This window comes from Ruegeria sp. BI11 (assembly GCF_056538005.1).
The window spans coordinates 56,771-172,113 of record NZ_JBQFSM010000001.1 but is presented as its reverse complement, the minus strand read 5'-3'; the positions used below and the strand labels follow the sequence as shown (position 1 = coordinate 172,113).

The 115,343-nt window shown below is 56.8% G+C and carries 98 protein-coding genes and 1 tRNA gene (2 of these 99 running past the window's edge); 54 read left to right on the top strand and 45 right to left on the bottom strand.

Going from position 1 to position 115,343, the window contains the following annotated elements:
* The 4 genes in view from ACR0DT_RS00775 to ACR0DT_RS00760 are tightly spaced (at most 13 nt apart) and all read left to right on the top strand, a layout consistent with a single transcriptional unit that may run on beyond the window.
* Window positions 1-606: the end of a sarcosine oxidase subunit beta family protein gene (locus ACR0DT_RS00775; RefSeq protein ID WP_480708915.1), read on the top strand. Its footprint begins 645 nt before the window's first position; the window shows 606 of its 1,251 coding nt (coding positions 646-1,251); its start codon lies beyond the left edge, outside the window; the stop codon is at window positions 604-606.
* A 13-nt stretch (window positions 607-619) separates the two neighbouring features.
* The gene (locus ACR0DT_RS00770; protein ID WP_170393802.1) at window positions 620-907 is read left to right on the top strand and encodes a sarcosine oxidase subunit delta; all 288 of its coding nucleotides are present in this window, start codon (window positions 620-622) and stop codon (window positions 905-907) included.
* Window positions 904-3,849, top strand: a complete 2,946-nt coding sequence (locus tag ACR0DT_RS00765; protein WP_480708914.1) for a sarcosine oxidase subunit alpha family protein — start codon at window positions 904-906, stop codon at window positions 3,847-3,849. Before ACR0DT_RS00770 ends, ACR0DT_RS00765 begins: the two co-directional genes overlap by 4 nt.
* Window positions 3,842-4,402, top strand: a complete 561-nt coding sequence (locus ACR0DT_RS00760; protein WP_480708913.1) for a sarcosine oxidase subunit gamma — start codon at window positions 3,842-3,844, stop codon at window positions 4,400-4,402. The genes ACR0DT_RS00765 and ACR0DT_RS00760 overlap by 8 nt, the downstream gene beginning before the upstream one ends.
* An 8-nt stretch (window positions 4,403-4,410) precedes the next feature.
* Here ACR0DT_RS00760 and ACR0DT_RS00755 read toward each other — a convergent pair whose 3' ends face one another.
* Window positions 4,411-5,415 (bottom strand): GlxA family transcriptional regulator, encoded by a 1,005-nt coding sequence (locus tag ACR0DT_RS00755; protein ID WP_480708912.1) that lies wholly within the window; start codon window positions 5,413-5,415, stop codon window positions 4,411-4,413.
* 44 nt (window positions 5,416-5,459) lie between these two features.
* Complete coding sequence (locus ACR0DT_RS00750) at window positions 5,460-5,735, bottom strand: hypothetical protein (RefSeq protein ID WP_480708911.1); 276 nt, start codon at window positions 5,733-5,735, stop codon at window positions 5,460-5,462.
* Between the two features lie 107 nt (window positions 5,736-5,842).
* Between ACR0DT_RS00750 and ACR0DT_RS00745 the strand changes: the two genes are divergently transcribed.
* A complete protein-coding gene (locus tag ACR0DT_RS00745; protein ID WP_480708910.1) occupies window positions 5,843-6,733 on the top strand; it encodes a LysR family transcriptional regulator in 891 nt (296 codons plus the stop codon).
* Here the strand turns inward: ACR0DT_RS00745 and ACR0DT_RS00740 are convergent.
* The 6 genes from ACR0DT_RS00740 to ACR0DT_RS00715 form a co-directional block, all read right to left on the bottom strand.
* Entirely contained in the window at window positions 6,714-7,325 is a 612-nt protein-coding gene (locus ACR0DT_RS00740) for a YrbL family protein (RefSeq protein ID WP_480708909.1), read from the bottom strand. The two genes, ACR0DT_RS00745 and ACR0DT_RS00740, sit on opposite strands and share 20 nt — an antisense overlap.
* 470 nt (window positions 7,326-7,795) lie before the next feature.
* Window positions 7,796-8,176 carry a hypothetical protein gene (locus tag ACR0DT_RS00735; RefSeq protein WP_480708908.1) on the bottom strand — a complete coding sequence of 127 codons (381 nt, stop codon included), beginning with the start codon at window positions 8,174-8,176 and terminating at the stop codon, window positions 7,796-7,798.
* A gap of 56 nt (window positions 8,177-8,232) precedes the next feature.
* Entirely contained in the window at window positions 8,233-10,296 is a 2,064-nt protein-coding gene (locus ACR0DT_RS00730) for a glycosyltransferase (RefSeq protein WP_480708907.1), read from the bottom strand.
* The gene (locus ACR0DT_RS00725) at window positions 10,293-11,369 is read right to left on the bottom strand and encodes a hypothetical protein (protein WP_480708906.1); all 1,077 of its coding nucleotides are present in this window, start codon (window positions 11,367-11,369) and stop codon (window positions 10,293-10,295) included. Before ACR0DT_RS00725 ends, ACR0DT_RS00730 begins: the two co-directional genes overlap by 4 nt.
* 11 nt (window positions 11,370-11,380) lie before the next feature.
* Entirely contained in the window at window positions 11,381-11,689 is a 309-nt protein-coding gene (locus tag ACR0DT_RS00720; RefSeq protein ID WP_480708905.1) for a hypothetical protein, read from the bottom strand.
* A gap of 79 nt (window positions 11,690-11,768) precedes the next feature.
* Window positions 11,769-12,965 (bottom strand): hypothetical protein, encoded by a 1,197-nt coding sequence (locus ACR0DT_RS00715; RefSeq protein ID WP_480708904.1) that lies wholly within the window; start codon window positions 12,963-12,965, stop codon window positions 11,769-11,771.
* A gap of 1,368 nt (window positions 12,966-14,333) precedes the next feature.
* On the opposite strand from ACR0DT_RS00715, the gene ACR0DT_RS00710 reads away from it, so the two are divergent.
* Complete coding sequence (locus ACR0DT_RS00710; protein ID WP_480708903.1) at window positions 14,334-15,293, top strand: radical SAM protein; 960 nt, start codon at window positions 14,334-14,336, stop codon at window positions 15,291-15,293.
* Between the two features lie 28 nt (window positions 15,294-15,321).
* Here ACR0DT_RS00710 and ACR0DT_RS00705 read toward each other — a convergent pair whose 3' ends face one another.
* The 6 genes from ACR0DT_RS00705 to ACR0DT_RS00680 all read right to left on the bottom strand — a co-directional run bounded on the left by ACR0DT_RS00705 (window position 15,322) and on the right by ACR0DT_RS00680 (window position 22,689).
* Window positions 15,322-16,734, bottom strand: a complete 1,413-nt coding sequence (locus ACR0DT_RS00705; RefSeq protein ID WP_480708902.1) for a radical SAM/SPASM domain-containing protein — start codon at window positions 16,732-16,734, stop codon at window positions 15,322-15,324.
* 730 nt (window positions 16,735-17,464) lie between these two features.
* Window positions 17,465-18,220, bottom strand: a complete 756-nt coding sequence (locus ACR0DT_RS00700; protein ID WP_480708901.1) for an ABC transporter ATP-binding protein — start codon at window positions 18,218-18,220, stop codon at window positions 17,465-17,467.
* A gap of 9 nt (window positions 18,221-18,229) precedes the next feature.
* Entirely contained in the window at window positions 18,230-18,985 is a 756-nt protein-coding gene (locus ACR0DT_RS00695; protein ID WP_480708900.1) for an ABC transporter ATP-binding protein, read from the bottom strand.
* A gap of 11 nt (window positions 18,986-18,996) precedes the next feature.
* Window positions 18,997-20,202 carry a branched-chain amino acid ABC transporter permease gene (locus tag ACR0DT_RS00690; protein WP_480708899.1) on the bottom strand — a complete coding sequence of 402 codons (1,206 nt, stop codon included), beginning with the start codon at window positions 20,200-20,202 and terminating at the stop codon, window positions 18,997-18,999.
* 3 nt (window positions 20,203-20,205) lie between these two features.
* A complete protein-coding gene (locus ACR0DT_RS00685) occupies window positions 20,206-21,237 on the bottom strand; it encodes a branched-chain amino acid ABC transporter permease (RefSeq protein ID WP_480708898.1) in 1,032 nt (343 codons plus the stop codon).
* A gap of 105 nt (window positions 21,238-21,342) precedes the next feature.
* The gene (locus ACR0DT_RS00680) at window positions 21,343-22,689 is read right to left on the bottom strand and encodes a substrate-binding protein (RefSeq protein ID WP_480708897.1); all 1,347 of its coding nucleotides are present in this window, start codon (window positions 22,687-22,689) and stop codon (window positions 21,343-21,345) included.
* Window positions 22,690-23,190: 501 nt separating this feature from the next.
* On the opposite strand from ACR0DT_RS00680, the gene ACR0DT_RS00675 reads away from it, so the two are divergent.
* Window positions 23,191-24,303: an aminotransferase class V-fold PLP-dependent enzyme gene (locus tag ACR0DT_RS00675; RefSeq protein WP_480708896.1), complete on the top strand. Its 1,113-nt coding sequence runs from the start codon at window positions 23,191-23,193 to the stop codon at window positions 24,301-24,303.
* A gap of 505 nt (window positions 24,304-24,808) precedes the next feature.
* Here the strand turns inward: ACR0DT_RS00675 and ACR0DT_RS00670 are convergent.
* The 10 genes from ACR0DT_RS00670 to pyrH all read right to left on the bottom strand — a co-directional run bounded on the left by ACR0DT_RS00670 (window position 24,809) and on the right by pyrH (window position 36,918).
* Window positions 24,809-24,898 (bottom strand) — tRNA-Ser (locus ACR0DT_RS00670).
* A 90-nt stretch (window positions 24,899-24,988) separates the two neighbouring features.
* Window positions 24,989-27,424 (bottom strand): DUF3772 domain-containing protein, encoded by a 2,436-nt coding sequence (locus ACR0DT_RS00665; protein ID WP_480708895.1) that lies wholly within the window; start codon window positions 27,422-27,424, stop codon window positions 24,989-24,991.
* The gene (locus ACR0DT_RS00660) at window positions 27,424-28,458 is read right to left on the bottom strand and encodes a cysteine synthase A (RefSeq protein ID WP_480708894.1); all 1,035 of its coding nucleotides are present in this window, start codon (window positions 28,456-28,458) and stop codon (window positions 27,424-27,426) included. The genes ACR0DT_RS00665 and ACR0DT_RS00660 overlap by 1 nt, the downstream gene beginning before the upstream one ends.
* A 69-nt stretch (window positions 28,459-28,527) precedes the next feature.
* On the bottom strand, window positions 28,528-29,643 hold the full coding sequence (locus tag ACR0DT_RS00655; protein ID WP_480708893.1) for an NUDIX domain-containing protein: 1,116 nt from the start codon (window positions 29,641-29,643) through the stop codon (window positions 28,528-28,530).
* 30 nt (window positions 29,644-29,673) lie between these two features.
* Window positions 29,674-30,114, bottom strand: a complete 441-nt coding sequence (locus ACR0DT_RS00650) for a TrgA family protein (protein ID WP_480708892.1) — start codon at window positions 30,112-30,114, stop codon at window positions 29,674-29,676.
* A gap of 15 nt (window positions 30,115-30,129) precedes the next feature.
* Window positions 30,130-31,338 (bottom strand): class I SAM-dependent methyltransferase, encoded by a 1,209-nt coding sequence (locus ACR0DT_RS00645; RefSeq protein WP_480708891.1) that lies wholly within the window; start codon window positions 31,336-31,338, stop codon window positions 30,130-30,132.
* A 69-nt stretch (window positions 31,339-31,407) separates the two neighbouring features.
* Entirely contained in the window at window positions 31,408-32,829 is a 1,422-nt protein-coding gene (locus ACR0DT_RS00640) for a cryptochrome/photolyase family protein (RefSeq protein WP_480708890.1), read from the bottom strand.
* A 48-nt stretch (window positions 32,830-32,877) separates the two neighbouring features.
* Window positions 32,878-34,104, bottom strand: a complete 1,227-nt coding sequence (locus tag ACR0DT_RS00635) for an aminotransferase class V-fold PLP-dependent enzyme (protein WP_480709646.1) — start codon at window positions 34,102-34,104, stop codon at window positions 32,878-32,880.
* Window positions 34,105-34,361: 257 nt separating this feature from the next.
* The gene (locus ACR0DT_RS00630) at window positions 34,362-35,948 is read right to left on the bottom strand and encodes a BCCT family transporter (RefSeq protein WP_480708889.1); all 1,587 of its coding nucleotides are present in this window, start codon (window positions 35,946-35,948) and stop codon (window positions 34,362-34,364) included.
* Window positions 35,949-36,165: 217 nt separating this feature from the next.
* Window positions 36,166-36,918, bottom strand: coding sequence for a UMP kinase (gene pyrH, locus ACR0DT_RS00625; protein ID WP_366550950.1), 753 nt, complete (start codon window positions 36,916-36,918; stop codon window positions 36,166-36,168).
* A 96-nt stretch (window positions 36,919-37,014) separates the two neighbouring features.
* Between pyrH and miaA the strand changes: the two genes are divergently transcribed.
* The 5 genes from miaA (at window position 37,015) to ACR0DT_RS00600 (ending at window position 44,742) form a co-directional block, all read left to right on the top strand.
* The gene (gene miaA / locus ACR0DT_RS00620; protein WP_480708888.1) at window positions 37,015-37,908 is read left to right on the top strand and encodes a tRNA (adenosine(37)-N6)-dimethylallyltransferase MiaA; all 894 of its coding nucleotides are present in this window, start codon (window positions 37,015-37,017) and stop codon (window positions 37,906-37,908) included.
* A 323-nt stretch (window positions 37,909-38,231) separates the two neighbouring features.
* Window positions 38,232-39,902, top strand: coding sequence for an ABC transporter substrate-binding protein (locus ACR0DT_RS00615; RefSeq protein ID WP_480708887.1), 1,671 nt, complete (start codon window positions 38,232-38,234; stop codon window positions 39,900-39,902).
* Window positions 39,903-40,038: 136 nt separating this feature from the next.
* The gene (locus ACR0DT_RS00610; protein WP_480708886.1) at window positions 40,039-41,085 is read left to right on the top strand and encodes an ABC transporter permease; all 1,047 of its coding nucleotides are present in this window, start codon (window positions 40,039-40,041) and stop codon (window positions 41,083-41,085) included.
* Between the two features lie 13 nt (window positions 41,086-41,098).
* Window positions 41,099-42,562 carry an ABC transporter permease gene (locus ACR0DT_RS00605; protein ID WP_480708885.1) on the top strand — a complete coding sequence of 488 codons (1,464 nt, stop codon included), beginning with the start codon at window positions 41,099-41,101 and terminating at the stop codon, window positions 42,560-42,562.
* 92 nt (window positions 42,563-42,654) lie between these two features.
* Window positions 42,655-44,742 carry a dipeptide ABC transporter ATP-binding protein gene (locus ACR0DT_RS00600; RefSeq protein ID WP_480708884.1) on the top strand — a complete coding sequence of 696 codons (2,088 nt, stop codon included), beginning with the start codon at window positions 42,655-42,657 and terminating at the stop codon, window positions 44,740-44,742.
* A gap of 128 nt (window positions 44,743-44,870) precedes the next feature.
* Here ACR0DT_RS00600 and ACR0DT_RS00595 read toward each other — a convergent pair whose 3' ends face one another.
* Entirely contained in the window at window positions 44,871-45,449 is a 579-nt protein-coding gene (locus ACR0DT_RS00595; RefSeq protein WP_480708883.1) for a lytic transglycosylase domain-containing protein, read from the bottom strand.
* A gap of 205 nt (window positions 45,450-45,654) precedes the next feature.
* On the opposite strand from ACR0DT_RS00595, the gene ssb reads away from it, so the two are divergent.
* Together ssb and ACR0DT_RS00585 are read left to right on the top strand one after the other, a co-directional pair.
* Entirely contained in the window at window positions 45,655-46,161 is a 507-nt protein-coding gene (gene ssb, locus ACR0DT_RS00590; RefSeq protein WP_480708882.1) for a single-stranded DNA-binding protein, read from the top strand.
* A gap of 18 nt (window positions 46,162-46,179) precedes the next feature.
* Window positions 46,180-47,250: a site-2 protease family protein gene (locus ACR0DT_RS00585; protein ID WP_480708881.1), complete on the top strand. Its 1,071-nt coding sequence runs from the start codon at window positions 46,180-46,182 to the stop codon at window positions 47,248-47,250.
* Here the strand turns inward: ACR0DT_RS00585 and aroB are convergent, their stop codons facing one another.
* Together aroB and ACR0DT_RS00575 are read right to left on the bottom strand one after the other, a co-directional pair.
* Complete coding sequence (gene aroB, locus ACR0DT_RS00580; RefSeq protein WP_480708880.1) at window positions 47,251-48,363, bottom strand: 3-dehydroquinate synthase; 1,113 nt, start codon at window positions 48,361-48,363, stop codon at window positions 47,251-47,253.
* Window positions 48,363-48,950: a shikimate kinase gene (locus ACR0DT_RS00575; protein ID WP_480708879.1), complete on the bottom strand. Its 588-nt coding sequence runs from the start codon at window positions 48,948-48,950 to the stop codon at window positions 48,363-48,365. The genes aroB and ACR0DT_RS00575 overlap by 1 nt, the downstream gene beginning before the upstream one ends.
* A gap of 79 nt (window positions 48,951-49,029) precedes the next feature.
* Between ACR0DT_RS00575 and ACR0DT_RS00570 the strand changes: the two genes are divergently transcribed.
* The 4 genes from ACR0DT_RS00570 to ACR0DT_RS00555 all read left to right on the top strand — a co-directional run bounded on the left by ACR0DT_RS00570 (window position 49,030) and on the right by ACR0DT_RS00555 (window position 53,019).
* Complete coding sequence (locus ACR0DT_RS00570) at window positions 49,030-49,179, top strand: hypothetical protein (RefSeq protein ID WP_480708878.1); 150 nt, start codon at window positions 49,030-49,032, stop codon at window positions 49,177-49,179.
* Window positions 49,169-50,692 carry a hypothetical protein gene (locus ACR0DT_RS00565; protein ID WP_480708877.1) on the top strand — a complete coding sequence of 508 codons (1,524 nt, stop codon included), beginning with the start codon at window positions 49,169-49,171 and terminating at the stop codon, window positions 50,690-50,692. Before ACR0DT_RS00570 ends, ACR0DT_RS00565 begins: the two co-directional genes overlap by 11 nt.
* A 2-nt stretch (window positions 50,693-50,694) precedes the next feature.
* Window positions 50,695-51,648, top strand: a complete 954-nt coding sequence (locus ACR0DT_RS00560; RefSeq protein WP_480708876.1) for a site-specific tyrosine recombinase XerD — start codon at window positions 50,695-50,697, stop codon at window positions 51,646-51,648.
* Window positions 51,649-51,711: 63 nt separating this feature from the next.
* Window positions 51,712-53,019 (top strand): HlyC/CorC family transporter, encoded by a 1,308-nt coding sequence (locus ACR0DT_RS00555; RefSeq protein WP_480708875.1) that lies wholly within the window; start codon window positions 51,712-51,714, stop codon window positions 53,017-53,019.
* Between the two features lie 46 nt (window positions 53,020-53,065).
* Here the strand turns inward: ACR0DT_RS00555 and ACR0DT_RS00550 are convergent, their stop codons facing one another.
* The gene (locus ACR0DT_RS00550) at window positions 53,066-54,634 is read right to left on the bottom strand and encodes an ABC transporter substrate-binding protein (protein ID WP_480708874.1); all 1,569 of its coding nucleotides are present in this window, start codon (window positions 54,632-54,634) and stop codon (window positions 53,066-53,068) included.
* 194 nt (window positions 54,635-54,828) lie between these two features.
* On the opposite strand from ACR0DT_RS00550, the gene ACR0DT_RS00545 reads away from it, so the two are divergent.
* The 5 genes from ACR0DT_RS00545 to ACR0DT_RS00525 all read left to right on the top strand — a co-directional run bounded on the left by ACR0DT_RS00545 (window position 54,829) and on the right by ACR0DT_RS00525 (window position 62,304).
* Window positions 54,829-57,246 carry a GcvT family protein gene (locus ACR0DT_RS00545; RefSeq protein ID WP_480708873.1) on the top strand — a complete coding sequence of 806 codons (2,418 nt, stop codon included), beginning with the start codon at window positions 54,829-54,831 and terminating at the stop codon, window positions 57,244-57,246.
* Window positions 57,247-57,277: 31 nt separating this feature from the next.
* On the top strand, window positions 57,278-57,877 hold the full coding sequence (locus tag ACR0DT_RS00540; RefSeq protein ID WP_480708872.1) for a nucleotidyltransferase family protein: 600 nt from the start codon (window positions 57,278-57,280) through the stop codon (window positions 57,875-57,877).
* Between the two features lie 767 nt (window positions 57,878-58,644).
* Window positions 58,645-60,081 carry a Do family serine endopeptidase gene (locus ACR0DT_RS00535; RefSeq protein WP_480708871.1) on the top strand — a complete coding sequence of 479 codons (1,437 nt, stop codon included), beginning with the start codon at window positions 58,645-58,647 and terminating at the stop codon, window positions 60,079-60,081.
* Window positions 60,082-60,260: 179 nt separating this feature from the next.
* Window positions 60,261-60,941 (top strand): response regulator transcription factor, encoded by a 681-nt coding sequence (locus tag ACR0DT_RS00530; protein ID WP_480708870.1) that lies wholly within the window; start codon window positions 60,261-60,263, stop codon window positions 60,939-60,941.
* On the top strand, window positions 60,934-62,304 hold the full coding sequence (locus ACR0DT_RS00525; RefSeq protein ID WP_480708869.1) for a sensor histidine kinase: 1,371 nt from the start codon (window positions 60,934-60,936) through the stop codon (window positions 62,302-62,304). Before ACR0DT_RS00530 ends, ACR0DT_RS00525 begins: the two co-directional genes overlap by 8 nt.
* On the opposite strand, the gene ACR0DT_RS00520 is transcribed toward ACR0DT_RS00525, so the two are convergent.
* From ACR0DT_RS00520 to ACR0DT_RS00510, 3 genes are read right to left on the bottom strand one after another with little or no spacing between them, the layout of a single operon-like run.
* Window positions 62,301-62,768: a CYTH domain-containing protein gene (locus tag ACR0DT_RS00520; protein WP_480708868.1), complete on the bottom strand. Its 468-nt coding sequence runs from the start codon at window positions 62,766-62,768 to the stop codon at window positions 62,301-62,303. The genes ACR0DT_RS00525 and ACR0DT_RS00520 overlap by 4 nt on opposite strands.
* Window positions 62,765-63,520 (bottom strand): ParA family protein, encoded by a 756-nt coding sequence (locus ACR0DT_RS00515; RefSeq protein ID WP_480708867.1) that lies wholly within the window; start codon window positions 63,518-63,520, stop codon window positions 62,765-62,767. Before ACR0DT_RS00515 ends, ACR0DT_RS00520 begins: the two co-directional genes overlap by 4 nt.
* Before the next feature lie 3 nt (window positions 63,521-63,523).
* A complete protein-coding gene (locus ACR0DT_RS00510; RefSeq protein WP_480708866.1) occupies window positions 63,524-65,041 on the bottom strand; it encodes a CHAD domain-containing protein in 1,518 nt (505 codons plus the stop codon).
* Window positions 65,042-65,267: 226 nt separating this feature from the next.
* On the opposite strand from ACR0DT_RS00510, the gene ACR0DT_RS00505 reads away from it, so the two are divergent.
* Window positions 65,268-65,615, top strand: a complete 348-nt coding sequence (locus ACR0DT_RS00505) for a TfoX/Sxy family protein (protein ID WP_480708865.1) — start codon at window positions 65,268-65,270, stop codon at window positions 65,613-65,615.
* Between the two features lie 53 nt (window positions 65,616-65,668).
* Here the strand turns inward: ACR0DT_RS00505 and ndk are convergent, their stop codons facing one another.
* Together ndk and ACR0DT_RS00495 are read right to left on the bottom strand one after the other, a co-directional pair.
* Window positions 65,669-66,091 (bottom strand): nucleoside-diphosphate kinase, encoded by a 423-nt coding sequence (gene ndk, locus ACR0DT_RS00500; RefSeq protein ID WP_008757405.1) that lies wholly within the window; start codon window positions 66,089-66,091, stop codon window positions 65,669-65,671.
* Window positions 66,092-66,193: 102 nt separating this feature from the next.
* The gene (locus ACR0DT_RS00495) at window positions 66,194-67,396 is read right to left on the bottom strand and encodes a multidrug effflux MFS transporter (RefSeq protein ID WP_480708864.1); all 1,203 of its coding nucleotides are present in this window, start codon (window positions 67,394-67,396) and stop codon (window positions 66,194-66,196) included.
* Between the two features lie 104 nt (window positions 67,397-67,500).
* On the opposite strand from ACR0DT_RS00495, the gene ACR0DT_RS00490 reads away from it, so the two are divergent.
* The 7 genes from ACR0DT_RS00490 to ACR0DT_RS00460 all read left to right on the top strand — a co-directional run bounded on the left by ACR0DT_RS00490 (window position 67,501) and on the right by ACR0DT_RS00460 (window position 74,445).
* Window positions 67,501-69,354, top strand: coding sequence for an ABC-F family ATP-binding cassette domain-containing protein (locus ACR0DT_RS00490; protein ID WP_480708863.1), 1,854 nt, complete (start codon window positions 67,501-67,503; stop codon window positions 69,352-69,354).
* A complete protein-coding gene (locus ACR0DT_RS00485; protein WP_480708862.1) occupies window positions 69,351-69,974 on the top strand; it encodes a MarC family protein in 624 nt (207 codons plus the stop codon). Before ACR0DT_RS00490 ends, ACR0DT_RS00485 begins: the two co-directional genes overlap by 4 nt.
* Window positions 69,975-70,015: 41 nt before the next feature.
* Window positions 70,016-70,597: a retropepsin-like aspartic protease family protein gene (locus ACR0DT_RS00480; protein ID WP_480708861.1), complete on the top strand. Its 582-nt coding sequence runs from the start codon at window positions 70,016-70,018 to the stop codon at window positions 70,595-70,597.
* Between the two features lie 58 nt (window positions 70,598-70,655).
* Entirely contained in the window at window positions 70,656-71,276 is a 621-nt protein-coding gene (locus ACR0DT_RS00475; RefSeq protein ID WP_480708860.1) for an ImuA family protein, read from the top strand.
* A gap of 64 nt (window positions 71,277-71,340) precedes the next feature.
* Window positions 71,341-72,555 carry an MFS transporter gene (locus tag ACR0DT_RS00470; protein WP_480708859.1) on the top strand — a complete coding sequence of 405 codons (1,215 nt, stop codon included), beginning with the start codon at window positions 71,341-71,343 and terminating at the stop codon, window positions 72,553-72,555.
* Window positions 72,552-73,151 (top strand): YceI family protein, encoded by a 600-nt coding sequence (locus ACR0DT_RS00465; protein ID WP_480708858.1) that lies wholly within the window; start codon window positions 72,552-72,554, stop codon window positions 73,149-73,151. The genes ACR0DT_RS00470 and ACR0DT_RS00465 overlap by 4 nt, the downstream gene beginning before the upstream one ends.
* A gap of 70 nt (window positions 73,152-73,221) precedes the next feature.
* On the top strand, window positions 73,222-74,445 hold the full coding sequence (locus ACR0DT_RS00460) for an MFS transporter (RefSeq protein WP_480708857.1): 1,224 nt from the start codon (window positions 73,222-73,224) through the stop codon (window positions 74,443-74,445).
* Between the two features lie 33 nt (window positions 74,446-74,478).
* Here ACR0DT_RS00460 and ACR0DT_RS00455 read toward each other — a convergent pair whose 3' ends face one another.
* Together ACR0DT_RS00455 and ACR0DT_RS00450 are read right to left on the bottom strand one after the other, a co-directional pair.
* Window positions 74,479-76,149: a flotillin family protein gene (locus ACR0DT_RS00455; protein ID WP_480708856.1), complete on the bottom strand. Its 1,671-nt coding sequence runs from the start codon at window positions 76,147-76,149 to the stop codon at window positions 74,479-74,481.
* A gap of 33 nt (window positions 76,150-76,182) precedes the next feature.
* On the bottom strand, window positions 76,183-76,899 hold the full coding sequence (locus ACR0DT_RS00450) for an OB-fold-containig protein (protein ID WP_480708855.1): 717 nt from the start codon (window positions 76,897-76,899) through the stop codon (window positions 76,183-76,185).
* Between the two features lie 256 nt (window positions 76,900-77,155).
* Between ACR0DT_RS00450 and metG the strand changes: the two genes are divergently transcribed.
* From metG to ACR0DT_RS00435, 3 genes are all read left to right on the top strand, one after another.
* Window positions 77,156-78,874 (top strand): methionine--tRNA ligase, encoded by a 1,719-nt coding sequence (gene metG, locus ACR0DT_RS00445; protein ID WP_480708854.1) that lies wholly within the window; start codon window positions 77,156-77,158, stop codon window positions 78,872-78,874.
* A 267-nt stretch (window positions 78,875-79,141) separates the two neighbouring features.
* Window positions 79,142-80,308 (top strand): efflux RND transporter periplasmic adaptor subunit, encoded by a 1,167-nt coding sequence (locus ACR0DT_RS00440; RefSeq protein WP_480708853.1) that lies wholly within the window; start codon window positions 79,142-79,144, stop codon window positions 80,306-80,308.
* Between the two features lie 3 nt (window positions 80,309-80,311).
* Window positions 80,312-83,449, top strand: a complete 3,138-nt coding sequence (locus tag ACR0DT_RS00435; protein WP_480708852.1) for an efflux RND transporter permease subunit — start codon at window positions 80,312-80,314, stop codon at window positions 83,447-83,449.
* Between the two features lie 33 nt (window positions 83,450-83,482).
* On the opposite strand, the gene glpD is transcribed toward ACR0DT_RS00435, so the two are convergent.
* Window positions 83,483-85,069: a glycerol-3-phosphate dehydrogenase gene (glpD, locus tag ACR0DT_RS00430; protein WP_480708851.1), complete on the bottom strand. Its 1,587-nt coding sequence runs from the start codon at window positions 85,067-85,069 to the stop codon at window positions 83,483-83,485.
* Between the two features lie 188 nt (window positions 85,070-85,257).
* On the opposite strand from glpD, the gene ACR0DT_RS00425 reads away from it, so the two are divergent.
* From ACR0DT_RS00425 to ACR0DT_RS00400, 6 genes are all read left to right on the top strand, one after another.
* The gene (locus ACR0DT_RS00425) at window positions 85,258-86,019 is read left to right on the top strand and encodes a DeoR/GlpR family DNA-binding transcription regulator (protein WP_480708850.1); all 762 of its coding nucleotides are present in this window, start codon (window positions 85,258-85,260) and stop codon (window positions 86,017-86,019) included.
* Window positions 86,020-86,133: 114 nt separating this feature from the next.
* Window positions 86,134-86,289 (top strand): DUF5993 family protein, encoded by a 156-nt coding sequence (locus tag ACR0DT_RS00420; RefSeq protein WP_480708849.1) that lies wholly within the window; start codon window positions 86,134-86,136, stop codon window positions 86,287-86,289.
* 9 nt (window positions 86,290-86,298) lie between these two features.
* Window positions 86,299-86,865 carry a disulfide bond formation protein B gene (locus tag ACR0DT_RS00415; RefSeq protein ID WP_480708848.1) on the top strand — a complete coding sequence of 189 codons (567 nt, stop codon included), beginning with the start codon at window positions 86,299-86,301 and terminating at the stop codon, window positions 86,863-86,865.
* A gap of 34 nt (window positions 86,866-86,899) precedes the next feature.
* A complete protein-coding gene (locus tag ACR0DT_RS00410) occupies window positions 86,900-87,262 on the top strand; it encodes a DUF3302 domain-containing protein (protein WP_480708847.1) in 363 nt (120 codons plus the stop codon).
* A 21-nt stretch (window positions 87,263-87,283) separates the two neighbouring features.
* Entirely contained in the window at window positions 87,284-88,429 is a 1,146-nt protein-coding gene (locus ACR0DT_RS00405; RefSeq protein ID WP_480708846.1) for an HlyD family secretion protein, read from the top strand.
* Window positions 88,430-88,440: 11 nt separating this feature from the next.
* Window positions 88,441-90,003 (top strand): efflux transporter outer membrane subunit, encoded by a 1,563-nt coding sequence (locus ACR0DT_RS00400; protein WP_480708845.1) that lies wholly within the window; start codon window positions 88,441-88,443, stop codon window positions 90,001-90,003.
* 3 nt (window positions 90,004-90,006) lie between these two features.
* Here ACR0DT_RS00400 and mprF read toward each other — a convergent pair whose 3' ends face one another.
* Both mprF and ACR0DT_RS00390 read right to left on the bottom strand, forming a co-directional pair.
* Window positions 90,007-92,616, bottom strand: coding sequence for a bifunctional lysylphosphatidylglycerol flippase/synthetase MprF (gene mprF / locus ACR0DT_RS00395; protein WP_480708844.1), 2,610 nt, complete (start codon window positions 92,614-92,616; stop codon window positions 90,007-90,009).
* Window positions 92,617-92,718: 102 nt separating this feature from the next.
* Complete coding sequence (locus ACR0DT_RS00390) at window positions 92,719-93,147, bottom strand: Lrp/AsnC family transcriptional regulator (protein ID WP_480708843.1); 429 nt, start codon at window positions 93,145-93,147, stop codon at window positions 92,719-92,721.
* An 86-nt stretch (window positions 93,148-93,233) separates the two neighbouring features.
* On the opposite strand from ACR0DT_RS00390, the gene rocF reads away from it, so the two are divergent.
* The 3 genes from rocF to ACR0DT_RS00375 are packed head-to-tail and all read left to right on the top strand — an operon-like array spanning window position 93,234 to window position 96,124.
* The gene (gene rocF / locus ACR0DT_RS00385) at window positions 93,234-94,154 is read left to right on the top strand and encodes an arginase (RefSeq protein WP_480708842.1); all 921 of its coding nucleotides are present in this window, start codon (window positions 93,234-93,236) and stop codon (window positions 94,152-94,154) included.
* Window positions 94,154-95,074, top strand: coding sequence for a citrulline utilization hydrolase CtlX (gene ctlX / locus ACR0DT_RS00380; protein ID WP_480708841.1), 921 nt, complete (start codon window positions 94,154-94,156; stop codon window positions 95,072-95,074). The genes rocF and ctlX overlap by 1 nt, the downstream gene beginning before the upstream one ends.
* Window positions 95,075-95,083: 9 nt before the next feature.
* Window positions 95,084-96,124 (top strand): ornithine cyclodeaminase, encoded by a 1,041-nt coding sequence (locus tag ACR0DT_RS00375; protein ID WP_480708840.1) that lies wholly within the window; start codon window positions 95,084-95,086, stop codon window positions 96,122-96,124.
* Window positions 96,125-96,174: 50 nt separating this feature from the next.
* On the opposite strand, the gene ACR0DT_RS00370 is transcribed toward ACR0DT_RS00375, so the two are convergent.
* The 3 genes from ACR0DT_RS00370 to dctP all read right to left on the bottom strand — a co-directional run bounded on the left by ACR0DT_RS00370 (window position 96,175) and on the right by dctP (window position 99,291).
* The gene (locus tag ACR0DT_RS00370) at window positions 96,175-97,578 is read right to left on the bottom strand and encodes a TRAP transporter large permease (protein WP_480708839.1); all 1,404 of its coding nucleotides are present in this window, start codon (window positions 97,576-97,578) and stop codon (window positions 96,175-96,177) included.
* Between the two features lie 3 nt (window positions 97,579-97,581).
* Complete coding sequence (locus tag ACR0DT_RS00365; protein ID WP_480708838.1) at window positions 97,582-98,211, bottom strand: TRAP transporter small permease subunit; 630 nt, start codon at window positions 98,209-98,211, stop codon at window positions 97,582-97,584.
* Window positions 98,212-98,274: 63 nt separating this feature from the next.
* The gene (gene dctP / locus ACR0DT_RS00360; protein WP_480708837.1) at window positions 98,275-99,291 is read right to left on the bottom strand and encodes a TRAP transporter substrate-binding protein DctP; all 1,017 of its coding nucleotides are present in this window, start codon (window positions 99,289-99,291) and stop codon (window positions 98,275-98,277) included.
* A 416-nt stretch (window positions 99,292-99,707) separates the two neighbouring features.
* Between dctP and acs the strand changes: the two genes are divergently transcribed.
* The 8 genes from acs to ACR0DT_RS00320 all read left to right on the top strand — a co-directional run bounded on the left by acs (window position 99,708) and on the right by ACR0DT_RS00320 (window position 109,128).
* Complete coding sequence (gene acs, locus ACR0DT_RS00355; RefSeq protein ID WP_480708836.1) at window positions 99,708-101,672, top strand: acetate--CoA ligase; 1,965 nt, start codon at window positions 99,708-99,710, stop codon at window positions 101,670-101,672.
* Between the two features lie 7 nt (window positions 101,673-101,679).
* Window positions 101,680-102,363: an adenylate kinase gene (locus ACR0DT_RS00350; RefSeq protein ID WP_480708835.1), complete on the top strand. Its 684-nt coding sequence runs from the start codon at window positions 101,680-101,682 to the stop codon at window positions 102,361-102,363.
* 189 nt (window positions 102,364-102,552) lie between these two features.
* On the top strand, window positions 102,553-102,837 hold the full coding sequence (locus ACR0DT_RS00345; protein ID WP_058274238.1) for a DUF4212 domain-containing protein: 285 nt from the start codon (window positions 102,553-102,555) through the stop codon (window positions 102,835-102,837).
* Between the two features lie 5 nt (window positions 102,838-102,842).
* Window positions 102,843-104,627 carry a sodium:solute symporter family protein gene (locus tag ACR0DT_RS00340; protein WP_480708834.1) on the top strand — a complete coding sequence of 595 codons (1,785 nt, stop codon included), beginning with the start codon at window positions 102,843-102,845 and terminating at the stop codon, window positions 104,625-104,627.
* 109 nt (window positions 104,628-104,736) lie between these two features.
* On the top strand, window positions 104,737-106,560 hold the full coding sequence (locus ACR0DT_RS00335) for a DUF294 nucleotidyltransferase-like domain-containing protein (protein ID WP_480708833.1): 1,824 nt from the start codon (window positions 104,737-104,739) through the stop codon (window positions 106,558-106,560).
* 45 nt (window positions 106,561-106,605) lie between these two features.
* Window positions 106,606-107,124, top strand: coding sequence for a hypothetical protein (locus tag ACR0DT_RS00330; protein ID WP_480708832.1), 519 nt, complete (start codon window positions 106,606-106,608; stop codon window positions 107,122-107,124).
* A 1-nt stretch (window position 107,125) separates the two neighbouring features.
* Window positions 107,126-108,538 carry a 3'-5' exonuclease gene (locus tag ACR0DT_RS00325; protein ID WP_480708831.1) on the top strand — a complete coding sequence of 471 codons (1,413 nt, stop codon included), beginning with the start codon at window positions 107,126-107,128 and terminating at the stop codon, window positions 108,536-108,538.
* An 89-nt stretch (window positions 108,539-108,627) separates the two neighbouring features.
* Entirely contained in the window at window positions 108,628-109,128 is a 501-nt protein-coding gene (locus ACR0DT_RS00320; protein WP_480708830.1) for a flavin reductase family protein, read from the top strand.
* Between the two features lie 3 nt (window positions 109,129-109,131).
* On the opposite strand, the gene ACR0DT_RS00315 is transcribed toward ACR0DT_RS00320, so the two are convergent.
* The 3 genes from ACR0DT_RS00315 to ACR0DT_RS00305 are packed head-to-tail and all read right to left on the bottom strand — an operon-like array spanning window position 109,132 to window position 111,364.
* Window positions 109,132-109,611, bottom strand: coding sequence for a DUF6505 family protein (locus ACR0DT_RS00315; protein ID WP_480709645.1), 480 nt, complete (start codon window positions 109,609-109,611; stop codon window positions 109,132-109,134).
* Entirely contained in the window at window positions 109,611-110,306 is a 696-nt protein-coding gene (locus ACR0DT_RS00310; protein ID WP_480708829.1) for a biotin/lipoate--protein ligase family protein, read from the bottom strand. Before ACR0DT_RS00310 ends, ACR0DT_RS00315 begins: the two co-directional genes overlap by 1 nt.
* Window positions 110,303-111,364 (bottom strand): Mrp/NBP35 family ATP-binding protein, encoded by a 1,062-nt coding sequence (locus tag ACR0DT_RS00305; RefSeq protein ID WP_480708828.1) that lies wholly within the window; start codon window positions 111,362-111,364, stop codon window positions 110,303-110,305. The genes ACR0DT_RS00310 and ACR0DT_RS00305 overlap by 4 nt, the downstream gene beginning before the upstream one ends.
* A 108-nt stretch (window positions 111,365-111,472) precedes the next feature.
* Between ACR0DT_RS00305 and ACR0DT_RS00300 the strand changes: the two genes are divergently transcribed.
* Window positions 111,473-112,201 carry a c-type cytochrome gene (locus ACR0DT_RS00300; RefSeq protein WP_480708827.1) on the top strand — a complete coding sequence of 243 codons (729 nt, stop codon included), beginning with the start codon at window positions 111,473-111,475 and terminating at the stop codon, window positions 112,199-112,201.
* Here the strand turns inward: ACR0DT_RS00300 and ACR0DT_RS00295 are convergent.
* Complete coding sequence (locus ACR0DT_RS00295) at window positions 112,195-114,147, bottom strand: 4Fe-4S binding protein (protein ID WP_480708826.1); 1,953 nt, start codon at window positions 114,145-114,147, stop codon at window positions 112,195-112,197. The two genes, ACR0DT_RS00300 and ACR0DT_RS00295, sit on opposite strands and share 7 nt — an antisense overlap.
* A gap of 221 nt (window positions 114,148-114,368) precedes the next feature.
* Between ACR0DT_RS00295 and ACR0DT_RS00290 the strand changes: the two genes are divergently transcribed.
* Both ACR0DT_RS00290 and ACR0DT_RS00285 read left to right on the top strand, forming a co-directional pair.
* Window positions 114,369-114,923: a DUF3305 domain-containing protein gene (locus ACR0DT_RS00290; protein WP_480708825.1), complete on the top strand. Its 555-nt coding sequence runs from the start codon at window positions 114,369-114,371 to the stop codon at window positions 114,921-114,923.
* Window positions 114,920-115,343: the 5' portion of a DUF3306 domain-containing protein gene (locus tag ACR0DT_RS00285; protein ID WP_480708824.1), read on the top strand. The gene runs 167 nt beyond the window's last position; only the first 424 of its 591 coding nucleotides appear in the window; its start codon is at window positions 114,920-114,922; its stop codon lies off the right edge, out of view. The genes ACR0DT_RS00290 and ACR0DT_RS00285 overlap by 4 nt, the downstream gene beginning before the upstream one ends.

Below are 115,343 nucleotides of genomic sequence, written 5' to 3'. Positions count from 1 at the left end.
TGCCTGGGCGTTGAAACAACCAAGGGCTTTATTGGCGCCAACAAAGTGGGCTGCGCGGTTGCCGGCAGTTCTGGGCGCGTGATGGGAATGGCCGGGATGCGGCTGCCCATCGAAAGCCACGTGTTGCAGGCCTTTGTGTCCGAGGGTTTGAAACCCGTTCTGCCCAGTGTCATCACATTTGGCGCCGGTCATTTCTATGTCAGCCAGTCCGACAAGGGCGGGCTGGTCTTTGGTGGCGATATCGACGGCTATAATACCTACGCCCAACGCGGCAACCTGCCCGTGGTCGAGGATGTGTGCGAAGGCGGCGTCGCCCTGATGCCGATGATCGGACGCGCCCGTCTATTGCGGATGTGGGGCGGCGTGATGGACATGTCGATGGACGGCTCGCCCATCATCGACCGCACTCCGGTCGAGGGGCTCTATTTCAACGGCGGCTGGTGTTACGGCGGGTTCAAAGCGACCCCGGCTTCCGGCCATTGCTTTGCGCATCTGTTGGCGAAGGACGAGCCGCACCCGGTCGCCACCGCCTATCGCCTGGACCGGTTCCAGACCGGCCGGATGATCGACGAAAAAGGCGTGGGCAACCAGCCCAACCTGCACTGAGGGGGACCATTCAATGATTATCAACCATCCCCTTCTGGGCCCGCGCGATGCCTCGGAATTCACCTATCTGGGTGATGCTTCACTGATAGACCGCCCGGATTGGCAGTCCGAAAACGCAGCCGAGGCGTTTTATGAATACGGCTATGTCCGCGACAACCCCGCCGGCGAGCATCAAGAACTATGGTATCACGAGGCCGGTGACCGTTCCTGGCTGGTCGTCACGCGCAACACGCTGACGCATGAGATTTCAAAGGTGGAACTGGCCCGTGACGTGGCCCGCGCACGGGGGCGATCCAAATGACGCAGACAAACCGGCTGAACGGCGGTCAGATCGACCGCAACACCTCTTTGTCCTTCAAATTTGACGGGCGCAGCTATACCGCGCATCCCGGCGATACGCTGGCCTCGGCCCTGCTGACCAATGACGTGCGTCTGATCGGGCGCTCGTTCAAGTACCACCGCCCGCGCGGTTTGCTGACCGCCGGGTCCGAAGAACCCAATGGCATGGTCGAACTGCGCACCGGCGCGCGGAAGGAACCCAACACCCGTGCCACAACGATTGAGGTGTTCGATGGGCTCGAGGCGAAGTCGCAAAACCGCTGGCCCAGCTTGAAGTTCGATGCGCTGGCCGTGAACGATCTGTTTTCAAACTTCCTGTCTGCGGGCTTCTACTACAAGACCTTCATGTGGCCCGCGGCGTTCTGGGAAAAGCTGTACGAGCCGATGATCCGCCGCGCCGCCGGTTTGGGATCGTTATCGCAAGAGGCCGACCCGGATGAATACGACAAAGGGTTCCGTCACTGTGATCTTCTGATCATCGGTGCCGGACCAGCCGGTCTGATGGCAGCACTGACCGCAGGACGTACCGGAGCCGATGTCATTCTGGCCGATGAGGATTTCGTCCTTGGTGGCCGTCTGAACAGCGAAACCTTTGCGCTGGATGATCATAGCGCCCAAGACTGGGCCGCACAGGCGGTTGCGGAGCTGTCGTCTTTGCCCAACGTCCGGTTGATGCCGCGTACCACTGTGATTGGCGCGTTTGATCATGGGATCTATGGCGCTGTGGAACGGACCGGGGACCATCTGGCTACCCTGCCTGCGGGCAAACCCCGTCAGATCCTATGGCGTATCTACACTCAAAGAGCACTGCTTTGCGCCGGAGCCACGGAGCGCCCCATCGCGTTCGAAAACAACGATCGACCCGGCATCATGATGGCCAGCGCCCTGCGGACCTACGCCAACCGCTTCGCAGCCACCGCGTCGCAGCGTGTGGCGATTTTCACCAATAATGATGACGCTCATCGCACCGCTGCCGATCTGCATGCGAAAGGCGTCACGATCACTGCCGTGGTAGATGTACGCGAAGACGCCCCCACCAGCTATGACTATGAGGTTCTGAAAGGCGCCCAAGTCATTGATACCAAAGGCCGCCACGGGTTGACCTTTGTCGAGCTGGCGTTACCCGGCGGCTCGACCCGGACACTCGAATGCGGTGCGCTGGGCGTTTCTGGCGGCTGGAACCCCAACGTGCACATGACGTGCCACCAACGCGGACGCCCGGTCTGGAACGACGCCTTAGCCGCCTTTGTTCCCGGAGAGAACCTGCCCGTCGGCCTGTCGGTTGCGGGCGCGGCAAACGGAGTGATGTCGACCTATGGTGCCCTGCAATCCGGCGCGGAAGGCGCAGTCAGCGCGCTGGAACTGACTAGTGCTCTGCCCGACTTGCCCGAAGCCGAGGATGCTCCGGTCTCGCAAACTCCTTTCTGGTATGTAGAAGGGTGCAAACGCGCCTGGGTGGATCAGCAGAACGACGTGACCGTCAAGGACGTGAAACTCAGCTATCAGGAAGGGTTCCGATCAGTCGAGCACCTGAAACGCTATACTACACTGGGCATGGCGACGGATCAGGGTAAGACCTCGAACATCACCGGGCTTGCGATCATGGCCGAGGTTGCTGGCAAGTCGATCCCCGAGGTTGGGACCACCATTTTCCGCCCGCCTTACACGCCCGTTCCGATAGGCACTTTCGCGGGCAGGATGAAAGGACAGGAATTCCATCCGACCCGCCTGACGCCCTCGCACTATTGGGCCAAGGAACGCGGCGCGGTGTTTGTCGAGGTCGGCAACTGGCTGCGGGCGCAGTGGTTCCCCTTGCCTGGTGAGACGCATTGGCGGCAATCCGTGGACCGTGAGGTGCGCCAGACCCGCGCCTCGGTCGGGGTGTGCGATTGTACGACGCTGGGCAAGATCGACGTACAGGGTACCGATGCGGCAGAGTTCCTGAACCGCATCTATGCCAACGGATTTGCCAAACTGGCCGTTGGAAAAACCCGGTACGGTCTGATGCTGCGCGAAGACGGAATGGTGATGGATGATGGCACCGCCGCGCGGATGGCCGAGGATCACTTCGTCGTCACCACAACCACGGCGAACGCCGTAAGTGTCTACCGCCACATGGAATTTGCGCGCCAGTGCCTGTACCCGGACATGGATGTGCAGTTGATTTCAACCACCGAAGCCTGGGCACAGTACGCCGTGGCCGGCCCCAATTCGCGCAAACTGCTGCAAAAGATCGTGGACCCAGAGTTCGATCTTTCAAACGACGCCTTCCCGTTCATGGCCTGTGGCAACGTCACCGTCTGCGGTGGGTTACGGGCGCGGCTGTTCCGAATCTCGTTCTCAGGCGAGCTGGCCTACGAAATCGCGGTGCCCTCACGTTATGGCGACGCGCTGATGCGGCGGCTGATGGCCGAGGGTGAGGAATTTGACGTGGTACCATACGGCACCGAAGCGCTGAGCGTGATGCGGGTCGAAAAAGGCCATGCCGCAGGGAATGAATTGAACGGCACCACCACTGCACTGAACTTGGGCCTAGGCAAGATGGTGTCGAAGAAGAAAGACAGCATCGGTTCGGTCCTGTCCGAACGTGAGGCTCTGGTCGAACCGGGCGTCCTGCGGCTTGTCGGGATCAAACCACTGCAACCCGAGGATAAGGTCACCGCAGGCGGGCATCTGATGAACACCGACGGCCCGGTCGATGCGGCCCATGATCAGGGTTATGTCACCTCGGCGGTCTACTCGCCGATCCTGAACAGCAATATTGGTCTGGGCCTCGTGAAAAACGGTGCCGAGCGGCTGGGCGAGAAAATGCGCTTGGTCTCGCCACTCACCGATCTGACCGTCGAGGTGGAACTCGTCTCGGCCCATTTCGTCGACCCGGAAGGAGAGCGTCTACGTGCATGAACTTGTTGCAATAACCGCCCTGGGCGGGACTGACCCACACGTGGACACTGTCGGAGGTGTCACATGTACCGAAGTGCCCGGCATTGCGCTGGCTTCGGTCGCGGCCCGGATAGGGCAAGAAGACAAAACTGCCGCCTCGTTGGCCAAGTTGATCGATGCCCCCGTCCCCGAAATTGGCCGCTGGGCCGGTACGACGATCAACGCGTTCTGGGCCGGTCCCGATCAATGGATGATCGAAGCCCCGTTTGATACCCACGAAGAACTTGCCGATCAGGTCAAGTCTGCCATGGGGGGCACCGCATCGGTCACCGAGCAAACGGATGGCTGGACACGGTTCGATCTGGACGGAGATGACATTCCTGCGGTTCTGGAATTGCTGTGCCAGCTTGATCTGCGCAAGATTGATCCAGGCAGCGCAGCGCGCTGTTCGATCCACCATATCGGTTGTTTTGTTCTGTGCCGCATGCCCGATAGCTTCAGTGTCTATGGTCCGCGATCCTCGGCCGGTTCACTGCATCATGCCCTTTTGACGGCAATGCGCTCGGCGCTTTGACGTTGTGCTCAGACCGATGGGAGCGGTGCATTATCTTCGACACGAAAGCGGTTAATTCTGCGCCGATCTTCACTGGGGCTTAGTCCGAAAGCCGCGCGATAATGCGTCACCAACGGCGCGACCGACCCATAACCTACGGCCGCAGCGATCTGAGGTATCGGATCCTTGGTATAGACCACCATCTGCCGCGCCGCCTTCATGCGCATGGCGCGGTAGTAATGGCTGGGGCTTTGTCTGGTTGCCTGTTTAAAGGCGCGTTCGATCTGGCGGGGCGTCACCCCCATCTGCTGCGCCACCTCCGCTACGGAAATCGGCTCGCTCATATTTGCGGCGAATAGTGCGACGCTACGGGCTACCAACGATGGCAGACTGTCACCCGTGTTGGGCGCCGTGGCGCTGGGCACCTGCTGTTGCACCCCCGCCCCGCGCATCATCGGGTGCTGGAACCAACAGGCGACCTCATGCGCGACATCCCCGCCAAGGCGGTCATGAATAAGATGCAACGCCAGATCAAACCCTGCCGCCGCGCCCGAGACGGTTGTGCGACTGGCATCCCTTACGATCACTTCGCTGCGGGCATCCATGTCTGGAAATTCAGCTTCGAACGCGGCCTCATAGCACCAATGCACCGACACCGGATGCCCCTGCATCACACCTGATCGAACCAACGGAAAAACACCTGCGCTGATGCCGCCTAAAACCGTTCCGTGGCGACCAAGACTGCGCAAGGCGCCGTTGCCAAAACTCGGGTTGTCGAAGACCGAAGTCGGACTGCTCAGCAGAAAAACAATGTCAACATTCTTGCACGCTGACAGCGACCGCTCGGCTTCGAACCGGACACCGGCGCTGGATTTAACCTTTTGACCATTCTCTGAAATCAAGGACCATAGGAACGCCTCTTGCCCCGCGATTTCGTTGGCCGCCCTTAGCGGCTCGATCACAGAGGTCAGGCAGGCCATGGGGAAGCCGTCAAACAGCAGAAAGCCGATCTCGATTCTGTTCTCAGTACGCATGGGCCTGTCCTAGCAGGAAATCCGCCTTCTCCCTACGCGAAGTTTCACGTCCAACGGATCAACCCGATGATGGCGGAAGTTGCGTAGAAACCCTGTAACAACAGAAAGGTCCAGCGCCGGTCGATCACAGCCCAGGCGGCAAACAAGCCCGATGACAAGAGCAGAAGCGTAAAGCCTAACAGTTCCGCTCCTATGTTCGAGGCGATTAACAAAGCATAAGCCATCGCCAACACGGACCCAGTGATTTCAAACACCGTTGTCAGGCCACGACGTGAGGTTTTAAAATTTGTCGGGACTGGTTCTGTGACTATACGTGGCATTTTGGACCTCTGGAGTTTTGTCTTTTCCTGTGACTAGACCAAGAGTAATGTGTGACTCAAATGAATGATTGTCATTCTTTGATCTTGTTTTGTCATGGATGAGGCAAATGAACGAACGCCTGGAAATCGACGCCCTGCGGGCATTGCTGGCTATTTCTGCACATGGCGGAGTGACCCGCGCGGCGGAACACCTGGCGCTGTCTCAATCCGCAGTCAGTCACAAAATCCGGCGGCTGGAACAAGCACTGGATTGTAGCTTGCTGGCGCGCCGCGCGGGTGGTCCTTTGTTTACCGAAGCCGGCCAACGGCTGTGCGACTATGCCCGCCGGATCACTGAATTGCATGACGAGGCGCTGTCATCCTTGGGGAAGAAGCCCCTAACGGGCACCATCCGATTGGGTATGACCGAGGACACCGCCACCAGCGATATCGCCCGCATACTGGGCCGATTCACCCGATTGTATCCGGATGTTCGTGTCCGCACCCGAACCAGTCAAAGTTTGAACGTACAAGTGTGGCTAAAAGCCGGAGAGTTGGATATTGCGGTCATGCAGATTTTTCATCAGGATGTACTACCTGATGATCTGATCCTGTTCGAAGACACGCTGCATTGGGTCAAATCGCCGGAATTTCACGTGAACTTGTCAGCGCCTGTGCCCTTTCTGTCCTTCGACAGTCAGTGTTTCTACAAGCAATGGGGCATGGCCAATGAAATACATCGGTTCGACAATGTTCTGGAATGCCCCAGTGCGGCAGGCATCCAATCTGCGGTACGCTCGGGTCTGGGTGTGGCGCTGCTGAACGGCATGCACATTTCCTCGGGAATGGAAGTCATTGACGAACTTTTCCCTAAACCACCTCGCATCGCCTTTGTCGCCCGCACGCATCTAAAACGCCGAAATCCAGCTGCAGCGGCTCTTATTCAGGAAATCCGCAAAGAGTTTGGAAACGCGAAACACTTGGATCGCGCAGGCCAAATCAACCCGTCCCGAGCATAAACCCCTTGGACATACGCGCGCGGCGGCGTTCGATCGACTTGTTGAATGCCCAATTGCTGAACAGAACCAGCGGGAACATCACCCGTTCGCCCAGCCCGTCGATAATAACCAATTTACCACCCCGCTCTTGCGCACGGACAATGTTTTCGAAGCCCATATCGCCAACGATAATCTGTCCTTGTTTGAGGTCATCCATCAGTTCCATGAACTCGTCATGCAATTTTTGACGCGCGGGTCGGTCCGACGCATACGCAAGCTTTTCGGATTGCAGGGTCGGCGCAAGCCCGCCATCCGGGCCGGTCAGTTTTTCCACCACCAGAGCCGGCCCTGACGAGGTCGGCGCATAGCCCATGAACCGTGCCAGGCGTTCTATCTCGGGGCACCCGCGATTCAACGCAGCAAGATATTCGTTCGCCTCACGGTTCCATTGCCGCAGATTGCCATAACGCCAGGTGGCATAGCGTGGAATCGCGTGGTTCCGAACGGGTTCATCCGCCCGGACCTTCAGCAACGCGCCCTCAATTTCAGGGTGTTGGAAAATTTTGTAGTTGCGGCTTTCGCGCAGCGGAGTTTGGCCGCTTAAGTCAATCATGTCTGTCAGGTCCCAATCATGAAAAACGTGCGCCGCAAGGGCACTGGGTGCTGAAATCAGTGTCCTTCATAAGGCGTTATTATTTATGTGACAATGAACCTTTGTTTAAGCCCGAACAATAGGCTGACAATCCCCATGTCCGTTCGCCTAGCTTGAGCCGTGCCAATCTGGAGAGGTCATGAGGGTCAAGTGCAAGTTGATTGAATTGCTTAGTAATTGCACCACACAGCACGAGGGCAAAGATGGCACAATGATTTAACTTACTTCGATCCAGGATCGTTGCGACCTCGGATGTGACTTTAAACTCGGCACTGATGCGCAGGATCTAACTCCCGGAACTAATGACTTTTCACAATTTCTGCCGGGTTTCTCTTTTCTACTTCACAAAGTTCTGATCGTGAGGGGGAGATTATGAAAAAGCCATAGAACCTATGATCTTATTCGATGACTTGCCCCGGCCGGACCCTGTTCTACTGACCAGTCCAAAGCCCAATTTCATCGCCATCGATGATAATTGCGAGATCCCAAAATTTTCGAATTTCCTCTTCTGCGGCTTTTGCTGCTGCCGGCTCATCCGGAACGCGTTCGACACGAAAACCGAATTGTTCAAATCCACTATAGTCTACGCGGCTAAGAATAACCGGGAACACTTCGCGTTCCATTGCCGCTGCGGCAAGAAACCTAGCGGCATTGTATACAGATTTCGGCGGTTTCAGAATTCGTACACCGATATGCGTTGGGCTGCTTTCATCTCGATCCCACAGGGCGACGGAAGGTGTCAGATTTCTTTCAGGGAACACAACTTTCCCGTGCAACTTGGACTTTTGATCACCAGTGATTAGCGCGTCCAATTGCACCGGCCGCTTTGGCGATGTTCTACTCAGGATTTCGTACCAGGAAATTTCCGTCATTTTGTTTGCTTGGCCCCTGCAATGATTTCGGCCGCTTTTGCCGCCCCCGGTTCCGGTAGTTCAATTTTCTTCAACGCAGACCGATATGTTTCCATGTCACCTTGATCTAGGAAGGCTGAAACAGTCCGCTCCAGTTTCATGAACTCTTTTTCGGTAATTATTGCGCACAGGTCGCGGTCAGCCAACGCCCTTGCGCGTCGTTCCTGATTGTCCAGATACGGTGCGGATTGTGGGATCAGGATCGCAGGAATCTTGTTGTACAGGATCTCAAGGACAGAATTGTATCCCGCCGCTGAAATGACTAAATCCGCCGCTAGGCACAGCGTTGTGGCCTCGAATGTTTGAACGACGCGGGTGTTTGTCCACCCGAATGTGGCGGGCTGAACCTTGCTTCCAGGCCAAGTTACGACAAGATGTAAACAATCCGTCCGATCCTCAAACATTCCGGAAATGGCTTGAAGTTGGGCCGACCGGTCAGACGCCACTCCACCGCCCAACATGCTGACAACCAAGTGATCGAATTCCCGCCCGAACCGCTCTGCCAGTCGGGCCCTGAGTCCGTCGCGTTCCACTTTGGACTGAACCGCCTTGCGGAAGATCGGACCAACATTGTGTATATGACTACCGAAGCTGTAGCTGTCGTTCAGCTCTTCAAAGGCTTCGGATGGGACTATCACCTGATCAAAGACTCCCTCTCGTCGAAGCATCCTTGGTCTGGATCGTCCATCAGGCCACAACCCCCGTCGCACCCACACTGCCGACAACCTACGTTCAAGGATCAGCCGGTAGACGGAATCAAAGACATAACCGCCGTCAAACACCAACCTGTCATTCTCCTGCAACGCGGCACCAAGACGGCGATAGGTCAATACGTCATTGCCATTGAAATTGTCGGAAATCTCCGTCCGCTGGACCAACGGGATGCAATCCATGCCTTCGCGACGCACAAGCGGTACGCAGCTGGGAAAGGCCGCAAAAATTGGCGTTATGTCATCTGGCAACGCTTTGGCTATAACAGCGCATCGCTGAGCGTGCCCTAATCCAACCCCGTTCGTTGGATAAAACAAGGTTCGCTGTTGCGTCCGAACGGTTTCGCGCTTTTGCGGCTTAAGACCAGCTGCCGTTTCAAAACGGGAAATATCCACCGAGTGCAGCCATTGGGATTTTGTTACCTGCTCCGCCACCTGGGCAATGTTGCCCAGTATTTTCCCGGTTAGGTACCCGTCCAGAGCAAGTGGCGACTTGGGCCCGATCAACGCGGGCGCACCGGACGACACAATAGCTTCATCATCTGTACAATCTATTGCGATCCCTCCGGCAGCGATCAGCTCGACCGCAAAGGCCGCCATACGAACGCCAGCAACACCATGACCAAACATCACCAGAACGTCGGTCGAATTCGCCAGAATAAGCGAGGAAAGGTCGGTATACAGGCTGGTCGGCAAATCACTGAAGGGTGACGCATTGATCACCTCGTTTTGCGCACCATTGACGATGAGTCTTAAGTTGTAACTGCTTTGGTTACTCATCCGGGACAAGCAGGATAACGTTTCGGAGTTATCCAATTCCATGGAGCCCAGGACAACAGCAACCTTTGGTTTCGTACCCACTGACCGGGAAGTTGGTCGAATGTCCGCCACCAATGGACAGGCCGCCGTAGGCAACATCGAACGCGGTTGAAAATCCGTAAGGTCCAGCACCGTGGCCTCGCGCCCAAGCGCATATGCCAGACGAGACTTTGCTGCGATGTAGCTTTGTTGGGTTTCAAAGCGGCCCGTCGCGATCACCGGAACGTCCGCCGCCAGTTGCTTTTGCCTCAAGGACGCAAGAAGAAGATCATCAATCTCCTCGGCACCAATCACAAACACTGTTTCGACCTCATGCTCGCCCGGGTCGACCAGAAATTTAGCCGCATCGTACACCCGACCACGGCCTGCGTCCTTCGGCAGGTATTCAGCATCTATACACACGCTGAAACCGCGCGCGGCCAGCTGCTCGGCAAAGATCAATTGCGCATCAAAGGACCGCAGCGAGCGTGTACCAGATTCCACGAAAATCATTTTAGAACCCCGCTGTCAGCGGTCATGATCTTTGACAACATTGTCTTGAAACTTTTGGCAGAAAAGCAATCCAGGACTGCTTGCGACTTAGACACCTGTTCACGATATCTCTGCGGGTCTGCCACCATCTCAGATATGATGTGATCCACTTCACCTGGATAACAGGTCAGGACTGCATCACCAAAAGTCGCCCCGGTTTCTGGGTTGGTAAGAACCACTTTGCCTGCGGCTAGCGCCTCGGCCACGACACGGCCAAAACTCTCTTGCCAGGTCGGCGCTGTGAAATAGACGTAAAAATCAATCATTCCAAAAAACTCGTCCACGCTAACGGCGTCAAATGGCAGAAGGGTCCAATGCGCCCGGAGAACACCGGTATTCAGCAACGCATCTGCCCCCAGAATAACATTGCTTTCAGAATGCGGGGAAAAACACATGTCGAGATCTGATATCGACGGAAACTTCTCAAACCCGGGCCGTGAATGCCGACCCCGACGGTCCTGTGGCAATTCGCACGGCGGGTCTATTTCCGTTTGGCAAATGTTGAACCAGTCCCAATCCGAAACCTCCCATTGTCGGCCTTCGCGTGAATTGGCCAGCCAATCGGTCACGGTCTGCCGGTTATACGGCGAAATCGGCGCCAGAATTCGTCTGAACGCAAGAGAGGATGCCTCAATCTGGTTCAGGCACGTGGTAACGTCGAACCCCTCTTCCCCACCTGGACGCAAAAAATTCTCATGCGTGACCACAATCAAATCGCGGGCAAAAATCTTAGTGCTCAGAGCGTCGTTAAACTTCAGAAACGATGGATTGTGTAGGATAACAAAATCTGCACTTACACGCGGCGCATCCCAAATCAGCGGTATGCGCAATTGGTCCAGCATCTGTCGCAGCACCGGCGCGACATGCTGATTTTCGCCAAAAGTTTTGGAGGTTACCGCATGTACCTCGAGCTTCCCAAAATCAGCGATCACTCGAAGTTCGGCCGCGACCGCTGCAGAAGTACCACCCGAAAACCGAGGTTCAATTATATAGGCAATCGTCGGACGGGTTGAGCAACTGATTGCGTCAAACACTGACATAAGCCCTAGTGCGCCAATTCGCTATCGGTGGCAGAGGCGTTCGAACTGGCTGCCGGTCCGGCGGTATAGCCAAAGTTCAAATTGCCGGTGGTGGCAGCATCGTAAAAGTTGCGCAGTTCAATCGACAATTCATCCTGACCCGTAAGCAAATCCGGGTTTCGCTCAAGATACGACTGCAGGGCTGTGGTATCGTTTGTCGACAAAAGCTGGTCAATGGCAAGCAGATGTTCAAGCGTAATTTCAGCGCGCGCACCCTGCGTCGTCGCCATAAATAATAGCGCAGTCACTATGCCGATGAGTCTGGTATCAGTCATCTAAAAAAACCCGTCGATACTTTTTAACTTTACACACAATTTACTTTGGTCCTTCGCACTTAATCCCAGAATAACGCCATTAGTTTGTCGTTGTCCTGAGTTTTTTCAAAACCTGGCTTCTAAGTTGGTTGACCGTACTGCTTGGGGTCGTGTTTTGGCGGCTTTTCTTGGCCGCTCGTTTGACTGGTGCTTGTCCAAGTCCCTCTCCAGCCAGATACAACTCGACCACCCCGCTCGGTGTTTTCGATTTCGAGTCGGTAAAGTCCCGCAACAAGGCTCCCGCATCCTCCGCAAGCGCGGCCGCTTTGGCGGCGTCCTGTCTGTGATAGAACCGCACATTGGATTGCGTAACTTTGTAACCAACACGCGCCGTTCCACTTAGTTCGTGACCCGTCGTTGTTAGTTCAGCCACAACAGTTTCCACTGCATCGTTTGGAATCTTGTTTGGCGCGTACAGCCGGAATTCTGCCCCTCGAACACCAGGAATGGGTTCCAATGCCCCCCCAACATCTCCATCAGGCAGCGCCGCCAGCTCTGTCGAGTCCGACGGGCTTAGCACCAATGTCAAAGCAAGGGGTTGTTGGGTGGGTGGGCTAAGCGCCACGTCTTCAAGCAGGACTGATGGATCAGTTAAAACGACCTTTAAAGCATTCTCAATGGGATTTGCGGACAGAGGATGGTCTGACTGAATTTCTCGGCTTTGTCCTTCTAACACCCCTTGCCCCTCTGCAGGTGCCAAAGGTGAAGGAGTGTCCAACGCCCCAAGCTGCAAGGAAACGTTGGGGGCGCGCTGAGGCGGAATGATCGGGTCGAGTGAAACAAATACAGGATCAGTAATTGCCGAAGCTTCGTCCGCCAATCCGATCGACGTGGCAAAGAATTCGGGCGTGAATTCATACGGCAGGAAACTTGGGTTCGCCTCTTGTCTCGGTAAGTACCCCACCCCACCCACAGGAAGCATTGGTCGTTGAAGCGTGGGAATATAGGGTAAAATGTTCGGAGCCACATTTGGCGCGCTGGACTCAGAAACCTCGGCCCTTAAAGAAGGACTGAGAGCAGACTGTGAGGGATTAATCGGGTCTAGTGAAACCAAAACCGGATCAGTGATTGCCGAAACTTCGTCGGTTGAAGAGATGGACGTGTCGAAAAATTCTGGTGTGAATTCATACGGTAGGAAACTCGGATTTGCCTCCCGTCTCGGTAAGTACCCCGCCCCGCCCACTGGTAGCAACGGTCGTTCAAGCGCCGGAACATAAGATAAAACACTAGGTGCCAAGCTTGCTGTTCTGGGCTCAGCGATCTCAGCTCTTTCGGGCAGGTCTGACGAAGGCGGCACCAACGATGCAAGACTGCTCACTCCCTCACCCTCAGTTGCTCCGGTGTCGGAAGACATCTGCCAGTCTGACGCGTCAAGCAAATCGGCTGAAATAACAGCTTCACCTTCTGCACCGCGCATTACATCTGGTTGCAAAGTCTCCGCTTGAACGAAATCCGGTGGTATAGCTCCGTCTGTCGCTTCGGATACCGCCCTTTCGGTCGAGCCCGACGAACGCCACCCGGACAGAGTCAAAAAAACCGAAGACGAAGCAACCACACCGATGGTACAGCCAAGGGCCACCAAACCTACTCTGACCCTGCGGCGCCTGCGTTGGTGGTCTTCCAATTTTTGCAGAAGTTTTTTGGACAGGCGATGATCAACCTCCTCAGAGGAAAGAATTAAACTGAGCTCCGCCCGTGTCAGATCCCTTTCGTGCGCGTCATCCCGAACAGATGCGTGATCAGGCCGGTCCGATTGCTTTACGCTCTGATTCCCTGGGGCGGCTACAGCTTTTGGTTGGCCCGCCCCAGGATTTCCACGGCTTGCCTGTTCGGGAATAGTCGGTTTGTCTTTCTGTCTCGCTGCCCCTGGTAAAGATTGCTCAGCACTGTTGGCTGAAACTTTCTTCCGGCGAACATCAGGCTTACCGGGGGTGGTTTCTTTCGACTCGGCGGCGCGACGGGCAAGCACTTCGTTTCTCTTGTGCCTTGCCTCCTCGACCCGAGCGGTCCACGGCTTTTGTGCTCCTTGGGTGCGCTCACCTGCGGTTGATTGATCAGCTCTTCGACGATCCGGTTTGGATTTAGGGGCCTCTTTACCGGTCTGCGCACGGACCGCGAGGTTTTTCTCTCGCTCTATCCGTGCTTTTTCAAGCACCTTTTGCCATTCGGGAGCTTGCACAAAATCATACATATCTGCCGCTTGGTCGGCAGTTTTCTTGGCAACTTCAGGTCGAGTTCTTGGGCTGTTAGCCTTTGACATAAATTCCCCCGACTGGCCGCCGAAACAGGCCCTAAATCATTGTAATTCCGACAAACTGAATGCGCCTGAGCGACGAAATTTTTTAAAGATTATGTTTAAACTATAAAAAATCGACCACTCGAAAACAAGTCGACCAACGCGTAATCGACAGGCGACAAACCCCATAGTTACTGCCGCCGGCCATTCTGGACAGCCGATTCCGGTCTAGCAGAGCTCACAAGCCCAAGTTGCTACGTTACTTTTTGTTCCATTACCAATTTCAAGCTAGACTGCGAAAATTGTTAAGTACCACAGGAATGATTTAGTCATACTTTCGAAGAAAGTTAGCTAAACACTTGGATTTAAATGGAAGATATCCGAAACGAAGCGGACGTTTTTACTCTGATAGATCACCCTGACCCTACGTGCGGCAACATGGTCGTGGTGGATTGGACATTGGGGAATTCTTGCAGCTATGCATGCAGCTATTGCCCAAAAGCTTTGCATGACGGCTCGCTTGAGTGGCACAAAACTAAGGACTTTCTGCATTTATATCGTCAACTAAAGCGACACTATGTTGATGAATTAGACAAAATTGTCTGGCTGCAGTTAACAGGCGGCGAACCTACCATGCATCCTCGCATCGTTGATCTGTTGCGCAATGCCTCAGAGACAGGTTTCAAAGTCAACCTGATCAGCAATGCATCGCGAACACTTAGGTTTTGGGAAAAAATCAACAGGTGTCTGAACAGCGTTATCCTGACCTATCATGCCGAATTTGCTGAGTTGAACCACTTCATCCGCGTAGCCAACATGATGGCTGACCGTATCACTGTGCATATCAATGTCACCATGCACCCTGACCGCTTTGATCAGACGCTTGAAGACGCCCGGAAATTGCGAACAGCACTGCCCACAGCTTCGATTTCCCTGAAACCCTTGCGAAAAGATTTCGGGGCGCAATTGTACGATTACACCGAAGATCAAATGCAGGTTCTTACCAAAGGTTTGCCCTCGGACAAAGCTCCGGTTGGGGAAGAGCCCCGCTCTCTGATGCGCGCAACAACCCGGTCAGGTCATACTGAGACGCTCCGCCCCAATGAATTCCTTCTTAGGGATATGAACCATTGGCATGGATACAAGTGCAATGCCGGGCTTGAGTCCCTCCGAGTTCGAGGCAATGGCGAAGTCTTCCGGGGTGTTTGCGGCGTTGGGGGCAGGATCGGGTTTCTGGGCGAAGACCTGGCCCTACCCCGTGAGCCAATTCGTTGCACGAAAGACTCGTGCTCTTGCCTGGCTGACATATTGATCCGAAAAGAGATGTAATTACTGCGCTATTGCGATCCTGCAACGCTTAGATCGAGTTCAGGCTGCCCAAGTCCACACCGCTCCATGCCATGCGTTCGTCGGATAGTATTTCCAGCAGATCCTTATGCTCGGGGTGATCGGAGGAGCACACATCCTGAGTTTTGAATTCCTGTGGCGAGACATGTCCCCAATTACGCAATCTCAGGAAATAAACCCCATCCGCATTCATTTCCTGGGCAAGATCCACGAATGCGGGCATCTCTCTGAAGTTGAAAGCCTGCACAACAAAGTCTAAGCGCAGCGTGTCAATATCGTCGCGCGCATTCAGGTCTCCAAGGAACCTCAGGTTCTTTCGCAGCGTGGCAAAGTCTCCACCGCGACGTAGCACGCTGTAAGTGTCCGAATGCGCAGCATCTATCGAAACCCAGACTGAGGAAACCTGATCCCAAAGTCCAAGATCGTTCCACGCCCGTTCGTTGGCCAACAACCCGTTGGTGTGAAGCTGGATGCGTCGACCGGATTTTTCGGCCTTAGTCAATCGACCTATAAGATGGCGAAAATGCCTGCTGCCAAAGGGGTCACCCGATCCGGTTACCTTGATTTTATTGGCATTGCTGACCAGAGGCAGCAGGTGATCTTCAAAAAGAGTGTTCAGACGTTCGGTTTCTTTGTGCGGCAGGTTGATCAGCTTCGTGCGGCAACTGGGGCAAGAGATATTGCAAGACCGGTCATGGGACAGGATGACCCGTTCTGGCCCCTTCTCCATCTCAAGTACTGCCTGTTGCGTTTCCGGTGTGCGGTCCGGAAGCCTGCGGCCAGCAATCTGTGGGCAATGCCAGCGGCTGCAATGAGAAAAATCTCCGTCACGGACAGACCGCCTGATTTCACGGGCGCGGTCTGAATTCCAGAAACCTCCTTGCGAGGCCGATTCAAGGCGGCCGATTGGAACGGGTTGCCACGCTGAACAGCAAAAATGCACTTCGCCATTCGTCCGTGTTTCCATTTCTCTGAAGGGAGCGGGGCATGTTCGCGTCTGAAGCCAACGGTCAGCTTCCGTTTCAAGGTCCTTAGACTTTTCACGGGCAGCATCAATTAAGCGCTGCGCCATTAAGTCATGATGATCGCGGCTGACGACCTCACGACCCAGGATTTCAGTTTCCTCCCAGTGGCCTTGCTGCAATTCCAACCATCCCACCGCCAGTAAAGTGAGGATTTCAAACTCTGTCGCGCTTTCCGAAACCTGTTCGACAAACTGATCCACCAAAGCTTGGCTATAATCCTGTCGTATCGCTTCGGCGCATTCAATCACCAGGTCTTTTGCATGCGCATCGGGACCATCCAACAGCCTGCGCCGCTTGAGATATGTTGCGTTCTTTTCCGACAGAGTCTCAACGATCTCTGCAAAACCTGCATCGCCTGTGTCGGAAAGCAACTTGGTGTTGTTTCGAATAGGAGCCATTGCAGGTGACATACTGACAGACCGCAACATCAAATCAAGTACGCGCGTGAACAACGCAAAAACAGGCAACAAAGTGAAAAACTGGCTTAAATTGTGTTGGGCCTGTCTGACCTTATGGCGCCAATCTTCATCAGACACTCATCTGCGCGGGCTTTGCCAAACAATTCAAAAGCTCACAGGGCAAAATTTTAAGTTTGGGTGGCAGTGCTTTCAGACAAATACGAAGAAGTCTCAACCAAACCATTATAGCTGCCTTCTATGAAGTGCCCAGTTTGCGCCACTCGGCAAGAGCGGCGGGCCGTGCAAGCTTAAAGGAGCCTCGGCTAGTGCGAGATCTCTTTTGATTTAGTTGGTTGTCGACAGATATATGAACAGCGTCGAGCTTCTGTAGACTGCTCGTTCGACTGAAACACTGGGTAGCGCGCTTTAGTCATTCGAATGACAGGAGGGCATTCTCAACGCGATTGTTGAGTCGCTTGCCCCTCTGCAGTCTCTCTTTGCCGCCAAGCTCTCTGAGTACAGCCCGATATGATGCGAGTCGATCCATGACGACTTTGTCCACTGCAAAGTGGCGTTTGATAAATTATTGAAGAACATCAACGCGTATTGGAGTTTCGAGCGGTTCTCAAACCATCCAATGTTTCTCATCGTCCAATAGACACCGCTGCGCCAACGGTGAGGGCACGATTTAATCATGCCCTCTTTGTCTGATTGCAATTAAGTATGCGGATTAGATAGCCAAATACTCCTCGCGAAGATTGGCGTCTTCAAGCACCTCTTTCGCTGTGCCATCAAATACGATGGTACCTGTATCCAAGATTATCGCACGATCTGCCAACTCTAGAGCGCGAACAGCGTTCTGTTCGACGATAATTGTGGTCATCCCTTGTTGCTTGACGTGAATAAGTGTTTTTTCAATTTCGTCGACGATTACAGGGGCCAAGCCCTCATATGGCTCATCCAAGAGTAAAACCTTGATATCTCTGGCCAAGGCTCTGGCGATCGACAACATTTGTTGTTCGCCTCCCGACAATGTAATTCCCTCTTGTTTCCGGCGCTCCCCCAAACGTGGGAACAACTCGTAAAGCCGTTCCAGTGACCATCCGATTGGCGGCGCAATCTGCGCAAGTTGCAGATTTTCCTCGACGGTCAAGCCTGGAATAATTCGTCTATCTTCCGGTACCAGGCCAAGACCAGCTGCGGCTGCTTCGTAGCTTGTCATCTTGTGTAATGGCTGATGATCCAGCCAGATTTCGCCATGCCTTACATCAGGCTCTCCTACTCTCGCTATCGAACGAAGTGTCGAGGTTTTGCCCGCACCGTTGCGCCCAAGAAGAGCAAGGATCTCACCTTCGTGTACGTTGAAGCTGACGCCCTGCACAATATAGCTTTCTCCGTAGTAGGAGTGCATATCCCAAACAGAGAGAAACGCAGGGGCAGTACTGGCCAAATTGGCGTTTTTCGAAAAGTCAGGTTTCTCGTTCATAGCGTTTCCTTACGCAGCCTCGCCTAGATAGGCCTCGCGAACTTTGGGGTTTCCGCGGATGTTTTCCGGAGTGTCTTCAACCAAGGGTGTACCCTGCGCCAGAACAGTGATGCGTTCGGCAAGACTGAAAACTACGTGCATGTCATGTTCGATGATGGCGATGGTGATGTCGCGCTCATCCTTGATTTGTTTCAGCAGGTCGATTGTGTTGTTGGTATCGGCTCGCGCCATGCCGGCTGTAGGTTCGTCAAGCAGCAACAGCCGCGGGTTCTGGCTGAGGCACATGCCAATCTCGAGTCGCCGCTTGTCACCTCGTGACAGTGAGGCTGCATGCATCTCCCGTTTATCGGCCATGTTCATCTCTTCCAAAATAGCCTCGGCCTGTTCGACAACTTCCTTTTCGTTGGCGATGGTCTCATAGGCGTGCATCCGGAAAGCACCATCCCGCATCGCAAAGATCGGGATCAGCATATTTTCCATCACCGTCAGCTCGCCGAAAATTTCTGGCGTCTGGAACACGCGGCTGATGCCCATCTGGTTGATCTGGAACGGCTCCAGCCCCAGAACCGAATTGTTGTCGAACAGAACAGAACCGGTATCTGGCATCAGCTTGCCCACCAGACAGTTCAGTAGGGTCGACTTACCCGCTCCGTTGGGGCCGATGATGGCGTGAACCGAGTTTTCCTCGACGTTGAGGTCCACATCCGTCAGCGCCTTAAGGCCACCGAAGCGTTTGCTCACGTCCTTGACGCGTAGAATTGCCATGATCCGCCCCCCTATTCCGCTGGCTCGGTTTTACCCGACGGTGCATCGTCGGTGCCTGTTTTCTTACGCTTGAACCTGTTCAGCAGCCGCTGCCCGCCTTCGACTAGGCCACCCGGAAGGTAGATCACCACCAGCATAAAGAGGATACCCAGCGTCAGGTGCCAGCCCTTGCCGATGAACGGATGGATCAGGAAGACAACCGCGTCCTCCAAACCGTCGGGCAAAAAGGCAAACCAACTGTGCAGTACGTTGTCGTTGATCTTTGAGAAAATATTCTCGAAGTACTTGATAAACCCTGCCCCCAGCACAGGACCTATCAAAGTGCCTGTCCCGCCCAGGATTGTCATTAGAACGACCTCACCAGAAGCAGTCCACTGCATACGTTCAGCGCCAGCCAGCGGATCCATTGCGGCCATTAAACCACCTGCCAGACCAGCATACATGCCTGATATAACGAAGGCTGCTAGCGTGTAAGGTTTGGAGTTTAGGCCGGTGTAGTTCATGCGCTGCTGGTTTGATTTCACCGCGCGCAGCATCATGCCAAAGGGCGACCGGAAGATGCGGATGGAAAGATAAAATACCACCATCAGAATTACTGCACACAGATAGTAGCCTGCGTTAAAGTCAAAGCTCCACGCACCTACATCCATTGTATATGTCGCGCGCATCGGCAGGCCGAACAGGTGCGGCAGGTCCGGTGAGTTCGCGCCCTGCAGGATTTGCGGATCGTCGGCATAGACCTGCAGACCGGTTTCCCCGTTCGTCAGGTTGAATTTGGGGTTCGACAAGACCGAATACGCCAGCGCAAAGCTCATCTGCGCGAAGGCCAGTGTCAGGATCGAAAAGTATATCCCTGACCGCCGCAGGCTGACAAAACCGATCAGCAGCGAGAACAGACCGGCGACAACTACGCTCAGCGCGATGGCGGGTATGACATTGTAGCTGAGTAGCTTAAACATCCATACAGCGGAATAAGACCCCACCCCGAGAAAAGCGGCGTGGCCGAAAGACAGGTATCCGGTCAGGCCAAAGAGAATGTTGAACCCGATGGCGAAAATGCCAAAGATCACAAACCGCTGCATCAAATCTGGATAGCCGGCGTTGAACTGCGCCATTGCGCTGCCTTCTGGAAACGGGTTCAGGATGAAGGGAGCCAGCAAGGTCAAGATTGCAACGATGATCAGCAGGCTAGTGTCTTTTTTGTTCAGTCCCAACATGGGTTATTCCTCCATCACGCCTTTGCGCCCCATCAGCCCGCGCGGCCGCGTCAACAGCACAATGATGGCGACAAGGTAGATGATGATCTGGTTGATGCCTGGGATCGTGGTGGTAGCCCACGTGGTCGAGGCGAAGCTTTCCAAAATGCCGAGAAGAAACCCCGCCAGCACCGCTCCTGGCAAAGAGCCCATACCACCGACCACAACCACAACGAAGCTGAGAACCAAAAAGTCCATACCCATGTGATAGTTGGGCGGATTGAGCGGCCCGTACATCACCCCGGCAAGGCCCGCAACAGCGGCTGCTATTCCGAACATGATGGTGAACCGGCGGTCAATATTGATGCCCAGCAGTCCTACGGTTTCCCGATCTGCCATCCCGGCACGTACGACCATGCCAAACGTGGTGAACTGCAAGAATGAAAATACCGCTCCGATGATCGCCACGGCGAAGCCAAAATAAACCAGTCTCCAAATCGGATAGATGATTGCGTTGGGATCAAATCCGATCATGGTTCCAAGGTCGACTGATCCGCTCAGAGCATCAGGTGGCGGGGTCTGGATCGGGTTTGCACCGAAAAAGTATTTGACCACTTCCTGCAGAACGATTGCCAGACCAAATGTCACAAGTATCTGGTCCGCATGAGGACGCTTATAGAAATGCTTGATCAGCCCGCGTTCCATCACATAGCCGACCAGCAGCATGATCGGGATAGCAAACAGGATGGCCAAGGGTACCGACCAGTCGATGATAGTCGCGCCAACTTCAGGGCCAAACCACGCCTCGACATAAGGCGTTTCGACTTTCAGTGGATTGCCCAGAAAGTCCTTTTGGGTCTCATCAAGGGTCACAAAACTCAGGTTCATGAGCTTCTGCAAGGTTACGGCACAGAACGCACCGATCATGAACAGAGCTCCGTGGGCAAAATTCACGACGCCCAAGGTTCCGAATATAAGCGTCAACCCCAACGCAATCAGCGCATAGGCCGACCCTTTGTCCAGACCGTTCAGAATTTGCAATAGGATGGCGTCCATTGGCCCCACCTCAGGTTTATTCAGCGTGTTATTTGAAGTGCGGCAGGATCAGTCCTGCCGCGAGTGTCTGGCCGCTTGTTCGGCAGCCAGACTGAGGTCAAAGCCTTATGCGCCCGGATTACACTCGCCCAGGCTACCGCCCGCGAACATCGGATGTTCGGGATCGTATTCGACCTGCGCACGAGGTGTGATCTCGACGATTTCAAGCGTGTCATAAGCGTTGGTTGGGTTCTCGTTGCCCCGCACGACCAGCACGTCCTTGAAGCACTGGTGATCGGCGCCGCGATACCATGTCGGACCGTTGCCCAACCCGTCGAACTCGAAGTCTTCCAGCGCTTCGACCACACCGCAGGGGTTGAAGGTGCCCGCGCGCTCGACCGCGTCGGCATAAAGCAGGACTTGCGCATAGCAGGTCTGAGCCGAGTTGGATGGAGGTTTGCCATACTTCTCACCGAAGGACTTCACGAAAGCTTTGGTGCCCTCATCCTGCAGTTGCCAGTTCCAGTTCATCGAACCCAGCACACCTTTGATATTCTCGCCCGCACCAGCGGCCATTAGCTCAGAGTACAGCGGAACGACGATCTTGAAGTCTTTGCCGTTTGCAACCTTGTCTAGGAGGCCAAACTGAATCGCATTGGTTAGCGAATTCACCATGTTACCACCATAGTGGTTCAGAACCAGCACGTCCGCGCCCGAGTTCAGAACCGGTGCAATGTATGACGAGAAGTCTGTCGACGCGAGCGGCGTCTTGACTGTGTTTACCGTTTCCCATCCCAAAGCTTCGGTCGAGGCGACAATCGACTCTTCCTGGGTCCAACCCCAGTTGTAGTCGGCCGTCAGGTGATAGGCGCGGCGTTCCTTACCCATTTCCGCAGCCAACACTGGTGCCAGAGCGGCGCCCGACATGTAGGCATTGAAGAAATGGCGGAAGCCGTTGGCTTTCTTGTCTTTGCCTGTCGTGTCGTTGGCGTGAGTAAGACCCGCCATGAAGATCACACCTGCTTCTTGGCAAAGGCCCTGAACCGCAACAGCCACGCCCGAGGACGAGCCACCGTTAATCATGATCGCACCGTCTTTTTCGATCATCGACTTTGCCGAAGCACGCGCGGCGTCTGACTTGGTCTGGGTGTCGCCAGTGACGAACTCAACCTTCTTGCCGAGGATACCATTACCCTTCAAAGCCTTCGACGTGAAGGTATTCAAGCAACCACCGTCGCCTTCGCCGTTCAGATGCTCGACCGCAAGTTGCTGCGCCAGCAGTTCGTCATTGCCTTCTTCGGCATAAGGTCCGGTCTGTGGGACATTGAAGCCCAGAGTGACGGATGAACCCGTTGGTTCGTTTGTAAAAGCAGCAGCCGACGAAGCTGTGAAGATCGTAGGCAGGGCTAGACCGGTGCCAGCAACGGCACCAGACTTCAGCACGCCGCGGCGTGTGACAGATTTGTTGGTCATTCATTCCTCCCGATTTCCATTCTTTCGTCCTCTGGCTCCTCTTCCAGCAGACGAAAGCGCACTTTTGTGCAGTTCAATAATGGAAAGGCCGGGGAAAATTTCACAATAAATACTTGGTTTTGAAATAAAATTCTGTAAATCTTTTTACCCAAAACAAACTAACCTGAAAATTTTTTGATACCCGCTATCGTTAAGTTTTTAATTTTAAGCCACTTAGGTGAAAATCTGCATTGCGACACTCGTCACGTGTAACATCCAAACCCTTCAGCGCGCGGGGACTGAGGTTAAGTCATAAACGCAATCTACTCATCTCAAAGTATCAAGTAGACACAAGGCTTTTTCAGCGTCTCCGTGACTCTGGTGAATCAAATCTGTTTTGGCATGTACCTGTTGTCGGCTCAACGAGGTCATATGGCAAAATTCCGCGAATGTCTGCTCTGTGGACAAGTGTCCAATGTCTGTTTTCTGTGCGCAAGCTTAGAAATGATCTATTGTTGAAGAATGTCAGCGCCCGCCGATACTTCCTTTTCGGAAATCATAAATGCTCGCGGTGTTTTTACACCGTTGGGTGTGTCCCGTTCCTCCAAAGAAGTTTCCGATGCTACTGCTGAAGCACTGAGCAAATATTTCGTGATGGAAGACCTTCATGACGACGTTGGACAACACATCGCGGAATCCACCGGCGCACCGGCTGCAACAGTTGTGCATTGCGTTGCCTCTGCAATTTCGCTGGCGGTTGCGGCTTGTATAACTGGCACCAACAAAATGCTAATTGAGCAACTTCCATACACGAACGGATTGAAGAACCGAGTTGTCCTTCCTCGACCTCACGCAGTCAACTACGGGCAGCCGATCGAACAGGCTATCAGGCTCGCCGGTGCAGAACCCGTCCTAATCGGTACTCAAACATCTTGTAGCGAATTGGACATCGCAGACGCTTGCTCAATGACCAACATCTGTTGCCTTTTGCTGGTGTCATCGCGTCTTACCACGACGAAGGCGATCGACTTTAAAAAGGCTGTATCGGCAGCGCAAACACTTGGTGTTGCTGCCATTATCGACGGAGCCGCACAGGATTTTCGACTATCTGAACTGCTCGATACAGGAGCAGACGCGGTATTGATCAGCGGCCAGAAATATCTGGGTGCTCCGACTTCTGGATTGGTCTTTGGTCAATCTGACCTCATCAGTGCAATCCGAGCTCAGGAAAATGGGATTGGACGGGGAATGAAGACTTCTAAGGAAGCGCTTCTTGGTGTCCGCGCCGCCATCGAGTTACGGAAGTATTTAAACGTTGACGATTGGATTTCAGAACAAAGAACAAAAGTGTCGCGGTTTGTGGCTGCGGCGAACGAAATCGAAAATGTTACTGCACAAACGCGCCCGGACCCGACGGATCTTCCCTTTCAGCGTGCGCACCTGCGCTTAGTATCGACATCCGGTTCTATCAATGCGGCTAAAATAGCAGGCGATTTACGCAACGGATCACCCTCAATCTGGGTCATGGATCATCTTGTTGAGCAATCGGAAATCGTCTTTGAACTCGTCCAGCTCACAGATGGGGAAGTCAACGCTATCATCAAGCGTTTACATGAGCTGATGTCCCAAGCTTGAAATAACCGAGCAGGTGTTCGCTGTGCGCTTTAGAATGAGCAAGTTGGGCTCATTGCGGCCATTCGGCGAAATTCAGTTTGAGTCTACTGTGCGGACCGAAGCTGCTATTCTGGGCTTCTGTGTGTGCTCGCCTATTCCGCCGAAAGGCTACAAAGACGAAGGGCCGACAACTTGAACTCGGACATCTGAGATCTCTGCCCAAAACTGCAAATGTCCTGCTCCAGGGCTTAGGAAAATCTACGGCGGGCGATTGAAGATTATCGACAGCTCGCGTTCCAAATCTAAAAATTTGACCTATTCCAGAACCTTTCACCGCAAATTGCCGAGTATCAGAGCAACCTCTCACAAAGGGAAACCGCCAAAACACGGTACTTAGACTTGGGCTTGAGATACGCTAAGAGAGTGTGACTAGATCGGTTACTGTTCCGGAACAGGGACAGAACGCAGCGGGAAAAGCCGCACAAACCCAGGTCAGTAAACGCACACGAATTGAGATAGATTTGTATGGCGGAGAGACAGGGATTCGAACCCTGGAGACGGTTTCCCGCCTACACACTTTCCAGGCGTGCGCCTTCGACCACTCGGCCACCTCTCCGTGCGGGCGATATTTGGACCATCGCCGGGGGATTTGCAAGGGGCGATTAAAGCGAAAATTCAACCTTCTGCAGTTCCGCTACAAACACCGCTAAACCTCATCCCCATCACCGCCTGCCATATCAGCCTCGGTCATATCCACGGGTTTGGAAGACGACGATTTCAAAGGCGTTTCTTCTGCCTTGGGCTTTGGACTTTGCGCGGGTCCCTGCCCTTGCAGTGTCTCGGGATTGCGCAACCAGATATCGCGCTGAGCGAACGGAATCTCGATACCTTCTTTAACAAACCGACGGTTGATTTCGTGGTTCATATCGGATTTGACCGACAACACCCAATTCACATCACGCAGAATGGCGCGAATTTCGAAATCCAATGAGTCTGCACCAAATCCCTGAAACACAACGCTGGGCGCAGGATGCGCCAGAACCATGGGATGAGAATTCGCGATCTCTCCCAAAATTTTCTCAACCACGCGGGTATCTGTGCCATAGGCCACACCCACCGGAACGATGACCCGCCCGATAGTATTGCCGCGCGTGTAGTTCGTCACCACGCCGCTGATCAGGTCTGAGTTCGGGACAATCACATCGGTCCGGTCAAAGGTTTCAATCCGGGTGGACCGCACCGAAATGTCGCGCACATAGCCCATCATCCCGTTCACATCGATCCAGTCACCCTTGGAAATCGGACGCTCGACCAACAGGATGATGCCCGAGACGAAGTTCGACACGATGGTCTGCAGACCAAAACCGATACCAACCGACAATGCACCGGCAACAATGGCCAGCGAAGACAGATCAAATCCCGCCAGCATGATGGCCACTAGCGCGGCCAGGAAAATCCCCACGTAACCGGTGCCCGCTGTAATAGCGTTCTGACCGCCCGGATCGATACTGGTCTTGGGCAACAGCGAATTCCGCAGGCCGCTTTGCAGCAGCCGGGTCAGTCCGTAGCCGATGACAAACACAATTACGAAGGTAAAGAAATTGCTGGGCGAGATCGTGACTCCGCCAATATCGAACCCCAGCAGCAGCCGCGACCAGACCTCGAGCAAATCCGTCTGTCGCGCGCCCCAATACAGCGCCAGAACCGGCAAGGTCATGATGGCGATGACAAACCCGGCCAACACCGAAAACAGGGAATCTCGCGCTGCTTCGCCCTGCCCGCTAAGCCAGCCGTAAACCGACGTGATAAAGCGATGGAAGATCGTCAGAGCCGCGAACAGAACCAGCGTTTTCACGGCTGGAAATACGATCCCTTCAGCGGCGTTGGTATATCCGACAGCGGCCAAGATCGGGCTGGCAATTCCCAGCAGAAAAACCGCTTTGCGCAGGAAATCCATTATCTGCGTCAGGCCCGAACTGCGCGGTGTCTCGCCTGATTGATCGTCTTCAGATTCTGGTTTGGCTGTTTGAATACGGCGAATACGCAATAGAACAAGCGCAGTTCCCACCACCACCGGGAAACTGATGACAGCCCTGGTCGCGTCCGAGATGTTTTCGATCTGATCGAACAGCAGCCCGAACTCATACACAATCAGGAAGACCGCCAGAATATCCAGGTATACCCGCAACTGAGTGACGCTTTTGCGGGACAGGCGATTGAAATTTTGCGCCGCCTGCGCGACGTGAACCTGACGACCGATCCAGTCGTAATAGAAGATCAAAGCCGCCCAATACGGGACGTTCTGGATCAATAGTGTTCCACGTAGGCCCGGCAAACCTGTCATGATGATCGCCTGAACCAGCAGCCAGACGCCCAGCCACGGCAGAAGAATCCGCAGCAGTGACACTAGAAACGTCCAGACCCCACTGCCCCGACCGCCCAGTTGTCGTAGATACTCGCCTGCCGCTTCGGACCAGTAGCGCCCGTAATACAGCAAAACCCCCGCAGCAACGGTCAGGAAGAAAATGCCCAACCCACGCTCTTTCAAATGGTTCTGCACGATGTTGGATTTCAGGTTCAGCGCAGATTCGTTGATCAGGCCACGTACGGCCTCGACAATATCGACCCAGGCTGGGCCCCAGTAGACGGGGTTGAGCGGGGATACACCGCGTTCAAGCAGCTCTTTTGTCTGTCGCTCACGCAACAGGCTGTCAATCTCGCTGATCAGCCCGTTGGCGCGACTGAACGCCTCTTCCGAGATGATTTGCGGCACCCGCAGGCTGGTCAGCTGGCTTTCCAGATGCTCGCGAAGTCTGGCAATCTCTTCGGGTTCGGTCGCATCCCCCTCGGGGGCTGGTCCCAATGCCTTGATCTGCGCGTCCAACGTCTGAATACGATCAGTATTGGCGCCGCGTGCTTTGTTGAAATCCTCACGATAGTTGTGGATTTCAGCCCGCAGGTTCTCCAGCGCCGCGTTCGACGTGCGATTGGATTCAATGTCGGCCTCGGCGCGGTCCGCCGTCTCAAGCCAGTTCTGGTAATATTCGCTTTGCCGATCAGTCAACTGGGCGGCAACAGGGCCGCCCAGCATGGCAAAACAAACCAGAAGGAACGCTAGAAACAGGCGAACCTGCCGCAGCATCATACGTCCTCGAATACGCCGGGAATGCTGCGCGGAGCTTCGGTCATCCAATCCGGCACCGGCAGTTCCTTTTCACGCAGGAATTCAGGGTTGAACAGCTTGGACTGATAACGTGTGCCATAGTCACACAGGATCGTCACGATGGTGTGACCCGGTCCAAGATCCTTAGCCAGACGCACCGCACCCGCCATGTTGATCGCGGTCGACCCACCCATAACCAGACCTTCTTCGCGCAGCAGATCAAAGATGTAAGGCAGCGCCTCATTGTCGGTCATCTGGTACGAGAAGTCGGGCTTGAATCCTTCGAGGTTCTTGGTGATTCGCACCTGTCCGATACCTTCGGCGATCGAGCTGCCCTCCGTCGCGATCTCACCGGTGGTGTAGTACGAGTACAGCCCTGCCCCCATTGGATCGACCAGAGCGATCTTAACGCCCTTGGGCTGCAACGCATCAGCCACGCCAGCCAGCGTGCCACCCGATCCTACAGCGCTGACAAAGCCATCGACCTTGCCGCCGGTCTGCTCCCAAATCTCGGGGCCAGTGGTTTCCACGTGGGCCTGACGGTTGGCAACGTTGTCGAACTGGTTGGCCCAAATGGCGCCGTTAGGCTCGGTCTGCGCCAGTTCTTCGGCCAGACGGCGCGAATAATGCACAAAGTTGTTGGGGTTGCGGTATGGGGCGGCCGGAACTTGCACCAGTTGTGCGCCCGCCAGGCGCAGCATGTCTTTCTTTTCTTCGGATTGGGTTTCCGGGATCACGATCACCGTCTTGAAACCCATCGACGCGCCTACCAGAGCAAGGCCAATGCCGGTATTACCCGCCGTTCCTTCGACAATAGTACCGCCCGGTTTCAGCTCGCCGCGAGCGATGGCGTCACGAATGATATAAAGCGCCGCGCGATCCTTGACCGATTGACCCGGGTTCATGAACTCGGCCTTCCCGAGAATCTCGCACCCGGTCTCTTCACTGATGCGCTTCAACCGGATCAGCGGTGTTTTCCCGACTGCGTCGGCAAGGTCTCGTGCAATGCGCATGGCGCCCTCATTTCATTACGTATCTTCGAAGATTTACAGATGCCGCGCGACAACCACAAGCGGCGATAGTTAACCACGCAAACGGTCGCGATGTCGGGCTAGCCAATTGGCCATCAACATCAAGGGCAAATCTTTGAATTCGTCGTTGTCCACCTTCTGTATGAAACTTTCGTAAGGCAGGATTTGTGTGCGAATATCTTCACCTTCCGTGGCAACGCCGCCATTTTCGATGGTCCTGGTCAGATCACCCAAACCGACATAGAGGTAAACATACTCAGTCGATGACCCGCTTGAGGAATATGCCCCGCCCGCGTCTTCCAATGCGTTCAAGGTCACATGCGCCTCTTCCTGCACTTCGCGATATGCGGCCTGTTCTGGCGTCTCACCCGGATCGATCATGCCTGCAACCGGCTCCCACATCCACGGCTCGGGGTCGTCGATCAGAAACACCGGCGCGCGGAATTGTTCGACCAACAGAACTGTGTCGCGCACCGGATCATACGGTAGAACAACAACTGCGGCCCCTTGCATCAATCCGCTTCGGTGCAAGACCGGACCCATTGTCCCGTTATGCTGGCGGTGCTGCAGATCCAGCTCTTCCACACCGAAATAGTTGACATAGGCCCGTCGATGGCTTTGCACGATCACATCTTTTGCAGTGTCGCGCGGATCACCGGTTCGACGTTTTCGCGCGGCCAATTTGGCCCAAGCCCTAGTGCGGATCGGTGCAAAGTTCTGGGAAATCGTTGTTGCGTCGACTTTGCCGTAGTAAGCCAGTTCCTCCTGTGCAGCCACCAGAGTGACTTCGGACCATTTATCGACCCACCCTTGCAACGACCACGGCCCGTCAGGTGTCCACAGTCCGGGTTCAGGAAAGAACACGCTGGCCTTGGCCTGGCTTCCGTCTACGGCTTTCACGTTATGTGGACTGAGATCGTAGTCGAACCCACCCTCGTAAAAAGACAGCCGATTCAAGTCTTCAGGGCTGAACCCTTGCACCAGCAGCCCTTCGGCCTGACTACCCTTTTCTGCAACAATCATCGGGAAAGCCTGCCCTGCCACGCCATAAACCGCATAATCAGGTAAACTGGCCTGGGACACCTTCACATGCGACAACGTGTGGCCAAGCACACATTCCAGCAACGGCAAATGCCTGAGCGTGCCGTAAAAGAACAAATCGGACACTAGAGTAAAACTCTTCTTTTTTTCGGTGGGTTACCGCCAGCGACGGCTGGCCTCTTCGGTTGCAAGACCTGCGATAAGAGCTCCTATCGCCAAAGTCCACAGGATTTCCGGTGTGATCAGCAGTCTGCCGTATTCCACACCGATCTGGAAAATCGCAATAAGCGCTTCGAACGGTCCGTCATAACGATGACGCATAGCCAGTCGGAACATCTCATAGCAGCCCTGCACAAACAGGGCCCAGAATACCAACGACACAATCCCGGCGATTCCGTTATTGACCGACGCAGTCCAGCCGCGACCAACGCGCTTGCCCATCACCTTCCAGCCACAGACCACCGCAATGATCATGTTGACATAGGTAAACCAACCGTAATCCTTGCCCTCTTCGCCATTGCTGATGATCATGCTCGACACGATAAAGGCCACCGCCAATAGGCAAATAGAAGCGACAAGACGCGGAGCAGTGGGCATTCGAAGTTCCCTGTATCAACTGGGTTTTGCTATAGTGATCTGTGTCACATCGCAGTTGCCAGTGTCAAAGGCCGCGCCGCAAGCAGTCAAATAATAGTTCCACATGCGGCGGAAACGCTCGTCAAATCCCATTTCTGAAATTTCATCCCATTTGTCGTTGAATGTCTCATACCAACGACGCAATGTCAGGTCGTAGCTTTTACCGAATTCCCGGGATTTCACCACGTTCAATCCTGCCTCTGTCACCTGTTGTTTCAGGACAGACGGAGCGGGGAGCATCCCGCCAGGAAAAATATATTTCTGAATGAAATCAACGCCGTTCTTGTAAATCTCCCAGCGGTGATCGGCGACGGTGATAATTTGCAAGGTGGCTTGCGCTCCTGGTTTCAGCCGATCACGCACCGTTTCGAAATAGACCGGCCAGTATTTCTGCCCGACGGCCTCGAACATCTCGATCGAGGCGATGCCGTCATACTGGCCGCGCTCATCACGATAATCCTGCAACTTGAACTCGACAAGATCAGAAAGTCCTGCCTTTTCAATTCTTTGCTTAGCAAACTTCAACTGTTCCTGGCTGATCGTCAGACCTGTGACCCGTAGGCCACGCTCTTTTGCGGCATATTCGGCAAAACCGCCCCACCCGCAACCGATCTCAAGAATGTGGTCTCCGGGCTTTGCACCCATCTCATCGACCAGGCTGGCATACTTCGCGGTTTGCGCCTTTTCCAGACTTTCTTGCCCTGTTTCAAACAGCGCGCTGGAATAGGTCATCGTTTCATCCAGCCACAGGCTGTAGAAATCATTCCCCAAGTCGTAGTGGTACGAAATGTTCTTCTTGGCCTGCCGGCGGTTGTTGCTGTGCAACCAAAAGCGCAGGCGCTCATAAGCTTTAACCAGTATTTTGCCGGTGAAATCGTCATATACCGTCTCAGTACCTAAATGCACCAGGTCCATGAACGAGCGCAGGTCGGGCGTACTCCAACCACCTTCCAGATAGGAATCCGAAAAGCCCAGTTCGCCCTCTCGGATCAGGCGCGCAAAGACGTCGGGGTCGTGAATGTCCACCCGCGCCACCGGCCCCGGCTTAGGACCTTCGGATCGGAACACCCGTCCGTCAGGCAAGGCGATATCCATTCGCCCCGAGCCCATTCGGTTCAGCATCTTGAAGACTTGAGTAAAGTATCTGGGCAGGTCTTTTTGCCCTTCAGTTGTCGTCAGGATCATCCGCTCTCCCCTGTGCGGCCGCAGTTAAAAGCTAGGCCGAGTTTGTGTTTCTGGCAAGTTTTCAATTCCTTACCCGGTTTTTCGACCTTCGTAAGCCGCTAGAGCACGCGCCCGGCCAACGGCCAGATCGACCACTGGCGAAGGGTAAATTCCCTCCGGATCAAGCGCCCACGAACGCGGCACAGCCGCGAAATAAGCCAACGCCGTAGCCGAGGGCTTGGCCTGCCCTTCGGCTATCCACTGCTTTAGATAAACACCAGCAGGATCAAATTTTTCTTGCTGTGTCAGTGGGTTAAATACCCGAAAGAACGGTGATGCATCTGGACCCGAGCCTGCAACCCACTGCCATCCCATCGCGTTCGCCGCTGGATCCCAATCAATCAGACAGTCAGCAAACCAATCCATACCGATTTTCCAGTGCGTCATCAGATGCTTGGTCAAATAGCTGGCGACGATCATGCGGGCACGATTATGCATCCTGCCTGTCACGTACATTTGACGCAGCCCTGCATCGACGACCGGGATGCCGGTTCTGGCCTGTCGCCATGCGAGGAAGGCGGGATGATCGGCATTTGTGTTCCACGGAAACGTATCCCATTCGGGCTTCCAGTTTCCGCTGAGCAAATGCGGCGTGTGGTACATCAGATGATAGGCAAACTCGCGCCAAACCAATTGACGCAGGTAGGCGTCTGTTCCTTGCGTTCCATTCATCACAGCCTGCTGCACCGCATGCCAAACGCAGCGAGGACCGATCTCCCCAAGCGCCAGATATTCGGACAGGTCCGAGGTGCCCTCGGCATCCAAACGGTCCCGATCGCGCGAATAGTCCGAGATTCGATCCAGAAACCTATGCAACGCTTCAAAAGCCGCGCTCTCACCGGGCCGGACGAAAGGCGCGACCACTTCCGCGCCCCGCTTCATCGCTGCACCCAGGTTCCAAGAGGCCAGGTTTTCCGAGTCCGGCCAACTTAAAGGTGTCTTAAGCGTCGGCACGGCCTCGGGCGAGGCAACGTCTCGGCTCTGAACGGACCGCCACATTGGCGTGAACACACGGAACGGTTGGCCTGTCTTGGTCGCCACGGTCCAGGGTTCAAATAGTAAGTGCCCCGCGAAAGACTTTGCCTCTACACCCTGCTCTGCCAACGCAGACTTGATGCGAGTGTCGCGGGCTATGGAGTCCGGATCGTAGGCTCGCGACCAGTAAACGCCAGTGGCTCCGGTATCTGCGATCAGGTTCTGCAAAACGGTCAGCGCGCCCCCACGCCGAAGGATCAACCGGCTACCGGCCTGCGTCAGAGACCGCGCAAAAGCATCAAGCCCTAGCCCAAGCCTCCATTTCGGCGCCGCCCCGAGCGACTGAGCCAAATCGTCCAGAATGAAAACCGGCAGGATTGGACGGCCCGTTTGGGCCGCCGCGCTTAGTGCAGGATGGTCCGACAGGCGCAAATCCCGCCTGAACCACATGATGATCGGTGATTGGGTGTTTTCCATGACCGCCCGGCTGTTTTCTCAGCATTACGAAGCCGAACGAAACCCGGATCACAAAACGGCGTCAAGTGCGCCCAATAACTGATCAATTTCCTGTTGCGAGGTATAGTGCGTAAAGCTGACCCGCAGCACGCCTTGCTCTAGATCCACACCCATCGCCTGCAACGGGCGAACGGCATAAAAGTCGCCACCGCCTGCCATGATCCCGTGTTCCACCAGATCGGCGGCCACGGCTTCGGCGTTCCCGTTCAAAGACAGCGCCACCGTCGGTGCGCGGCGTGCGGCATCAGAGGTGCCGATCAAGCGGACGGCATTGCGATCCTTGACCGCATCCAGCACCGGCTGCAGCAGAGCAACCTCTTGCTCGCGCATCAGGTTATGCACGAAGGCCCCACGCTCGGTTGCGTTTCCTTGAGGACCATTATGATGCTCGCTCAGCAGATCAACGTAATCCGCCATACCAGCACTGGCCGCGATCTGCGCATGATCCGGGCCTGCCGGGGTGAAACGCTTGTAAAGCGAGTCGCCGTTAAAAAAGTGCGCCTGGTTTGGCAGCAATTCCCCAAGCGCCCGCCGGATCACCATGCATCCCTGATGTGGACCATACGTTTTATAGGCCGAAAACAGGTAGATATCCGGACCCAGATTGCCGACATTCGGAAATCCGTGTGGTGCGTATGAGACGCCATCCACGCAGACAAACGCCCCTGCCGCGTGGGCAATAGCAGTGATTTCGGTGACAGGGTTGATCTCTCCGATCACGTTCGAGCAATGCGGGAAACAGACCAGGCGCACCTTTTCGTCCAGTAGGTTCTCAAGGTCCTGCGGATTCAGTGAGCCGGTTTCCGGATCGATCTGCCATTCGCGAATTTCGAACCCTTCCTCGGCCAGACGCCGCCACGGACCGGAATTTGCCTCGTGATCCTGATTGGTGACAACGATGGCATCGCCCGGCTGCATCCATTGGCGAAATGCCTGCGCCAGAACATATGTGTTCTGCGTGGTTGAAGGGCCAAAACTCAGCTCATCGAAGTTCACACCCAGAATCGCCGCCATGCGCGCGCGGGCTTCGTCCATCTCGTCGCCGGCCAGACGGCTGGCGTCATAGGGGCCGTAGGGCTGCACTTTGCGCTGCGTATAGTAGCGCGTCAGCCGGTCCAACACTGGCTTGCAAGTATATGACCCGCCAGCGTTTTCAAAAAACGCCTGCCCTTGCAGGCTGGGCTCGGAAAAGGCCGGGAATTGCGCCCGAACGAAATCGATATCAAGAGTGCCCATGGCACGTCGCTCCTTGCTCATGCTGCTTGTTCCGATAACGTGCCCGCGCATGATTTCGGACAACTCGGAAATCACGGCAGGTCTTCCAGCCCAACCACAGCCCCGATCATGCTGACGGAAGCACGGGCAGTCTTTCGCGACAAAAATTAGCAATCGAAAGACGCGGATACTTAGACAGCAGCAGCAGCACCGGTCAACCCGGCATGAAACAAAAAAGCCCCGGCGCTTGACCGGGGCTTTCGGGGACAGTGATCAAATCACTTGCGACGTTTTTCGTTCGCTAGACCGATAAAGATCGACACGCACATAAGCACCAGAACAATCGCAAAAGGAAAGCCCGTTGCAATCGCAGCAGCCTGGAGCGCCCCGAGGCCACCACCCAGCAACAAAACGATGGCAATGGCACCTTCCAGAATGCACCAGAACACACGCTGCGCCGTCGGAGCATCGGTTTTGCCGCCAGCCGTAATCGTATCAATCACCAACGAGCCGGAGTCTGAACTGGTGACGAAGAACACGATCACCAACACGATACCGACGAAGGACAGCAATCCTGTCATCGGGAAGGCTTCGAACATTTTGAACATCTTAAGTTCAAGTGCGGCATCCGACAGGGCCTGCCCCGAACCTGACAAGACCTGATCCAGCGCTGCTCCGCCAAAAACGCTCATCCACAAAGCACCAACGACGGTTGGGATCAGGATCACGCAGGTCACAAATTCGCGCACGGTCCGGCCGCGTGAAATACGGGCGATAAACATGCCGACAAAAGGTGACCAAGAGATCCACCACGCCCAATAGAAGGTGGTCCAGCCCTGCATAAAGTTAGTGTCTTCGCGACCGACCCAGTTCGACAATGCAGGCAATGCAACGACGTATTCTATCAGGCTGTCGAAGAAGCCGGTCAGGATCGCAACGGTGGGACCGAGGACCAGCACCAGCAGCAGCAGGGCCGCAGCAAGGATCATGTTCGCTTCGGACAGCCGCTTGACGCCCTTATCCAACCCAGCAACGACCGAGACCAGAGCGAACGCCGTGATCAGGCCGATCAACAACACTTTCATCCCGTCCGTAATCGGAACATCGAACAGATAATTCAAACCAGCCAGCGCTTGCGTTGCACCCAGGCCCAGCGATGTCGCCAGACCGAAGATCGTGGCGAACACAGCCAGAACGTCAATGATATGCCCCAACGGGCCCCATGTCGCCTCGCCAAACAGTGGGTAGAACACCGAGCGCATGGTCAGTGGCAGACCGCGGTTGAAGCTGAAAAACGCCAGCGCCAGCGCCACCACCGCATAGACGGCCCAAGGATGCATTCCCCAGTGGAAAATAGTGGCCGCCATCGCCAGTTTCTTCGAGGCTTCGGGATCTTCCAAACCGGCGCCCAACGGGGCCCAGTCGGTGCGAAGGCCATCCTCACCTGCAGCAACACCACCCAGCGAAGATCCGTAATGCGAAATCGGCTCGGCCACGCCCCAGAACACCAGACCGATGCCCATGCCAGCTGCAAACAGCATCGAAAACCAACCAGCATAGCTGTAATCTGGCTTGGCATCATCCCCGCCCAGACGGATCGAGCCATAGGGTGTGACGATCAGCAACAGCGAAAACACAACAAAGATGTTCGCCGCAATCATAAACACCCAGTCGAAGTTGTTGGTCAAAGCCGGTCGAAGCCAACCAAAGAATTCACTCGCTTGCTCACGGAACACCAGCGAGAAAAACACGAATGCAATTATGGTAAGCCCCGAAACGGCAAAGACCGGATTGTGGACGTCCAGACCCATGATCTGAACGTTGTCCTGACCGACTTCATAGTCGGTTTCGTTAGTGTCGGACATTATCTCTTCCTTCCCTTTATCGGTGCGCAGGACATCCAATATCCGGGTTCCGGAAGGCGGGGCTGAGAAGACCACATATTACTTGAAAGCGACAAAACACGCGAAAAATGCGCGCTTGTAGAATGTAGGTCCCATACCCCCCAACAAACGTCGTCTCAAAAGAAAATCAGGCCGGGCAGTTAGCCCGACCTACGCGCAAATAATGCGTTTAATACCTTTAGCCCTGAACTTTGGTGTAGGTCCCCTCGCCCGCCAGAATGCCGCGGAACCCGCCCGGCTCATCCAGTCCGAAAACAATCAGTGGCAGGTTATTGTCGCGAGCCAGTGCAATGGCCGATGCATCCATAACGCGCAACCGCTTGGCCAGCACGTCATCATAGGTGACCGTGTCGTACCGCACGGCGTCCGCATGCTCCTTAGGGTCTTTGTCGTAAACGCCATCCACACCGTTCTTGCCCATAAAGATCGCCTCGCACGCCATTTCATTGGCACGCAGGGTCGCGGCGGTATCGGTGGTGAAATACGGGTTGCCCGTTCCGGCGGCAAAAATACAGACCCGCTTTTTTTCAAGGTGGCGCACGGCCCGGCGGCGGATATAGGGCTCGCAAACCTCATCCATCCGAATGGCCGAGATAACCCGAGTGAACACACCGATTTCTTCCAGCGCCGATTGCATCCCCAGCGCGTTCATTACCGTGGCCAGCATGCCCATGTAATCGGCCGTTGTCCGCTCCATGCCCTGTGCAGATCCGCTGAGGCCGCGGAAAATGTTGCCACCGCCGATGACCATGCAAATCTCGACGCCCAGGTCGTGCACCGATTTGACCTCTTGCGCGATGCGCTGAACGGTCGGCGGATGCAGGCCGAATCCCTGATCGCCCATCAGCGCCTCGCCCGAGATTTTCAGCATTACGCGATTGTACTTTGTCTTCGCGGTTTCAGTGGCTTCGAGGGTCGGGGAAAGGCTCATGTTGCGCTCCGGGCTGGCACAGGTTTATTTTCCGGCGCAAAATGAAGCAAAACCTCCGCAGGTTCAATGCGGTTGGTGAGGATTGAGGCAGCCTGGATGGCAAATATCGACAGTTCGCAGATTTGGAACCGCCTGCCTCCAATCCCTGATGACAAGCCGGTACTGATTGCGGGACCGACAGCCTCGGGCAAGTCGGCCCTTGCTTTGCAGATTGCCGAAACCTTCGGCGGAGTGATTGTCAATGCGGATGCCAGTCAGGTCTATGAGTGCTGGCGTGTGATCTCCGCCCGCCCTTCGGTCGAAGAAGAAGCATGCGCGCAGCACCTGCTGTACGGCCACATCGCTTATGATCAAGAGTATTCGACCGGCCATTGGCTGCGCGAGGTGACGCCCCTGCTGACCGGGGATCAGCGCCCGATCATTGTCGGCGGCACCGGCCTGTACTTCTCGGCCCTGACCGAAGGCATGGCAGACATTCCCGCAACGCCGCCCGAGATTCGCACCGAAGCGGATCAGTTGGACCTGCCCACTTTGATCGCTGGCGTAGATGCGCGAACGCTGGACCGGATCGACACACAGAACCGCGCCCGCGTTCAGCGCGCGTGGGAAGTACAACAAGCCACTGGGCGCAGCCTGAGCGATTGGCAGGCTGAAACGCCGCCGCCGATTTTAAATCTGGACGACACTGTGCCAATCGTCTTTGACGTAGATAAACAATGGCTTCTTGATCGCATCACCCGACGGTTCGACCTGATGCTGGACACTGGCGCGCTGGAAGAGGTCTCGGCTATGCGTGATCTCTATGATCCGGCCTTGCCCGCCTTCAAGGCCATCGGTGTGCCTGAGTTGATGGCCCATCTCGACGGCCACCTGACACTGGATGCCGCAAGAGAGCGCGCGACGATTGCAACCCGCCAATTCGCCAAACGCCAACGCACGTGGTTCCGCGCGCGGATGAAGAAATGGAATCAGATAGATTTCTCAAAATGATACATTGCGTTGCTTAGACCAATTTGCTGGCAATCCCTTATTGCGATTCCCAATCCTATCAATTTTCCGGTTCACGACAGTATACATTGCTTGAATCAAGGCACACTGAGGCCCGCGCAGCGGCAAACACCCCCGGTGATGTCGTTTTTGTTCCATCTAAGTCGATTTCGAACGTTGACCTGATTAAAATATTAGGGCGGAATGGCCCCATGGGGATGATGAATATCCAACGAGAATTTCGAGAACCTGCCGTCCGGCACAGTCCGGCCTGAGCGGTTCCAGCCTTCTTCAATAAAAAGAACATGTCACAGGGAGAGACATCAATGAACAAGCAAACCTTTACCGGAGCCCCGATTCACTGGGCGGCAGAGATGCATGCTCAGGAATATCGGGACGGCAAATTAAGTCGGCGCGAATTTTTGACCCGTGCCACAGGTCTTGGCGTCACCGCTGTCGGTGCTTACGGGATGATTGGGTTGGCGGCCCCTGCCCGCGCTGCAGGCGAAGACGTCAGACAGGAAGGCGGCACCCTGCGCGTTCAGATGAGCGTTCGTGCACTGAAAGATCCGCGCACCTACGACTGGTCGGAAATGGGCAATCAAACCCGTGGCACGCTGGAATACCTGGTCGAGTACAACTCGGACGGTACTTTCCGTGGAATGCTGCTGGAAGGTTGGGAAATCAACGAAGACGCCACTGTTTACACCCTGAATGTACGTCCAGGTGTGAAGTGGACAAACGGAGACGATTTCACTGCAGATGACGTCGCACGAAATATTGCACGCTGGTGCGACAAAAGCTCGGAAACCAACTCGATGGCAGGTCGCTTCGCGACACTGATTGATGCGGATTCAGGTCAGGCCATCGAGGGCGCAATCGAAGTTGTCGATCCGACAACCGTGAAACTGAACCTTCCCAGCTCGGATATCTCTTTGATTGCTGGCATGTCCGATTATCCGGCGGCCGTCGTCCACAGTTCGTTCAACGAAAACGACCTACTGAACAACGTCGGAACCGGCCCCTACGTGATCGAAGAACTGGAAGTCGGAGTCAAATGCTCGCTGGTACGCGCACCGGACCACACTTGGTGGGGCGATGAAGTCTTTGGCCCTGCGACGTTGGATCGAATCGAATATACTGACTATGGCACCGATCCGTCGGCGTGGTTGGCGGCCCTCGAATCTGACGAAGTCGACATGCTGCATGAATCCGTGGGTGAATTCATCGACGTGATGGATGGTCTTGGCTATGAAAAATCCGAAGTGATCACCATGGCAACCATCGTGATCCGCCCCAACCAATTAGCCGAAGTTGACGGCAATCAGGTCTATGCTGACAAACGCGTGCGCCAGGCTCTGCAAATGGCCGTGGACAATGAAGTTCTGCTCGAGCTTGGCTATGGCGGCCGCGGCGCGCCAGCTGAAAACCACCATGTTGGCCCGATCCACCCAGACTATGCGGAACTGCCCAAACAGAAGGCCGATCCTGCCGCAGCGATGAAGCTCATGGAAGAAGCCGGCATGGCGGACTTCGAGCACGAACTGCTGTCAATTGACGATGACTGGCGCCGAAACACGACCGACGCTGTTGCCGCTCAGCTGCGGGATGCGGGCTTCAATGTCAAACGCACGGTTCTGCCTGGAAACACGTTCTGGAATGACTGGGTGAAATATCCCTATAGCTCGACGAACTGGAACCACCGTCCGCTAGGCGTGCAAATCTGGGCACTGGCGTATAAATCTGGAGAAGCCTGGAACGAATTCGGTTGGGCCAACCCCGACTTCGACGCCATTCTGACCGAAGCGCTGGCAATCGCCGACGCCGACAAACGGCGCGAAGTGGTCGCCAAAGGCGAGGCGCTGATCCAGGAAGAAGGCGTTACCATCCAACCCTACTGGCGCGCGCTGTACCGCCATATGAAAGATGGTCTGGTCGGAACCGATATGCATATCTCGTTCGAACATCACCACTACAAGTGGGGCTGGGCAGCCTAAAATCTGCCAGATAGTAAACGGGGGCGCCTAATCAGGGCGCCCCTTTCCAGCCGCAGACAGGCCGACAAAGGGTCGGATGTCCGAGGCCAGAAAATGGTCCAATGATCTGCGGAACACCCGAAAAACAGGGGCCATCATGGGACTATTCATCCTCCGACGGTTTGGCGTCATGCTGTTGACAGCATTGTGCCTGACGTTCGTGGTCTTCTTTCTGACCAACCTATATCCAAACCTGGAAAAGCTGGCCAAAACCCAAGGCAATCAGCGGATGTCCGACGAACAGGTCGAGGCCTGGCTGGGCAATCGCGGCTACTTGCAACCCACGCTGGTCAAATATGGCCAATGGCTGGGCGTGGCACCGGGTTTTTCCAAAACTCTGGATGACGGCACTTTTGTGGGCACGTGTACCCGACCCGGATTGACCGAGGAAACCACCCCACGGTTTTGCGGCATCCTTCAAGGGGATTGGGGTTATTCCACCGTCTTCAAGGATGAGGTCGGCACCATTGTCGCCAAGCGTCTTGGAAATACTGGTTATCTGATGATGTGGGTTCTGATCCTGATGGTTCCGTCGGCCCTAATCGTCGGGGTTCTGGCGGGGATGCGCGAAGGGTCGGCATTGGACCGGTCTCTGTCCACGTTCTCGATCATCACGACTGCGACACCGGAATACGTGTCGGGCGTGATCTTCATCGCGATCTTCACCTCGTCCACCGTGGGCCTGAAGTGGTTCAAAGGCACCGCAACGCAGGCGATGGACAACCCGACATTCGAGAATTTCTTCCTACCGGTGCTGACCATCGCACTATATGGCATGGGCTATATCGCCCGCATGACCCGCGCTTCGATGACCGAAGTAATGACGGCGCAATACATCCGCACCGCGCGGCTGAAAGGCGTGTCCTTCCCGAACATCGTCATGAAACACGCACTGCGCAATGCGCTGATCGCGCCCTTCACTGTCATCATGCTGCAGTTCCCGTGGCTACTGAACGGCGTGGTGATCGTTGAGACTCTGTTCAACTACAAGGGCTTCGGCTGGGCGCTGGTTCAGGCTGCGGGCAACAACGACATCCAGCTGCTGCTGGCGATTTCGGTCGTGTCGGTCTTTGTGGTGCTGGTGACGCAGCTGATCTCGGATATCGGCTATGTCTACCTCAATCCACGCATTCGCATTTCTTAAGGAGGGTTAGATCATGGAACCACTTACCTGGACCGGCTCTATCGCCTTCCTGAACCCACTGCTGATGATCGCAATCGCAGCCCTTATCGTCTCCATCGTGATCTGGATTGTCGGCAGCATCCTGTTGCCCGAAGCACCGATGGCTGTGAATCTGGATGGTACGCTCAGCTCCGGCTCGGGCATGCGCGGAATGACTCAAAAGGCGCTGCGCTACAGCTTTGCCGCCTGCGTCGCGCTTGCCGTGGCTTATATCGTGCTGGGCATCGTCATGGGCACTGGCGCGGGGATAATCGGTGCGATCTCGCAGCAGTTTCTGCCTGTCTGGCTGTCACTGATAATCCTCTACGCCATGTCGATCGCCTTTAAACGGCGGCTCGGACTATATGGCAAACTGTTCGACAGCCCCATCGGCATGATCGGCTTTGGCCTTGTGATGTTCTGGGTGTTTACCGGTGTCTTTGGCGCGCTGGATCTGATCGTCACTCATGATCCTCTGTCTCAGGTATCGGGAATGAAAAACAAAGTGCCCGGAACACCTCTGCCCAGCCCGGAAGAAGGGGAATACACTTGGTATCTTCTGGGGGGTGACAACCTTGCACGTGACGTCTTCAGCCGCATGGTCAAAGGTGCCTGGATCGTGGTGCAGATTGCGCCGCTGGCAACGTTGTTTGCCTTTATGGTCGGGATCACTCTGGGCCTGCCCGCCGGTTACTATGGCGGTCGGTTGGACACATTCCTGTCCTTCCTGGCCAATCTGATCCTGGCCTTTCCGGTGATCTTGCTATTTTACCTGCTGGTCACACCTGAGATCGTGGCAACAGGCGTGCCAAACTATATGGCTGCCGTGCTGTTCATATTTCCGATCCTGTTCATCGGTGTTCTTCTGAACTCACGCTACTACACGCGACCGAATTTCCGTACGCCGCTGCTGATCGGGGTTCTGGGCATTGCGATCTGGTTCTATCTGTCTCTGATCTCGACCGGTGGCTACATCATCAATACTGAAAGCTACCGCATCTGGGGATTGCCGACCTATCTGGATCTGTTCGACATTCCGGGCGGCATTCTGGTGGTGTTTGTATCCGTGGTTTTTGTGAACTCACCCACCGTGTTCCGCATCGTCCGTGGTCTGGCTCTGGACATCAAGACGCGAGACTATGTGGCGGCGGCGCAAACCCGTGGAGAAGGTCCATGGTACATCATGCTGTGGGAAATTCTGCCAAACGCACGCGGTCCGCTGATCGTCGATTTCTGCCTGCGGATTGGCTATACCACCATCCTTTTGGGAACCTTGGGTTTCTTTGGATTGGGTCTGCCACCTGAAAGCCCGGACTGGGGTTCGACGATTAACGAGGGCCGCAAGCTGCTGTCGATCTATCTACACCCAGCCCTACCGCCTGCCTTGGCCCTGTTGTCGCTGGTTCTTGGGCTGAACCTGCTAGCTGATGGGCTTCGCGAGGAAAGTCTGAAGGACTGATGTGATCAAAGCCGGGGGTCTAGCCCCCGGACCCCCAAGATATTTTTAGCCAGATGAAGGGAATCCCCCGGACTCTCGCGAGGAGATACAATATGAACAAACTGGCAGATTATGACGGGCCAATTCTTGAGATCGACAAGCTGTCGATTTCGTTTTTCACCCGTCTGCGGGAAATTCCAGCCGTTATGGACTTCTCGGTCAGTGTGCAGCCCGGTGAGGCCGTGGGTCTTGTCGGTGAATCAGGCTGCGGAAAATCCACTGTTGCCTTGGGCGTGATGCAAGACCTTGGCAAAAACGGACGGATTGTCGGAGGTACGATCAAGTTCAAAGGGCGAGACCTGTCCGAAATGAGCTCTGACGAGTTGCGCGACATTCGCGGCAATGAAATCGCGATGATCTATCAGGAACCGATGGCTTCGCTGAACCCGGCGATGAAGATCGGCAAGCAGTTGATGGAAGTGCCGATGATCCATGAAGGCGTCAGTGCGGAGGAGGCTCGTGCCCGTGCGCTTGAGGTGGTTACCGATGTACGCCTGCCCGACCCTGAAAGGATGCTGAATTCCTTCCCCCACCAGTTGTCGGGCGGCCAGCAACAGCGGATCGTGATCGCCATGGCACTGATGTCAAAACCGGCGCTGCTGATCCTGGATGAACCAACCACCGCCTTGGATGTGACGGTTGAGGCCGCCGTTGTCGAACTGGTCAAGGATTTGGGTAAGAAGTATGGCACCTCGATGCTGTTCATCTCACACAATCTGGGTCTGGTGCTGGAAACCTGCGACCGACTCTGTGTGATGTATTCAGGTGAGGCGGTCGAACGCGGCTCGATCCACGATGTATTTGACGAGATGCAGCATCCTTACACGCAGGCACTGTTCCGCTCGATCCCCCTGCCCGGTGCCGACAAGAATGCACGCCCGCTGGTAGCTATTCCGGGGAACTTCCCTCTACCGCATGAACGTCCGCCGGGATGCAACTTTGGCCCGCGCTGCGACTATTTCGAAGAAGGCCGCTGTGACGCGCAGAACATCCTGATGGAGCCGGTGCCGGGCAACGACCGCCACCACACGCGCTGCCTGAAATTTCAGGAGATCGACTGGAACGCGCCGATCACCGTGGGTGAACAGAAAGAAAAGGGCGAAATCGGTCGCACCGTTCTGAAGATGGACAACCTAAAGAAATACTACGAGGTGGCTGCGAATGCCCTGTTTGGGGGTGGTGAGACCAAGGTCGTAAAGGCCAATGAAACGCTAAGTTTCGAGGCCCATGAATCCGAGACTCTGGCCATTGTGGGCGAATCCGGTTGCGGCAAGTCCACATTCGCCAAGGTGCTGATGGGGCTGGAAACCGCCACCGATGGTCAGATCCTACTAGACAATCGCAATATCGAAGCCGTCCCGATTGAGGAGCGCGATGCTAAGACCGTGGGCGAGGTTCAGATGGTGTTCCAGAACCCGTTCGATACGCTGAATCCCTCGATGACCGTGGGCCGCCAGATCATCCGTGCTTTGGAAATCTTTGGCGTCGGCAATTCAGAATCCGAACGCAAGCAGCGTATGCTGGAGCTGCTGGATCTGGTGAAGCTGCCTCGCGCCTTTGCAGACCGGATGCCGCGGCAGCTTTCGGGCGGGCAGAAGCAGCGTGTCGGTATCGCCCGTGCCTTTGCAGGGGATGCACGTATTGTGGTGGCGGACGAGCCGGTCTCGGCCTTGGATGTGTCCGTTCAGGCGGCGGTAACCGATCTGCTGATGGAGATTCAGCGCGAGCATAAGACCACGCTGCTGTTTATCAGCCACGACCTGTCTATCGTACGTTATCTCAGCGACCGTGTGATGGTGATGTATCTCGGGCATGTGGTCGAGTTAGGCACCACCGATCAGGTCTTCGCCCCGCCCTATCACCCCTATACCGAAGCATTGCTGAGCGCGGTGCCTATTGCGGATACATCGATCGAAAAGCAGCATATCGTGCTCGAGGGCGATATCCCATCAGCCATGAATCCTCCGCCAGGCTGCCCGTTCCAGACCCGATGCCGCTGGAAATCCGAAGTCCCGGGCGGACTATGCGAAAGCGATGTGCCGCCAGTGAAAACTCTGGCCGATGGTCATCAGGTAAAGTGCCATCTAGCCGAAGACATTCTGGCCCGCATGGAACCAGTCATTAAAATCGCAGCAGAATAGGTCTTAAACTTCCTGCAAAGGGCGTCGGTTATTTTAGCTGGCGCCCTTTGTCATTTCCTAGATGTATTTACCCACGAACATTTGCGGCACGGGGGTCGGAGTGGAGTAAAGTAACAAAAGATTTCGGCTCAGCCGCCCCAAATCACCTTCACATAGTTCTGGGTTTCCTTGTACGGCGGTACGCCGCCATGTTTCTCGACCGCCTGGGGGCCCGCATTATAAGCCGCCAGTGCCAGACGCCAGGATTTGAATTTGCGGTACTGCCAAGACAGATACCGTGCACCGCCTTCAAGATTCTGCTGAGGATCATGCGGATTCACACCCAAAAGCTGTGCGGTACCCGGCATCAGCTGTGCCAGCCCCAAAGCGCCTTTGTGTGATACTGCATGCGGATTCCAACCGCTTTCCTGCTGGACCAGACGCAGAAACAGCTCCTCCGGGACATTGTGCTTGCGTGCCGCCTGTCGCGCCAGAGTCATATACTGACCGCGATATTTCCCGGTGTATCGTTTGTTGAATTTAGGCTGGGCTGTTTTTGGCTTTAACCGTTCAGAATCCCGGTATTGGGTTGCGGCCCGCGAGTCTAAAACTTTGGATTGTTTGAGAAATATGTCCTTCCGGTTTTTGGTCGACAACGTCTGCGCAGTCACCGGAGCCGAGACCAGAGCGACGCATAAACCAACAAAACAACCAACTAGAAAACGCATTCAAGTCAATCTCGCTCAGTCAGGAACCTTTGGGAGTATAGATATCTCAGGTAAGAATGAAAGCATGGTAAACCCGCCTTAAGTAATTTCTTGCCAAGTGTTGCAGGCAGTATCTGTTTTCAACCAAGTCACAGGCCGTGTAGGTTCGCTGTGAAACACTGCGCCAGATTCGGCGCGCATACGTCAATTCAGAACGGGGAAGTACATGGCGGGTTCAGTCAACAAGGTCATTCTGGTCGGAAATCTTGGCCGCGATCCCGAGGTCCGGACATTCCAGAACGGCGGCAAGGTTTGCAATCTGCGCATCGCCACATCAGAAACCTGGAAAGACCGCAACACGGGTGAGCGTCGCGAGCGTACCGAATGGCACTCGGTCGCGATCTTCAATGAGGGACTTGTTCGCGTGGCCGAGCAATATCTGCGTAAAGGGTCCAAAGTTTACCTTGAAGGGCAGCTGCAGACCCGCAAGTGGCAGGATCAGTCCGGTCAGGATCGGTATTCGACCGAGGTGGTTTTGCAGGGCTTTGGCTCTACCCTTGTAATGCTGGATGCGCGCGGTGAAGGCGGCGGCGGTGGCTACGGTGGTGGCCAATCGGGCGGTTATGGCGGCGGTCAGGCCGGTGGCGGGTATGGCGATCCTTATGGCGGTGGCCAATCCAGCGCCCCTGCCCCGGCGTCCGGTGGAATCGACGACGACGAGATTCCGTTCTAAGCAAAACGGAGGCATATCATGACATGGTCCTTCTCACTCGGCCGGTTACTGGGGTCCGAGCTGAGGGTCCATGTCACCTTCTTCCTACTGCTGGCCTGGGTCGGGTTCGCGGCCTACTCCAACGGCGGTCTGCCAGCCGCCATTGAAAATCTTGTTTTTGTACTGGCGCTCTTTGCCTGCGTCGTCGCGCATGAATTTGGCCACGCGCTGATGGCGCGGCGATACGGAATCAAAACCCCAGACATAACCTTGCTGCCTATTGGCGGGTTGGCCCGGCTGGAACGGATGCCCGAAAAGCCAATGCAAGAGGTCTGGGTGGCCCTTGCCGGACCAGCGGTGAACATCATCATCTGGATCATTCTGGTCGCGCTGGGGGCCGGAATGCCATTGGAAACGATGGCGCAGATCGACTCGACCGGCCCTGGCCTTCTGAACCGTCTGGCCTATGTGAACCTGTTGCTGGCCGCCTTCAACATGATCCCGGCCTTCCCGATGGACGGAGGCCGTGTGTTCCGCGCCCTTCTGTGCCTGAAAATGGACCGGGTCAAGGCTACCAAAACCGCAGCTGTAAGCGGACAGTTTGTCGCCGTCGCTTTCGGCTTTTGGGGACTGAGCACGGGCAACGCGATCCTTGTGCTAATTGCAGTTTTCGTCTTTGTCGCTGCCAATTCCGAAAGTCAGGATGTCGCCATGCGATCAGTCGCGCGGCGGGTTCTGGCACGCGATGCGATGATCACAGAATTCCACGCTCTGTCACCGACCGATACGCTCGCTACAGCGGCGCAGGCGGTCATTCACACCACGCAGCATGAATTTCCTGTGCTGGATGACGACGGCGCACTACTTGGGTTCGTGACCCGCGGCCATCTGTTCGCGGCACTGGCTGGGGACACACCCCGTTCTGACCCAGCCACGTCAATTATGGAAACCAATATACCTAGGGTCCAACTAACCAGCGGGCTCGAGATGGTTCTAGAGACGCTCCACAAGGGTGCGCCGGCTATCGCTGTCTGCACGCAAACCGGCAAAATGGTCGGCTACATCACCCGCGAAAACATCGGAGAGCTGATGGTGATCCGGGGTCGCTAATCAGACCGTCGCCAGGGCGTCTTCCAGTACCGAAATCACTGCATCTCGCGGGACGTCCGACGTTACGAATGCTTCACCGATCCCGCGCGCCAAGATGAACCGCAGCTGACCGTCGATCACCTTCTTGTCTTGCGCCATCAGATCGACCAGAGCTTCGGCCCCCGGCAGATCGCCGGGGATATCAGCCAGGTCAGTCTTCATGCCCATCGCGCGCAAATGTGCACGTACGCGGCTGGGATCTTCCTGCGAGCATAGCCCCAGACGCGAAGACAGCTCGAACGCCAGCGCACAGCCGATTGCGACGCCCTCACCATGCAGCAGACGGTCGGAATAGCCAGTGGCAGCTTCCAGCGCGTGACAGAAGGTATGGCCAAGGTTCAGCAATGCGCGATCGCCCTGCTCGGTCTCGTCCCGTGCCACAATATCGGCCTTCATCTGCACCGATCGTGTCACGGCACGCACCCGTGCGGCCATATCGCCGCCTGACACGGCCGTACCGTTGGTTTCCAGCCATTCAAAGAACGCCGAATCCCCTAACAGACCGTATTTCACCACCTCGCCATAGCCAGACAGGAAGTCGCGCGGTGTCATTGACCCCAACACCGAGGTATCAGCCAGCACCAGTGACGGCTGATGGAACGCCCCAATCAGGTTCTTGCCCTGCGGCGCGTTGATCCCGGTTTTGCCCCCCACTGAACTATCGACCTGTGCAAGTAGTGAGGTTGGAATTTGCACAAATCGTACTCCGCGACGCAGTACCGCCGCAGCAAAACCCACCAGGTCGCCAATGACACCTCCACCAAACGCAATGACCACATCCCGGCGTTCGACTTTCTCGGCCAGCAACCATTCGACGGTGCGTTCGAAATGGGGCCAGCTTTTGGTGGCTTCGCCAGCGGGCAAAGTCAGCGACGACATCTCGATCCCGGCTGTAGCCAACCCATCACGCAGGGCCTCCAGATGCAAGGCACCCACATTCTCATCTGTCACGACGGCCACTTTGAGCCGGTGCAGCAACGGCGCGATCCGGGTGCCAGCCTGCGCCAGCAATTCAGGCCCGATTTCCACATCATATGAGCGTTCGCCCAGCTCTACATGTACGGTTTGGTGCATTACTTCCGTTCCAAAACATCGGGGCGTGTCAGCAGCGCATCCACCACCCGGTTCACCATATTCTCGATCGAGGTCTCGCCATCGGACTCGGCGATCAAATCCGCCTGCGCATATACCGGCACGCGTTGTTCATACAGGCCGCGCAACGTTGCATAGGGATCAGCGGTGCGCAGCAAGGGGCGCGTGTCCTTGTGTTTGACGCGATTCCACAGAACCTCCAGATCGGCCCGCAGCCAGACCGAGACCCCGCGTTCGGTAATCATCTGACGGTTCGGTTCTGCCAAAAACGCGCCGCCACCGGTCGACAGGATGCCTTTTTCTTCATCCAGCAAGCGCCCGATGACCTGAGATTCCTTGGCGCGGAAGAACGGTTCTCCGTCGCGTTCGAAAATCTCGGGGATGGTCATATTGGCTGCCGATTCGATCTCGGCGTCGCTGTCGAGGAAGGGAACGCCCAGCCGCGCGGCCAGCGCACGGCCCACTGCCGTCTTTCCCGCCCCCATCATGCCTACAAGTACAACCGTTTTGTGCAGTGCAAAGCCCGCATCTGTGTCCGAGCTGTAGGTGTTATGCTTAATTTCGCTCATTTCACTGTGAATGACGTGATCTTAGGAAAAATGCTAGCTATAACTATGACAAAAGAGAAAATTGGGGCAGCGTTGAGCAATGGGCCGTCTAGTCAAGTTCCTGTTATATCTGATTTGCCTGGGATTCATCGGGCTGGTGGCATACGCCTATCTGGGGCCGTTCTTCGGCGCAGATTTCTCGGCACCGCAAGACGAGATACGAGAACCGGTAATCCTGAATGTCGAATAGGGCCGCAGTGTTCGCGCTGTTTCTGGCCGGATCGGCGCAGGCGCAACAGGAACCTCTTTCCGTCATAGATTGGTTGAACAACCCGCCAGAAAACCTGCCGGGAACTGTTCTGTTAGAACCACCAGTAACTCAAACCGGCGTGCGACCGGACGTTGAGGTCACACCGCTTGAGGCGCTGTCACAACCGTTGGGGCTGGTATCGTCCACGGTAACAGGCCTGCCCATTGGCCTGTGGCAGAACAGCGATCCGGACCGTCTGGCGCAGCTGATCGCCCGCGTGCCCGTCAGATACAACCCCGCGATGCAGCGCCTGTTATTCACCCTATTACTGTCCGAAGCGCGTGCCCCTGCCGGGCCGAATGCGCAAGAAATCCTGTTGCTGGCTCGTCTCGACCGTTTGATGCAGTTGGGCGCGGCCGATCCGGTGCAATCACTGGTGCAGCTGGCAGGACCCACCGATAGCCGCGAGCGGTTTCAACGCTGGTTCGATGCGACATTGCTGACCGGGGATGAGGATCGCAGCTGCACCGCACTGATCGCGCAGCCGCACCTATCGCAAGATTATGCAGCACAAGTTTTCTGCAAGGCGCGCAGGGGCGATTGGAGCTCTGCTGCATTGACGCTTGAGGCCGCCCACGCTCTGCAAGTCCTGCCGCCCGAAGATCTGGACGTTCTGGACCGGTTCTTGAGCCCTGAATTGTACGAAGATGCCGAGTACCTTCCCCAACCCGACAATCCTGATCCGCTGACCTTCCGTCTGTTTGAGGCAATTGGCGAGCGGTTGCCCTCAGCCCCACTGCCCCGCGCTTTTGCCAATGCCGACCTGCGCGATGTGGCTGGATGGAAAGCCCAGATCGAAGCGGCCGAGCGGCTGACTCGGATCGGCGCGCTGACCCCCAACCAGCTGTTGGGGTTGTATACAGAACGTGATCCGGCAGCTTCGGGCGCGGTCTGGGACCGGGTGTCGGCGATTCAGAAATTCGAGGGCGCACTGGAAACTGGCAAGCCCGAAGCTATCGCCAAAACCCTGCCACACGTCTGGGAGCAAATGCGCAGCGTCGGACTTGAAGTTCCGTTCGCCGATTTGTTCGCCGGTCGTCTGTCGCAGGTGACCTTGCCGGACCCCGAAGCCGAAAACCTGCGGTGGCGCATCCTGTTGCTGTCCGAGCTTTATGAAACTGCTGCCTTGTCGCCGCCGGACCAGTCAGAGGAAACGCTTTTCCTGGCTGCTCTGGCACAAGGTGATCCGGGGCGTGCACGCAGTCCATCCCCCTTGGCTGATGCGGTGGCACAGGGCTTTGCCTGGGCCGCGCCGATCCCATCGGATATTCAGGCGATGCTGAACAACGATCAGCTTGGCGAGGCCATTCTTGAAACGATGGAGGTGTTTGCCCATGGCGCGCGCGGCAACCTTGTCGATCTGAGCGCCGCCATTGCCACGCTGCGCCGAGTGGGTCTTGAGGATACCGCGCGGCGTGCGGCCCTGAACCTTTTGATCCTGCAAGGCACGTGATCATGACGTCCCCGGCAACATCCGAGCTTTGGATTTCTACCTTCCTGCAGGCACAGGCCGCTGAACTTGGGGCGGCCAACAATACGCTGTTGGCCTATGGTCGCGACCTGAAGGATTTCGCTGCATGGTTACAGCGACGCAACACCGACTTTGCCAAGGCTGACCGGGACCAGATCGAGGCGTATCTGATCGACTGCGACGCACAAGGTCTAGCGCAATCCACCCGCGCGAGACGATTGTCTGCAATCAAACAGATTTATCGCTTCGCGTTCGAGGAAGGCTGGCGCGACGCCAACCCCGCCATTCAAATCAAGGGCCCGGGCCGGCAGAAACGCCTGCCCAAAACGCTGGACGTGCCCGAAGTAGACCGGCTGCTGCAAGCCGCTCGCCAGACCGGGCGCACCGAATCGGACCGGGTCCGCAACACCTGTCTGATGGAAGTGCTTTATGCCACGGGCATGCGCGTGACCGAACTGGTCTCGTTGCCAGTGTCTTCAGCAAGAGGCGATCCGCGTATGTTGCTGGTCTTGGGCAAAGGCGGCAAAGAACGGTTGGTGCCTCTGTCTCCGCCAGCGCGTGAAGCACTGGCCGCTTGGCTTGGCGTACGCGATGAGGCCGAGGATCAACTGGTCGCCGATGGCGGCCAGCGGTCCAAGTTCCTGTTCCCGTCACGCGGTAAATCCGGGCACCTGACCCGGCATATGTTCTTTCTGCTGGTCAAGGAACTGGCCGTTCAGGGCGGCGTATCGCCGGAAAAGGTCACGCCGCACACTTTGCGCCACGCTTTTGCAACGCATCTTTTGGCCAATGGTGCCGATCTGCGGTCGATCCAGACCCTGCTTGGGCACGCAGATGTAGCAACTACCGAGATTTACACTCATGTTCTCGACGAACGTCTGGCCGAGCTTGTGTTAGAGCATCACCCACTGGCGAAAGACCCCGACAACATGGGCTAACCCCTTGATCCGCAGGGGGCGCACCCCCATAACGGATGCAGTAACACCAACAACCAAGGACCAATGGAACCCTCTTCTTCTCTGATCGACGGCGCATTCTGGTTTACCACAGGCGCTATTCTGTTTTTGCTCGTCCTGTCGGGCTTTTTCTCGGGTTCTGAAACGGCATTGACCGCATCGTCACGCGGCAAGTTGCGGGCGCAGGCCGACAAAGGCTCGCGCGGCGCGCAAAAGGCGCTGGACATAACCGATGACAATGAACGGCTGATCGGCTCGGTCCTGCTGGGCAATAACCTTGTGAACATCCTTGCAGCCTCGCTGGCCACGGCCCTGTTTACGCGGTTGTTCGGCGAAAGCGGCGTGGCGCTGGCAACGCTTGTCATGACCCTGCTGGTTCTGGTTTTCGCCGAAGTTCTGCCCAAGACCTACGCCATCACAAACGCGGAAAAAGCCGCCGCATTGGTTGCACCGATCATCAGCATTGTGGTGACGGTGTTCTCGCCCATGGTTGCAGCGGTACGTCTGCTGGTACGCGGCGTCCTGCGTCTGTTCGGCGTCCAGATCGACCCGGACAGCAACATCCTCGCCGTGCGTGAAGAGATCGCCGGCGCGCTGCAGCTGGGCCATTCCGAGGGCGTGGTCGAAAAGGAAGACCGCGACCGTATCCTTGGCGCGCTGGATCTGGGCGACCGCACGGTGGAAGAAATCATGCTGCACCGCTCAAACATCGAGATGATCGACGCCGACGACGCGCCCGAGGCCATTCTGCAGCAATGTCTGAAAAGCCCGCACACCCGTCTGCCTGTTTTCCGGGATGAGCAGGAAAACATCGTGGGCGTCGTTCACGCCAAGGACCTGTTTCGCGCCATGTACGCACATGCAGGCGCCAGCGAAAGCGACACCAACCGGCTGAAAGAATTCGACATCTCCAAAGTGGCGAACGCGCCCTATTTTGTGCCCGAAACCACCACGCTGGACGATCAAATGCGGGAATTCTTGCGGATGCACAGCCATTTTGCACTGGTGGTCGATGAATACGGATCACTGCGCGGTTTGATCACTTTGGAGGATATCCTGGAAGAAATCGTGGGGGAAATCGCCGACGAATTCGATATCGAGGAAGACGTTCCTGTCACCCGCACCGAAGACGGGCAGTATCTGGTCGAAGGAGCCATGACCATTCGTGATGCGAACCGCGCGATGGACTGGTCCCTGCCCGATGAAGAGGCGAACACCATCGCCGGGCTTGTCATTCACGAGGCGCAGATGATCCCGGTGGTGGGTCAGGTGTTTGCGTTCCACGGGTTCCGGTTCGAAGTCACCGCCAAGGAAGGCAACCGGGTGACCGAGTTGAAAATCCGACACCTATAGCGAAAAAACCAGCGCCCACCATCGGGCGCTGGTTTCGGTTTTTAGGTTACGCGAACCAGGTGCGGCTGGCGACGTAGCCGTCCATCAGGTCACCGTTTGCATGTGCGGACCAACCCGTCACCTTGTCTGAGTAACCGTCGATGAACTGGTTGAACATCGGGTTGATCAGACCACCCTCTTCCCAAACAATCCGCGCCATCTGGGCATAGATGTCTTTGCGCTTGGCGGTGTCCAGCTCGGCACGGGCCTTCAGCAGCAGCGCGTCGAACTCTTCGTTTTTGAAGTTGGTGTCGTTCCAGTCCGCAGTCGACAAATAACCAACCGACCACATCTGATCCTGCACCGGACGTCCACCCCAGTAGGATGCACAGAACGGTTTGTTGTTCCACACTTCCGACCAGTAACCGTCTGCCGGTTCACGCTGAATCTCAAGCGGGATACCAGCCGCCTGCGCCGACAGTTGGAACAGCTGCGCCGCGTCAAGCGCTCCGGCAAAGGCCGCGTCGGATACATGCAGAACGATGGGTGAGCCGTCGTGGCCCGATGCTTTGTAATGCTCGGCCGCTTTGACCAGATCGAACTGGCGCTGCTCCATCGACGCATCGAACAACGGATAGGCTTCGTTGATCGGAATATCGTTCCCGACCGAACCAAAGCCGCGCAGGACCTTGTCGACCATCTCTTCGCGGTTGATGGCGTATTTCAGCGCCAGACGCAGGTCTTTGTTGTCAAACGGCGCGGTGTCGGTGTGCATGACAAAGATGTAGTGCCCACGACCCGAGGTCGCGTTGAGGGTGACGCCCGGCGCACGGCCAAACAGCTTGGCGGTACGCGGCGGCACCACGTTGATGGCATGCACCTGACCAGCCTGCAACGCTGCCGAACGAGCAGTATCATCGTTCAGAACCAGAATTTCATGGCTGTCATAGTGACCAACGCTTTCGTCCCAGTGGTTTGCGAATTTCTCAAACGCGTAACGTACACCGGGCTCATCTGCGGTTACTTTGTAGGCACCGGTCGAGATCCCCTCGCCCGGGTTGTCGATACCACCGCCCGGCTGCATGACCAGATGATAATCCGACATCAGATACGGCAGGTCGGCGTTGGGCGTGTTCAGAGTGATCACCACGTAGTCGCCATCAACCCGCACGTCTTCGATCCCGCGCATGATGCCCAAAGCACCCGACTGCGAATCTTCGTTCGAGTGGCGCGCCAGCGTCAGTTGTACATCCTCAGGCGTCAGGGTTTTGCCGTTATGGAATTCGACGCCTTTACGGATCTGGAAAGTCCAGACCTTGCCGTCCTCAGACGCTTCCCAGCTTTCGGCCAAGCTCGGTTCGATTCCGCCATCGGCGGTGACCACGGTCAGCGTGTTCCCATAAGCCCGCAGCGCCTTGGCTGTCACGTGCGACGCCGACAGTGCCGGGTCCAGCGAGTTGGTGCTTTCGCCACCCTTCAGCCCCAGAACGAAATGGCCGCCTTTTTGGGGCGCCTCGGCCAGACCGGCCTCAGCCCAGATCAGGTTCGCGGCTGTGGCAGTCAGGCCAAGTGCTGCGGCTTTAGCCATAAATTCACGGCGGCTCAGCGCTTGGGGTTGGGGATCAAACTTGCTCATCTCTTATCCTTGTAGAGTAGTTTACGTAGGGCCGATTTCGGTCGCCTCGTAGTTCGATTCTGTTACAGAACCGTGACGCATTTGCCGGAAGTTGCTGGTAAGCGCAATTTGCGTCAGCGACACGTTTTGTCGCATTCAGTGTTGCATCCGCAATCCTTCTGATCAGACTGGCAAAAACACTGGCGGAGGCAATCATGAAACTGGAAACCCGCGTGGCGGTTATTGGCGGTGGCGTCGTCGGTTGTTCCGTGCTGTACCACCTGACCAAACTGGGCTGGTCCGACGTCATGCTGCTGGAGCGGTCGGAACTGACCAGCGGATCAACCTGGCACGCGGCGGGCGGGTTTCACACCCTGAACGGCGACACCAATATGGCTGCGCTTCAGGGGTACACCATCCGCCTGTATAAAGAACTGGAAGAGATCACCGGCATGTCCTGCGGTCTGCACCACGTGGGCGGCGTGACGCTGGCCGACAATCAGGACCGGTTCGACATGCTGTTGGCCGAACGCGCCAAGCATCGCTTCATGGGTTTGGAAACCGAGATCGTTGGCCCCGATGAGATCAAGAAGATCGCGCCCATCACCAATACCGACGGCATAATCGGAGCGCTCTACGATCCGCTGGACGGCCATCTCGACCCGTCAGGCACCACGCATGCCTATGCCAAGGCGGCCCGTATGGGCGGGGCTACAATCGAAACGCACTGCATGGTGCGCGAGACCAACCAGCGCCCCGATGGCACTTGGGATGTGGTCACTGACAAGGGCACCATTAACGCCGAGCATGTCGTGAACGCTGGCGGCCTGTGGGCGCGCGAGGTGGGCGCGATGGCGGGTGTCTACTTCCCTCTGCACCCGATGGAGCATCAGTATCTGGTGACAGACACGATCCCGCAGATCGAAGCAATCATCGACGCTGGCGGTGAACACCCGCATGTGATGGATCCCGCCGGCGAAAGTTATCTACGGCAAGAAGGGCGCGGGCTGTGCATTGGGTTCTATGAACAGCCCTGCAAGCCATGGGCGGTTGACGGCACCCCTTGGGAGTTCGGCCACGAGCTGCTGCCCGATGACTATGACAAGATCACCGACAGTATTGAATTCGCATATCGCCGCTTTCCCGTTCTGGCCGAAGCCGGGGTGAAATCGGTGATCCACGGACCCTTTACATTTGCACCAGACGGGAATCCTCTGGTCGGGCCAGTTCCGGGGATGCGCAACTATTGGTCAGCCTGCGGTGTGATGGCGGGGTTCAGCCAAGGCGGTGGGGTCGGTCTGACGCTTGCGCAGTGGTTGATCGAGGGCGAACCGGAACGCGATGTGTTCGCGATGGATGTGGCCCGGTTCGGTGAGTGGATCAGCCCCGGCTATACCCGCCCGAAGGTGATCGAAAACTATCAAAAGCGCTTCAGCGTCGCCTACCCCAACGAGGAACTGCCCGCCGCACGCCCGAACCGAACAACCCCGATGTACGACATCTTCAGCGATCTGGGCGCGGTCTGGGGACAGCAATACGGATTAGAGGTTCCGAATTATTTCGCCCAAGGGGATGAGCCGGGCTATGAAACCCCCTCATTCCGCCGCTCGGACGCTTTTCACGCAACAGGGCGTGAGGTACGCGCGGTACGCAACAGCGTCGGCATCAACGAAGTCCACAATTTCGGCAAGTACCGCGTCACCGGCCCAACAGCCCGCGCGTGGCTGGATCGGATTATGGCCGGACGCATTCCACAACCTGGCCGAGTGTCCCTGACTCCGATGCTATCACCAAAAGGCAAGCTGATCGGAGATTTTACCGTCTCATGCTTAGTTGAGGATGAGTTCCAACTGACCGCCTCCTACGGCAGTCAGGCTTTCCACATGCGCTGGTTCCTGCAGCATCAGCAGGACGGTACACAAATCAAGAATATCAGCGACCGGTTGAACGGGTTTCAGATTGCGGGCCCAAAGGCATCGCAGGTTTTGGCCACCTGCACCCGCAACGATATTTCAGACCTTCGCTTTCTGGATGTGCGGCGCATGACCGTAGGCATGACCGACTGCATCGTACAACGGGTCAGCTATACTGGTGATCTGGGGTTTGAGATATATTGTGACCCTATGGCGCAAAGGCAACTGTGGTGGGTTCTGTGGCAAGCCGGGCAATCTCATGGGATGGTACCGTTTGGCATGCGGGCGATGATGAGCCTGCGTTTGGACAAGTTCTTTGGATCGTGGATGCGGGAATTTTCGCCTGATTATACCGCTGCGGAAACAGGTCTGGATCGGTTCATCTCTTTCTCGAAGAATGCCGATTTTATCGGACGGGATGCCGCTGAAAAAGACCGGTCGCAAGGTCCGGGGCGCAAACTAGTGGCGTTTGAAGTGGACGCCGACGACGCCGATGTAAATGCGTATGAACCAATCTGGCTGGACGGCAGTGTCGTAGGATTTTGCACATCGGGCGGGTATTCGCATTTTGCGCAGAAGTCGGTCGCAATGGGTTTCCTGCCCGCAGATCGAGCGATTGACGGGCTGCAGGTCGACATCGAAATCCTCGGTCAGTTGCGCAGGGCCCGAGTAATCTCGGAGCCGCTGTTTGATGCGGATGGCTCGCGTATGCGGGGATGACACGGCCTAGTATCGACGGCATTGTGGCGGCATGACGCAAATACCCATCATCTTGCTGGCTGCGGGCCAATCCAGTCGTATGGGCGCAAAGGACAAGCTGTTGCAGATCGTCGACGGCCAACCCCTGCTACGCCGCGCGGCCTTGATTGCAGGGCGAGCGGCACCGGTTATCGCCGCGTTGCCCCCCGCACCGCATCCTCGATTTGAGGCCCTTGATGGGTTAGACGTGCACAAGGTAGAAATCCCGGACGCTCACGAAGGGATAAATGCCAGTTTGCGTGGCGCGTTGGCGCATGTTCCAAGCGACGCACAGGCCGCAATGATATTGTTGTCGGATTTGCCGGACATCACTTCCGCCGATCTGTCCGCTGTACTATCTGCGGTCCAATCCCACCCGAACAATCTGATTTGGCGTGGAGCAACGTGCAGCGGCAAACCCGGTCATCCGGTCGTCTTCGATCGCAGCCTGTTTGATCAGCTCAGCCGTTTAACAGGGGATGACGGCGCGCAATCCGTGGTGCGTGCGTATGCGGACAAGTTGCATCTGCACACCCTGCCCGGCCAAAACGCCTTGTTAGATCTGGACACGCCTGCGGATTGGGCGGCATGGCGCGCAAAACGCAGTATCTGAATTCACCATGTCTGAAAGTAAGTCGGCCCGGTCGATATCGACCGGGCCGCTACCCAAAACAGGACTACCACTTTTCATCAATCCCGGAAACGCGGCCAATAATGTCTATCGACACTCTGGCTATTCCGCCGCCGAACCTAAACAAGACCCCCTCGTTAACATGCCGCTCAGCGTTTCCAGTGACTGTGACAAGCCTTAGGCACCCCCTAGTGCCGTCGGCTCCCCCTCGCTTGGGCACATTCATGGTCACCGATCCGATGGTTTCAAACAACGTAAAATTGGATGGAACGGTTAATTTTGCCGAAATCGGGATGGTTTTTCCGCAACATTTTTTTAACGTCAATCAACCTTAAGAAGAGTCGTGTTTCCATGTAAGGAGATCAATTACACCATTAAGCGCAAACCTAATAAGCTATCCAATGTTTATGCTATAAATTGTTTCCAGTATCAGCATCTGCTTCTGCATGTCATCACAACCTAGGCGTGATCATGTGAAAATCGAAAAATTCGATGGCTGATTTGTTAACAAACTTGATTCAATTCAACCCTTTTCGCGTTTTGGCGCTGAAATCGGCAACAATCCACCGATTCGCTCCTTGTGATTCGCGCAATTCCTCCGATTCACACCCGCGAACGTCGCGATAGAACCGCGAGTTTGTGGCAAAATTAAGATATCTTAACAATTCACTCAGGAAACCCACAGATAGAAGGCGCATCTCCTGTTCCAACGCGCGGCCGCACCCGCGTGATATAAACAGGAGATATAAATGAGCATCCGCAAATCCTCTCTTCTTTTGCCCGGGACAGCCAGTTGGGTTGGCGCCGGCGCGCTGAGCGCTGCATTGCTGGCGACCACCGCCCTGCCCTCGATGGCCGACGAAGCGCTGGCAGATCTGGTGGAAAACGTGTCGCCGTCAGTCGTCACCATCATCGCGGAACAAGGCGCCGCACCGGTTCCGGCACAGGGGCAAGAGTTTGACTTTGACCAGCACCCGTTCGGAGAGTTCTTCAAACGCTTCGGCGCGCCCGAAGGGTTCAACGCCCCCCAGCGTGGACCAGCGCAAGGGCTGGGTTCGGGATTTGTCCTGGATGAGGCCGGATACATCGTCACCAACCACCATGTCGTCGACAATGCTGAGTCTGTAACGGTTCGCATGTCGGATGACCGTACCTATGAGGCCGAGGTCATCGGCACCGACCCGTTGACTGACATCGCGGTTCTGAAGATAGACGCAGGTGAAACCCTGCAGGCGGTTGAACTGGGCGACAGCGACGGCATCCGCGTGGGCGAAGATGTTGTGGCCATCGGAAACCCGTTCGGGCTGCATTCAACCGTGACGACCGGGATCGTGTCGGCCAAAGGCCGCAACATCTCGCAGGGGCCATACGCTGAGTTCATTCAAACCGATGCGGCCATCAACAAGGGCAACTCGGGCGGACCGCTGTTCAACATGGAAGGTGAAGTCGTGGGTGTGAACTCGGCCATCTACTCACCCACCGGAGGGTCTGTTGGTCTGGGGTTCGCGGTGACGTCTAACATCGTAGAACACATCGCGGCCGACCTGCGCGATGACGGTCAGGTTAGCCGCGGCTGGCTGGGTGTGACGATCCAGAATGTCAGCCCCGAGATCGCGGCGGCCCTGGGCATCGACAGTTCGACCGGTGCGTTGGTCTCGGACGTTGTTGCCGACAGCCCGGCTGAGGGCGTGCTGCAACAAGGCGATGTCATCCTGACCTTCAACGATGAAATCGTCGACTCCAGCAGCGATCTTCCGGTCCTTGTCGGAACCACCAAAGTGGGCACTGACAGTGTTCTGACCGTTCTGCGCGATGGTACGGAACAACAGATCGAGTTGACCATCGGCCAACACCAAAGCGCATCGGCCCAGATCGACAAATCAGTGGATGAGACCGTCTCAGGCAGTGCCTTGGGCGTGACAATAGCACCACTGACTGACACCAATCGCACCGAGATGGGTGTGGCTGAAAATGTCGATGGTGTGATCGTCACCGACCTTAAGCCCGACAGCCCGGCGGCCAAAGCCGGTCTGCAACGAGGTGATGTGATCGTCAAACTGGGCGGTCAAGAAACCACAACTCCAGAAGCGTTGAAAGCAGCGCTGGACAGCGAAAAGACCGATCCCGCGCTTGTTCTGATCAACCGCGGCGGCAACCAGATCTTTGTCGCGGTGGAAATCGCCTGATCTGACACCAGCGCGCGCCACGTGATGGGAAATCTGGCGGGCGCCTCCCCGGTGGTTTGAATTGTCCGCAAACCACCGGGACTGCCGGGTGCGATTCACGCACCCGGCAGACTGATTAGCCAAACCATGTGCTTTGTCCAAAAATTGTGTTTAAATCCCGGTAGAAAGGAACTCACATCATGAGCCGTCGCCTGCTGATCGTCGAAGATGATGAAGATACACGAGAGTTCATCGCCAAGGGATTTGGCGAAGAAGGCTATGCGATCGAACAGGCTGAGGATGGCCGTGAAGGTCTGTATCACGCCACTGACGGTGGATTTGATGCAGTCGTGTTAGACCGGATGCTGCCGGGCCTGGATGGATTGTCGTTGATCAAATCGATGCGTGCGGCGGGTGTTAAAACTCCGGTTCTGATGCTGACCGCCATGAGCGCCGTTGACGAGCGTGTCAAAGGGTTGCGCGCCGGGGCGGATGACTATCTGGTCAAGCCGTTCTCGTTTCAGGAATTGCACGCCCGGATCGAGGCCCTGCTGCGCCGTCCACAAGAGTCGGAGGAAAGTCCGACTCTGAACTGCCGCGACCTTGAGATGGATTTGCTGACCCGCAAAGTCACCCGCAACGGGCGCGAGATCACCCTCACCCCGCGTGAGTTTCAAATCCTGGAATTCTTCCTGCGTCGGAAGAACCGTGTGGTATCCCGCACCATGCTGCTTGAGGGCGTTTGGGACTATCACTTCGACCCGAATACCAACGTGGTCGATGTCCATATCTCGAAGCTGCGGCGTCAACTGGACGAAGGTGGCGAACCGCCGTTGATTGAAACTGTCCGGGGCGCCGGTTACATGATATCTGATGGATAACCTACGACTTTCCTTCAACAATTCCAGAACACGCCTCGTACTGGCCAGCATGATCCTCAGTACATTGCTGACGGCTACCGTGTTGGCGTTGGTCTATGTCACAGCGAACCGCAGTATTGAAAGCGAGACACGCTCGGTGGTTTCGGCAGAGCTAACCGGGTTGGCGGATGAATACGAACGCCGGGGCCTGATCGGCTTGATGCGAGCGATCGAGCGTCGTCTACCAACCGCCGCGGACCGCGATGCGTTATATCTTTTGACCGACCGATTTGGCGTCAATCTGGCAGGCAACCTCAAACAATGGCCAGAGAATATCGCAGCTGGCAGCGGCTGGGTCGATCTAGAACTACGCCGGGCTGACAATGATGAATTGGTGCCTGTCTCAGCCGCCTCGGTCCGGCTGCCCGGTGGCGAACGTCTGCTGGTAGGACGCGATGCGCTGGCGCGACAACAATTCGACCGTGTGCTGTTACGGTCGGTCGGCATTGCGCTGGCCATTGCCTTGGCGCTGAGCGTGCTGACCGGCTGGCTGTTCACCCGTCTGGTCTTTTCCCGCCTGTCCGATATTGCCAGCGCGGCCGAGAACATCGTGTCGGGCGACCTGTCCCGCCGCATGCCCTTACGCGGCACAGGCGATGAGTTTGATCAGGTTTCCGGGACGCTCAACACTATGCTGGACCGGATCGAGGAACTGGTCAGCAATTTGCGCACCACATCCAATTCTATTGCCCACGATCTACGCTCTCCGCTGTCGCGATTGAAACAACGGGTTGAAACTCTGTCTGATCCATCGAAAACCGATCAGGAGCGTGAGATTGATATCGCGCGAGCCAGTATGGAAATTGACCATGTTCTGCGAGTGTTAGGGCAACTGACCGAAATTTCTCGCGCCGAAGCAGGTGTTGGCCGGGAACAATTTGAACCAGTCGACCTGCAGCAACTGGTGGCGGATGTGGTTGAACTTTACGATCCCGTCGCCGTCGATCAGGGTATCCAGCTTGAGGTCACAGGCAACGCGTCACCGATACCGGGACATCGGCCCCTGTTATCCCAAGCCCTGTCGAACCTGCTGGAAAACGCCATGCGTTATGCGCCGCAGGACTCGACTGTCACAATAAACTTATCTGAAGATGGTGCTTACTCTTGTCTTAGCGTTCGAGACCAGGGCCCCGGAGTACCGCAAGAAGACTTACCACGCCTGCAAATGCCGTTTGTCACACTGGACCCGGCCAGAACCGAGCGTAATGCCGGTCTGGGCCTAGCGCTTGTCGCCGCAATCTCTCACATGCATGGCGGCGCGTTCGAGGCCAGCAACTGCAATCCAGGGCTTGAGGCGAAAATCAAACTGGCCCGCAAACCCTAGTCGGGCACACCATTGGTCGCCATCGTCTTGTTTTTATAGCGCTTATCGGCAGTTACATCTGCCCCGAACCATTTCGGCGGAGCGTAAGCTTTTGCCTCAGATTCGGTTTCAAACTCTACCTCGACCAACTGTAACGGGGCCAAATCCCCTTGAAACACGTCCAGTTCGAACACGCGCCCATCAGCCAATTGGCCAGTGTAACGTTCCTTTTCCACCCGACGGCCATCCGTTTCAGGCCAGAAGGTGTCGAACTGCTCGGCCGAGATTTCAGTCTCACGTTCAACCCGTACCATTGCGCCTCTCCCTTTGAGCGTCAGGAAGAACCGGTCGTTCTTTTGACGCAGGCGCAGTTCTGTGGAGTCGTCAGGTGCCGTCAAATAGCCCTGACGCACAACGGCTTTCTCAGCACCGCTTAGGTCCGGCAGGTCGGCGACCAGAAATTTGCGTTCAATTTCCGTGCTCATTTGTCTGAAATCACTCCGTTTTCCAATTCCTCGAACAACGCCTGATAGGCCTTGCTGGCGTTACTGCGACCAGCGAAGACACTGACCGGGGCGCGGTTCTGGCCCATGCGCTCGATATCTGCGGCAAAGGGAACCTCAGCTTGCAAGAAACGTTTTTTGTACGGCTTACGCATCTTCTCCATCGTTTTCAGATGCAAGGTTTTGCGCCGCTGTACCATTGAGAAAAACGCCCTCAACTTTGTCTTAGGCAGCTTTTGTTCATCAAAGAATGCCACCAACTGCACAAACGACCGTTCGGACAAAGTGGTTGGAACGACGGGTACTACGATTTGATCCGCAGCCTTGAAGACATTCTCGGACAGGGTCGAAAAGTTCGGCGGGCAATCCAGAAGGATCACATCATAATCGCTGCCTGCAGCAGCCAAAGCCTTTTTTAGCCGCGACCGCCTGTTCCTCATGCGTGAAAGAAACACGTCGAAATCGCGGAAGGTCAGGTTTGCCGGCAGCACATCCAGCCCTTCGAAATCACTGGCTCTGATGGATTTGGTGAATCGCGCGGTATCTTCGAAGAACCGTGCATCCGTCAGCTTTTTTGACGACTTCACGCGAAAGTAAAACCCCGACGCCCCCTGCGGATCAAGGTCGCACAACAGCACAGTTTGCCCTGCCTGAGCATAGGCATAGGCCAGGTTCACCGAAGTTGCGGTTTTTCCCACGCCGCCCTTGTTGCTGTAGCATGCAATGATCTTCACGCGTCAAACCTCCTTATGGTGGAACAGAGTGCGGAATAGGCTCTGAATATTTGGGCTGTCGAAATGCCGAAAATTGGAAATCACCCGGTCGCGCTCGGCCTTTTGACGCTGATCGAGCACAGCAATCAGCCCTCCGACAGCCATAGCAAGCTGTGCGTCTGTCCGTTTCCGAGCATCGCCTTGTGCTGAAACGAATTCAAGCAGCGCTTCTTGCTGAACCGAATAGTCATTAAACAACCCAAGATTATCCTGCAGTTTTTTCAATGGCTTGATAAGAGTTTTGAAATCGCCTTTGTCGAACAATGGGGCAAAAAACTCCATCAGATAGCGCAGCTTCTTACAATCTATCCGCAGCTCATGCACGGCCTCGTCCGGAGTATTCGGAGTAATTCTGCGGGCCCGTTTGCATACCTTACGATAGCGTTTCCAGATCAGCTCACACGCGTAGCTAAAGGCTCCACGATCCGCGTTTTGGCCGTGTTCCAGCCCCTTTGTGTTCGCAAACAGCGACGACAGCATGTTTATCTGCTGTTCATACGCCGCACTCCGAAAGCGCCGGCTCAGCGCTGCCAGTTCACGGGAACGCTCTTTCGCAAACTGCGCAAACATGGCCTCGACACCTTGATGAAGGTTGCTCGGTATCAAATTGAAGTAGGTGTCTTTTTCTAAAAGATAGACATCCAGATCCCGCATCCGCCCCGTCGGGGCCATCAGGTCTGAGAACTCACGTTTCAACGCTGCTGTCTGCTCCGGAGAAAACACACCTTTAAACAGGCTCAGCACAGACCGCACACGCCTGAGCGAGACGCGGTAGTCGTGCAGAAATTCGGTGTCGATGTCTGAAATAATCCCCGCCTCATTCTGGCGCGCGACCTCTAGATAAGTGCGGATGATATCCACAGCCACTTCGATTGATGGCTCTCGCTTGCTTAGCTTAATATCGGGCTTGGCGTTATAAGGAGTGACGTCGGCAAAAAGATCTTGAAAAACTGCCCTTGTCACAGGCGTGCCAACTGCAGTCTCTTCTAACGCCGAACAGACAACCCGAAAGGTTCGTTTGTAGCCGCGCATCGGGTAAACCGAGAGGATCGTCACCTGCCCATGACTTGTGGTCAAAGAACAGATGCTGCCCCGCACCTGCGTTTTTTGCAGGTTATCCAGAACAGCAAAGGCACGGCTATTGGTGGCGCCAGAGCCGGTGCGCATCAATGCGCGTAGCTTGGGGAAACCTGTCAATGCCGCGCGGACCGGCCCATCCGGCAGGTCCTGTACGAACTTACCCGTTCCAGTGCCCTCCTGAACCAGAACGCAACCATCGCTTTGCAGCAACTGCAATGTGCCGACTGTTTCGATCAACAACTGCCCTTTGGCCTGCAGCGTCTGATCATGGCAATCCAGTAGATCAAATGAGTGGGCAGCCATTGGTTTTTCAAACGCTACCGTCAGCCCCTTAAGTACGGCGGAAAACTCGTCGTGATCGAACTTGCCTGGAAAGACGAACACACCATTTTTTCGCCCCATTACGCGCGTCCCAGTATCTGAGCATCAAGGTCCCGGCAAACACTGTCGTCCACGCGTAATGGTGCGTTCTTGCCGTGTTTCTCAGCGGTCTCTTTGTTCTTGAACATCGGAACCCTCATGGCAGCATGACGCCATGAAATCGCATACTTTTCCCCCTGGCAAGCTTGATGTCGTCCTGATTGTACGTCAGGTCGACAGCCCCCAAACACCCGGTTAAAAAAGAAGCATGTCCGATCCTATCTCTTCCATCCGCAACCTTGGCCCGGCTTTCGAGCAAGCCTGCGCACGTGCCGGTATTCGCACGGCCCAGCAACTGCGCGATATGGGGCCGGATGAGGCCTATGCCCGCGTAGTACGGGCCGGAACACGACCGCATTTCATTGGTTACTATGTGTTGGTCATGGGGTTGCAGGGCCGTCCGTGGAATGATTGCAAAGGTGACGAGAAAAAAGCCTTGCGGCAACGGTTCGATACAATCAAAGCCAGCGTCACCGCAATGCCAGAAACCCAAATGATCTCGGACCTGGATGCAATCGGCGTACGAGTTTCGGCTGACGATCTAAAACCTGAATAAAAAAGGCCGCACCCGTTACCGGGAGCGGCCCATGAATTCAATGTGTCGACGGTTTAGCCGACCAGTTCGATACCCGAGAAGAAGTACGCGATTTCAACCGCTGCGGTTTCCGGAGCGTCCGAGCCGTGGACCGAGTTTTCGCCAACCGATTCAGCGAACTCGGCGCGGATGGTGCCGGGCGCAGCATCTGCGGGGTTGGTTGCGCCCATGACTTCGCGGTTCTTTGCAATGGCGCCTTCGCCTTCCAGAACCTGAACAACAACCGGAGCCGACGACATGAATTCGCACAGTTCGTCATAGAACGGACGCTCAGCGTGCACGTCATAGAACTTGCCAGCCTGAGCTTTTGTCATGTGGATGCGCTTTTGCGCAACGATGCGCAGGCCTGCTTCTTCGAACTTGGCGTTGATCTTGCCAGTCAGGTTGCGGCGGGTTGCATCGGGTTTGATGATCGAGAATGTGCGTTCCAGTGCCATGTCGGCCTCTCCTTAACATAAGGCGCGGGTTCGCGCCGAAATCCATCGCGCGCCGCGTAGCATGGTCTGTATGATATGAAAAGCACTATGATGCGCTGCGGCTCAGATCGTCTCGGGCAATGGGTCCTGACGGTCCAGCCTTCGCACGTAAATCACGGCTAGAAGCCCGGCAAAGCTGCACGCCCACATCATCCCCAAAACCAGAAACGGACCGTTTTCGGGGCTAACCCATAACCCGGTCAACGAGGTCAGAACCGCCCCCAGCGCTACGATCATCGCGCCTGACAATCCCCCAGCGCTGCCTGCCAGTTTGGGGCGGACGGACATCAGACCAGCCGAGGCATTGGCGTTAGTCAGGCCATTGCCAAACCCTACAAAGATGGCCGATCCAAAGAACACCCAGACCGAGCCCAGATCAGCCAGAAACATCAGCAGACCCAAAAGCGGCCCGGCCGACGCGACGATGCGTCCGATAAGGATCATGGTTGTCAGCGGGGTTCTAGCGGCGATCCGTCCGGTGATGAAATTGCCAACCATGAAACCACCCGTGATAATGCCGATCCCCAGCCCCAGCATCGCGGGGCTTAGATCGAACCATGCTGCAGCCACCAATGGAGCGCCGGTGATGAAACTGTAGAACCCTCCGATCGAGAAGGCTGCGCACAAGGCATAGCCCCAGAACCGACGGGCGCGGAAAAGATGGGGGTATTCGCGCAGCTGCGCCGCGAAGGTCGAGGAGCGGTTGGTGTTTGTCTCGCCCAGATCGCCCCACAGCAACAGCAGCATCGCTGCCCCAAGTACTGAATACAAAACAAAGCCTGCGCGCCAGCTGAACAAGCTGTCCAATGCGCCGCCCAGCATGGGCCCAAGCATCGGGGCCAGCGCCATTGCCATGGCCACATAACCCAGTTTGCTGGCGGCCTCGTTCGGCGGATACATGTCCCGGATCGCGGCGTTCGATAGCACTGGTCCTGCAACCACAGCCGCTTGCAACAGGCGAAAGCCCAGAAAGGCCCAGATCGACTCGGCCAATACGCAACCAACCGAGGCGACAACAAAAACCGACATGCAGATCAGTAAGATAGGCCTGCGCCCAAACCGGTCTGACAGCGGCCCCATGATCAGTTGCAGCACTGCAGACACCGCCAGGTATCCGGCCACCGACAGGTTCACCAACGCGTAGTCGACTTGAAAATCTCCGGCCATTCGGGCCAGCGACGGCAGGAACATATTCAGCGACAGCACGGAAATCGCCGTCGCGAACACCAATGTTACCAGAGAAGGAGGCGAAGAAGCCGCGCGCATACTTAAACCGTTAAAAGCCAATCGGACCAGCGCTAGCACATAGGCTGCACGATGAACATGCCAACCCGCTGGCGGCGTCTGGGATGCTCTGTTATGAGCGGCACATGTTACGGATCGAAGACATCACTTATGCGGTCGAGGGCCGCCCCCTGTTTGACGGCGCCAGCGCCACGATTCCCGATGGCCACAAGGTCGGGTTGGTGGGGCGGAACGGCACCGGCAAGACCACACTGTTCCGTTTGATCAGGGGCGAGCTGGCGCTGGAATCAGGCAATATCGTGCTGCCGAAACGCGCGCGGATCGGGGGTGTGGCGCAAGAGGTCCCCTCGTCCGACGTGTCGCTGATCAACACGGTTCTGGCCGCCGATACCGAACGCAGCGCCCTGATGGCCGAGGCCGACAGCGCCGACGATCCCGCGCGCATTGCCGAGATTCAAACTCGTCTGGCGGATATCGATGCCTGGTCAGCCGAGGCGCGCGCGGCCTCGATCCTCAAGGGTCTGGGGTTCGATGACGAAGATCAGCTGCGCCCCTGCTCGGATTTCTCGGGTGGTTGGCGGATGCGCGTAGCGCTGGCGGCGGTGCTGTTTTCGCAGCCTGATCTGCTTTTGCTAGACGAACCGACCAACTATCTGGACCTCGAAGGTGCCTTGTGGTTGGAAAGCTATCTGGCCAAGTATCCACATACAGTCATCATCATCAGCCACGATCGCGGATTGCTAAACCGGGCGGTCGGATCAATCTTGCATCTGGAAGACCGCAAGCTGACCTACTATGCGGTGCCCTATGACAAATTCGCCGAACGTCGCGCCGAACGGCTGGCGCAGGCCGAATCCGAAAACGCCAAAGCCAAGGCCCGCATTGCCCACCTGCAGAGCTTTGTGGACCGGTTCCGTTATAAAGCATCCAAAGCCGTTCAAGCCCAGTCGCGCCTGAAGATGATTGAACGCATCCAGCTGGTCTCGACGCCGCAAGAGGCCGCTTTGCGGGCGTTTTCCTTCCCCGAACCCGAGGAGCTATCGCCCCCGATCATCCAGATCGAAGGCGGTGTGACGGGCTATGGCGAAACCGAAGTGCTGCGCCGCCTGAACCTGCGCATTGATCAGGATGATCGGATCGCGTTGTTGGGTAAAAACGGTCAGGGTAAATCGACCTTGTCCAAGTTGCTGTCTAACCGCCTGCCCTTGATGGCGGGGAAAATGACCCGCAGCAACAAGCTGCGCATCGGCTACTTCGCCCAGCATCAGGTGGATGAACTGCATGTTGACGAAACGCCATTGGACCACCTGCGCCGCTTGCGCCCGGACGAAGCGCCCGGCAAGTGGCGCTCGCGTCTGGCAGGGTTCGGGCTGAACGCAGATCAGGCGGAAACGCTGGTTGGGCGCTTGTCGGGCGGTCAAAAAGCCCGCTTGTCGCTGCTGATCGCCACCATCGACGCGCCGCATATGTTGATCCTGGACGAACCGACCAACCATTTAGATATCGAAAGCCGCGAGGCGCTGGTCGAGGCGCTGACCGCCTATTCCGGTGCCGTCGTTCTGGTCAGCCACGACATGCATCTGCTGTCGCTGGTTGCTGATCGGCTGTGGCTGGTCTCGGACGGAACGGTCAAACCCTTTGACGGAGATCTCGAGGCTTATCGCGCCATGCTGCTGGCCAGAGATAAATCGGTCAAAGAGAAACCGCAGACGGCGAAACCCAAACGTGCCTCGCGCGAGACTGTCTTGGCCCTGCGCGCCGACCTGCGAAAATGCGAGGACCGGATCGAGAAACTGACCGACATGCACGAAAAGCTCTCGGCCAAGCTGGCGGATCCGGCGCTGTACGAAGACGATAAGATCAACGATCTGGAAACGTGGAACCGCAAGTTCGCCGAGGTGGTTGAAGCGATGCAAAAGGCGGAAACGCTTTGGGTCGCAGCCGCCGAACGCCTAGAAAACGCCGAGAATGCCGCATGATGGATCTGGCCTTTTTCATTACTGCCTTCACCACCTTGTTCGTGGTGATTGACCCCTTTGGAACTGCGCCGATTTTTGTGGCATTAACTCAGGACATGGACGCCCGCGCCCGTCGCCGAACGGCCTATCGCACCTGTGCCGTAGCCTCGGGCATCTTGATAGCATTCGCTGCCTTTGGTGAGGCTGTGCTGGGCTTTGTGGGCATCTCTATCGAGGCCTTTAAAGTCGCCGGTGGCGCACTGCTGTTTCTGACCGCACTCGACATGCTGTTCGAACGCCGCACCAAACGCCGCGAAGACCGCGTCGAAGAGGAAGAAGAACATCCCGACCCGTCCGTGTTCCCTCTGGCCATTCCGCTTGTCGCCGGGCCGGGGTCGATTGCGACGATCATCCTGTTGGCTGGTCAGCATCCGGGCATTCTGGGCATCTTCGAGGCCATTCTGGTGATGCTAGCGGTGATGGCCGTGGTTCTGACATTCTTCCTGTCAGGCGGTCTAATCGCGCGCATACTGGGCAAGACCGGGTTGAATGTGTTGACTCGGTTGCTGGGAATGCTGCTGGCCGCCCTGTCGGTTCAGTTCATTTTGGACGGCCTCAAGGCCTTTGGTTTTGCGTCGTAAATCCCCATATAACTTAAGTTGAATGCGGTAAGGGTTACGGTATGGATGGCGACAGCATTGCACGTTTGGCGTATTTGGGACTGCTTGGGGCGGCTTTGGTCGCATGGTTTATCTCGTACAACCGCCAGACGCTGAACAAAACGCTGCAGCAAGCGATGGCCTGGGTGTTCATCTTTATCGGCGTCGTCGCCGTTGTTGGCCTTTGGGAGGACATTCGCAACACCGTCGGCCCTGCCCCGCAGATGACTGTCACCGGCGAAACGATCGAGGTGCCTCGCGCCTATGACGGTCACTATTACCTGCCTGTTGTGGTGAATGGAGAGCCAATCACCTTCCTCGTCGATACCGGTGCCAGCCAGATTGTTCTGAGCGATCAGGACGCCAGACGCATTGGTATTGATCCCGACCAGCTGAACTATCTCGGTCGCGCCTCGACCGCGAACGGAGAGGTGCGCACCGCGCCCGTCCGGTTGGACAGTCTGGAGCTGGGACCAATCACCGACCACGGCGTCTCGGCCTGGGTCAACGAAGGCGATTTGCGCCAATCACTGCTGGGCATGGATTACCTGCATCGCTTCTCGAATATCCAGTTCACCGATGGTCGCCTGATCCTGTCTCGTTAAAGGATCATGGCGGCATTCCGAGATTGAGAACAAAATAAGAACATGCTAGGCTGCTGGCATGTCTACAAACCTTCTTGGTCGCAAACCTGCGCGTGAGGCGCCGGGGCTGACCCTGCACCCTCAGATCACCCTGCAACTGGCTCGCGTGCACGAGGCCTGCGGCCCCGCCCGGCGCAGTTTTGCCATGTGGCTGGCGGGTCAGGCGCAGGGTCCGGTGCTGTGGATTGCCCCCGCGTGGGAGCCCGGCCAGTTGAACCCCGATGGCATGATGTCCTTTGCCGATCCTGCCCGATTCCTGTTCGTCCGCCCCACCCGCGCCGAGGATCTGCTGTGGTGCATGGAAGAGGCGCTGCGCAGCGGAGCCATTCCGCTGATCATCGGCGATCTGCCGGGCGCACCAGGGCTGACGCCGGTGCGGCGCATGCATCTGGCCGCTGAACAAGGCGGCGCCATGGGGCGGGCCCCGCTGGGGTTGCTGCTGACGCCCGGAGACGGCGGCGCGCAAGGGGTCGAGACCCGCTGGCATATGGCCGCGAACCATCAGGGCGAGACCCGCCGCTGGACTCTGACCCGCCGCCGCGCCCGCGCCCTGCCCCCGGTCAGTTGGCAGGCCACCCAGACCAAACCGCGCGCCGGGCTGAATCTGAGCCGGATCGAAACCCAAGATGTTTTGGTGTGACACATCACAGAGTTCACAAAACTTGTGACTGGCAAAAGCCGGACCCCCGACCTAGCGTTCCAGCATGAGCCATACAATCCATGACAGCCGATATTCCTGGCTTCGCCTTCTAATTACGCTTGGCATTGCCATGGTGGCGAATGCCGGTATGTGGGCAGTGGTCGTGGTGATGCCCGCCATCGAGGTGCAGTTCAACGCCGGTCGGGCCGAAGTGTCGATGCCCTACACGCTTGCCATGATCGGCTTTGCGCTGGGGAATATGTGGCTGGGGCAGTTGGTGGATCGACTAGGCGTAACCAAAGCGCTGATCGGGGCCTCTGTGCTGAGTGCAGTCAGCTATCTGCTGGCGACATTGGCCCCGAACATGGTGATGCTCTCGGTGGCGCATTTATTGATGGGCTTGGGCGCATCCATCGGGTTTGGCCCTTTGATCGCGGATATTTCCCATTGGTTCATGCGACGGCGCGGGATAGCGGTCGCGCTGGTCGCCAGTGGAAACTACTTGTCCGGGGCGATCTGGCCCACCCTGTTGGCCGGAATTTTGGCCCGCGACGGCTGGCAGCAGGTCTATCTAACACTGGCTGTCGTGACACTGCTCGTTGTTATCCCGCTCTCCTTGCTTCTGCGCCGTCAGGTTCCAGCCGAGGCGCACAGCACCGCCGCCGTCAGTGCGCAAATCAACGCACGTAGCGTTGGGATTTCACCGCGTGCCCTTCAATACATATTGGGTCTGGCTGGGATCGGTTGTTGTGTAGCCATGTCCATGCCACAGGTTCACATCGTGTCCTATTGCGTCGGGCTTGGCTATGGCCCCGCCGTCGGGGCCGAAATGCTGTCGCTGATGCTGCTGGGAGGTGTCGTCAGCCGCGTCATTTCGGGGTTGGTCGCCGACAAGCTTGGAGGGATCAGGACCTTGTTAATTGGATCCACCCTACAATGCATCGCCCTGTTTCTGTTCCTGCCCTATGATGGGATGGTCTCGCTTTATGTCATCAGCATGCTGTTCGGGCTGGCGCAGGGTGGGATCGTTCCCAGCTACGCTCTAGTCGTACGGGAATACATGCCCCCACAAGAGGCCGGCGCCCGGGTTGGTTTCGTCCTGATGATGACCATAATGGGCATGGCCTTGGGCGGCTGGATGTCCGGATGGATATACGACGTCACCGGAAGCTATCAGTTGGCCTTCGTCAATGGCCTGCTATGGAATGGGTTGAACATCGCCATCCTGTTGGTACTGCTGCATCGCTCGCGCCCCCGCGGGCAAGGGGTGCCGGCGTGACCCTGCTGAACCGACGCACCCTACTACTAGCCGGGTTGGCTGCCCTGCCCTTGGCACGCCCGGCCCATGCCGCGCTTACCCAATACGAGTTGGTGCCCCAAGGTACGTCCGTCGACTTTACCTTTGACCTGTCGGGACTTGCGCAATCCGGCACCATGCCGATTCAATCCGCAAATATCCAGATCGACCTTAGCAATCTAGTCAACAGCCGCGTCAGCGTGACCCTGAACGCCGCTGAAGCCCGCACCAAACTGCCCTTCGCCCGAACCGCGATGCTTGGCGCTGGCGTGCTAAACGTCGAACAATTTCCAACCATTCACTTCGTGTCGACCAAAGTGCAGCTTGGTGATGGCGGGCGCATCTCGCGCGGGGCGGAAATCACCGGAGATCTGACCCTGCGCGGCGTGACCCGTCCGATCACCCTGAAGGCTGACCTTCATCGACCACCCGGCAGCGCCACGGACAATCTTGATATGCTCTCGATCCGCTTGACAGGATCGCTCAATCGCCACGACTTCGGGGCGTCGGGTTACAGCGACCTGGTGCAGGATACCGTCGGGTTGGACATCCGGGCAGAGATCAAAAAGGCCGAATAGGCAAAAAACGACGCCACAGAGTCGAATAGACGCGTGCATCACCAACAATTTCCGCCATGGTGCCCGTATCATGCGCACGATTATTTCTTTTGCCGCCCTCTTTCTTTCAGTCATTCTGCTGCAGCTTTCTACCGGCGGCGTCGGACCGCTGGATGCCATCTCGGGTATTACACTGGACTTCACGACCGAGCAGATCGGCCTGCTGGGCTCGGCACATTTTATTGGGTTCTTTGTCGGTTGCTGGTGGGCACCCCGCCTGATGGGTACCGTTGGCCATTCTCGCGCGTTTGCTGTTTGCACCGCTTTGGGGGCAATGGGGCTGATCGGTCATACGCTGACGGATAACCCCTATATCTGGGCTGTGCTTCGCATCGCATCAGGCACATGCGTTGCTGGCAGCTATACGGTGATCGAGGCATGGCTGAACGCTAAGGTCACCAACGAGACCCGCGGGCGCGCAATGGGCACCTATCGCATTGTTGACATGGGGGCGTCGCTTGGCGCGCAGTTGATTATTGCGGTTCTGCCGCCCGCATCCTACGTCTCCTATAATCTGCTGGCGATACTATGCTGCGCTTCGTTGTTGCCGTTGACGCTGACACGCGCAAGCCAACCCAAAACGCCGGATGCGCCGCGACTGCGTCCGAAGCTGGCGTGGCGCAGCTCTCCGCTGGCCGTGGCTGGCGTGATCGTTGCTGCGCTAAGCTCAGCCTCTTTCCGGATGGTCGGCCCGGTCTATGGGCAGGAGGTCGGTCTGGCTGTTGATCAGATCGCCTTCTTCCTTGCTTCGTTCGTATTGGGAGGAGCGCTGGCCCAATACCCGATGGGATGGCTTGCAGACAAATATGACCGCCGCTGGGTGCTGATTTGGCTGTCGATCGCCGCCGTGCTGAGTTGCGGAGTGACAATGATGGCCTCCGGCACTGGTACAGTGGGCGTCATGCTCGCGGCAGGGCTGTTTGGCTTTACAACTTTTCCGATCTTTTCGGTTTCATCCGCGCACGCCAATGACTTTGCCACAACCGAACAGAGGGTCGAGCTATCGGCGGCTCTTATGTTCTGGTACGCCCTTGGCGCAATTGCGTCGCCATACATCTCGTCGACTTTGATCCAGCAATTCGGCCCCGGGGCGCTGTTTGCCTTTGTCGCGCTGGGCCATGTCTTCCTTATCGCTTTTGGTCTGGCTCGAATGAGGTCGCGCCCCACCCCGGAGGAAAGGACCAACTATGTTTACGCGCCACGAACTTCGTTTACCATTGGCCGATTGCTGAAACGGTCACGCGAAGGACGATAGAAAAAGGGCCGGAGTATTCCCGGCCCTTTCTGATCAATGTTCAGTCCGTGGTTGTTTCTCAACAACCTCTACCTCTTCCACCGGCTCAGCTGTCTGCTCCAGGGCGCCATTCACTACTCCGCCAACTCCGTTTTCCATCGACAGGCCCAATTCCTCGCCCAGCTTCTTGAGCGCAGGCATTTGCACCGCCATGCCCATGATCGAGTCCAGCGCCTGATTAACCACCGGCTTGTCGCCACCCGACGTGGTGCCGCCTGCACCGCCGCCGATACCACCAACTTGATGGATCTTAATCGAGTCGATCTTTTCAGCCGGCTTGACCATTTCCGAGATAATCGACGGCATGGTTTCGATCCGGGTCAAATCAACCTTCATGCGGATCTGTTCGGGCGAGAGGGCGTTGTCGGCTTCTACAATCGCGCGCTTACCTTCCGCTTCGGCCAGCATGTCGTTTTTCTTAGCCTCGGCGCGGATATTCAGCGCGTCCGCTTCGGCCTGCGCTTCTTCGCGGCGGGCTTCGGCGCGGTCGGCGGCGGCCTCTTTCTCGGCCTGCGCGGCCAAACGGATCGCGGTGGCCTGTCGTTCAGCCTCACGGGTGGCTTCAATCAGCACGATCTGCTTTTGGCGCTCGGCCTCGGCCACTTCGCGAGCGGTTGCCACAGCTTCTGTCGCCTTGGTCGCCTCCGCCCGCGCAAGATCAGCAGAGGCACGCGCGCGGCTTTCCTCTTCGGACTTCTTCGCGATGATGATCTGGCGCTCTTGCTCGGCGACTTCCAGTTCCCGCTCCTTCGCTATCTCGGCGTCGCGGATATTGCGCTCACGTTCGATCTCGGCGGCGCGGATGGCTTCCTCACGCGCAATCCGAGCGCGTTCGGTTTCACGTACCGAATCCTCGGTCCGCGCCGCAATCTCGGCCTCTTGTGCCACGCGTAGGGTTTCCACCTTCTGCGTTTGTTCGATGCGCGCCTGCGCCTCGTCCTGCTCGATCAGCAGTTTCTGACGTTCCGCTTCCATCGCGGCACGGCGCACTTCAACCTCAGCCTCAGCGTCGATTTGCGCGCGTTCCTTCTTGGACACCGCAATCACCTCGGCAAGCTTGCGCATACCTACTGCGTTAAATGCGTTGTTCTCATCCAGCGCCTCAAACGGCGTTTGGTCCAATGCAGTCAGCGAGACGGATTCCAACGACAGACCGTTTTTCAGCAGGTCCTCAGACACCGCATTCTGCACCTCTTGCACAAAGTCGGCGCGGTTTTCGTGTAGACCGTCCATGGTCATCTGAGCGGCCACTGCACGCAGACCATCGATCAGTTTACCTTCGATCATTTCGCGCAGCTGTTCCACATCAAAGGTGCGACCGCCCAGCGTTTGTGCAGCGCGCGAAATACCTTCTTCGGTGGCCATGACCGATACGTAGAACTCGACGCCCACATCCACGCGCATCCGGTCCTTGGTGATCAGGGCGGCCTCGCCGCTGCGCTGCACTTCAAGGCGCAGGGTCTTCATGTTGACCGGGCTAACCTCGTGCAGCAGCGGCACGATAATGACACCGCCATCCATAATGACCTTCTTGCCGCCTGCACCGGTTTTCACCAGACTGACCTCTCGGGTCGCGCGACGATAGAGACGGCCAAGTACAAGGCCAATGAACAAAACCACAGCTAATATGGTCGCAACTGTGACGGCCAGGAATGTTAGTTCCATGCTAAATCCTCCGAGTTGGGGTTTGAAATTTCGTTATTCTGACAAGCCGACCAGAACGAACTGGTCACGCCGTCGATCGCGCAGCACCAGCACTTCGGTGCCTTGTTTCAGCGCATCCTTGTCCTGCAGCGGTTCGGCGCGCAGGTAGTGAGAGTTTCCATAGCGATCGGTGACGCGGACCTCAGCCGGACGTCCGCGCGAGGCGGTGCCTTGCGTGATCACGCCACGACGGCGGGCCAGCATGCGTTCCGACATCGCCTCGGTTTCGGTTTTCGGCAACAGCCGGGCAAAGACACCGCCAAAGCCGCGTGCAAACCAAAGGCTAAATACGCCAGCCGGAAGGGCAGCGATCCAACTTGGCAGGTCAAAGCCCAGTAGATCGCGCAAAGCCAGCTGCAAGCTGATCCCAGACAGACCAAACCCGGCCAACAAAACCGCCAGCCAAATCATGAACGGTACCTTACCAAGACCCAGCCACGCTAGCGGTCCCGCGGGCGCTGCACCCGGCGCGTCTGCCTCGACCTCGGCAAGTTCGAATTCGCCCAGATCGACATCCGCGTCGATATCCAAATCAAAATCGCCAATGTCCAGATCGGGGGTGTCGACCATATCCAGATCGACCTCGGCCTCACCCGCCATAAGACTTCCGCCCAGAACCAATGCGATCAGTTCCAGCCCAATAAGACCGAACAGAAGCGCAAGCGCCAAGGTAAAGGGCACAAACGCACCCTCTAGTAGAAAGTCAAACATCAGCAGGTTGCCCTCGTTTTTGTATACTTTTGTATACCAATTAAATGGGTACGCATCGCGAAAATTCAAGAGGTTGTGATTCTGAATTACAACCTACGGGTATTGCGCCTAGCGAACCGTCTGCAATTCGAAACCCCTCAGCCTACAGATTTAACCAAGCAGACGTGTCTAAAATGACATCCGCACGAAACCCGGGGTTTTGCTGGCCGGTTACATAAGGTAGACGGGCGCGCAGATAGATACGTGGAAGCGCAAAATGGCTCGGATTCTCATCACCTCGGCGATCCCTTACATCAACGGGATCAAACACCTCGGCAACCTGATCGGCTCGCAATTGCCTGCCGATCTGTACGCACGCTATCAGCGTGGCCGGGGGAATGAGGTCATGTTTCTGTGCGCCACGGATGAACACGGCACCCCTGCCGAGCTGGCGGCGGCCAAGGCTGGCAAACCGGTGGCCGACTATTGCGCCGAGATGTACGGCATTCAGGCCGGCATCGCCAACCGCTTTGGGCTGAGCTTCGATCACTTTGGCCGTTCCTCCAGCGATCAGAACAAAAAGCTGACCCAGCATTTTGCAGGCAAACTGGATGACGCTGGGCTGATCCGTGAGGTCACAGAAAAGCAGGTTTATTCCAACGCCGATGGCCGCTTTCTGCCTGACCGTTATATCGAGGGCACCTGCCCCAATTGCGGCTATGAGCGCGCGCGGGGTGACCAGTGTGAAAACTGCACCAAGCAGCTGGACCCGACTGATTTGATCGAGCCGCGCTCGGCCATTTCCGGCTCGACCGATCTTGAGGTGCGTGAAACCAAGCACCTCTATCTGCGCCAGTCGGCGATGAAGGATCAACTGGATGCATGGATCGACAGCAAATCCGACTGGCCGATCCTGACGACATCCATCGCCAAGAAATGGCTGCATGATGGCGACGGCCTGCAAGATCGTGGCATCACCCGCGATTTGGACTGGGGTGTACCGGTCAAAAAAGGCGATCAGGACTGGCCGGGGATGGAGGGCAAGGTCTTCTATGTCTGGTTCGACGCGCCTATCGAATATATCGCCTGCGCCAAGGAATGGGCGGACTCGAACGGTAAAACGGACGCCGATTGGGAACGCTGGTGGCGCGCCGACAAGGGCGCCGACGACGTGCGCTATGTGCAGTTCATGGGTAAGGACAACGTGCCCTTCCACACGCTGTCTTTCCCGGCCACAATCTTGGGTTCGGGTGAGCCGTGGAAGATGGTCGACCACCTGAAATCGTTCAACTATCTGAACTATGACGGTGGTCAGTTCTCAACCTCTCAGGGCCGTGGCGTGTTCATGGATCAGGCGCTGGACATCCTGCCCGCCGACTATTGGCGCTGGTGGTTGCTGAGCCATGCGCCCGAAAGCAGTGATAGTGAGTTCACGTGGGAGAACTTCCAGCAATCTGTGAACAAGGACCTGGCGGATGTGCTCGGCAACTTTGTCAGCCGGATCACCAAATTCTGCCGTTCGAAGTTTTCCGAAGCCGTGCCCGAAGGTGGTGCTTTTGGTGAACGTGAGCAGACCCTGATTGACGACCTCACTAAACGTGTCCGCGCCTATGAAGGGCATATGGAAGCGATGGAGGTTCGTAAATCCGCACAGGAATTGCGGGCGATCTGGGTTGCTGGCAACGAATACCTGCAGGCTGCTGCGCCTTGGTCAACCTTCAAGGAAGACCCGGAACAGGCCGCTGCTCAGGTGCGTCTGGGTCTGAACCTGATCCGACTTTACGCCGTACTCAGTGCGCCGTTCATTCCCGAAACCTCGGCAAAGATGCTCAGCGCGATGAACACTCTGGACACCAGCTGGCCTGAAGACGTCGCGGCCGCGCTGAACGCCTTGCCCGCCGGGCACGCCTTTACGGTGCCTGACGTTCTGTTCGCCAAAATCACCGACGAACAGCGTGAAGACTGGGAAAACCGGTTCGCAGGCACACGCGACTAAGCCGGTACGAAATCTGAATTGGAAAACGGGGGCCAAACGGCCCCCTTTTTCGTTCTTATTGCCGGAAATCAAACAAGTGAACTCAAATACATCGGCCTAAGTCAGCCTGTAGACGAGAAAATTTCCGCAAGTCTCGGCCCTTGCATCGCATTCAAGAAGCTTGAGATATAATCCTAAAACGGCCATCCTGATCGGAAATTCAGTCGACTCGCCGGGGCGGCTAATCTGCCCTGGCGCAATATCCTTAGAATGAACGAGGCGCCTGCCATGTCCCTTGCATTGAAGAACTTGAATTTCCGTCACAGCGGACCGGTCCAGGCCCTCGCCGCAGCGGTCTGTCTGGGCATGGCGCAAGCAGCCATCGCGCAAGACCAAAGCGACGCTCCGCCACCTAAAGTGTCGATTGCGGCTGCCTACACCGAGGAAATCACCGAAGAAGCCACCTTTATCGGGCGTGCCGAGGCATTGGATAAGGCCGACCTCGTGGCGCGTGTCAGCGGGTTCTTGGAAACTCAGAATGTCGAAGATGGCGCGCTGGTGAAACAGGGAGACTTGCTGTTCACCATTGAGCCATACCTTTATCAGGCGACGCTAGAGGCACGCAACGCCGATCTGGACCGGGCCGAGGCCAATCTGGAACTCGCCAAGGTCGAACTGGCGCGGAAACAAGAGCTGTACGAGCGGGACGCCACCCCTGAATCCGAACGCGATATCGCCCGCGCCAACGAACTGGTGGCCGAAGCCGAGGTGAAAGCCGCCAAAGCTGCGATCCAGCAGGCCGAACTTGATCTGAGCTATACCGAAATCCATGCCCCTTTTGACGGTCGTATCGGTCGGGTGGCGATCAGCGTCGGAGACGTAGTCGGGCCAAACAACCCACCACTGGTCAATATTGTCAGCGAAGCACCGATCTATGTGAATTTCTCAGTAAACGAAAAGCAATTTACCTCGGTTCTTGAGGCGGTTGGCGAGAACCCCTCATCTTTAGCTGAAAGCGACAAGAGCCCGAATGTGCGTATCAACCTGCCCAACGGTTCAGAACTGGATGAAACCGGTAAGATCGTGTTTGTCGACAACCGGATCGATCCTCTGACCGGTGCCATTGCGATGCGAGCCGAATTCTCGAACGCCGACCGCCTGATCGTCGATGGGGCCTTTCTGAATGTTCGGATTGAGGCGCTGCAACCCACGCTTGAAGTTCTGATCCCGCAGGCCGCGCTGCAACGGGATCAGCGCGGTGATTTTGTCTTGGTTGTGAATGATCAGCAAATGGTCGAACAGCGTTACATCACCACCGGCGACAATGAAGGCACGGCGGTGATCGTCAAGGACGGTCTGCGCGAAGGCGAAAGCGTCATCGTCGAGGGCCTGCAAAGGGTCCGTCCCGGCGTCGCTGTCGATGCCGTCGTGGCGTCTGAGCAGCCGGGAGAGTAACAGATGTTCTCAGCCCTGTTCATCAGCCGGCCAAAGCTGGCGCTTGTTATTTCGCTTGTCCTGACCATCATGGGCGGCATCGGCTATCTGGTGCTGCCGGTGGCCCAATTCCCCGACATCACGCCGCCGGTGGTCAGCGTGACAACCACCTATACTGGTGCCAACGCCGAGACAGTTGAAAACACCGTCGCCGCGCCCATCGAGGCGCAGGTGAACGGCGTGGATGACATGATCTATATGACGTCCACCTCGTCCGATAACGGCTCGTATTCGCTGAATATTACCTTCGAGGTCGGCACTGACCCCGATATCGCCTCGGTGAACGTACAGAACCGTGTGGCACAGGCCATGTCCTCGCTGCCGGCTGAGGTTACATCCTCGGGTGTCGTGACGCAGAAGGCGTCGACCAACATGCTGCTGCTGGTGACGCTGACGTCGCCAGAAGGCACGTATGACAGTGTGTTTCTGTCCAATTATGCCTCGATCAACCTGAAAGACGCGCTGGCGCGGGTTCAGGGTGTAGGTAAAGCGGACGTTCTGACCAATTTAGAATACGCCATGCGGATCTGGATGGATCCGGACCAGATGGCCGCCCTGTCGATCACGCCCGGCGATGTGATCAACGCCATCCGCGAGCAGAACGTCGAAGTGTCGGCGGGTTCGATCGGTGCGCCTCCGGTACCTGAAGGGCAGACATTTCAGTACACAATCAAGACTAAAGGGCGCCTGACCTCGCCCGAAGAATTCGGCGACATTGTCATCCGTACCGGTGACGCCGGGTCCATTGTTCGGGTCAAGGATATCGCACGAGTGGAACTGGGCGCTGAGTACTACGCGGCCTCGGGCTATTTCGACAGCGTTCCAGCAACGGTCATCGGCATCTATCAAGCCCCTGGCGCGAATGCGCTGGCGGTGTCTGAACGTGTCGAAGCTGAGTTGGAGCGCCTTTCGCGCACCTTCCCCAACGATGTGGAATATGACGTTCCCTTCAACACCACCGACTTTGTGGAACAGTCTCTGAATGACGTGGTCACGACACTGATCCTGACGTTCACTCTGGTGATCTCAGTTGTGTTCATCTTTCTGGGCAGTTGGCGGGCAACGATCATTCCAGCGGTCGCGATCCCTGTCTCTCTGATCGGTACGTTTGCGTTCCTGCTGCTGTTTGGAATGTCATTGAACACGATCTCGCTGTTCGCTTTGGTTCTGGCTATCGGGATCGTGGTGGATGATGCGATTGTTGTGGTCGAAAACGTCGAACGGATCATCGCGGACGAAGGATTGCCCCCAGCCGAAGCAACCCGCAAAGCCATGGGACAGATCACCGGCCCGGTGATTGCGACCACACTGGTTCTGCTAGCCGTGTTCGTGCCGGTGACGTTTATGCCCGGCATCTCGGGGCGGCTGTATTCGCAGTTCGCGGTGACCATCTCAACCGCCGTTGTTATTTCGTCGATCAACGCGCTGACCTTGTCGCCAGCCTTGTGCGGACTTGTGTTAAAGGCGCGTTCAGGACCGCCCAAAGGGTTGTTAGCCGTATTTGAACGGTTCATCGGCACAATCCGCAGCGGCTATGTCGCCATCGTGCGCAAATTGCTGATTCTGCCAGTCGTCGGTTTGGGCGTCATCGTCGTACTTGCGATGGGCACCGGAACCATCATGTCCAACACATCCAGCGGCTTCTTGCCGCTTGAGGATAATGGCTACCTGTTCGTCGACATTCAGCTGCCAGACGCGGCAACGCTGGAACGTACCGAGGTCGTCTCGGCCCGTGTGGATGATCAGATTCAGGAAATCCCCGGCGTGGCCAGCACCGTTCTAATCAACGGTTTCTCGATCCTAAACGGCACCACCACAAACGGCGCAGCGATCTTTGTGAACCTTGAAAACTGGGATGATCGTCAGGAGGATGACCTGAGTGCGGATGCTATTCTGCAAAAGGTTCTGGCGATTGCGTATGGGGAATCCGCGGCCTCGATTGTGGCCTTCAACCCACCCCCGATCCAGGGTCTTGGAAACTCGGCCGGTGTCGAGATGGAAGTGCAGCAAACTGGAGGCGGAACACCGCAGGATTTGGCCTCGGCCGTGGGGTCGTTCGTCTACGCGGCAAACCAGCGGCCCGAAATCGGGCAGTCCTATACGACCTTCCGCGCAAATGTGCCGCAGTTGTTCGTCGATCTTGACCGCGAAAAAGCCAAGACGCTGCAAGTTTCCGTGGCCGAAGTGTTCCAGACCATGCAAGCGCAGCTGGGGTCGTACTACGTCAACGACTTCAACCTGTTTGGACGAGTGTATCGCGTGATGATCCAGGCCGATGGAAGTTATCGTGACAATGTCGAAGATATCTCGAACCTCTATGTCCGCTCAGAACAGGGTGAGATGGTGCCACTGGGCACATTGATCGACGTGGAAAATGTGCTGGGTCCCGTTCTGTTGAAGCGGCACAACCTGTTCCGGTCTGCCACCGTTACGGCGGTTCCGGCACCGGGCTTATCCACCGGAGACGCGATTAACGTCATGACCGAGGAATCGGCGACCGCCTTGCCCCCGGGATACGCGTTCGAATGGACCGGGACAGCGCAGCAGCAGTTGGCTTCGGGCAGTCTGGTGATTGTGATCCTGGGGCTGGCGATCTTGTTCGGTTACCTGTTCCTTGTCGGCCAATACGAGAGTTGGACGATGCCGGTGTCGATCCTCCTGTCGGTGATTGTGGCCCTGTTCGGAGCGGTAGCTGCCGTGGCCATCGTGGGCAGTGATATCAACCTTTATACGCAGATCGGGATGATCATGCTTGTGGGGCTAGCGTCGAAAAACGGCATTCTCATCGTCGAATTTGCAATGGAACAGCGGGCCAATGGCCTGTCGATCCGGGACGCTGCCGCCGAGGCAGCATTCCAGCGTTTCCGCGCGGTGATGATGACCGCCCTGTCCTTCCTGCTAGGCGTTGTGCCGCTGCTGGCGGCTAGCGGTGCGGGTGCGGCCAGCCAAAAGGCTATTGGTGTCGCGGTCTTTGGCGGAATGCTGGCAGCCACGCTGGTTGGTGTCATTCTGGTGCCGGTCCTTTATGCCTTGATGCAAAGCCTCAGGGAGTGGATCAAGGGCACCAAGAACGATCCCGGACCCTCCGAAGAAGCAGCGTAACAAAAAGCCCCGCCAATTCGGCGGGGCTTTTTTCTAGGCGGCGGCCTGCGCGCTTCGTTGATCCATCCAATCCTGTATTCGGGCGATCTGCTCGGCTCTCAGGCGCAGGCCTAGCTTGTTCCGGCGCCAGACGACATCCTCGGCCGTGCGGGCATATTCTTTATCCATCAGCCATTCCAGCTCACGCGCAGTCAGTGTGGCACCGAAGTCCTCTCCCAAATCTTGGGCGGATTTCGCATCCCCTAGAATGACCCTGGCCTCGGTGCCGTAGGCGCGCACAAGACGCTCGGCCCAGGTGCAATCCAAAAAGGCAAAGTCAGCTTCCAGCCCGGCCACCAAATTTTGAACCTCGTCGACAGGGAAATCTCCACCAGGCAAAGCCACACCAGCCGTCCAGGGGCCTGGCAAGTCTGGGAAACGCTCAGCTACTTTCTCCAACGCACTCTCGGCCAGACGTCGGTAGGTTGTAATCTTGCCACCGAAGACATTCAGCACCGGTGCCCCGCCTTGTGCGTCCACTTTCAACGTATAGTCCCGAGTCGCGGCGGTGGCGCTGCTGGCACCGTCATCGTACAGAGGGCGGACCCCGGAATAGGTCCAGACGATTTCATCACGCGTCACCGGTGTTTTGAAATACTTTGTTGCAAAGGCGCACAGATAATCCTGTTCCGCCTCTGTACACACCGGAGGTTCAGAAGGGTTCGGATGATCCTGATCTGTTGTGCCAATCAGGGTAAAATCGCGTTCATACGGGATGGCGAAAATAATGCGCCCATCTTCGCCCTGAAAGAAATAACATTTGTCGTGGTCGAAAAGCCTGCGAGTCACGATATGGCTACCGCGCACCAGCCGGACGCCCTCGCGCGAGTTCACACGAATTTTCGACTGAATGATATCCCCGACCCACGGACCGCCCGCGTTGATCAGCATCTTGGCCTTAACCACGCGGGTTTTGTCGCTGTCATGGTTCCGAATTGTCACCTCCCACAAGTCGCCAACTCGTTCCGCCGACAGAACTTCGGTGCGGACCAAAATGTTAGCTCCGCGCGCCTCTGCGTCGCGAGCGTTGAGAACGACCAGACGCGAATCCTCGATCCAGCAATCCGAATACTCATAGGCCGTTTCAAACTTGTCCTGCAGTGGTCGACCTTCGGGTGCAATTTTTAGGTTTAGGGACGCCGTACCGGGCAGGATTTTACGCCCACCCAGATGGTCATACATGAACAACCCCAACCGGATCAGCCAGGCCGGGCGACGCCCCTTCATCCATGGCATGACGGTGCTCAGCAGACGCGAAGTCGGAGTTTCGGAATCGAACCGCATGTCAGCGTGGTACGGCAGCACAAAGCGCATCGGCCAGCTGATATGCGGCATCGCCCGCAGCAGGGTCTCACGCTCGATCAGAGCCTCACGCACAAGGCGGAATTCGAAAAACTCCAAATACCGCAATCCGCCGTGAAACAGCTTGGTCGAAGCCGAAGACGTTGCCGAGGCCAGATCATTCATCTCGGCCAATGTCACCGAAAGCCCGCGCCCTGCCGCGTCGCGTGCGATGCCACATCCGTTGATGCCGCCACCGATGATGAAAAGATCAGATATCTGATCGTGTGCCTGTTTCATATCCGGATGATTCCCGTTTGTCGAAAACGCGCGCTCATTAACAGCACGGGCCCGCGCTTCGTCAACGTTTGTTTTCGTTTATGTTCGTTTTATCACATACATTTGGGAAAAGTATCCATTCAGCCAATAGTTTATTGCAACTCCGCGAATAAAGAACAAAAACGAACACATCAAAATTGGAGCCATCCGTGTCCCTTTCCTTTCGTCAGTCAGACATTCTGAACATCGCCAGACAGGACGGCCGTGTGATGGTCGAAGACCTGGCCCTGCGGTTTGACGTGACTGTTCAAACCATCCGTCGCGATCTTTCTGAACTGGCGGATATGGGAAAACTCGACCGCGTTCATGGCGGTGCGGTCCTGCGCTCTGGCGTGTCGAACATAGGATATGAGGATCGCCGCGCGCTAAACGCGGACGTAAAGGCACGCATCGCGCAACTCTGCGCACAGGATATCCCCGACGGCGCATCATTGTTCATGAACATCGGCACCTCAACCGAGGCCGTGGCCCGGCAACTGCTGGACCACAAAGACCTGATGGTGGTGACCAACAACATGAACGTCGCAAGCATTCTGGTCGACAATCCCAACTGCCAGATCGTTGTGGCGGGCGGCGTACTGCGACGCTCGGACGGAGGGTTGATCGGCAATCTGACAATCGCCACAATCGAGCAGTTCAAGTTCGACTATGCGATTATCGGCTGTTCGGCGCTGGATACTGAAGGCGATCTGATGGATTTTGACTTTCAGGAAGTTCGGGTAAGCCAGACCATCATTGCCCAAGCTCGACGGACCTGTCTTGTGGCCGATCATTCCAAATTCCAACGCACGGCCCCCGCCCGCATTGCCTCACTATCCGAGGTGGACGTGTTCTATACCGACCAAACGCCACCTAATGCACTGGCGGTGAAATGTTCGGAATGGCAAACCCAATTGAAACTGTGTGTCTGACCCCAAGTAACTCGCATTAAACGGGAATTTATGACACGAGTTCTTGCCAGATCCAAATTCGCCTGACACACTCTCTCATATTGCAATCGTTGCACGGGAGGGGAGATCCGGGCCATGATAGCGCTTTTATTTGCGTTACTTACAGCCACGATGGGGCTGAATTACTTTCAACGGACGACAGCGGCCAATGCGTTGTTCTTTTTCACGCTGGCGTTGAGTGTGTATTGGCTGAAATTCCACGCCACCAGTCATCTGACGATCCAATTGTGAGGGGCTGCGATGACACCAGAACTCTCACGCAATCTCAATGCCCTTGGCATGCTGGTCGTCAGCCTCGTGTTGGTGCTGGCCTATGTCTACCAGCTGAAACTCTATGAACTGCCCTGCCCTTTGTGTCTTTTGCAAAGGGTCGGGTTTGTGGCCGTTGGAGTTGGTCTTGGCCTGAACTTGCTGTATGGCGCGCGGCCTCAGCACTATGCCATCATGTTGCTTGCAGCGCTGTTCGGCGGCAGTGTGGCCGTGCGCCAGATTCTGCTGCACATTGTGCCCGGCACAGGTCACTATGGATCGCCGGTAATGGGGCTGCATTACTACACTTGGTCTGCGATCTGTTTTTTCCTCATCCTGCTGGGCACCGCCGTCATGTTGTTGTTTGACCGGCAATACGCCACCGACACCCAACAACCACGCTTTGGTGGCAGTGTTCTGGCCAAAAGCGCGTTTTTCATCATGCTGAGTCTGGCTGCGCTGAACGCGGTCTCAACCTTGGTGGAATGCGGGCCGGGAATTTGCGCGGACCCACCCACTAGCTACAAATTGATTGACGAGATGGGCACCAACGGCTGAGGATAGGGTAACCTTCCCAAAAGGAGGCACGAGCATGGGACTATTGGGGCAGCCGCTGGGCTACTATGACTACCTGACTTTCGTGGCATTGATTCTGCTTCTCGGGGCGGTGATGGCGCTGGTTCTGTTCATCATGGGGCTACCGGGGCGGATCGCAATCAAACGCAATCATCCCCATGCCGAAGCCGTCAAAATCATGGGGTGGATGGGCTTTCTGGCCGTCGTGCCATGGGTGCATGCATTTATGTGGGCCTTTCACGACGGCGTCACAGTCGATATTCGCCGTACACCTGACGATGAAAAGGATGCGATCCGCAAGGAAATCAAACGGTTGGGCGGGACAGTGAACGAAGAATACAGCGACCCGCTGGACCCTGACGAGACGCAGAAAAGCTAAGGCCAAAGGAAGTCACAGAATATGTTTGTCGCCCTCGGCATTACGCTGTTCTACATCATTTTCGTCTGGTTCATTTTCTTCAAAGCGAAATGGCTGAAATTCAACATCACCTGGGGTGTCGTCTCTTTCTGGGTCGGCGCGCATCTGCTGCTGATCTTTCTTGTTGCACTGCGCTTTTTTCAACCGTTTTCCCTCGATAGCCATGTGGTTCGTTCGACCATCCAGATCGTGCCGCGCTTGACCGAGCCGACGATCCTGACCGAAGTGCTGGTCGAACCCAACACCGAGGTGAAAAAGGGCGATCCCCTCTATCGCTTTGATGACACCGTGTTCGCCTTAGAAGTTGAAGAGGCAACTGCTCAATTAGTGGCCGCCGAACAGAATGCAAAAATCCTAGAACAGGACGTGATCGCGGCCTCTGAGGCCATCGAACGCGCCAATGCGCAGTTGGCCTATGCGCTGACTCAACAGGCCCGGTATGAGAACCTTGTACCTGCGGGTGGTGCAAGGCAGGACGAATTGGATCGTTGGGATGAACAAGTCACCGAGGATCAGGCGCAGGTCAAAGAGGCTGAGGCCAATTTGGAAAAAGCGCAACTGGCGCTGGATTCGCAGATCGATGGGGTGAATACCGGCATCCTTCAGGCGCAGGCTCAGTTGGACAAGGCACAGTATTTCCTTGATAACACGACGATCTACGCACCCGAAGACGGCATGATCGTCTCGCAACAGGCACGCCCCGGTCTGGTGGTTGGCGATATCCGCTTGGGGGCAATCGCCAGTTTCGTGACCAAGGACAACCCCTACATTCTGGCCACCTATCGCCAACAGAATCTGAAATTCGTCGAGCCAGGTCAGGAAGTAGAGGTCGCGCTGGATCTTTATCCTGGCGAGATTCTGACCGGCAAGGTCGAAGCAATCTGGTGGGCTACACGCCAGGGTCAGTACCTGCCCTCGGGCCGCCTGCCCGGCTTTGAGTTTCCGAAACTGCCCGGACGCATCGCGGTACAGATTTCGGTCGATATTCCGGACGGTCACACCTTTCCTGCCGGTGGCCATGCCGCAGTGGCCATCTACACCGGACAGGGCAAAAACTTTGAGTTCCTGCGGCGCATCAATATTCGCCTGTATTCCTTCGCCAACTTCATCCGACCACTGGATATCTGAGGACGCATAATATGACCCGGGCCAGACTTCACCGCAGACTGATCGGCACCGCCTTATGCGCGGCTCTGCTGGTCGGCTGTACCCCAGTTGGCCCGGATTTCGTGCGCCCGAACTCTCCGGTCGTGAAAGAATGGATCGAGGTGAACAGCCCCAGCACCGGACCCAGTGGCCTGACTTCGCGCAGCGCGCCGGTGGTCAAATGGTGGGAGACATTCAACGACCCCACCCTGAACAAACTGGTTGCCGAGGCCTATGCCCAGAACCTTGACCTGCAAGTGGCCGGTGCGCGCGTCCTACAAGCCCGCGCCCAGCTGGGTATCGCGTTCGGCGAACTGTATCCGCAATCGCAGGCCATCGGAGGCTCAATTGAGCGGCGTCAGGTCAGCGATAACCTTGGGCCGATATCTGATATTCGGCGGATCATTCCATTGGATACGGAATTTTCGACCTCACAAGTTGGGTTCGATGCGCAATGGGAGTTGGACGTCTGGGGCCAACAACGGCGCGGCGTTCAAGCGGCGCGGTCCAATCTGGCGCTACAAGTGGCGAATTATGACGACGCGCTGGTGACGCTGACCGGTGACGTCGCGGCCCTGTACGTGAACATCCGCGCATTGCAGGAATCTCTGGCGGTTGCACGCGAGAACATTCAGCTGCAACAGGCCTCCGCTGATCTGACCCAATTGCGCTTTGACAACGGAGTGACGACCGAGTTGGACGTGCAGGAATCCACCGCCCTGCTGAACAACACCAAGGCGCTGGTCCCCGAACTTGAAAGCGACCTGCAACAAGCCAAAAACGCGCTGGCTGTATTGCTGGGGGCAACGCCCTCGCGCATGACCAGTCTGCTGGGTAATTCAGGGCGCATCCCTTCAGCTCGGTCGAACGTGGCCGTGGGCGTACCGGCCGAGTTGCTACGTCGCCGCCCGGATGTGCGCGCGGCCGAACTGGCGGCGGCGACGCAATCGGCTGAGGTTGGCATCGCGATGGCCGATCTTTACCCGCAATTCATTCTGTCAGGGTCCATCGGCCTGCAGGCCTCGGGCGGGCGGGATTTGTTTTCCGCGACCAGTACAACAAGTCTGGCGAATGCGGGTGTGGTCTGGAACGTGTTGAACTACGGCCGGATCAAGAACAACGTCCGTGCGCAAGACGCGGCCTATCAGGCGCTGATTGCCAACTACCAAAACACTGTTCTGACCGCCTATTCCGAGGTGGAAAGCGCGATGGTCGCATATGCCCAATCTCGCAAGCAGGTAGTCTTTTACGAAAACAGCGTCACCGCATCCCGCAAGGCCGCCCAGATTGCGGTGGACCAGTATCGCGACGGCATTGCCGACTATTCCCGCATCCTGAACACTCAGACCGCGTTGCTGCGATCGCAGGCAAATCTGATTGAAGCGCGGCAGCAGGTCTCAAGCAATCTGGTTGCCGTGTATAAGGGGCTGGGCGGTGGCTGGCAGATTCGCCAAAATCAGGAGTTCCTACCGGAAACCGTGCTGGCCGAGATGGCATACCGCACCGATTGGGGCGACCTGCTGCAACAAGACCCGACGGGCGCAAGCTTGAACTAGGCGTTATTTTGTAAGGCCTCGCAATCCACCCGAGATCAGGATGTTCACTTCATAAAGGATGCGCGGCGCGGCCAAGCCGCCCGGGCTGGCCAGATAGTTCGGGCTCCATTCCGGGTCGAACTTCTGCTTGAAGGACCGCAACCCTTCGAAGTGATAGAACTGTTCGCCATGTTCGTAAACGAATCCACCGACGCGGTTCCAGAATGAGGCTAGTTGCCGGTTTTCGATCCCCGAAAACGGTGCCGCACCCAGCGAGAACCAGTGGAACCCTTGCTCGGCCCCCCACGACATCATTTCGGCAAACAAGGCATCCATGACAAAGCTGGGGCTGTCTGGTTCATAGCGCATCAAGTCCAACGAAAGCTCGGATTTATGGCCGCCTTGGAACAGATTGGCAAAGGCCACGATCTGGCCGGTATCGCCGTTCCGCAGCACAGCATGGTCGAAATATGACAGATAGTCATCATCGAACCCGCCAAGGGCAAACCCCTTTTCTTCGCCCGCCTTGCGTTCGAGCCAATCGTCCGAGATTTTTCGCAGTTCCGGTAGGACTGGGGCCAGTTCTTCCTTCGGGATGATCTCGAACACATACCCCTCGCGCTCGGCCCGGCTTTTGGCCTGCCGGAACCGTTTGCGGGATTTGCCGTCCAGCGAGAAGTCTTTCAGCGGCACCCGCGCGACCTCACCGATTTTCAGGATCGACAAACCCAGGTCCAGAAATGTCGGAAGGTATTTGGTTGAAACGCTGTAAAACGCGCACAGCTTGCCCTCGCGGTCCGCTATTTCGCGCAACTGCCAGATCAGTTGCTTACCAGCTTTTTCATCGCCAACCGGCTCACCTTTGGTGATCAGCGCGTTGCCGGTGTCAGCATAGGCCAGAAACGCGGATTCATCGGGCGCGATCAGAAACTGCTTGTCTCCGGTCAGCGATATCTGCGCCTCAGTATCTTCGCTTTCCAGTGCCAGCCGTTCGACGACAGGTGGGATTTCCGTGCGGACCGGCTCGGGGATTTCCCGCCCGAACAGCGAGTTCACAGCCACCACACCGAGGATGACCGCCACCACAAGGCTGGAGCGTAAGAACCGCGAGGCGTCGCCGTTCCACGCGAAATCCCACCACAGTGCGTTCTGATATTCCACATGCGAATAGGCGAACAACCCGATCCAGAAAATGACAGCCAACAGGGCCACAACACTGACCAACCACGGGATATTCAGCCGGAAAATCGATGCACCGCTAACGCGGTAAAATGCACCCCGGAATGTGGCCAGCACAGCGATCGAGGCCAACATGCCAATCGCTTCATGCGTATCCAGCCCTTTGGTCAGCGAAGCAACAAACCCCGCCACCATCAGCAACATAGCCACAATCCACGCACGGTAGAGTTTGCGGAACAAACCTCGTGACACAAGGATCAGCAAAACGCCTACGGCGCTGCCTGCCAGATGCGAAGCTTCGACAAAGGACAAGGGGAGAAAGTCCCTCAATGCGCCAAGGCTCTGGCTGCTGGACGGCAAGGCCCCGGACACCAACAGGATGATGCCAGCAACGGCAGTCACGCCCGCAGCCACCATAGGAACAATCGGTCGGATCGCACGATAGACCCATGTGGCCGCCCCGCTGATGTGGTGGCGATGCGTCAGCGCTGAGGCCACGGCAATTGACAAGGTTGCAATGGCAAAGGGCAGGAATGTGTAGACCAGACGATACAGCAGCAATGCGGCGATCACGTCGGAACGGCCAGAGGCACCCAAACCTGCGATCAACGTCGCCTCGAACGCGCCGATGCCGCCCGGTGCGTGGCTGACGATACCAACGGCGATTGCCCCGATATAGATCGTGAAGAAATAAGGATAACCGACCCCAAGGTCGCTGGGCATCAGTGTGTACAGAACCATCGAAGCGCCAAACAGATCTCCGATCGCGGCCAGTGTCAGCAGGCTTGCCAATTTACCGCCGGGCAAGTTGAAGCCAAAACCGCCATAGGCCAGCTTGCGCCCGCCCCGAGCGAGCCAGAGAAACAAGGCCACCAGAGCGGCCAACAGGCACAGTCCGATTATGGTCTCAGTCGTGTCGCTGATCGGTAGGACTTTTGAAATCCCATCGGGATGCAGGGTCAGCAAAACGCCCAGCAAAAACACCAGCCCCGACCAGAATGCAATCCACGAGGTTGCGATGACCCCGGCAACGCGGCTCAGATCCAGCCCAAGCGAGGCATAGATGCGATACCGGATCGCAGTCCCGGTGATGTAGGAAAAACCAAGGCAGTTCGACACTGCGTAACCACTGGCCCCGGCCATGCCCGCAACGGTCAGAGGCACCTCACCATCCGCCACGCTTTGAACAGCGAGCACGTCGTACATGGATAAGGACAGAAAGCTGAAACAAGTCCAGCACAAGGCAATGAACATCAGCTTCCAGGACGTATTCGCGACATCTACCTGCACATCGGCCCATTTCACGTGTTGGGACAACTCGTGCAGCACGACCAGCGCAATCAGCGTTACCAATATCGGAACCGCAATTCTAACCGCGGGCTTTTCAAGGAACCCGGTGACCCGCTCGGCCAGACGTAAGGCCCAGACTTCTTTTTCAGTCTCCTGCGTGGTCATGGTTCCCCCCTGCTCTGAGGCACTGCAACGATCCTGCGCGCGGATCGGCGACGTGGGGCAACCTTGACACAATTTCCTTGAACGTCAAAGCACTACAAGGGATCAGACACGCCCTTTACGTGTAGATAACAGCAGATTGGTTTCGGACCGCGTTATCCCCTCCATCCGCCTGATCTGGAACAGGACCTCGTCCAGTTCCGCCAGAGTTTCGGTGCCGATCTCGGCGATAAGATCCCAGCTGCCATTGGTCGTGTGCACGGCACGCACCTGACGCAAGGCCGCGATTCTGGCCATCGTCCGCTCGGTCCCGCGACCCTCGATCTCAAGCATCATCAGACCGCGCACCGGGCTTTCGGCCACATCCATCCGGGTGAGGACAGTAAAGCCCACAATCTCACCCGATTGCTTCAGACGCTGCAGCCGGCTGCGGACAGTGGTGCGGGTGACACCCAACGTCTCGGCCAGTTCGGACAGCGAGGCCCGCGCGTCCCGGTGCAGCGCATTGAGCAGCCGACTATCCAAATCGTCCATAGTTATTTCTCATTTCGCTAATTGAGGTTTCATTTTGAACATTTTGACCTCTTTTCGCAAGCCACCTTGCGGAACTAAACAAACATATGGACAACAAACACGTTATACTGGTCGGCGTCCCAATGGACGCTGGCAAGCGCCGTCAGGGCTGCCGTATGGGACCTGACGCATATCGGGTGGCCGGTCTGGAACAGGCATTGGCCGATCTGAACTACCAAGTATCGGATATCGGCGATATCCAACCGGACAGCACGGATGTACCCGAAGACCTACACCTGTTCGCCTTGCCCGAAGTCATCGGCTGGACCAACGCGCTCAGCCGCGCAGCGCAGGACACCGCCCCCAACGGCCTGCCGATTTTTATGGGCGGCGACCACGCTCTGTCTATGGGAACGGTTGCCGGGATGGCCGCCCATGCGCAGCAGATCGGTCGCCCTTTGTTCGTGCTCTGGCTGGATGCTCATAGCGACTTTCACACCCCGAACAGCACCGGCAGCGGCAACCTGCACGGGACTCCGGTCGCTTACTTCACTGGCCAACCGGGCTTCGACGTCTTTCCGCCCGTACCTGCCCCGGTTCCAACCGACCGCGTGGGCATGATCGGCCTGCGCTCGGTCGATCCAGCCGAACGGGCGCGGCTAGAGAAGGATCACGCCATGCTGGCAGACATGCGCAGCATTGACGAACACGGAATAAAAGCCCCCTTGATCGCGTTTCTTGACCGGGTTCGGGCGGCGGATGGCATCCTGCATGTCTCGCTGGACGTCGACTTTCTTGATCCCTCGATCGCCCCTGCCGTCGGCACTACTGTCCCCGGCGGCGCGACCGAACGCGAGGCGCATCTGGTGATGGAGCTGCTTCACGAAAGCGGCCTTGTCTGTTCGCTGGACCTGGTCGAGCTGAACCCGTTTCTGGACGAACGCGGCCGAACCGCAAAACTGATGGTCGATCTGGCTGCCTCATTGATGGGCCGCCGCATCTTTGACCGCCCAACACGGAGCTTCTGATGCACTCTCTGCAAGCCCCCCCGGCCGTTGTTATGATCCGGCCCCATGCGTTTGCTTCTAACCCTGAGACCCGTGACGACAATGCGTTTCAGACATTGGCCAATCGCTCGGCTGCAGCCACATCTGCTCAGGCGCGCGACGAGCATGATCAGGCGGTCGCATTGCTGCGCGATGCAGGTGTAAAGGTTCATGTCTTCGACGATCTAGGGGACCTCGATACACCCGACAGCGTGTTCCCGAACAACTGGTTCTCAACTCATCCCGGCGGACATGTGGCGATCTATCCGATGTTTGTACCGTCGCGCAGGCGGGAACGCCGCGCGGACGTCATTGAGATGCTGAAACAGGAATACCGTGTTCAGGACGTGATCGATTATTCCGGACTTGAGCAGGACAAACTGGCGCTGGAAGGCACCGGAGCAATGGTTCTAGACCACGTTGGCCGCGTCGCCTACACAGTCAAATCCAACCGCGCCGACCCCGTTTTGTTGGAACGATTCTGCACCCATTTCAACTATGAACCCATCGTGTTCGAGGCACATGACGCCGAAGGGCGTGATGTCTATCACACCAATGTTCTGATGGGCATCGGCAGCGAATACGCGCTGATCTGTCTGGATATGATCACAGACCCCGAACGGCGCGCGACTGTAAAATCCCGGCTGGAAGAATCCGGCCGCACTGTCATTGAACTGACCCATGAACAGATCGCCGAATTTGCAGGCAACGCCATCGAACTCAGCGGTCGGGATGGCCTGGTTTTGGCGCTGTCCAGCCGGGCGCTTGCCGCCCTTACCCCGGATCAAGTCGCAACAATCGAAGCCAGCGCGACGCCGCTGCCGCTTTCCGTTCCCACAATTGAAACTGCCGGTGGATCCGTGCGCTGCATGATTGCAGGCATCCACTTGTCCCGTCGATAGGAGACCCCAATGCAACCATCTGAAAAGGCGCTTGTGCCCTTTGTGTCCGTCGACAACATGATGCGTCTCGTGCATCACGTCGGGCTCGAAAAGATGATCACCCAGATCGCGGCCCAGATCGAAGCCGATTTCAAACGGTGGGAAAGCTTCGATAAGACCCCGCGCATACCGGCCCATTCCCCGCATGGTGTGATCGAGCTGATGCCCACGTCGGACGGAGAGGCCTACGGGTTCAAATACGTAAACGGCCACCCCAAGAACACTTCTGAAGGGCTGCAGACCGTAACCGCTTTCGGCCTATTGGCTGACGTCTACACTGGCTACCCCACCCTGCTAACCGAGATGACTATGCTAACCGCGCTGCGTACTGCGGCGACCTCGGCTCTTGTGGGCAGATATCTGGCGCCGAAGTCTTCTTCGGTGATGGCGATGATCGGCAACGGCGCTCAGTCAGAGTTCCAGTGCCTGGCCTTCAAGGCAATGTGCGGGATTGATACGGTTCGTTTGTACGACACCGATCCGAATGCCACCAAGAAATGTGCCGCGAACCTGCAAGGCAAAGGCCTGACGGTGGTGCCCTGCAAAACGGCAGAGGAGGCTATTGAAGGAGCGCATATCATCACCACATGCACGGCCGACAAGAAATACGCCACGATTCTGACCGACAACATGGTCGGCCCCGGCGTTCACATCAACGCCATCGGCGGGGACTGCCCCGGCAAGACCGAATTGCATCGCGATATCCTGTTGCGCTCGGAAATCTTCGTGGAATACCCCGAGCAAACCCGGATCGAAGGTGAGATTCAAGCACTGGACGACACCCACCCAGTGACTGAGATGTGGCAGGTCATGACCGGTCAGGCCAAAGGGCGCAGCGATGACCGTCAAATCACTCTTTTCGACAGCGTCGGCTTCGCGATCGAGGATTTCTCGGCCCTGCGCTATATCAAGTCCGCTATCGAGGGCACTGATTTCTTTGAACCTTTGGACATGTTGGCCGATCCTGACGATCCGCGCGACCTGTTTGGGATGCTGATGCGGGCAAGCTAAAGAACCCGCAACAAGCGCACCTTGCCCTCGGTTCACGCCGGGGGCTTTTTCTATCCGGCCAAAGACGGAAGATAGAGAACTATACTAGGGAACGCCACAAGCAGAGCGATTGTAACACCGTCAGCTATGAAGAACGGGGTCACGCCTTTAAAGACGTCCTGAACGCTCAGGTCCGGGCGCACGCCAGCAACGACAAAGCAGTTCAGACCGATTGGCGGCGTGATCAGGCAAAATTCGGCCATTTTCACGACCAGAATTCCGAACCAGATCGCACACATCGGACCGGACATACCAAAAGCACTTTCTGCTGCGCTGACGGTTTCTCCTCCGTTCAGAGCCATTACGGCCGGGTACACGACCGGTAGCGTCAGCAGCAGCATCCCGATGGCATCCATAAACATGCCCAGGACCGCATAAGCCAGCAAAATACAAATCAGAATCAGCATCGGTGACATCTCAAGCGAAGTGATCCAGTCAGAAAATGCGCCCGGCAGGTCGGCAAATCCGAGGAACCGAACGTAGATCAACACGCCCCAGATGATCGAAAAGATCATCGCGGTCAGTTTGGCAGTTTCCAACAGCGCCGATTTCAACTCGGTCCAGCGCATACCGTGGAACAGAGCAAAGCAGAAGACGATGAAGGCACCGATTGCACCACCTTCGGTCGGCGTACCCCAGGCCTTTTCCCCGAACGGGTTGTAGACAAAGCAGATGATGATCAGGATCACGGCCACAATCGGGAATGCACCGGGCAAAGAGGCAAAGCGCTGTTTCCACGTAAAGCCCGTGACCGGAGGTCCGACGTTTTTGAAAACAACCGCGATGCCCACGATCAGAAGGCCGTAGATAACCGCCGAAAATGCCCCGGGTATGAACCCTGCCAGCAGCAGTTTGCCCACGTCCTGCTCAACAATGATGGCATAGATCACAAGAATGGCCGAAGGCGGAATAAGCGAGGCCAGCGTGCCCCCGGCGGCGACGACTCCGGCAGCGAATTGCTTGTTATAGCCGACCTTCAGCATCTCGGGGATGGCGATGCGGGCGAAAACCGCGGAAGTGGCGACCGACGCGCCTGAAACGGCCGCGAACCCAGCCGTCGCAAACACGGTCGAGACTGCCAAGCCACCCGGCACCCAAGCCACCCAACGCTTGGCCGCCTCGAACAGCGCTTTGGTCAGACCCGCGTAATAAGCCAGGTATCCAATCAAGATAAAGGTCGGGATCAGGCTGAGCGTATGGGCGGCCACTTTCGAATGCGGCACTTGTCCGGCTGTTTTGACGGCCACCGTCAGGGCTTTGCCAAACCGGTCGGGGTCGTATCCGAACTTGGCCCAAAAGATCCAGACGAGACCCACCAACCCGGCTAGCCCCGCAGCAAAGGCAACCCGCATGCCCGTGACGACCAAAACCAGCAGGCCACCTGTAACCCACAGACCAATATCTATCGTGTCCATGCGCTAGTCCTGCCCTTCGAATTGCTCAGCCTCGGCAGCGGCCTGTGCCGCCGCGTCTTGGAGCAACGGCACAGCCACCGGATGTTCAAGGCCCAGCACAAAAGCGCGCCCATACCCCCAGACCTGTAGCACTAGCCGCACACACAAAACGGAAAAGGCCACCGGCGCCAGCAGCTTGGCAGGCCAAAGCGGGATGCCGATATCAATGGAACTGTCGCGGCTCCACAGAGGTGCGCCAAAATCGAACGAGCGATCGAAATGGGACCAGCTGCCCCAGACTAGCGCCAGCATCAGCACAAGGATCAGGATCACCGAGATCAGCTCGAACAGCCACAACGCCCGACCGTGTAGGCGCGCGATCACGATATCCATGCGGATGTGGCCGCCTTCGCGTTGCACGTATGAGATACCGAGGAAGGCAATCAACGGCATGGCCTGTTCAATCCAGTCCACGTAACCGGGCAAAGGCGCGTTTATCGCGTTGCGGCCGCTGACCGAAACCACGGCCAGCACCATCAGGCCAAAGACAGCCAATCCGCTGATCAATGCCAGAAACTGCTCTAATCTCAAAAGGTGACGGTCCAGTCGACTGAGCCGACTACCGTCCTCAAGCACCGTGGCCTGTCCTGCCATTCCGGTGATCCCCTGTTTTATGATTGGTGTCCGGGTGCCCGGTCAGGCACCCGGAAAAGGCGATCAGTTGCCGCCGCGCTGTTGTTTAAGCGTTGCCTGGACCAAATCATAGAGGTCCTGCGCGGGAAGACCCTGGGCCGACATATCCGCAATCCACTGTTCGCGGATCGGATCGGCTGCCTTAGCGCGGAACTCTTCAAGCACGGCATCGTCGATCTCGACTTTTTCGACGCCCTTCTCGGTCAGAACGCTATCCCACTGTTCAAGCAGGCCACCGTAGTTCGCAAGGTAATGGTCAATCGCCTCGTCGATCGAGCTGTTCAGCGCCTCTTTATGTTCGGCAGGGAGGGCTTCATAGGCTTCGATGTTCACCACCACCGGGCAGTTGACCGTGCCGGGGTTCAGGTTCGCAGTCCACCAGTCGGCCTCATTGATAGTGCCGAAAGACAAATGAGCATGCTGAGCAAAGGCGACCGTGTCGACCACACCCGATTCCATCGCATTGAACGCTTCGGTCGCAGGGACCGAGGTTGGCACACCGCCAACCGCCTCAAAAGCCTGCCCAAGACCACCGGTCGCACGTACACGCATTCCGTCGAAATCGGAAAGCTCGTCGCGCGGGTCACCCGTGCCGACTAGATTATACTGCGGCATAGGCGACGTCATGATAATGCGTGCGTTCCACTGCGCCATCTCATCCTTAACGGCCGGGTGATCGTAGACCGCGTGGCTAACGGCCACTTCTTCATCCAGATTGTTCACGCCAAGGAAGGGCAGCTCAAGCACGGTGATCGCGCGGTTCTTGTCGCGGTGATATCCGGCGCAGAATTGGGCCATCTCAAACGCGCCGATCTCGATCCCGTCCAGATTTTCCTTGGGCTTTGACAGGCCGCCATAGCTGACATTGATGGTGAATTCGCCGCCTGTCTTTTCGCTGACCAGTTCAGCCAGCTTTTCAACATGTTCAGTAAAGGCGCGCCGCTTGCCCCAGACCGAGGCATTCCATTCGGTTGCAGCAGCCTCTGAGACAAATGCAACACCCAAGGCGACGACGGCCGCGCCGCTCAACATCTTTTTCATCATGATTTCTCCCTTTGTTGCGCTTCTTGTCCAAGCGCTTGCGGTCAAAGCTAGCGCCAACATCGGAATGTGCCAACCCCGGACAGGCCCACCAGAGAACTGCAGACAGCGCTAACAACCAAAAGGTGAATCCAAGATGCAGAAAATTGCTGACGTATGCGTCCGAAATCTCGTCAAAATCTGTGACATATATTGCCTTGTTTTTTACTGTTTTTATTTTTTGTTTTTCTATTTTTTTACAAATTAGGTCAGATCGAAGAAATTTGTTTACAAACTAATCCATAGAAATCTGTAATTTATTTCATTGTTTTCAATTCCGCTTATTATTTCTCGTGGGGAGGAAACGGGTCGACATCGCCCGTTCCGCGGGCAAGATTCGGCCCAGTGAAATGAAGTCCAGAGGGAGGAGCCTCAGAATGACAACCGCTGCCCAGGCAGATGCCAACGTCTATCCGCCATCCGCAGAAACCGTTGCCCGCGCCCATGTTGATGCCGACGCATACACCCAGATGTATAAGGCGTCGATCGAAGATCCCGTTGCGTTTTGGGGCGAACAAGGTAAGCGGGTTGACTGGATCAAGCCCTATACTCAAGTCAAAGATGTCAGCTATGACTTCGGTTCGGTCGGCATCAATTGGTATGCCGATGGCACATTAAATGTGTCTGCCAACTGCTTGGATCGTCATCTAAATACCCGAGGAGATCAGACTGCGATCATCTGGGAACCGGACGATCCAAATGACGAAGCACAACACATCTCTTATGCCGAGTTGCACCGCCGCACCTGCCGGATGGCCAATATTCTGGAATCCCTGGGCGTGCGCAAAGGCGATCGTGTTGTCATCTACCTGCCGATGATCCCAGAGGCCGCTTATGCCATGCTGGCCTGCGCCCGTATCGGTGCTATCCATTCCATCGTGTTCGCAGGCTTCTCGCCCGACGCGCTGGCGGCGCGCATCAATGGTTGCGACGCCAAGGTAGTGATCACTGCAGACGAAGCGCCGCGTGGAGGTCGGAAAACTCCACTAAAATCCAACGCAGACGCAGCGCTGCTGCACTGCAAGGACACTGTGAAATGCCTTGTTGTAAAGCGGACCGGCGGTCAGACCACCTGGATTGACGGGCGAGACTATGACTACAACGAAATGGCGCTTGAGGCGGATGACTATTGCGCACCTGCCGAAATGAATGCCGAAGATCCGCTGTTTATCCTGTATACCTCCGGCTCGACTGGTCAGCCCAAGGGTGTTGTACACACGACTGGTGGTTATCTCGTTTATGCCGCGATGACGCACCAGATCACTTTCGATTACCATGATGGTGACGTCTATTGGTGTACTGCGGATGTAGGCTGGGTCACGGGCCACAGCTATATTGTCTATGGCCCTCTGGCCAATGGTGCGACGACTCTGATGTTCGAGGGCGTGCCGACCTATCCAGATGCCTCACGTTTCTGGCAGGTTTGCGAAAAGCATAAGGTCAACCAGTTCTATACCGCTCCGACGGCCATCCGGGCTCTGATGGGTCAGGGCACCGAGTTTGTTGAGAAATGCGATCTGAGTGACCTCAAGGTGCTTGGCACTGTGGGCGAGCCGATCAACCCAGAAGCCTGGAACTGGTACAACGAGATTGTTGGCAAGGGCAAATGCCCGATCGTCGATACTTGGTGGCAGACTGAAACCGGCGGCCACCTGATGACTCCCCTGCCCGGCGCGCATGCTATGAAACCCGGTTCGGCGATGAAACCGTTCTTTGGCATCGAACCGGTGGTTCTGGACCCGCAATCCGGTGTTGAAATCAGCGGTAACGGCGTCGAGGGCGTTCTGTGCATCAGGGACAGCTGGCCCGGTCAGATGCGCACCGTTTGGGGCGATCATGAGCGTTTCGAAAAGACCTATTTCTCGGATTACAAAGGCTACTACTTCACCGGTGACGGTTGCCGCCGTGACGAGGATGGTGATTACTGGATCACCGGTCGTGTCGATGACGTGATCAACGTATCGGGTCACCGCATGGGCACAGCCGAGGTGGAAAGCGCGCTGGTTGCCCACGCCGCAGTGGCCGAGGCCGCCGTGGTCGGTTATCCCCATGATATCAAAGGACAAGGCATCTATTGCTACGTCACCTTGATGAATGATCGTGAGCCGTCGGATGAGCTGCTAAAAGAGCTGCGCACTTGGGTCCGGACCGAGATCGGCCCGATTGCCAGCCCGGATGTGATCCAGTGGGCCCCCGGTCTGCCCAAGACCCGTTCAGGCAAGATCATGCGTCGTATCCTGCGCAAAATCGCCGAGAACGACTTTGGCTCGTTGGGTGACACTTCGACACTGGCTGATCCGTCGGTGGTCGAAGACCTGATCGAAAACCGTGCAAGCAAGTGAGGATGTGATGGACGCTGCCACGACCATAACACCCGCCGTTCTGATCCTTCTCGGCCCTCCGGGCGCCGGGAAGGGTACGCAAGCGCGGATGCTTGAAGACACGTTCGGGCTGGTTCAACTCAGCACCGGTGACCTGCTGCGCGATGCCGTTGCCGCCGGAACCGAAGCGGGCAAGGCCGCCAAGGCCGTGATGGAGGCCGGCGATCTGGTCAGCGACGAGATCGTGATCGCCATCCTGCGCGACCGAATGGCCCAGCCGGATTGCGCCAAGGGCGTCATCCTGGATGGCTTTCCCCGCACCACGGTTCAGGCCGAAGCGCTGGATGGCCTGCTGGCTTCGGCGGGTCAAAAGATCAACGCCGCGATCAGCCTTGAGGTTGAAGACGCCAAAATGGTGATCCGCATCTCGGGCCGCTACACCTGCGCGGGATGTGGTGAAGGCTACCACGACAGTTTCAAGCAGCCTGCGAAGGAGGGTGAATGTGACAAATGCGGTCACACCGAATTCAAGCGCCGCGCGGATGACAATGCGGAAACCGTCGCGTCGCGCCTTCAGGCCTATCACGCGCAAACCGCACCGCTGATCACCTATTACGATTCACATGGCGTCCTGCAACGCACTGACGCTATGGGAAAAATCGAAGACATCGCCAGCGACCTAGAAAAGATCGTCGGCGACGCGATGAGTTAAGGGGGGGAGGAGGAAAGCCCGACCCAGGGCTCTAATCCCAAAACAGAATACTTCAATGGACCCGCCCTGGCGGACCAGAGGAGTCTTGCCTGACACCATGCTGGTGCCAGGCACAATCGAGAAGCGGCCCACGTCACTGGAGGAGTTGGGCACGGGCCGCCCAACGAGGAAGCGAAGGAGGAACCCGCAATGGCGGATCAATCAACAAACTCCGCGCAGACTGCCGAGGCCGATAAGGGCTATTGGCAGGCCAACCTGCGTCTTATCTACATCAGCCTCGTGATATGGGCGCTGGTGTCCTTTGGATTCGGCATCCTGCTGCGTCCGCTGCTATCGGGCATCGCCGTTGGCGGTACCGATCTGGGCTTTTGGTTCGCTCAGCAGGGATCGATCCTGGTCTTTCTGGTGCTGATCTTCAACTACGCCTGGCGCATGAACAAGCTGGACGCCGAATACGGCGTGGATGAGGAGTAAACCCCATGGACCAGTTTACCATCAACCTGCTGTTTGTGGGCGCGTCCTTTGCGCTCTACATCGGCATCGCGATCTGGGCCCGCGCGGGTTCCACATCGGAATTCTACGCCGCCGGTCGCGGTGTTCACCCGGTCACCAATGGTATGGCGACAGCGGCGGACTGGATGTCGGCGGCCTCGTTCATCTCGATGGCGGGCCTGATTGCCTTTACCGGCTATGACAACTCGACCTTCCTGATGGGTTGGACCGGTGGCTACGTGCTGCTGGCTCTGCTGCTTGCGCCTTACCTGCGTAAGTTCGGTAAGTACACCGTCTCGGAATTCATCGGTGACCGCTTCTACAGCCAGACCGCACGTGTTGTTGCGGTTATCTGTCTGATCGTTGCGTCGGTGACCTACGTGATCGGTCAGATGACCGGCGTTGGCGTGGCCTTTGGCCGATTCCTCGAGGTGTCGAACACATCTGGCCTGCTGATCGGTGCCTGTGTGGTGTTTGCCTACGCGGTTTTCGGTGGGATGAAGGGTGTGACCTATACTCAGGTCGCTCAGTACTGCGTACTGATCACCGCCTACACCATCCCGGCGATCTTCATCTCGCTGCAGCTGACCGGTACGCCGATCCCGGCCCTGGGTCTGTTCGGCGACACCGCAAGCGGTGAGCCGCTGCTGACCAAGCTGGACGCGATCGTGACTGAACTGGGCTTTGCCGAGTATACGGCCCACCACTCGAACACGCTGAACATGGTGCTGTTCACACTGTCGCTGATGATCGGTACCGCCGGTCTGCCTCACGTGATCATGCGCTTCTTCACCGTGCCGAAAGTGTCTGACGCCCGCTGGTCTGCTGGCTGGACTCTGGTCTTCATCGCGCTGCTGTACCTGACCGCCCCTGCGGTTGGCGCAATGGCTCGCCTGAACATCACCGACATGATGTGGCCCAACGGTGGCATCGACGGCGGCGCTGTTTCGGTCGAAGAGATCGACACCGATCCACGTTACGACTGGATGCAGACTTGGCAGAAAACCGGTCTGCTGGATTGGGAAGACAAGAACGGCGACGGCAAGATCCAGTACTACAACGATCAGAACGCCGACATGCAGTCACTGGCCGAGGAAAAAGGCTGGGTTGGCAACGAGTTGACCAAGTTCAACCGTGACATCCTGGTTCTGGCCAACCCCGAGATCGCCAACCTGCCGGGTTGGGTCATCGGTCTGGTTGCTGCGGGTGGTCTTGCGGCTGCTCTGTCGACCGCTGCGGGCCTGTTGCTCGCGATCTCGTCAGCTGTGTCTCATGACCTTGTCAAAGGCGCGATCAACCCGCAAATCTCTGAAAAAGGAGAGCTTCTGGCGGCGCGGATTGCAATGGCCGTGGCCATCGTTGTTGCGACCTATCTGGGTCTGAACCCACCGGGCTTTGCGGCGCAAACTGTGGCCTTGGCGTTCGGTCTGGCGGCTGCCTCGATCTTCCCGGCGCTGATGATGGGGATCTTCTCGACCCGCATCAACAACACCGGTGCAGTCTGCGGTATGCTGGCTGGTCTGATCGTAACCCTTGTCTACATCTTCCTGCACAAGGGCTGGCTGTTCATTCCGGGCACCAACTCATTCACCGATGCTGACCCGCTGCTGGGGCCGATCAAGTCGACCTCGTTCGGTGCAATCGGTGCGATGATTAACTTCGGTGTCGCCTACGTGGTCGCTGGTATGACCAAAGAGACCCCGCAGGAGATCGTGGAACTGGTCGAAAGCGTGCGTATCCCCCGTGGCGCAGGCGCAGCTCAAAATAAATGAGCATGATGCGGCATATGGTTAACTTCCATATGCCGCGTTTTTCGATCAACTGTTCCCGCCCGGCATACCACCGGGCGGGATTTTTCAACCAGAAATCTAGGAGCGTCTGATGCCCCTGTCCCATGACCAGATCACCCGGTTTCTGAAATCCGTGCACCCTTATGACGCCCTTTCGTCTGAAACGCTGGACGAACTGGCAAAGCAGATCCAGGTGTGGGAAGTCGACGAAGGGTCTTCTGTTTATGAGTTGGGTAACACCCTGCCCGGCGTCTTTGTGATCTACGAAGGACAGGTTGAGATCACAGATGAAAACGGCGCTGTCGTATCGCATCTAGGCTTGCGCAACTCTTTTGGTGAGCGCGGCTTGTTGAAAGACGGCAAAGCCGCGACCCATGCGCATGCACACACACCGTCTGTTCTAATGGTTCTCCCGCCGAATGTGGTGCGCGAGTTGATCGACGATCACGACGTAGTCGCCAAATTCTTCAACCGAACACGAGGAGAGCGCGCTGGTCCGCAAAGCCTCGCCACCAGTTCGATTGACACGCTTATGGCCCGCAACCCAGCCGTCTGTTCGCCTTCGATGCCGGTGCGCGAAGCGGCAAAGGTGATGCGAGACCGCCATATCTCGTCACTCTGCGTCAGCGAGGGTGACAATTTTCTAGGCATCGCCACATTGAGGGATATTTCTGGAAAATACGTAGCGGATGGAATGCCCGATAGCACCCCTGTCTCTTCGATCATGACTCGTAATCCGATCACCTTATCGCCCTCCGATATTGGCTCGGACGTATTGCACGTGATGATGGAACGCGGGATCGGGCATATCCCGATTTCTGAAGGCGGCAAGCTGGTCGGAATCGTCACTCAAACTGACCTAACTCATTACCAGGCGGTCAACTCGGCCGAATTAGTTCGCCGGATCGCCCATGCGAACTCTGCTACCGAGATGGCAATGGTGACAGCTGAAATTCCCCAGCTATTGGTGCAGTTGGTCGCCGGGGGGAACCGGCACGAAATCGTCACGCGCTTGATAACCGACATTGCAGACACCGCCACCCGCCGTCTGCTGTCACTTGCTGAGAAAAAGCTGGGTTCGCCACCCGCACCCTATCTATGGTTGGCCTGCGGCTCGCAGGGGCGGCAAGAGCAGACCGGCGTGTCCGATCAAGATAACTGCCTGATGCTGGACGACAGCGTGACCGAAAACGACATGACCTATTTTTCCGAACTGGCGAAATACGTCTCGGATGGGCTCGACATCTGCGGGTATTTCTATTGCCCGGGCGACATGATGGCGACTAATCCCCGTTGGTGTCAGCCCGTGCGCGTTTGGCGAGACTATTTCAACGGCTGGATCGCCAAACCCAACCCCGAGGCACAGATGCTTGCCTCGGTCATGTTCGACCTGCGCCCCATCGGCGGCGCATTCGATCTGTTTGCTGATCTACAGGCCGACACGCTGGCGGCCGCGAATGCAAACTCGATCTTCGTGGCACACATGATTTCAAACTCACTGAAACACACGCCGCCGCTGGGCCTGTTGCGTGGCTTTGCTACCATTCGCTCAGGCGAGCATCGCAACACGCTGGATCTGAAACATAACGGCGTGGTGCCGGTGGTTGATCTGGCTCGTGTTTACAGCCTTCAGGGCCAGTTGCCCGAAGCCAACACCCGCGCCCGTTTGAAAGCCGCCGAGGCCGCTGGGGTTCTCAGTCCCTCAGGAGCTCGCGATATTCTGGACGCTTACGACCTGATCGCGGAAACGCGGCTTGAGCATCAGGTGAGGCTGGTCAAATCCGGCAAAAACCCCGACAACTATCTTCCACCATCGACTTTGTCGGACTTTGAGCGAAGTCATCTGCGCGACGCCTTTGTTGTCGTAAAAACAATGCAGTCGGCGGTGGGCCATGGCAAAGGTATGCTGAGCTAGGCAAACACCAAACCGGGCGCAAACGCCTGAAACCAGGAGAGAAACATGTTTCTGGAACTGATCGGCACCATCTTTGCAGGGATCGCCTTTGCAGGTGTGGCGATGCTGGTGAATAAACTGACAGGTGGCCTCCTGCCCCGCTGGGCCGCTCCGGTCGCGGCCGGGTTGGGTATGATCGGCATGACCATCGCCAGCGAGTATTCCTGGTACGACCGAACATCTGAAACGCTGCCGGATGAGATGGAGATCGTGCAAGAGGTTGAAAGCCAAGCTTTCTATCGCCCGTGGACCTACGCCGTTCCTTTCGTCAATCGGTTTGCCGCGATTGACACCGCATCGGTTCGCACCAACGAACAAGTTCCCGAACAGCGCCTTGTGGACCTGTATTTCTTCGGCCGCTGGGCCCCGATCTCGAAATTGCCAGTGGCGGTCGACTGCGCCACCAACAGCCGCGCCAGCTTGGCCGATGGCGCCGAGTTTGATGACGATGGACAATTGCTTAACGCCGACTGGCTGACCCTCAACGCCGAGGACCCAATCATCGAGGCCACTTGCGGAGTGTAACATGCTGACCCGGCTAAGCCTGCGCGTACGTATCTTTCTGTTCTTCTGCCTGATGGCAGTGGGCGCGCTGGCCGTCAGCTCTGTGGCGCTATGGGTAAGCTATTTACGTGTCGCCGATCCTGCGTTGGCAAGTGCTTTCATCCTGGCTGAAATCCTCATGGGCTTTGGGTTCATTGCCCTGATCATCGCCGTCTGGCTGCTGTTTGATGACAATGTCGCCAAGCCGATTGAACGGTTGTCGGCGCAACTGCGCGCTCGTGCACATGCAGGGGTCAGCACGGACATGGACATGCAAGCTGCGCGGTATCTGGGCGATCTGGCCCCGGCGGCCGCTGGGCTGGCGGAGCAACTGTCCGGTAAAACCATGGATGTAGCAGAGGCCGTAGCTGCCGAGACCGCTCATCTGTCTGCTGAAAAGCAAAGGCTCACGGCTCTACTGACCGAGATTCCGGTGGCAATGGTTTTGGCCAGCCCCACCCACAAGATCGTGCTGTATGACGGGCAAGCCGCCGGAGTGTTAGCGCAGATCGCCCATCCCCGCCTGAACGCGTCACTATTCGAATACCTGCAACCCGTGCCGCTGCAAGACGCGTATGAAAAACTGTCGAAATCCGGGCTCGAGGTTGATTGCACCCTGACCAGCATCGACGGCGCGCAGACCTATACCGCCAGGATGAAGCCGCTTGGCGACGCCCCCGGCTACCTGCTGATCTTTGATGATAGCGCCGCCAATATCGCGCCTGAGGCTGCGCGTCCGCTGGTTTACGACTTCGACCTGATGAACAGCGCGGTCACGGGCGAATTCGAATCTCTTGCATTGCGGGACTTATGTTTTGTGGTGTTTGACACTGAAACGACCGGGCTGCTTCCACACAAAGACGAAATCGTCCAGATCGGTGCGGTGCGGGTCGTGAACGGGCGCATCGTTCAGGGTGAGCGGCTGGATATTCTGGTTGATCCGGGCATACCGATCCCGCCAGCTTCGACCAAGGTTCACAAGATCAGCGATCACATGGTTCAGGGCGCGCCGGATATTGCTGCAGCGGGGCACACCTTTCACCAATTCGCGCGGGATGCGGTGATCGTGGCCCATAATGCTCCCTTCGACATGGCCTTTCTGCGGCGCCACGCCAAACGGATGAATGTCGAGTGGGATCACCCCATCCTCGATACCGTTCTGCTGTCCGCCGTTCTGTTCGGAGCCAGCGACAAGCACACGCTGGATGCGCTGTGTGATCGGCTAGAGATCACCATTCCACACGATCTGCGCCACACCGCGCTTGGCGATGCCGTCGCCACTGCGCAGGCGCTGGTCAAGATGCTACCGATGCTGCAAGCGCGTGGCATGGCGACCTTTGGTGCCGTCATTGAGGCCACCCGTCAGCATGGCCGCCTGTTGGAAGATCTGAACTGAACGTTAAAATATTCGGTCAAGATTCAGCTTTTCATGGACAATTCCGGCAGAGCGTGTCACCTGATGCGCGGCCACTGCACGAGCGGACAATGACTAAGAAATCCTTCGCCCCCACCCCTGACCAAAGCGCCGCTTTTCGCGAAGCACTGGGGTGTTTCGGAACCGGTGTTACTGTCGTCACCACGAACACCGAAAAAGGGCCGCGCGCAATTACGGTCAACTCGTTTTCTTCGGTGTCATTGGACCCGCCGCTGGTGCTGTGGTGCCTGGCCAAGGATTCGCACCGGTTCAATTCCTTCAACGCTTGCCAGCACTATTCCATTCACGTGATGGCACAAGAACAGCAGGACCAGGCACTGAGCTTCGCGCGTGACGGGCTGGATTTCTCGCACGCGGAATGGGGTACGGATCACAAGGGCCGCCCGCAACTGAACGATTGTCTGGCCCGGTTCGATTGCCAACTGCATGCCAAGCACGAGGCCGGGGATCACCTGATCCTGGTTGGTGAGGTCGAACAGGTGATGTACCGCAAAGGTCAGGGCCTGATCTTTAAACGCGGTCAGTTCGGCGGGTTCGCGGACCTGCTGTAACCTTTATTCGTCAAGCGATCCGTGAACGGCCAACGCCTCAAGCTGTGTTTCCTGTGGGGTGATGATGCGGAACGCTTCGTGCACACCCGTCTCGGACAATTCACGCGCGACCGTTAGCAAAGTGTTCGGCGCGTGTTCTTCGCACAGGTCACTCATGTGGGATATTTCGGCCTGTGCGACACCTAGGGCGGCTTCGACCGACGGCGCGCCATAGAACATGACAAAATGCTCGGCCAGAGATTGCGTGATCTGCTCCAACTCGGCCTGTTCGATCTGCGTCACTGCGACGAAGGTAACCCGCCCAAAGGTTTCGACACCCAACCATCCGTTTGAAAACGCCTGCCGTGCCTTGCCTTCCAGATCGGCTTCGCCCCAGTTCGAAAACTCAAACCCGCCCGAGATACACCATTCCCCGGTCCGGGCCGGCGAATGGAAGACATTCATGTCGCTTTCATCGAAATGGATCGCACGGGCCAGTTTCATCATTGGTTCTCCAACAGTTCGGTCAACGGGCGCAATCGTGTATCCGCACCGTCACGGATCAGCATCCCGAACCGCTCATCCGTGCCTAAAAACACACCAGTTTCGCCATGTGGCTCTCCGACACCGCGCAGCAACCCCATCCATTCGGCGTGCAAGGGGGCGTTGCCGTCCTCTTGCCAGCGGTTAAGCCAAGTCAGCATATGCCGCGACCAGCTTTCAACCAGTTGCACGGCTGAGACGTCCGCGCAGCCTTCGTCATACAGCGCGGTGACATCGGGCGTTTTCCCTGGGTCATCCCCGGTTTGCAGCAACGCCAGTTCCCAACTGACCACCAGCCAGTCGGGTTCTTGCTCCGGTTCGCGGCTTGAGGCGGCGGTGTGGAACATTCCACACTTCGCCCCGTTCACGCAAATCAAGCCGTCCCAGCCCAGATGCACCGCAACCTCGGGCGGGGCCAGCGCGCCCAGCGCGTTCTGAAACCCCACAGCGCACAAGGGCAGCATTGCCATGGCGTCCTGCAGAGGCACCTCGGGCGCAAAGACGATGGCAACGCGCAGGCGATCAGCCTGAATGTTGTAAACCACCGTACCCGCGTCGCAGCCCAGCACGGCCATAGCTTGGGCGCGATCAAACGGGTCTTCCCCACCCCGCACCGGATGGCCCGTCAGCAAGGGCGGAAAGACAGGTTGGTTCATGCGTTGCCTTTAGCGATCATGTCGCGGGCGATTTTGCGGAATGCATCGGCCTGCGGGCTGTCGGGCTTGCTGACCACGATGGGCGCGCCCCCATCCGCTGCGACCCGGATATCCAGATGCAACGGGATTTCCCCCAACAAAGGAACGCCCAGCGCCTCTGCCTCGGACGCGACACCGCCGTAGCCAAACACGTGTTCCTCATGCCCGCAGTTGGAACAGATATGGGTCGACATGTTTTCAATCATACCCACAATGGGAGTCTTGAGCTGGTTGAACATGTCGATCCCTTTACGTGCATCAATCAAGGCCACGTCCTGCGGAGTGGACACAACAATGGCTCCGTCCACCTTGAACTTCTGACTCAGGGTCAGCTGAACATCACCCGTGCCGGGCGGCAGGTCCACGATCAGAACATCCAAAGCGCCCCACTGAACCTGGCTCATCATCTGTTGCAGCGCCCCCATCAGCATTGGACCACGCCAGACCACCGCCTGACCTTCATTGGTCATCAACCCCATCGACATCATGGTGACGCCGTGATTGCGCAGCGGCAGGATCGTCTTGCCATCTGGGCTGGCCGGACGACCCGAGACACCGAGCATCCGGGGCTGTGAGGGACCATAGACATCTGCGTCCAACAAACCGACCCGGCGACCCTCGGCCGCCAGAGCACAGGCGAGGTTGGCCGATACGGTGGATTTACCCACACCGCCCTTACCCGAGGCAACAGCGATGATCCGGTCCACCCCCGGCACGGCCTGAGGGCCAGTTTGCGACGGCTTGGGTTTCGGTTTCAGATCCGGCGGCGCCTTTTCCGAATGCGCCGTCATCATGGCCGACACAGTGGCCACGCCATCCGCCATCTTCGCGGCCTGCTCGGCAGCGGCGCGGACGGGTTCCATACGCTCGGCCTGTTTCGGATCAATCTCAAGTACGAACCGTACCGTGTCGCCTTCGACATTCAGCGCGCGCACTACACCGGCGCTGACGATGTCCTGACCGGAGACAGGATCGGTAATCTTTTTCAGGTTTGCCAGAACTGCGTCACGAACACTCATGCCTGTACCCCTTTAAATCGACCCACGATGAGGTTGCGTTTCATTGCACGTGTCTCCGTCTCATTCTGTTCATTTGACGCAATCAGGACCGGACCGTTAGGTTGGGCCATGCGCTTTGTCCTTTTGTGCCTGAGCCTGACGCTATGTACCAGCCCCTCTTGGTCGCAGGAGGCGCTTGGCCTTGCCGCCCCGGCGGAAGTAAAAGACTCTGGCCTGCTGCAACATATCCTTCCTCGCTTCTCTCTCAAGACCGGGATTCGGGTTATTGCTGAAGATGAGGGTGTTTTGGTGCTGAAAACGGCCCCGCCGGGTGATCCGGTCTTTGCGCGTGATGGTGTGACCTATCACCTGCGTATCGAAGATAACGCACGCCACGAACGCTTCCGCGACTGGCTGCTGTCCGATATCGGCAAGAACACGGTCGAAAGCTTTGTTCCTGACCAAGGCGCACCCTTCTCCGCAAGATTCGAGTTGACGACAACGCAGCAGGAAACCGTGATCGACGGTGACGCCGCCCGCGGTGAAGAACTGTCGATGACCCATTGTGGCCGGTGCCACGTGATCGGGCCAAAAAACCGGATGAACGGGTTAGGCTCGACCCCTTCATTCGCAGTGCTGCGGTCGATGCCCGACTGGTCTGAACGGTTCGAAGCGTTCTTTGCACTCAACCCCCATCCCGCCTTTACACAGATCGATGGGCTGACACCACCTTTCGACCCCGAGCGCCCCTCGCCCATCCACCCGGTCGAGATGACGCTGGAGGATTTGGAAGCCATCCTGGCCTTCGTCTCGGTCATCAAGGCGGCTGATCTGGGCGCGCCGCTGCAGCTTCAGTGATCCTTTCGTTTTGAGAAATAGTCCTCGGTCGTAACAACCTTAGGCCTTGGCTTGGATTGGAAGGGATTGTCCGACTGCTGAAACTGCGCATTCACCCGGCAATTGTCGCACATCTGGATCATCCGAGCCTTGTCCGAGGTGGCAAACATCGGATGTGTCCCCGACAGCTTTTCCATGATCCGTTCGACCGTGGATTTCACGCCGAACAAGGCACCGCATTCCACACAGGCAAAAGGTTCTTCTTCATTCAACACCTGCTGAGACAGGGCAGCATCGCTCAGGTCCAGTTGCGGAACTAGAGTGATCGCATCCTCGGGGCAGATGCCCTTACACAAGCCGCATTGCAGACAGGCGTCCTGTTGAAAGTTCAGTTGAGGTTTGTCCGGGTTATCGGCCAACGCACCCGAAGGACACAGAGACACACAACTGAGACACAACGTACAGGCATCGGTATTCACCGCCACCGCCCCGTACGGAGAATTTTCAGGCAACGGCAAGGGCTCATCCGTCTGCGGATTCAATGCTTGTGCCGACAGCCGCGCGATCTGCCTGCGATTGCCCAATGGTAGAACCGGATCAGCCAACGGCGAAGGAACGTCCTGCGTATAGAGCAGATCCGCCATTGCATCCGGGTCAGCTTCGTCAATCAACCCTATCCCTTCGGGTCCGGCAATCGCTTGCGCCAACGCCAATTCGCTATCCAGCGCATCGCGTTCCGTGGTTGGGGTCAGAAGAACATCGACCCGGGCGAACCCATGGGCCAACGCGGCCAACATCTCGGCGTGACCAAACCCCGAGATCACATTCATCTCAAGTGGTATGACATCTGCAGGCAGGCCGCGCCCGAACCGGGCGGCCAGTCGGATCATTTCGGCCCCGTGCGCGTCATGGACCAAAAGCCGGGGCGATGTGCCTCCTGCCCGCCGATAGGTACGCGCCAGTATATGCATCCGTGACAACAGGGCAGAAACCGGCGGGTCCTCGTACGTGATTGCAGTAGACGGGCACACCGCCGCGCATTCACCACAACCGGCGCAAACCATGGGGTCGATGGAGACATGTTCCCCTGCCGAGACGATCGCCCCCGTCGGACAGATATCAAGACAATTGGTACAGGCGATCTGTTCGGCACGGGAATGGGCGCAGAGCGTTTCCTCAATCCGTACGTAAAGCGGTTTCTCGAAAGTGCCGATCAATTGCACGGCCTCAAAGGCCAGACGTTCCACGGCAAGCTTGTCCTTGGGATCAGCGCGCAAATAGCCTTCCCGCTTGGCGGGGGCCTGTACGAATGGGGTGCCACCGGTCAGGTCGATAATAATATCGCAGGCCGAGTGTGCCCCATCGCGCGCCTCAGTCCAAGAAAACGCCCCACGGCCGCCCGGCTCCAGCTGCTGTAAGGCATCCAACCGCAGCGAGAATCCGCCAAGGGCACCTTTCAGCGAACGAAGCTGTCCGCGCACCACGTCAAAGGCCCGCGACACCGGCTGCGCGTCATCGCTCACCAATACTGTCACCGCCAGCGTTTCCGACAGCCGCAAGGCCAGATCAAAGCTCACCTCACCCGGCCCGGTAATGAAACAGGTGCCTTCGCTGATTACGTCAACGCTGGGCGTGACCGGTTGCGGCAACAGCGCCTCGGCTGCAAGGGCTGCCATCTTGGGTGCCGCATCTCCGCCTTGTTTCGACCAGCCGGCGCGGTCGCGCAGGTCTACAAATCCTGGCGTGTCGATACCCAACTCCTCAGCGAGGTCTTGAAATACACTCTGCTCCTGCCCGCAGGCAATCACCGTATCCCCATCCTTCATCAGGGACGCTGCGGCCTCCAACTCCGTCGTGCAGAGCGTCGAGTGGACCTTGGAGCAGGCGATCCCACAAGCGGATGCGATTGCCTCGGCCTCAAGATCCTGCGTTCCCGCACAGTTGCATAGTAGTAGTTTTGTGACCATGGCATCCCCTCCCCGTCTTGATTTCAGCTTAGGGTGTCTTGAAAAAGTGGCAATGCCCTGCACGCAAATCTTTCAGTGCTTCGGCTCTTCAATGCCTCTCGATCACATAAACAAGTAGTGATCAGATCGTTGGTTGGACAATTCAGACTTGGCACATGGTTGCTTTGTGTACCATAGTGGACCCAAGGGAAGGCAGGGGAGAGCCTTCCGGGGAGGAATGAGTGGCCAAGGCCGCAAGCCAGATTGAAATGCCAATCGGCGTCATCGTACGCAAAACACCCGGTGTAACTCGCTGGGCGAAATGGAACTGGCGCGCCGTTGCTGTGCTGCCCGGTGCCGGGCCAGCAGACTGGCAGGAACTGCGCCGCGAAGGTGAAGCCGTGGAATACCACGCCGCCACCCTGCCCCTGAAACTCTGGACCGATGAGACTGAGGCCTACATGGTCAACCTGTCCGACGGACAGCCTTCGATCTATCTTGTTCTCCGCGATGCACTGGATGACGAACGCCCAATGGATGCGGTGTTGGTCACTGCTTCTCCGTTCGAAGGACAAGATTATGCAGATACCGGCGAAGAGATCGTTGAAAAAATACCGATGACAGAAGGGCTGATCGCCTGGGTTCGAGATTTTGCTTTGGAGCACCATCGCGAGGAAGCTTTTGTCAAACGCCGCCGCGACAAGAAACGGACGGACCTTGTCGAGGATGGTAAAGGGGATGCGCGCATCCGCCAGGCCTCGGACGTCTACCGCGCACCGCGGAGGCTCTTACAATGACCCAAGCCCGCGATTTCTGGTCCCGACGCAAAGCTGCCGTTCAGGCGGAAGCAGAGGCCGAAGTTGTCGCGAGTGAAGAACAGGTTATTGCTGCGCAACAGGCCGAGTTGCAAGATAAGAGCGACGCCGAAATACTAGCCCAATTCAACCTGCCGGACCCCGATCAATTGCAAGCTGGGGATGATGTCTCGGGCTTCATGGCGAACGCGATTCCGGACCGGCTACGTCGCCGCGCCTTGCGGCGGCTATGGCGGCTGAACCCGGTTTTGGCCAACGTCGACGGGCTGGTCGATTACGGTGAGGACTATACCGACGCGGCCACTGTGATCGAAAACCTTCAAACCGCTTATCAAGTTGGCAAAGGTATGCTGAGCCATGTCGAAGCTTTGGCTGCACAGGCGGAAGACGTGGAACCCGAGA

Coding starts and splice junctions, on each gene's coding strand:
- ACR0DT_RS00565 (WP_480708877.1), top strand. CDS start 49,169: ATGTCGAATAGGGCCGCAGTGTTCGCGCTGTTTCTGGCCGGATCGGCG.
- ACR0DT_RS00640 (WP_480708890.1), bottom strand. CDS start 32,829: ATGGAAAACACCCAATCACCGATCATCATGTGGTTCAGGCGGGATTTG.
- ACR0DT_RS00570 (WP_480708878.1), top strand. CDS start 49,030: ATGGGCCGTCTAGTCAAGTTCCTGTTATATCTGATTTGCCTGGGATTC.
- ACR0DT_RS00325 (WP_480708831.1), top strand. CDS start 107,126: ATGCTGACCCGGCTAAGCCTGCGCGTACGTATCTTTCTGTTCTTCTGC.
- ACR0DT_RS00440 (WP_480708853.1), top strand. CDS start 79,142: ATGTCCCTTGCATTGAAGAACTTGAATTTCCGTCACAGCGGACCGGTC.
- ACR0DT_RS00530 (WP_480708870.1), top strand. CDS start 60,261: ATGAGCCGTCGCCTGCTGATCGTCGAAGATGATGAAGATACACGAGAG.
- glpD (WP_480708851.1), bottom strand. CDS start 85,069: ATGAAACAGGCACACGATCAGATATCTGATCTTTTCATCATCGGTGGC.
- ACR0DT_RS00390 (WP_480708843.1), bottom strand. CDS start 93,147: ATGGACGATTTGGATAGTCGGCTGCTCAATGCGCTGCACCGGGACGCG.
- ACR0DT_RS00645 (WP_480708891.1), bottom strand. CDS start 31,338: ATGATCCTGACGACAACTGAAGGGCAAAAAGACCTGCCCAGATACTTT.
- ACR0DT_RS00345 (WP_058274238.1), top strand. CDS start 102,553: ATGGCGGATCAATCAACAAACTCCGCGCAGACTGCCGAGGCCGATAAG.
- pyrH (WP_366550950.1), bottom strand. CDS start 36,918: ATGAGCCTTTCCCCGACCCTCGAAGCCACTGAAACCGCGAAGACAAAG.
- ACR0DT_RS00720 (WP_480708905.1), bottom strand. CDS start 11,689: ATGACTGATACCAGACTCATCGGCATAGTGACTGCGCTATTATTTATG.
- ACR0DT_RS00595 (WP_480708883.1), bottom strand. CDS start 45,449: ATGCGTTTTCTAGTTGGTTGTTTTGTTGGTTTATGCGTCGCTCTGGTC.
- ACR0DT_RS00545 (WP_480708873.1), top strand. CDS start 54,829: ATGAAACTGGAAACCCGCGTGGCGGTTATTGGCGGTGGCGTCGTCGGT.
- ACR0DT_RS00400 (WP_480708845.1), top strand. CDS start 88,441: ATGACCCGGGCCAGACTTCACCGCAGACTGATCGGCACCGCCTTATGC.
- metG (WP_480708854.1), top strand. CDS start 77,156: ATGGCTCGGATTCTCATCACCTCGGCGATCCCTTACATCAACGGGATC.
- ACR0DT_RS00585 (WP_480708881.1), top strand. CDS start 46,180: ATGACATGGTCCTTCTCACTCGGCCGGTTACTGGGGTCCGAGCTGAGG.
- ACR0DT_RS00415 (WP_480708848.1), top strand. CDS start 86,299: ATGACACCAGAACTCTCACGCAATCTCAATGCCCTTGGCATGCTGGTC.
- ACR0DT_RS00680 (WP_480708897.1), bottom strand. CDS start 22,689: ATGACCAACAAATCTGTCACACGCCGCGGCGTGCTGAAGTCTGGTGCC.
- ctlX (WP_480708841.1), top strand. CDS start 94,154: ATGCACTCTCTGCAAGCCCCCCCGGCCGTTGTTATGATCCGGCCCCAT.
- ACR0DT_RS00305 (WP_480708828.1), bottom strand. CDS start 111,364: ATGAGTGTTCGTGACGCAGTTCTGGCAAACCTGAAAAAGATTACCGAT.
- ACR0DT_RS00335 (WP_480708833.1), top strand. CDS start 104,737: ATGCCCCTGTCCCATGACCAGATCACCCGGTTTCTGAAATCCGTGCAC.
- ACR0DT_RS00475 (WP_480708860.1), top strand. CDS start 70,656: ATGTCTACAAACCTTCTTGGTCGCAAACCTGCGCGTGAGGCGCCGGGG.
- ssb (WP_480708882.1), top strand. CDS start 45,655: ATGGCGGGTTCAGTCAACAAGGTCATTCTGGTCGGAAATCTTGGCCGC.
- ACR0DT_RS00480 (WP_480708861.1), top strand. CDS start 70,016: ATGGATGGCGACAGCATTGCACGTTTGGCGTATTTGGGACTGCTTGGG.
- ACR0DT_RS00295 (WP_480708826.1), bottom strand. CDS start 114,147: ATGGTCACAAAACTACTACTATGCAACTGTGCGGGAACGCAGGATCTT.
- ACR0DT_RS00540 (WP_480708872.1), top strand. CDS start 57,278: ATGACGCAAATACCCATCATCTTGCTGGCTGCGGGCCAATCCAGTCGT.
- ACR0DT_RS00575 (WP_480708879.1), bottom strand. CDS start 48,950: ATGAGCGAAATTAAGCATAACACCTACAGCTCGGACACAGATGCGGGC.
- ACR0DT_RS00490 (WP_480708863.1), top strand. CDS start 67,501: ATGTTACGGATCGAAGACATCACTTATGCGGTCGAGGGCCGCCCCCTG.
- ACR0DT_RS00495 (WP_480708864.1), bottom strand. CDS start 67,396: ATGCGCGCGGCTTCTTCGCCTCCTTCTCTGGTAACATTGGTGTTCGCG.
- ACR0DT_RS00630 (WP_480708889.1), bottom strand. CDS start 35,948: ATGTCCGACACTAACGAAACCGACTATGAAGTCGGTCAGGACAACGTT.
- miaA (WP_480708888.1), top strand. CDS start 37,015: ATGGCAAATATCGACAGTTCGCAGATTTGGAACCGCCTGCCTCCAATC.
- ACR0DT_RS00505 (WP_480708865.1), top strand. CDS start 65,268: ATGTCCGATCCTATCTCTTCCATCCGCAACCTTGGCCCGGCTTTCGAG.
- ACR0DT_RS00435 (WP_480708852.1), top strand. CDS start 80,312: ATGTTCTCAGCCCTGTTCATCAGCCGGCCAAAGCTGGCGCTTGTTATT.
- ACR0DT_RS00420 (WP_480708849.1), top strand. CDS start 86,134: ATGATAGCGCTTTTATTTGCGTTACTTACAGCCACGATGGGGCTGAAT.
- ACR0DT_RS00450 (WP_480708855.1), bottom strand. CDS start 76,899: ATGTTTGACTTTCTACTAGAGGGTGCGTTTGTGCCCTTTACCTTGGCG.
- ACR0DT_RS00320 (WP_480708830.1), top strand. CDS start 108,628: ATGACTAAGAAATCCTTCGCCCCCACCCCTGACCAAAGCGCCGCTTTT.
- ACR0DT_RS00365 (WP_480708838.1), bottom strand. CDS start 98,211: ATGGCAGGACAGGCCACGGTGCTTGAGGACGGTAGTCGGCTCAGTCGA.
- ACR0DT_RS00745 (WP_480708910.1), top strand. CDS start 5,843: ATGAACGAACGCCTGGAAATCGACGCCCTGCGGGCATTGCTGGCTATT.
- ACR0DT_RS00485 (WP_480708862.1), top strand. CDS start 69,351: ATGATGGATCTGGCCTTTTTCATTACTGCCTTCACCACCTTGTTCGTG.
- ACR0DT_RS00300 (WP_480708827.1), top strand. CDS start 111,473: ATGCGCTTTGTCCTTTTGTGCCTGAGCCTGACGCTATGTACCAGCCCC.
- ACR0DT_RS00660 (WP_480708894.1), bottom strand. CDS start 28,458: ATGCGCATTGCACGAGACCTTGCCGACGCAGTCGGGAAAACACCGCTG.
- ACR0DT_RS00700 (WP_480708901.1), bottom strand. CDS start 18,220: ATGAACGAGAAACCTGACTTTTCGAAAAACGCCAATTTGGCCAGTACT.
- ACR0DT_RS00615 (WP_480708887.1), top strand. CDS start 38,232: ATGAACAAGCAAACCTTTACCGGAGCCCCGATTCACTGGGCGGCAGAG.
- ACR0DT_RS00685 (WP_480708898.1), bottom strand. CDS start 21,237: ATGGACGCCATCCTATTGCAAATTCTGAACGGTCTGGACAAAGGGTCG.
- ACR0DT_RS00525 (WP_480708869.1), top strand. CDS start 60,934: ATGGATAACCTACGACTTTCCTTCAACAATTCCAGAACACGCCTCGTA.
- ACR0DT_RS00460 (WP_480708857.1), top strand. CDS start 73,222: ATGCGCACGATTATTTCTTTTGCCGCCCTCTTTCTTTCAGTCATTCTG.
- mprF (WP_480708844.1), bottom strand. CDS start 92,616: ATGACCACGCAGGAGACTGAAAAAGAAGTCTGGGCCTTACGTCTGGCC.
- ACR0DT_RS00675 (WP_480708896.1), top strand. CDS start 23,191: ATGTCAGCGCCCGCCGATACTTCCTTTTCGGAAATCATAAATGCTCGC.
- ACR0DT_RS00690 (WP_480708899.1), bottom strand. CDS start 20,202: ATGTTGGGACTGAACAAAAAAGACACTAGCCTGCTGATCATCGTTGCA.
- ACR0DT_RS00730 (WP_480708907.1), bottom strand. CDS start 10,296: ATGATTTTCGTGGAATCTGGTACACGCTCGCTGCGGTCCTTTGATGCG.
- ACR0DT_RS00405 (WP_480708846.1), top strand. CDS start 87,284: ATGTTTGTCGCCCTCGGCATTACGCTGTTCTACATCATTTTCGTCTGG.
- ACR0DT_RS00310 (WP_480708829.1), bottom strand. CDS start 110,306: ATGAACCAACCTGTCTTTCCGCCCTTGCTGACGGGCCATCCGGTGCGG.
- ACR0DT_RS00600 (WP_480708884.1), top strand. CDS start 42,655: ATGAACAAACTGGCAGATTATGACGGGCCAATTCTTGAGATCGACAAG.
- ACR0DT_RS00770 (WP_170393802.1), top strand. CDS start 620: ATGATTATCAACCATCCCCTTCTGGGCCCGCGCGATGCCTCGGAATTC.
- ACR0DT_RS00635 (WP_480709646.1), bottom strand. CDS start 34,104: ATGGGCACTCTTGATATCGATTTCGTTCGGGCGCAATTCCCGGCCTTT.
- ACR0DT_RS00605 (WP_480708885.1), top strand. CDS start 41,099: ATGGAACCACTTACCTGGACCGGCTCTATCGCCTTCCTGAACCCACTG.
- aroB (WP_480708880.1), bottom strand. CDS start 48,363: ATGCACCAAACCGTACATGTAGAGCTGGGCGAACGCTCATATGATGTG.
- ACR0DT_RS00560 (WP_480708876.1), top strand. CDS start 50,695: ATGACGTCCCCGGCAACATCCGAGCTTTGGATTTCTACCTTCCTGCAG.
- ACR0DT_RS00470 (WP_480708859.1), top strand. CDS start 71,341: ATGAGCCATACAATCCATGACAGCCGATATTCCTGGCTTCGCCTTCTA.
- dctP (WP_480708837.1), bottom strand. CDS start 99,291: ATGAAAAAGATGTTGAGCGGCGCGGCCGTCGTCGCCTTGGGTGTTGCA.
- ACR0DT_RS00555 (WP_480708875.1), top strand. CDS start 51,712: ATGGAACCCTCTTCTTCTCTGATCGACGGCGCATTCTGGTTTACCACA.
- ACR0DT_RS00370 (WP_480708839.1), bottom strand. CDS start 97,578: ATGGACACGATAGATATTGGTCTGTGGGTTACAGGTGGCCTGCTGGTT.
- ACR0DT_RS00510 (WP_480708866.1), bottom strand. CDS start 65,041: ATGGGGCGAAAAAATGGTGTGTTCGTCTTTCCAGGCAAGTTCGATCAC.
- ACR0DT_RS00665 (WP_480708895.1), bottom strand. CDS start 27,424: ATGCTGCGGCAGGTTCGCCTGTTTCTAGCGTTCCTTCTGGTTTGTTTT.
- ACR0DT_RS00350 (WP_480708835.1), top strand. CDS start 101,680: ATGGACGCTGCCACGACCATAACACCCGCCGTTCTGATCCTTCTCGGC.
- ACR0DT_RS00610 (WP_480708886.1), top strand. CDS start 40,039: ATGGGACTATTCATCCTCCGACGGTTTGGCGTCATGCTGTTGACAGCA.
- ACR0DT_RS00710 (WP_480708903.1), top strand. CDS start 14,334: ATGGAAGATATCCGAAACGAAGCGGACGTTTTTACTCTGATAGATCAC.
- ACR0DT_RS00765 (WP_480708914.1), top strand. CDS start 904: ATGACGCAGACAAACCGGCTGAACGGCGGTCAGATCGACCGCAACACC.
- ACR0DT_RS00740 (WP_480708909.1), bottom strand. CDS start 7,325: ATGATTGACTTAAGCGGCCAAACTCCGCTGCGCGAAAGCCGCAACTAC.
- ACR0DT_RS00695 (WP_480708900.1), bottom strand. CDS start 18,985: ATGGCAATTCTACGCGTCAAGGACGTGAGCAAACGCTTCGGTGGCCTT.
- ACR0DT_RS00550 (WP_480708874.1), bottom strand. CDS start 54,634: ATGAGCAAGTTTGATCCCCAACCCCAAGCGCTGAGCCGCCGTGAATTT.
- rocF (WP_480708842.1), top strand. CDS start 93,234: ATGGACAACAAACACGTTATACTGGTCGGCGTCCCAATGGACGCTGGC.
- ACR0DT_RS00750 (WP_480708911.1), bottom strand. CDS start 5,735: ATGCCACGTATAGTCACAGAACCAGTCCCGACAAATTTTAAAACCTCA.
- ndk (WP_008757405.1), bottom strand. CDS start 66,091: ATGGCACTGGAACGCACATTCTCGATCATCAAACCCGATGCAACCCGC.
- ACR0DT_RS00375 (WP_480708840.1), top strand. CDS start 95,084: ATGCAACCATCTGAAAAGGCGCTTGTGCCCTTTGTGTCCGTCGACAAC.
- ACR0DT_RS00340 (WP_480708834.1), top strand. CDS start 102,843: ATGGACCAGTTTACCATCAACCTGCTGTTTGTGGGCGCGTCCTTTGCG.
- ACR0DT_RS00520 (WP_480708868.1), bottom strand. CDS start 62,768: ATGAGCACGGAAATTGAACGCAAATTTCTGGTCGCCGACCTGCCGGAC.
- ACR0DT_RS00315 (WP_480709645.1), bottom strand. CDS start 109,611: ATGAAACTGGCCCGTGCGATCCATTTCGATGAAAGCGACATGAATGTC.
- ACR0DT_RS00410 (WP_480708847.1), top strand. CDS start 86,900: ATGGGACTATTGGGGCAGCCGCTGGGCTACTATGACTACCTGACTTTC.
- ACR0DT_RS00705 (WP_480708902.1), bottom strand. CDS start 16,734: ATGGCTCCTATTCGAAACAACACCAAGTTGCTTTCCGACACAGGCGAT.
- ACR0DT_RS00755 (WP_480708912.1), bottom strand. CDS start 5,415: ATGCGTACTGAGAACAGAATCGAGATCGGCTTTCTGCTGTTTGACGGC.
- ACR0DT_RS00650 (WP_480708892.1), bottom strand. CDS start 30,114: ATGCCCACTGCTCCGCGTCTTGTCGCTTCTATTTGCCTATTGGCGGTG.
- ACR0DT_RS00455 (WP_480708856.1), bottom strand. CDS start 76,149: ATGGAACTAACATTCCTGGCCGTCACAGTTGCGACCATATTAGCTGTG.
- acs (WP_480708836.1), top strand. CDS start 99,708: ATGACAACCGCTGCCCAGGCAGATGCCAACGTCTATCCGCCATCCGCA.
- ACR0DT_RS00535 (WP_480708871.1), top strand. CDS start 58,645: ATGAGCATCCGCAAATCCTCTCTTCTTTTGCCCGGGACAGCCAGTTGG.
- ACR0DT_RS00330 (WP_480708832.1), top strand. CDS start 106,606: ATGTTTCTGGAACTGATCGGCACCATCTTTGCAGGGATCGCCTTTGCA.